The 114,531-nt window shown below is 70.2% G+C and carries 101 protein-coding genes (2 of these 101 running past the window's edge); 50 read left to right on the top strand and 51 right to left on the bottom strand.

Features of this window, described 5'->3' with window-relative positions; translation table 11 throughout:
* Nucleotides 1-2,101: the 3' portion of a phosphoenolpyruvate carboxylase gene (locus IPL40_09970; GenBank protein ID MBK8481486.1), read on the top strand. It extends 704 nt beyond the left edge of the window; 2,101 of the gene's 2,805 nt are visible here — the last part of the coding sequence; its start codon lies off the left edge, out of view; the stop codon is at nt 2,099-2,101.
* 239 nt (nt 2,102-2,340) lie between these two features.
* Nucleotides 2,341-3,549 (top strand): tetratricopeptide repeat protein, encoded by a 1,209-nt coding sequence (locus IPL40_09965; protein MBK8481485.1) that lies wholly within the window; start codon nt 2,341-2,343, stop codon nt 3,547-3,549.
* Between the two features lie 213 nt (nt 3,550-3,762).
* Here IPL40_09965 and IPL40_09960 read toward each other — a convergent pair whose 3' ends face one another.
* From IPL40_09960 to IPL40_09950, 3 genes are all read right to left on the bottom strand, one after another.
* Entirely contained in the window at nt 3,763-4,242 is a 480-nt protein-coding gene (locus IPL40_09960; GenBank protein ID MBK8481484.1) for a hypothetical protein, read from the bottom strand.
* 142 nt (nt 4,243-4,384) lie between these two features.
* Entirely contained in the window at nt 4,385-5,065 is a 681-nt protein-coding gene (locus IPL40_09955; protein MBK8481483.1) for an ATP-binding protein, read from the bottom strand.
* A 66-nt stretch (nt 5,066-5,131) separates the two neighbouring features.
* Nucleotides 5,132-5,509 (bottom strand): hypothetical protein, encoded by a 378-nt coding sequence (locus IPL40_09950; GenBank protein ID MBK8481482.1) that lies wholly within the window; start codon nt 5,507-5,509, stop codon nt 5,132-5,134.
* A 728-nt stretch (nt 5,510-6,237) separates the two neighbouring features.
* On the opposite strand from IPL40_09950, the gene IPL40_09945 reads away from it, so the two are divergent.
* From IPL40_09945 to IPL40_09930, 4 genes are all read left to right on the top strand, one after another.
* Nucleotides 6,238-6,552 (top strand): hypothetical protein, encoded by a 315-nt coding sequence (locus IPL40_09945; GenBank protein ID MBK8481481.1) that lies wholly within the window; start codon nt 6,238-6,240, stop codon nt 6,550-6,552.
* A 143-nt stretch (nt 6,553-6,695) separates the two neighbouring features.
* Nucleotides 6,696-7,115, top strand: coding sequence for a hypothetical protein (locus IPL40_09940; protein MBK8481480.1), 420 nt, complete (start codon nt 6,696-6,698; stop codon nt 7,113-7,115).
* 136 nt (nt 7,116-7,251) lie between these two features.
* Nucleotides 7,252-8,157 carry an ATP-sensitive inward rectifier potassium channel 10 gene (locus tag IPL40_09935; protein MBK8481479.1) on the top strand — a complete coding sequence of 302 codons (906 nt, stop codon included), beginning with the start codon at nt 7,252-7,254 and terminating at the stop codon, nt 8,155-8,157.
* A 402-nt stretch (nt 8,158-8,559) separates the two neighbouring features.
* Nucleotides 8,560-8,763: a hypothetical protein gene (locus IPL40_09930; GenBank protein MBK8481478.1), complete on the top strand. Its 204-nt coding sequence runs from the start codon at nt 8,560-8,562 to the stop codon at nt 8,761-8,763.
* Between the two features lie 42 nt (nt 8,764-8,805).
* Here the strand turns inward: IPL40_09930 and IPL40_09925 are convergent, their stop codons facing one another.
* Complete coding sequence (locus IPL40_09925) at nt 8,806-9,228, bottom strand: S8 family serine peptidase (protein MBK8481477.1); 423 nt, start codon at nt 9,226-9,228, stop codon at nt 8,806-8,808.
* A gap of 211 nt (nt 9,229-9,439) precedes the next feature.
* Here IPL40_09925 and IPL40_09920 point away from each other — a divergent pair, with 211 nt between their 5' ends.
* From IPL40_09920 to IPL40_09880, 9 genes are all read left to right on the top strand, one after another.
* Complete coding sequence (locus IPL40_09920) at nt 9,440-10,621, top strand: AMP-binding protein (protein MBK8481476.1); 1,182 nt, start codon at nt 9,440-9,442, stop codon at nt 10,619-10,621.
* A gap of 8 nt (nt 10,622-10,629) precedes the next feature.
* Nucleotides 10,630-10,875 carry an acyl carrier protein gene (locus IPL40_09915; protein MBK8481475.1) on the top strand — a complete coding sequence of 82 codons (246 nt, stop codon included), beginning with the start codon at nt 10,630-10,632 and terminating at the stop codon, nt 10,873-10,875.
* A gap of 5 nt (nt 10,876-10,880) precedes the next feature.
* A complete protein-coding gene (locus tag IPL40_09910; protein MBK8481474.1) occupies nt 10,881-11,849 on the top strand; it encodes an iron-containing alcohol dehydrogenase in 969 nt (322 codons plus the stop codon).
* Nucleotides 11,846-12,889: an acyl-protein synthetase gene (locus IPL40_09905; GenBank protein MBK8481473.1), complete on the top strand. Its 1,044-nt coding sequence runs from the start codon at nt 11,846-11,848 to the stop codon at nt 12,887-12,889. The genes IPL40_09910 and IPL40_09905 overlap by 4 nt, the downstream gene beginning before the upstream one ends.
* Entirely contained in the window at nt 12,882-14,066 is a 1,185-nt protein-coding gene (locus tag IPL40_09900; protein MBK8481472.1) for a hypothetical protein, read from the top strand. Before IPL40_09905 ends, IPL40_09900 begins: the two co-directional genes overlap by 8 nt.
* Nucleotides 14,066-14,809, top strand: a complete 744-nt coding sequence (locus IPL40_09895; protein MBK8481471.1) for a hypothetical protein — start codon at nt 14,066-14,068, stop codon at nt 14,807-14,809. Before IPL40_09900 ends, IPL40_09895 begins: the two co-directional genes overlap by 1 nt.
* Nucleotides 14,806-16,404 (top strand): phosphatase PAP2 family protein, encoded by a 1,599-nt coding sequence (locus tag IPL40_09890; GenBank protein ID MBK8481470.1) that lies wholly within the window; start codon nt 14,806-14,808, stop codon nt 16,402-16,404. The genes IPL40_09895 and IPL40_09890 overlap by 4 nt, the downstream gene beginning before the upstream one ends.
* A gap of 155 nt (nt 16,405-16,559) precedes the next feature.
* Nucleotides 16,560-18,146 (top strand): nucleoside kinase, encoded by a 1,587-nt coding sequence (locus IPL40_09885; GenBank protein MBK8481469.1) that lies wholly within the window; start codon nt 16,560-16,562, stop codon nt 18,144-18,146.
* Between the two features lie 55 nt (nt 18,147-18,201).
* Nucleotides 18,202-19,074, top strand: a complete 873-nt coding sequence (locus tag IPL40_09880; protein MBK8481468.1) for a D-alanyl-D-alanine carboxypeptidase — start codon at nt 18,202-18,204, stop codon at nt 19,072-19,074.
* On the opposite strand, the gene ssb is transcribed toward IPL40_09880, so the two are convergent.
* A complete protein-coding gene (gene ssb, locus IPL40_09875) occupies nt 19,055-19,459 on the bottom strand; it encodes a single-stranded DNA-binding protein (protein MBK8481467.1) in 405 nt (134 codons plus the stop codon). The genes IPL40_09880 and ssb overlap by 20 nt on opposite strands.
* Nucleotides 19,460-19,745: 286 nt before the next feature.
* On the opposite strand from ssb, the gene IPL40_09870 reads away from it, so the two are divergent.
* From IPL40_09870 to groL, 3 genes are all read left to right on the top strand, one after another.
* The gene (locus IPL40_09870; GenBank protein MBK8481466.1) at nt 19,746-20,735 is read left to right on the top strand and encodes a hypothetical protein; all 990 of its coding nucleotides are present in this window, start codon (nt 19,746-19,748) and stop codon (nt 20,733-20,735) included.
* A 264-nt stretch (nt 20,736-20,999) separates the two neighbouring features.
* On the top strand, nt 21,000-21,287 hold the full coding sequence (locus IPL40_09865) for a co-chaperone GroES (protein MBK8481465.1): 288 nt from the start codon (nt 21,000-21,002) through the stop codon (nt 21,285-21,287).
* Between the two features lie 165 nt (nt 21,288-21,452).
* On the top strand, nt 21,453-23,192 hold the full coding sequence (gene groL / locus IPL40_09860; GenBank protein ID MBK8481464.1) for a chaperonin GroEL: 1,740 nt from the start codon (nt 21,453-21,455) through the stop codon (nt 23,190-23,192).
* Between the two features lie 5 nt (nt 23,193-23,197).
* On the opposite strand, the gene IPL40_09855 is transcribed toward groL, so the two are convergent.
* Nucleotides 23,198-24,016 (bottom strand): SDR family oxidoreductase, encoded by an 819-nt coding sequence (locus tag IPL40_09855; GenBank protein MBK8481463.1) that lies wholly within the window; start codon nt 24,014-24,016, stop codon nt 23,198-23,200.
* Between the two features lie 495 nt (nt 24,017-24,511).
* On the opposite strand from IPL40_09855, the gene fabG reads away from it, so the two are divergent.
* The 5 genes from fabG to IPL40_09830 all read left to right on the top strand — a co-directional run bounded on the left by fabG (nt 24,512) and on the right by IPL40_09830 (nt 29,569).
* Nucleotides 24,512-25,258, top strand: coding sequence for a 3-oxoacyl-ACP reductase FabG (gene fabG / locus IPL40_09850; GenBank protein ID MBK8481462.1), 747 nt, complete (start codon nt 24,512-24,514; stop codon nt 25,256-25,258).
* Between the two features lie 38 nt (nt 25,259-25,296).
* On the top strand, nt 25,297-26,565 hold the full coding sequence (locus IPL40_09845; protein MBK8481461.1) for a beta-ketoacyl-[acyl-carrier-protein] synthase family protein: 1,269 nt from the start codon (nt 25,297-25,299) through the stop codon (nt 26,563-26,565).
* 9 nt (nt 26,566-26,574) lie between these two features.
* Complete coding sequence (locus tag IPL40_09840; GenBank protein ID MBK8481460.1) at nt 26,575-27,789, top strand: hypothetical protein; 1,215 nt, start codon at nt 26,575-26,577, stop codon at nt 27,787-27,789.
* A gap of 23 nt (nt 27,790-27,812) precedes the next feature.
* Nucleotides 27,813-29,204 carry an aminotransferase class I/II-fold pyridoxal phosphate-dependent enzyme gene (locus tag IPL40_09835; GenBank protein ID MBK8481459.1) on the top strand — a complete coding sequence of 464 codons (1,392 nt, stop codon included), beginning with the start codon at nt 27,813-27,815 and terminating at the stop codon, nt 29,202-29,204.
* 122 nt (nt 29,205-29,326) lie between these two features.
* The gene (locus IPL40_09830; GenBank protein ID MBK8481458.1) at nt 29,327-29,569 is read left to right on the top strand and encodes an acyl carrier protein; all 243 of its coding nucleotides are present in this window, start codon (nt 29,327-29,329) and stop codon (nt 29,567-29,569) included.
* 111 nt (nt 29,570-29,680) lie between these two features.
* Here the strand turns inward: IPL40_09830 and IPL40_09825 are convergent, their stop codons facing one another.
* The 10 genes from IPL40_09825 to mnmG form a co-directional block, all read right to left on the bottom strand.
* Complete coding sequence (locus IPL40_09825) at nt 29,681-31,375, bottom strand: diguanylate cyclase (protein ID MBK8481457.1); 1,695 nt, start codon at nt 31,373-31,375, stop codon at nt 29,681-29,683.
* A gap of 137 nt (nt 31,376-31,512) precedes the next feature.
* Entirely contained in the window at nt 31,513-31,875 is a 363-nt protein-coding gene (locus IPL40_09820; GenBank protein MBK8481456.1) for a response regulator, read from the bottom strand.
* A 1,397-nt stretch (nt 31,876-33,272) separates the two neighbouring features.
* A complete protein-coding gene (locus IPL40_09815) occupies nt 33,273-34,844 on the bottom strand; it encodes a C40 family peptidase (GenBank protein MBK8481455.1) in 1,572 nt (523 codons plus the stop codon).
* A complete protein-coding gene (locus IPL40_09810; protein MBK8481454.1) occupies nt 34,841-39,961 on the bottom strand; it encodes a tetratricopeptide repeat protein in 5,121 nt (1,706 codons plus the stop codon). Before IPL40_09810 ends, IPL40_09815 begins: the two co-directional genes overlap by 4 nt.
* 103 nt (nt 39,962-40,064) lie before the next feature.
* Nucleotides 40,065-41,072, bottom strand: a complete 1,008-nt coding sequence (locus tag IPL40_09805; protein MBK8481453.1) for a DnaJ domain-containing protein — start codon at nt 41,070-41,072, stop codon at nt 40,065-40,067.
* Between the two features lie 15 nt (nt 41,073-41,087).
* Nucleotides 41,088-43,676: an ATP-dependent chaperone ClpB gene (clpB, locus tag IPL40_09800; GenBank protein MBK8481452.1), complete on the bottom strand. Its 2,589-nt coding sequence runs from the start codon at nt 43,674-43,676 to the stop codon at nt 41,088-41,090.
* Between the two features lie 91 nt (nt 43,677-43,767).
* The gene (locus tag IPL40_09795) at nt 43,768-44,601 is read right to left on the bottom strand and encodes an SCO family protein (GenBank protein MBK8481451.1); all 834 of its coding nucleotides are present in this window, start codon (nt 44,599-44,601) and stop codon (nt 43,768-43,770) included.
* Nucleotides 44,602-44,916: a DUF493 domain-containing protein gene (locus IPL40_09790; GenBank protein ID MBK8481450.1), complete on the bottom strand. Its 315-nt coding sequence runs from the start codon at nt 44,914-44,916 to the stop codon at nt 44,602-44,604. It abuts the gene before it with no gap.
* Nucleotides 44,917-44,944: 28 nt separating this feature from the next.
* Nucleotides 44,945-45,301 carry a hypothetical protein gene (locus tag IPL40_09785; GenBank protein ID MBK8481449.1) on the bottom strand — a complete coding sequence of 119 codons (357 nt, stop codon included), beginning with the start codon at nt 45,299-45,301 and terminating at the stop codon, nt 44,945-44,947.
* A 35-nt stretch (nt 45,302-45,336) separates the two neighbouring features.
* Entirely contained in the window at nt 45,337-47,205 is a 1,869-nt protein-coding gene (mnmG, locus tag IPL40_09780) for a tRNA uridine-5-carboxymethylaminomethyl(34) synthesis enzyme MnmG (GenBank protein ID MBK8481448.1), read from the bottom strand.
* Between the two features lie 476 nt (nt 47,206-47,681).
* Here mnmG and bamD point away from each other — a divergent pair, with 476 nt between their 5' ends.
* The 3 genes from bamD to IPL40_09765 all read left to right on the top strand — a co-directional run bounded on the left by bamD (nt 47,682) and on the right by IPL40_09765 (nt 50,366).
* Nucleotides 47,682-48,539, top strand: coding sequence for an outer membrane protein assembly factor BamD (gene bamD / locus IPL40_09775; GenBank protein MBK8481447.1), 858 nt, complete (start codon nt 47,682-47,684; stop codon nt 48,537-48,539).
* A gap of 10 nt (nt 48,540-48,549) precedes the next feature.
* A complete protein-coding gene (locus tag IPL40_09770; GenBank protein ID MBK8481446.1) occupies nt 48,550-49,257 on the top strand; it encodes a tetratricopeptide repeat protein in 708 nt (235 codons plus the stop codon).
* 71 nt (nt 49,258-49,328) lie between these two features.
* Entirely contained in the window at nt 49,329-50,366 is a 1,038-nt protein-coding gene (locus tag IPL40_09765) for a tRNA pseudouridine(13) synthase TruD (GenBank protein MBK8481445.1), read from the top strand.
* Here IPL40_09765 and IPL40_09760 read toward each other — a convergent pair.
* The 3 genes from IPL40_09760 to IPL40_09750 form a co-directional block, all read right to left on the bottom strand.
* A complete protein-coding gene (locus IPL40_09760) occupies nt 50,363-50,911 on the bottom strand; it encodes a hypothetical protein (GenBank protein MBK8481444.1) in 549 nt (182 codons plus the stop codon). The genes IPL40_09765 and IPL40_09760 overlap by 4 nt on opposite strands.
* Before the next feature lie 692 nt (nt 50,912-51,603).
* Nucleotides 51,604-52,806, bottom strand: coding sequence for a hypothetical protein (locus IPL40_09755; protein ID MBK8481443.1), 1,203 nt, complete (start codon nt 52,804-52,806; stop codon nt 51,604-51,606).
* A 13-nt stretch (nt 52,807-52,819) separates the two neighbouring features.
* Nucleotides 52,820-53,677 (bottom strand): 1-acyl-sn-glycerol-3-phosphate acyltransferase, encoded by an 858-nt coding sequence (locus IPL40_09750; GenBank protein MBK8481442.1) that lies wholly within the window; start codon nt 53,675-53,677, stop codon nt 52,820-52,822.
* 185 nt (nt 53,678-53,862) lie between these two features.
* Between IPL40_09750 and IPL40_09745 the strand changes: the two genes are divergently transcribed.
* Nucleotides 53,863-55,680 carry a type IIA DNA topoisomerase subunit B gene (locus IPL40_09745; protein MBK8481441.1) on the top strand — a complete coding sequence of 606 codons (1,818 nt, stop codon included), beginning with the start codon at nt 53,863-53,865 and terminating at the stop codon, nt 55,678-55,680.
* A gap of 16 nt (nt 55,681-55,696) precedes the next feature.
* On the top strand, nt 55,697-57,613 hold the full coding sequence (locus IPL40_09740; GenBank protein ID MBK8481440.1) for a DNA topoisomerase IV subunit A: 1,917 nt from the start codon (nt 55,697-55,699) through the stop codon (nt 57,611-57,613).
* Nucleotides 57,614-57,674: 61 nt separating this feature from the next.
* Here IPL40_09740 and IPL40_09735 read toward each other — a convergent pair whose 3' ends face one another.
* From IPL40_09735 to IPL40_09680, 12 genes are all read right to left on the bottom strand, one after another.
* Entirely contained in the window at nt 57,675-58,364 is a 690-nt protein-coding gene (locus IPL40_09735; GenBank protein ID MBK8481439.1) for a Crp/Fnr family transcriptional regulator, read from the bottom strand.
* 117 nt (nt 58,365-58,481) lie between these two features.
* Entirely contained in the window at nt 58,482-59,519 is a 1,038-nt protein-coding gene (locus tag IPL40_09730; protein ID MBK8481438.1) for a hypothetical protein, read from the bottom strand.
* Between the two features lie 8 nt (nt 59,520-59,527).
* Nucleotides 59,528-59,695 (bottom strand): lasso RiPP family leader peptide-containing protein, encoded by a 168-nt coding sequence (locus IPL40_09725; GenBank protein ID MBK8481437.1) that lies wholly within the window; start codon nt 59,693-59,695, stop codon nt 59,528-59,530.
* 83 nt (nt 59,696-59,778) lie between these two features.
* The gene (locus IPL40_09720) at nt 59,779-61,698 is read right to left on the bottom strand and encodes a hypothetical protein (protein ID MBK8481436.1); all 1,920 of its coding nucleotides are present in this window, start codon (nt 61,696-61,698) and stop codon (nt 59,779-59,781) included.
* A gap of 29 nt (nt 61,699-61,727) precedes the next feature.
* Nucleotides 61,728-62,033, bottom strand: a complete 306-nt coding sequence (locus IPL40_09715; protein MBK8481435.1) for a PqqD family protein — start codon at nt 62,031-62,033, stop codon at nt 61,728-61,730.
* A 43-nt stretch (nt 62,034-62,076) separates the two neighbouring features.
* Nucleotides 62,077-64,935: an FG-GAP repeat protein gene (locus IPL40_09710; protein ID MBK8481434.1), complete on the bottom strand. Its 2,859-nt coding sequence runs from the start codon at nt 64,933-64,935 to the stop codon at nt 62,077-62,079.
* A gap of 175 nt (nt 64,936-65,110) precedes the next feature.
* Complete coding sequence (locus IPL40_09705; protein MBK8481433.1) at nt 65,111-66,082, bottom strand: electron transfer flavoprotein subunit alpha/FixB family protein; 972 nt, start codon at nt 66,080-66,082, stop codon at nt 65,111-65,113.
* 112 nt (nt 66,083-66,194) lie between these two features.
* Entirely contained in the window at nt 66,195-67,016 is an 822-nt protein-coding gene (locus IPL40_09700) for an electron transfer flavoprotein subunit beta/FixA family protein (protein MBK8481432.1), read from the bottom strand.
* A gap of 164 nt (nt 67,017-67,180) precedes the next feature.
* The gene (prfA, locus tag IPL40_09695) at nt 67,181-68,242 is read right to left on the bottom strand and encodes a peptide chain release factor 1 (protein ID MBK8481431.1); all 1,062 of its coding nucleotides are present in this window, start codon (nt 68,240-68,242) and stop codon (nt 67,181-67,183) included.
* A gap of 66 nt (nt 68,243-68,308) precedes the next feature.
* The gene (rpmE, locus tag IPL40_09690; GenBank protein MBK8481430.1) at nt 68,309-68,536 is read right to left on the bottom strand and encodes a 50S ribosomal protein L31; all 228 of its coding nucleotides are present in this window, start codon (nt 68,534-68,536) and stop codon (nt 68,309-68,311) included.
* Between the two features lie 70 nt (nt 68,537-68,606).
* Nucleotides 68,607-69,872 carry a transcription termination factor Rho gene (gene rho, locus IPL40_09685; protein ID MBK8481429.1) on the bottom strand — a complete coding sequence of 422 codons (1,266 nt, stop codon included), beginning with the start codon at nt 69,870-69,872 and terminating at the stop codon, nt 68,607-68,609.
* Between the two features lie 353 nt (nt 69,873-70,225).
* Nucleotides 70,226-70,525, bottom strand: a complete 300-nt coding sequence (locus tag IPL40_09680; protein MBK8481428.1) for an acylphosphatase — start codon at nt 70,523-70,525, stop codon at nt 70,226-70,228.
* Between the two features lie 149 nt (nt 70,526-70,674).
* On the opposite strand from IPL40_09680, the gene IPL40_09675 reads away from it, so the two are divergent.
* From IPL40_09675 to IPL40_09665, 3 genes are all read left to right on the top strand, one after another.
* The gene (locus IPL40_09675; GenBank protein ID MBK8481427.1) at nt 70,675-71,019 is read left to right on the top strand and encodes a PilZ domain-containing protein; all 345 of its coding nucleotides are present in this window, start codon (nt 70,675-70,677) and stop codon (nt 71,017-71,019) included.
* Nucleotides 71,020-71,132: 113 nt separating this feature from the next.
* Nucleotides 71,133-72,338, top strand: a complete 1,206-nt coding sequence (locus IPL40_09670) for a sensor histidine kinase (protein MBK8481426.1) — start codon at nt 71,133-71,135, stop codon at nt 72,336-72,338.
* Between the two features lie 69 nt (nt 72,339-72,407).
* A complete protein-coding gene (locus tag IPL40_09665) occupies nt 72,408-74,096 on the top strand; it encodes a methyltransferase domain-containing protein (GenBank protein ID MBK8481425.1) in 1,689 nt (562 codons plus the stop codon).
* Between the two features lie 58 nt (nt 74,097-74,154).
* Here the strand turns inward: IPL40_09665 and IPL40_09660 are convergent, their stop codons facing one another.
* The 8 genes from IPL40_09660 to IPL40_09625 all read right to left on the bottom strand — a co-directional run bounded on the left by IPL40_09660 (nt 74,155) and on the right by IPL40_09625 (nt 82,819).
* Complete coding sequence (locus IPL40_09660) at nt 74,155-74,991, bottom strand: 4-hydroxy-tetrahydrodipicolinate reductase (GenBank protein MBK8481424.1); 837 nt, start codon at nt 74,989-74,991, stop codon at nt 74,155-74,157.
* Entirely contained in the window at nt 74,988-75,872 is an 885-nt protein-coding gene (locus tag IPL40_09655) for a 4-hydroxy-tetrahydrodipicolinate synthase (protein ID MBK8481423.1), read from the bottom strand. The genes IPL40_09660 and IPL40_09655 overlap by 4 nt, the downstream gene beginning before the upstream one ends.
* A complete protein-coding gene (locus IPL40_09650; GenBank protein MBK8481422.1) occupies nt 75,854-76,417 on the bottom strand; it encodes a hypothetical protein in 564 nt (187 codons plus the stop codon). The genes IPL40_09655 and IPL40_09650 overlap by 19 nt, the downstream gene beginning before the upstream one ends.
* Before the next feature lie 47 nt (nt 76,418-76,464).
* Nucleotides 76,465-77,427 (bottom strand): bifunctional riboflavin kinase/FAD synthetase, encoded by a 963-nt coding sequence (locus tag IPL40_09645; GenBank protein ID MBK8481421.1) that lies wholly within the window; start codon nt 77,425-77,427, stop codon nt 76,465-76,467.
* 191 nt (nt 77,428-77,618) lie between these two features.
* On the bottom strand, nt 77,619-79,265 hold the full coding sequence (locus IPL40_09640) for a hypothetical protein (GenBank protein MBK8481420.1): 1,647 nt from the start codon (nt 79,263-79,265) through the stop codon (nt 77,619-77,621).
* Between the two features lie 112 nt (nt 79,266-79,377).
* A complete protein-coding gene (gene hemG, locus IPL40_09635; protein ID MBK8481419.1) occupies nt 79,378-80,856 on the bottom strand; it encodes a protoporphyrinogen oxidase in 1,479 nt (492 codons plus the stop codon).
* 3 nt (nt 80,857-80,859) lie between these two features.
* Entirely contained in the window at nt 80,860-81,921 is a 1,062-nt protein-coding gene (hemE, locus tag IPL40_09630; GenBank protein ID MBK8481418.1) for a uroporphyrinogen decarboxylase, read from the bottom strand.
* Nucleotides 81,922-82,096: 175 nt separating this feature from the next.
* The gene (locus IPL40_09625) at nt 82,097-82,819 is read right to left on the bottom strand and encodes a CreA family protein (protein ID MBK8481417.1); all 723 of its coding nucleotides are present in this window, start codon (nt 82,817-82,819) and stop codon (nt 82,097-82,099) included.
* A gap of 421 nt (nt 82,820-83,240) precedes the next feature.
* On the opposite strand from IPL40_09625, the gene IPL40_09620 reads away from it, so the two are divergent.
* Together IPL40_09620 and kdsA are read left to right on the top strand one after the other, a co-directional pair.
* On the top strand, nt 83,241-84,008 hold the full coding sequence (locus IPL40_09620; protein ID MBK8481416.1) for a formylglycine-generating enzyme family protein: 768 nt from the start codon (nt 83,241-83,243) through the stop codon (nt 84,006-84,008).
* 24 nt (nt 84,009-84,032) lie between these two features.
* Complete coding sequence (gene kdsA, locus IPL40_09615) at nt 84,033-84,818, top strand: 3-deoxy-8-phosphooctulonate synthase (protein MBK8481415.1); 786 nt, start codon at nt 84,033-84,035, stop codon at nt 84,816-84,818.
* A 59-nt stretch (nt 84,819-84,877) separates the two neighbouring features.
* Here the strand turns inward: kdsA and IPL40_09610 are convergent, their stop codons facing one another.
* Together IPL40_09610 and IPL40_09605 are read right to left on the bottom strand one after the other, a co-directional pair.
* Nucleotides 84,878-85,216: a twin-arginine translocase TatA/TatE family subunit gene (locus IPL40_09610; protein MBK8481414.1), complete on the bottom strand. Its 339-nt coding sequence runs from the start codon at nt 85,214-85,216 to the stop codon at nt 84,878-84,880.
* A gap of 98 nt (nt 85,217-85,314) precedes the next feature.
* Entirely contained in the window at nt 85,315-87,852 is a 2,538-nt protein-coding gene (locus IPL40_09605) for an LON peptidase substrate-binding domain-containing protein (protein MBK8481413.1), read from the bottom strand.
* A gap of 360 nt (nt 87,853-88,212) precedes the next feature.
* Here IPL40_09605 and IPL40_09600 point away from each other — a divergent pair, with 360 nt between their 5' ends.
* Nucleotides 88,213-88,692, top strand: a complete 480-nt coding sequence (locus tag IPL40_09600; protein MBK8481412.1) for a hypothetical protein — start codon at nt 88,213-88,215, stop codon at nt 88,690-88,692.
* 75 nt (nt 88,693-88,767) lie between these two features.
* Here the strand turns inward: IPL40_09600 and IPL40_09595 are convergent, their stop codons facing one another.
* Nucleotides 88,768-90,522: a SurA N-terminal domain-containing protein gene (locus IPL40_09595; protein ID MBK8481411.1), complete on the bottom strand. Its 1,755-nt coding sequence runs from the start codon at nt 90,520-90,522 to the stop codon at nt 88,768-88,770.
* 317 nt (nt 90,523-90,839) lie between these two features.
* On the opposite strand from IPL40_09595, the gene IPL40_09590 reads away from it, so the two are divergent.
* From IPL40_09590 to rodA, 5 genes are all read left to right on the top strand, one after another.
* Entirely contained in the window at nt 90,840-91,874 is a 1,035-nt protein-coding gene (locus IPL40_09590; protein ID MBK8481410.1) for a rod shape-determining protein, read from the top strand.
* Nucleotides 91,875-92,022: 148 nt separating this feature from the next.
* Nucleotides 92,023-92,916, top strand: a complete 894-nt coding sequence (locus IPL40_09585) for a rod shape-determining protein MreC (GenBank protein MBK8481409.1) — start codon at nt 92,023-92,025, stop codon at nt 92,914-92,916.
* Nucleotides 92,913-93,485 (top strand): hypothetical protein, encoded by a 573-nt coding sequence (locus tag IPL40_09580; GenBank protein ID MBK8481408.1) that lies wholly within the window; start codon nt 92,913-92,915, stop codon nt 93,483-93,485. Before IPL40_09585 ends, IPL40_09580 begins: the two co-directional genes overlap by 4 nt.
* Nucleotides 93,486-93,495: 10 nt before the next feature.
* Entirely contained in the window at nt 93,496-95,376 is a 1,881-nt protein-coding gene (gene mrdA / locus IPL40_09575) for a penicillin-binding protein 2 (GenBank protein ID MBK8481407.1), read from the top strand.
* Complete coding sequence (gene rodA / locus IPL40_09570; protein MBK8481406.1) at nt 95,373-96,467, top strand: rod shape-determining protein RodA; 1,095 nt, start codon at nt 95,373-95,375, stop codon at nt 96,465-96,467. The genes mrdA and rodA overlap by 4 nt, the downstream gene beginning before the upstream one ends.
* Nucleotides 96,468-96,484: 17 nt before the next feature.
* On the opposite strand, the gene trxA is transcribed toward rodA, so the two are convergent.
* Nucleotides 96,485-96,829, bottom strand: a complete 345-nt coding sequence (trxA, locus tag IPL40_09565) for a thioredoxin (GenBank protein MBK8481405.1) — start codon at nt 96,827-96,829, stop codon at nt 96,485-96,487.
* A 312-nt stretch (nt 96,830-97,141) separates the two neighbouring features.
* Here trxA and ccsA point away from each other — a divergent pair, with 312 nt between their 5' ends.
* Genes ccsA through hemC form a run of 3 tightly spaced genes read left to right on the top strand, consistent with a single transcriptional unit; the run spans nt 97,142 to nt 100,244 of the window.
* The gene (gene ccsA, locus IPL40_09560; GenBank protein ID MBK8481404.1) at nt 97,142-97,945 is read left to right on the top strand and encodes a cytochrome c biogenesis protein CcsA; all 804 of its coding nucleotides are present in this window, start codon (nt 97,142-97,144) and stop codon (nt 97,943-97,945) included.
* Nucleotides 97,942-99,324 (top strand): glutamyl-tRNA reductase, encoded by a 1,383-nt coding sequence (locus IPL40_09555; GenBank protein ID MBK8481403.1) that lies wholly within the window; start codon nt 97,942-97,944, stop codon nt 99,322-99,324. Before ccsA ends, IPL40_09555 begins: the two co-directional genes overlap by 4 nt.
* Nucleotides 99,321-100,244 carry a hydroxymethylbilane synthase gene (hemC, locus tag IPL40_09550; GenBank protein ID MBK8481402.1) on the top strand — a complete coding sequence of 308 codons (924 nt, stop codon included), beginning with the start codon at nt 99,321-99,323 and terminating at the stop codon, nt 100,242-100,244. The genes IPL40_09555 and hemC overlap by 4 nt, the downstream gene beginning before the upstream one ends.
* Here hemC and IPL40_09545 read toward each other — a convergent pair.
* Complete coding sequence (locus tag IPL40_09545; protein MBK8481401.1) at nt 100,229-100,450, bottom strand: DUF4911 domain-containing protein; 222 nt, start codon at nt 100,448-100,450, stop codon at nt 100,229-100,231. The two genes, hemC and IPL40_09545, sit on opposite strands and share 16 nt — an antisense overlap.
* Before the next feature lie 318 nt (nt 100,451-100,768).
* On the opposite strand from IPL40_09545, the gene ybgF reads away from it, so the two are divergent.
* The 3 genes from ybgF to IPL40_09530 all read left to right on the top strand — a co-directional run bounded on the left by ybgF (nt 100,769) and on the right by IPL40_09530 (nt 104,255).
* Entirely contained in the window at nt 100,769-101,845 is a 1,077-nt protein-coding gene (ybgF, locus tag IPL40_09540) for a tol-pal system protein YbgF (protein MBK8481400.1), read from the top strand.
* 69 nt (nt 101,846-101,914) lie between these two features.
* Nucleotides 101,915-103,198 carry a LysM peptidoglycan-binding domain-containing protein gene (locus IPL40_09535; GenBank protein ID MBK8481399.1) on the top strand — a complete coding sequence of 428 codons (1,284 nt, stop codon included), beginning with the start codon at nt 101,915-101,917 and terminating at the stop codon, nt 103,196-103,198.
* Between the two features lie 178 nt (nt 103,199-103,376).
* Entirely contained in the window at nt 103,377-104,255 is an 879-nt protein-coding gene (locus IPL40_09530; GenBank protein ID MBK8481398.1) for a DNA-protecting protein DprA, read from the top strand.
* Between the two features lie 54 nt (nt 104,256-104,309).
* On the opposite strand, the gene IPL40_09525 is transcribed toward IPL40_09530, so the two are convergent.
* From IPL40_09525 to IPL40_09515, 3 genes are all read right to left on the bottom strand, one after another.
* Nucleotides 104,310-104,771 (bottom strand): FKBP-type peptidyl-prolyl cis-trans isomerase, encoded by a 462-nt coding sequence (locus tag IPL40_09525; GenBank protein ID MBK8481397.1) that lies wholly within the window; start codon nt 104,769-104,771, stop codon nt 104,310-104,312.
* Nucleotides 104,772-104,870: 99 nt separating this feature from the next.
* Nucleotides 104,871-105,536 carry a hypothetical protein gene (locus tag IPL40_09520; GenBank protein MBK8481396.1) on the bottom strand — a complete coding sequence of 222 codons (666 nt, stop codon included), beginning with the start codon at nt 105,534-105,536 and terminating at the stop codon, nt 104,871-104,873.
* A 108-nt stretch (nt 105,537-105,644) separates the two neighbouring features.
* Entirely contained in the window at nt 105,645-105,899 is a 255-nt protein-coding gene (locus IPL40_09515) for a hypothetical protein (protein MBK8481395.1), read from the bottom strand.
* 554 nt (nt 105,900-106,453) lie between these two features.
* Here IPL40_09515 and IPL40_09510 point away from each other — a divergent pair.
* From IPL40_09510 to IPL40_09500, 3 genes are all read left to right on the top strand, one after another.
* On the top strand, nt 106,454-106,864 hold the full coding sequence (locus IPL40_09510; protein ID MBK8481394.1) for a DUF4398 domain-containing protein: 411 nt from the start codon (nt 106,454-106,456) through the stop codon (nt 106,862-106,864).
* A gap of 33 nt (nt 106,865-106,897) precedes the next feature.
* On the top strand, nt 106,898-107,944 hold the full coding sequence (locus tag IPL40_09505) for an OmpA family protein (GenBank protein MBK8481393.1): 1,047 nt from the start codon (nt 106,898-106,900) through the stop codon (nt 107,942-107,944).
* A 406-nt stretch (nt 107,945-108,350) separates the two neighbouring features.
* Nucleotides 108,351-108,869 carry a hypothetical protein gene (locus IPL40_09500; GenBank protein ID MBK8481392.1) on the top strand — a complete coding sequence of 173 codons (519 nt, stop codon included), beginning with the start codon at nt 108,351-108,353 and terminating at the stop codon, nt 108,867-108,869.
* Here IPL40_09500 and IPL40_09495 read toward each other — a convergent pair.
* From IPL40_09495 to gshB, 3 genes are all read right to left on the bottom strand, one after another.
* On the bottom strand, nt 108,866-110,581 hold the full coding sequence (locus IPL40_09495; protein ID MBK8481391.1) for a PAS domain-containing protein: 1,716 nt from the start codon (nt 110,579-110,581) through the stop codon (nt 108,866-108,868). The two genes, IPL40_09500 and IPL40_09495, sit on opposite strands and share 4 nt — an antisense overlap.
* A 25-nt stretch (nt 110,582-110,606) precedes the next feature.
* Complete coding sequence (locus tag IPL40_09490) at nt 110,607-111,815, bottom strand: type II secretion system F family protein (protein MBK8481390.1); 1,209 nt, start codon at nt 111,813-111,815, stop codon at nt 110,607-110,609.
* 209 nt (nt 111,816-112,024) lie between these two features.
* Nucleotides 112,025-113,008: a glutathione synthase gene (gene gshB, locus IPL40_09485; protein ID MBK8481389.1), complete on the bottom strand. Its 984-nt coding sequence runs from the start codon at nt 113,006-113,008 to the stop codon at nt 112,025-112,027.
* 216 nt (nt 113,009-113,224) lie between these two features.
* Here gshB and IPL40_09480 point away from each other — a divergent pair, with 216 nt between their 5' ends.
* A complete protein-coding gene (locus IPL40_09480) occupies nt 113,225-113,560 on the top strand; it encodes a 4a-hydroxytetrahydrobiopterin dehydratase (protein MBK8481388.1) in 336 nt (111 codons plus the stop codon).
* Between the two features lie 10 nt (nt 113,561-113,570).
* On the opposite strand, the gene IPL40_09475 is transcribed toward IPL40_09480, so the two are convergent.
* Nucleotides 113,571-114,224: a hypothetical protein gene (locus IPL40_09475; GenBank protein ID MBK8481387.1), complete on the bottom strand. Its 654-nt coding sequence runs from the start codon at nt 114,222-114,224 to the stop codon at nt 113,571-113,573.
* A gap of 222 nt (nt 114,225-114,446) precedes the next feature.
* Here IPL40_09475 and IPL40_09470 point away from each other — a divergent pair, with 222 nt between their 5' ends.
* Nucleotides 114,447-114,531: the beginning of a hypothetical protein gene (locus IPL40_09470; protein ID MBK8481386.1), read on the top strand. Its footprint extends 884 nt past the window's final position; the window shows 85 of its 969 coding nt (coding positions 1-85); its start codon is at nt 114,447-114,449; its stop codon lies off the right edge, out of view.

Genomic DNA, 114,531 nt, shown 5'->3' with positions numbered 1-114,531 from the left:
GCTCGACGCGTGCCTGCTCGACGACCCCCTGCGGCTGCCGCGCCTATCGTTTGGCAGCTGGGTCGGCGGCGATCGTGACGGCCATCCCTTCGTCACGCCCGAGGTAACCGCGACGACCCTGCGCCTCTTGCGGCAAGAGGCGATCGCACTGCTCCGCCGCCAGCTCACCGAGCTGGTCCGGCGCCTCAGTCTGTCGTCGCACCTGCTCACCCCACCCTCTGACTTGCTGCGGCGTCTGGCCGAATTGCAGCAGGAGCTGGGGCCGGCGTCAGAGGTGGTGCTGCGCGCCAACCCCGCCGAGCCTTGGCGGCAGATCGTCGGGCTGATCCTGTTGCGCTTTCCGAGCGTGGAACCCGAGCCTGAAGGTCCCGGCGCTCAGCCCGCGCGGCCGCAGTATCGCGCGCCCGGCGAGTTGTCGGCCGATCTCGCGCTGGTTGCGAGCTCGCTCGTCGCGGTCGGCGCGGCGCGGCTCGCGCGCGCGGAGGTCTATCCGCTGTGTCGCTCCCTCGCGACCTTCGGCTTCCATCTGGCCGCGCTCGATATCCGTCAGAACAGCAGGGTTCACGACGCGGCGCTGGCGCAGCTGCTTTCGGCGGGCGGAGACGACGGAGCGGACTACGCCGAGTGGGACGAGGGGCGGCGTCTCGAGGTGCTCGAACGAGAGCTGCGCTCGCCGCGCCCCTTCAGCCTGCCGGGCGCCGTTCACGGCGCCGAAGCCGACCTGGTGCTCGGCTGCTATCGCGCGGTCGCCGGTCATGTCGCGCAGTTTGGTCGCGAGGGCGTGGGCGCGCTGATCGTGAGCATGACGCGCCGGCTCTCCGACTTGCTCGCCGTCGTGCTCTTCGCGCGCGAGGTGGGCTTGGCCGAGTATCGATCGGAGGGCCTGGTTTGTGCGCTGCCCGTGGTGCCGCTCTTCGAGACGGCAGACGACCTGCGGTCGGCGCCCGATATCCTGTCGTCCTGGCTCACGCATCCGCTGGTGCGGCGCAGCCTCGAACGCCAACGTGAGTGCGACGGCGCCAGCGAGCTCGTGCAGCAGGTGATGATCGGCTACAGCGACAGCAACAAGGACGCGGGCATTCTGGCCAGCTGGTGGGAGCTCTATCGCGCGCAGCAGGCGATGCTGGTGGTGGCGGAGCGGGCGGGGGTGCGGCTGCGCTTCTTCCACGGCCGCGGCGGCACGATCAGCCGTGGGGCGGGGCCCACGCACCGCTTTCTCAGCGCGGTGCCCGCGCGCGCGCTTGGCGGCGATTTGCGCTTGACGGAGCAAGGGGAAACCATCGCGCAGAAGTACGCCAACAAGTTGACCTGCACCTACAACCTCGAGCTCCTGCTCGCCGGCACGACCGCCGAAACGCTCTTGCGCGTGAGCGCCGACCACGGCACCCCGAGCGAGGCGCTGACCGAGACACTCGAAATGCTGTGCAGGGCCAGCCGCGCGGCCTACCGCGACCTGCTCGAGCTCGATGGCTTCCTCGTCTTTCACCGGCAGGCCACGCCGATCGATGTGATCGAGGCCAGCCGTATCGGCTCCCGGCCGACGCGTCGCCACGGGGTGGGGAGCTTGGCGGACCTGCGGGCCATCCCTTGGGTCTTCAGCTGGAGCCAGGCACGCTACCTGATTTCGGGCTGGTACGGCGTGGGCAGCGCCCTGGCTGAGCTGCGACGCGAGCGTCCGGCGAGCTTCGCGCTGCTCGCGCGGGAGCTGCGCGCTTGGGCGCCGCTGGCGTACGTGATGAAGAACGTCAGCACGAACGTCGCCTCGGCCAGCCTCTCGGTGATGCGCGACTACAGCGAGCTGGTGCGCGACGAGACGGTCAGGCTGCGCGTCTTCGAGCGCATCGAGCGCGAGTTCGAGCTCTGCTGCGAGTTTCTAGAGGAGCTCTTCGAGGGTCCGCTGGCGCTACGCCGACCGCGCCTCTGGCAAACCCTCAAACTTCGCCAAGCGGGCCTCGCCGCGCTGCACCAGCGGCAGATCGAGCTGCTCGCGCGCTGGCGCGACCTCGGTGACTCGGGCCGAAGCGCCGAGTCGAGCGAGCTCTTGCCGCCGCTGCTGCTTACGGTGAACGCCATCGCCAGCGGTATGCGCACCACAGGCTAGAACACGCGGTGGTTCGAGCGCCCGCGTATGGGCGTCCCATGGGCGTCCCATGGCCCAACCAGATGCGCGGACGCATCGCGACCCGCTACGGTGGTCCCGGTGGCATTCACCGTGGATGCAGGACTGCACATCACGTGTGCGTCAAACTAACCCGAGTCGGGAACGCCGAGTCGGGAACGCCCGCGTAGAGGTCGGGGACGGTGGGGGGTTGCGGCCCGTCCCTCATCAGGTGAATGTACGTGGTGATGCGCTCGCTCGACCCCCGTGTACGGAACACCCTGATTGCGATCGCAGTTGTGTTCCCCGTGGCATGCGTAGTCGCCGCCCTTCGCGCGAGCGAGTTCACCGGTCAGCGCCTGGCGCTTTCGGCCGTGATGGCCATTTCGGTGGGCGCACTTGTGGCGATGCTGACTCCCGGCAGGAAGGCGCGCGAGCTGCTCGCACTTCTCGAGTTGGAGCAGCTGACGGGGCAGATTGTGCAAGCGCTGATGCGTCCGGACTATCGACTGGCTCTCCAGGGAGCGGCGCGGGCGAGCCGTCTCGCGGAAGAGAGGCTCGGATCAGAGCATCCTGCGCTGGTGCACTGCCTCTTGAGGGAGGTCTTCCTAAGGAAGCTAGCGAAGGAGCCGGGAGGGGAGGCGCTTGGCACCCGAGCGCTTGAAATCGCGAAGGAGCTTGGGCCTGGGAATGCTGCGACACTTGCACGAGCCCTCGAAGCCATGGCTGGCCAGGCTCGTGCGTCTGGCCACGAGGCGGATTCCGCTGAATTTTGGCAGACTGCCCTTGAGACGTGGAAGAGGGTTTCCGAGGCCCCGGTGAATAATCTGCTGTTCTGCCATCAACAGCTCGCGGCTATACTCGATGACTTGGGAAGGCACGAAGCTTCGATTCCGCATTGGCGCGAAGCGATTGCCTTGTCTGAGCGCATGGGCAATTCCGTCCGTCGCGACATCGACAAGGGCAATCTTGCGTGGGCTCTCATTGAGGCTGGCCGTTTCGAACAAGGAGAGGGGCTAACACGCGAGCGCCTAAACGCTCTCGAGCCGGATAAAGAGGGACTACCGCAGGCAATCGAGATGCTTGCCAGCATGCTCGAGCATCGGCGGGCCTGGGGCGAAGCCGAGGTCTTGCGTCGGAGAGTCGTTGAACTATTCGAAAGAGAGAACGGACCAGAGCACGCCAGCGTGAGCCGGAGCTTGGCCACGCTTGCACGCGTTCGTCGTGAACTCGGAGATTGGGCGGAAGCGGAGACCCTCCTAAGAAGAGCGGTCGGCATTGCAGAGGTCAATGCCAGCGAAGGGAGGCGGGCGTGCTACCAAGGGTTCCTTGCTGAGCGCCTTTCAGCGCTTGCCGATCTCGTGCGCTCGCGCGATCCCAACGAAGCCGAGCAGCTCGAGGAATACGCTGCCAAGGCCCGTTCTGCGGCAAAGGACGCATCGGAGACCTGAGTGTGGCGGTGGTCGACGAGGATGCGATCGTGAGCGGCGCAGAGGTGAAGCCCCTCTACGCTTCGGCGCGGCGTCCCTGGTGCCCCGAGACGAGCTGCCAGGGCTGATTCGCGGCGAGGGGCAGCGCGTCTCAGCCCTCGGCGTGTATGCGGGCGCGGGCCTGGTCAATCTCGCGAGTCCCGACCTGTCGTCGGTGCCCGTCCTGGTGGTCGATCAGATCGACTTCGAGCCATGCCGGGGAGTGCCCCCCGCGAGCGCCTGAGGCCCCGCGCCCGCGCGCGTCCGCCGCGCCGACGCTCGCGTATCATCCGGGCTGGGGAGCATCGACGCCGGGTGGCGAGCATCGAGGGCGGACACTCCCGAATCCCATGCCGTCGCCGCCTGACGAAGCAGATCCTGCGTGAAGCCACCACGCTGCGCGATGGTCTGCTTGAAGCTCCTGGACTCGTCGACCACGCGGTCATCGAGCTTTTCGTCGCACAAATAGAGCACCCATGTCTCGACGCTCCACGTCGGCGCCCACACGGCCCGCCGGTCGCCCTGCTCGCGCGAGCCGGATTTGCCGACCAGGGTATCCAGCCGGTTGCGCCAGCCGACGTTGTCGCCGTCGACAATGAGCACGAACCCCAGTCCCTGCTGGCGTCTCGTCGCCCGCACCTGCCGGCGCACCTCGTACTTGCTCTGACTGATCACCCAGCCGGAGGCTGCGCCCTTGCCGCGAGGAGCCACCAAGAAGGTCAGGCGACGACTGGCGACGCCAAAGCTGGTTCGGAACAGCTCGCGCGCGAAGCGTTCCTGGTCGCGGTCCTCGCACCAGATCCTGAGGCGAACCGAGTTAGTCGGCATCGGCGAGTCCGAGCTTGCTTGCCTCCGACGCGGTCAGTCCCTGGTCGCGGTCGATGCTCAGCTCGCGGACGCGCGTTGGGCCGCCGCCGCCCCGCCAGAGGTACAGCACCTGGTCAGCCGCCAGGTAGTCGATGACTTCGGGGTGGTGCGAGAGCACGAGGAGAGTTCCGTGCTTGGCGTTCACGACCGCCTCGCGCATCGCCGCGAGCCATGGCTGGATCTCGGTCTGCGCGACGAAGTTGTCGGGCTCATCGAATACCAGCAACGACGTGAAGGGGGCGAGCGCGCGAAGGATGCTGTAGAGCACCAGCAAGGCCCGTTGCCCATCGGAGAGCTCATTGACGCCCAGGCTGAAGGTCTTCCCCGATGCACCTGCGCACTCGAGCACCAGCACTCTCGCGTCACGCTCCGTCTTGATCACTTTTGGTGGGGCGTTCAGTCCGGGGATCAGCGGCGCAAGGTCCTCGCGCAGGGCTTCGGCCAGCTCCGGGCGCGTCTGCACCAGCGACCGATACCACGAGGCGTAGTTGCCACCGGTCTCGTGGGGGGAGTCGGATTCCTCGAGAGAGATCGCGTCGAGGGCGTGCGGGCGCAGCGAGAAGAGCCACATCCCCGCCAGCCACTGCTTGAACGCGGTGATGCGCCGGTTGTCCGGGCGCGCGTCAAGCACCGGGAGGAATGACCGCCTCGGCGCGAAGGGAAACGTGGTGCGCGGCTCCGGGCTGGCGTCGTTGCCCTAGAGGTACACCTCACCTCCCACCAAGCGATAGAGAAGATCCGCGCCGGAGGTCAGCCGCTCCTCCCGAATGACCGCGTCACGCTGCTCAGGATCGTGACGGATCTCGAGCATGTAACGGAAGGGCGTGCCCAGCGGGTCCTCGACGTCTAGCTCGATTCGCTGCTCCAAGCGCGTATCCCACCGGGTGCGAGACCGCTGCGGGAAATGCTCGGTCACTGTACCGCCGGTACCGAGGAAGGCCCTGACGGACCGTAACCCATCGAGGACGGTCGACTTCCCGGCGCCGTTGAGCCCGCCGAGCACCGCCACCTGCCCCGGCCGGAGCTCGGAGTTGGTCAGGCAGCGGTAGTTGTCGATGTAGAGTCTCTTCAGCATCCAGCAGGCTCCAGCGCGGCGCTCGACCGACCGCAACGAACGCGGACTGTCTGCGCAACACCGCTTCGAGCCGCTGCATGCCGACATCGGGACGCCCGGGACGCCCGATCTGGGTTGATATGACGCGAAGAAGATGCGCATTTCATCACCCCAAAAGAAGGCTATGCGGTTCTCCGGACGTCCAACCTAGCGGGACGGTGGGAGTGGGTGACGCGAGGCGGAGGCGCGTTCCCTGATCCAAAGGGAATGCTATGTCTTTCGCTAAGCCTCCATTATTGCGCCAGAAGTCTGGGTCCAGGCACTGGCGTGTATCGTCGCGGCGGGGCCTTGGTGGCCAGCCGCCTCCCTCGGCAGGGGAGCAAGGCCGGACCGTTGCGACTATGCCGTCCGAGAATGGCGAAAGCGAAAACTCAAAACATGCGCGCGCCATATTGACCCGCGTGGCGGATGGTGGCAGGGGATGGTGGCAAAGCGACAAGAGGCTGCCAGCCTGCGCCTTCAGCGCGGTGCGTGGAGGGCGACGCTCGTGCTGAGGGGAGACAACGGTTTCTTCGGACGCCCGAGAATGAGCCGCACGAGGGTTGTCGCACGAGGGTTGCCGCACGAGGGTTGCGGCACGAGGGTTGTCGCACGAGGGTTGTCGCACGAGGGTTGTCGCACGAGGGTTGTCGCACGAGGGTTGTCGCACGAGGGTTGTCGCACGAGGGTTGTCGCACGAGGGTTGATGGATGAAGCAGAAGAAGCAGCGCGAGCCCGCTTCAGCCTGGGACCTGCCAGCACGTGACTGCTTCGGTGGGTGGATGGGCACCCAGGTCCGCAACGGCCTGGCCGCGCTCGCTGGTTTTGGCGCGCTGGCTGTCGTGCTCCTCGCTGCGGCGATCGTTCGCAGTGCTTGGCCCCTGCTGGTCGCCGGCTCGGCAGGCCTCCTCGGCCTGCGAGGCTACCGACGGCACGGCGTCTGGCTTCACGCGCTCTGGGTCGCCTCCTTGTTCCTGATGATTGGCGGCCTAGTCTGGCTGTTGTTTTGGTTCGCGCAGCGCTGAGGGGCAGGGCTGTCAGCCGAGGTCAGCCTCGGCCTGGACCGAAGGGGGGAGAGATGGCGTCCAATGGGGACCGGGTATGTGTCGTCTACAGGAGCGACCTCGAGCTGCGCGGGGGGGCCACACTCCCATCGTTGTTGCGGACAATGGCACGCGCAGCCTGGCAGGACTTCCGCCTGACGAACTCCAGCGCCGGAGGCAAGGCCGCAAAGCTCGGAGCGGGCATGATCGTAGGAAGTGCCCTGGCGAGGGAGTTCGGCGCGCTGACTCCCTTGCAGTGGGCAAGCCGAGGGTTTGGAGCCATTCCTGCCGAGTTCACGAGCTCAGGGACGCTTCAGGTCTTTCGCTGGTCCTTCGGTCAACGCCTGCTGCATGTGGTGGCCGCTGCCGGCATGAAATTCGTCCTGGTCACGGTCGCCTTCGAAGGGGGTGTAGCCGTAGGCAGCGTGTTCAACCAGACCCTGTCTGAACGGTCAAAGGACGCCATTGGCGGTGCGCTGAACGAGATCGTCCACTGTGAGGGCTGGAAGGAGCTGTGGCGCCATCCTTTTGGGCTCGGCCTTTAGTGCTATGGGTAGCGCGCATAGCCGAATCGCCCTCCTGAGGCGCATCGTCGCCTGAGACGCGCCGAGAGCGAGGGGAGGCGCGGTTGAGCAGCGAGCGAGGCGCGGAGACACCCGTGAAAATGATGGCCTCAGTCGGATGAATGCTTCCGCGCCACGGCCCCGCTTCGGGGAGAAGGTTGTACGCCTCGGCGTGCGGCAGACGCCCTGGGCCGACGTCTACTTCCAGGTGATGGACAGCTCCTGGCCGCAGCTGATGGGTCTGGTGGTTGCCGCCTTCGTCGCGGCCAATGCCCTCTTCGCGGGGCTCTTCCTGCTCGGTGGGGACTGCGTAAAGAACCTCGCCCCCGGATCCTTCGGCCAGGCCTTCTTCTTCAGCGTCGAAACGATGTCCACCATCGGCTATGGCGCGATGGTGCCGAAGACGACCTATGCCTCGATGGTCGTGACGCTCGAGGCACTGGTCGGCGTGCTGGGCTTCGCGGTGGTCACCGGGCTGACCTTTGCGAAGTTTGCCCGGCCGCGGGCACGGGTGCTCTTCAGCGAGCGCGCGGTGATCACGCGCTACCACGGTCAGCCGGCGCTGATGTTTCGGGTCGGCAACACCCGCACCAACGAAGTGGTGGAGGCCACTGTGCGGGTGGCAGTCCTCAAAGACGAGGTCAGCCCCGAAGGTCAGTCGATGCGGCGGCTGCACGATTTACGGCTGATCCGCACGACGACCCCGATCTTCTATCTGAGCTGGACCGTCATCCATCCGATCGACGTGCACAGCCCCCTGTATGGGCTGGACGCGCAGGCCCGCCATGATGGTCACGTGCTGGTGATCGCCACCCTGACCGGGATCGATAGCACCCTGGCGTCGCAGGTGCACGCGCGTCACGTCTACCACCCAGATGAGGTGCTGCTGAACCGGACGCTGGTCGACATCATCGAGACGCTGCCCGACGGGCAGCTGCAGATCGACTATCGCCGCTTTCACGAGACCCAGCTCGCCGCCGAGGCACCGTCGAGCCTTGGTGGGGCGTCCCAAGAACCGGGCTGAGAACGGGGCTGCTAAGGCGTCCGAGGCTCCCTGGCGAGCGAACCAGCGCTGCCGGGGACGCGCCCGGGACGCTGGGGCGAGATGCAGACCAGTGGGGTGGGGAGGGCGACGATGATTCCTAGGCTGAGACTCGGTCGTTGGATGGTGGCTTGCGCAGCCTGCCTCGCGCTCGAGGGCTGCAGCGCAAGGCGTTCGCCGCCCGCAGGGCAACGACCGGACGGGCCGCTGTCAGCCAGCCGAAGCGTGGGGGAGGTGCGGCTCGCCGAGCGGGGTGAAGCGCGTGGGCAGGTCGCTGCGGACGAGGGGTCTAGGGGGACCGCGCGCATCGCCACTGCCGGTCCAGTCGCGGCGCGCTGCCTCGAGGCGATTCGAGGGTTCATCGCTGCGCAAGAGGATACGGCGGTGATCGGCAGGTCGGAGGCGGAGCTTCGACTGAGCTTCTGCGACGTTTCTCCGCTGGATATGAGCTTTCAGAACCTGGTGTCGAAGAAGCTGCATCCCTATCGCCCTCCGAGGGCTAGTCGGCTGCTGAGACTCGCCAGGACCTACGTTGTCTTTGAGGTGCAGGATGACAAGGTCGTCAGGGTGCATCGCCTGGCGGGGTGACCTTCGTTCTGTGAGGCGGGCGGTCCAAGACGCGGGTAGGGGCTACGGCGGGCGTGCGGCGGCGAGGGAGGTGGGTTCCGTCGCTCCGTGCTTGAACTCGGGGCGACCGCTCCCGCCGCCCGCGCAGGAGAGGATCGACGAGGTGACGATGTCGGCGCCCTGCTCCTCCAGCCACTCGAGCCCGGCGATCCACCCGTCGTCCTCGAGCTGGGTGTTCAGGCTGAGGTCGTCGATCTTGGCGAGCAGTACCGTGACCTCGGGTGCCACGCCGCTGAAGACGCCAGGCTCCTGCCCGGCGAGCAGCGAGAGCACCTTGGTGCCGTGATCGTGCTGCCCGGGTGGGTCGCCGGCCTCGTTCGCGGTGGTCAGGTCGCCCTGCACGAAGTCACGCTGCGCGAGCACCCGTAGCCCGGCGAAGGCGGGGTGTGAGAGCAGAAAGCCCGTGCCCTGCACGCCCACGACCACGTCGCGGCCACCCCGGCCTCGCTGCGCCCGCGCGCTTCACGGGGGCGAGGAATGTCTGAAGGGTCGTAGCCGCGCCATCGCGCGGGGTCGCGCCGGAATCGACCCTGCGTCGCGGCTGCAGTAGACTGCGCGCTCGATCATTGAGCGCAGCGCAGCACGCCGCGTGGCGCGGTCGAGCGCAGGGCCGCGTTCGGCCGGAGAGGCGTTCGTCGTGGGTAGCATCCTCTTCGACGACGAGGTCGAGGCCGACCTCGGGAGGCTCGATCGGGCCTGGCGCGCCGACGACAGCTTCTGCTTCGTGCCGCGGAAGTGCCCGGTGGCGCTGTCGTGGATCGAGGCGGCGCTCGAGCGCCTTCCGGGCCCCTTGCAGCGCGGGCATTTCGCCCTGCTGACCTCCGGGAGCACGGGCGCGCCGAAGCTCGTGGTGGGCGCGCGCTCGCGCGCGGAGGGTCTCGCGCGGCTGTTGCACGCCCTGCAGCAGAGCGAGCCGGTCGCGCAAACGCTGCTCTTGTTGCCGCTGACCTACTGCTATGCGTTGGTCAATCAATGGCTGTGGGCGCGCCTCTTCGATCGCACGCTGACGACGACCAGCGGCCTCGGCGATCCGGCGGCGCTGCGGCGCAGCCTCTCCGAGGCTCAGGACGCGATGCTCTGTCTGGTCGGCGCTCAGGCGCAGCTGCTGGGGCGGCATTTTGGCGAGGCGGTATTCCCAGGGGTGATCCGCCTCCATTTCGCCGGCGGGCCCTTTCCCCAGCGCGAGCTGCCGCTGCTTCGCCGGATGTTTCCCCGGGCCCAGGTCTTCAATAACTACGGCTGCGCGGAGGCGATGCCGCGGCTGGCGTTGCGGCGCGCCGAGGAAGGCGCCTCGGCGGCCGACCTCGGCCGGCCGCTGCCGGGCATCGAGCTCGCGCGTGACGATGCTGGCCGCTTGCTCTTCCGCAGCCCCTTCGCCGCGGTCGCCGTCGTCGACGATCAGGGTTTTCGCGCGCTGGCGCCGGAGCAGTTCGTGCAAACGGGCGACCTCGGGCGGCCGGGCGCCGCTGGCCATTGGCAACTCGACGGCCGTGACGGCGAGGTCTTCAAGCGCTACGGCGAGAAGGTCGCCGTCAGCGCGGTCTTGAGCAGGGTGCTCGAGCAGTGGCACGGTGAGGCGGGGCACTGCTCGCTGGAGGACGCCCTGGGCGAACCCGGCTACGTGTTGGTGTTGGCTCCGGCGCCGAGCGAGGCGGAGGTGCGCGGGGTGTTACGCACGCTGCGGGCGCACTTCCCGCGACCGCATTGGCCGCTGCGCCTCGAGAGCGTATCGGCGCTGCCGCGGCTCGACAACGGCAAGGTCGACCGAGTTGGGCTGGGGGCGATGGCCGAAAGAACCGTGCATTGGCGGCAGGGGTGAAGAGGATTATGACGGAGCGCGACCGGCTCAGGGCCTTGTTGATCGACACGTTTCTGCTCGACCCCGAGGAGTTCAGCTTCGAGCTGCAGCGGGCGCAGGTGGATACGTGGGATTCGCTTGGGGTGGTCTCGCTGGCCGTCGGCGTCGAGCAGACCTTCGGCTATCACCTCAGTCCGGAGGAGGCGATGGGCCTCGACGGCGTGCCCGCGTTGGTCGCGATCCTCGAGCGTGAGGGCGTCGGCTGTGGGGAGTAGCGCCCGTGCGGACTAGCGACGCCGCGCAGGCCCCGCGCGTTCAGCCGGTCTGGACCGCGGCCGAGCTCTGCTCGGCGGAACTCGGCCGGGCTGCGCATTGGACGACGGCGTCGCTGCGCGAGCGCGTGACGCGCGCGCTGCCCTGGCCGGCGCTGGAGTCCGCGCTGCAGCCGCTGCCGCCGCTCGATGCGCTGATCGCCGTCGGCGGTGGCACGTTGCTCGACCAGGCCAAGCTGCTGCGCTGGCAATACCACCCCGAGCTGCGGCTGATCGCCGTGCCGTCGCTCTGGGGCAGCGGCGCCGAGAGTTCGCCGATCGCGGTGCGCAATACGCCGAGTGGCAAGCAGATCACCGTCGACCCAGGACTGCTGCCCGACGTGCGTGTGCTGTGGCCGGAGCTGCTCGAGGGCCTGACGGATCAGCGGCTGCGTGACGCGAGCGGCGATGTCTGGGCCCACGCGCTGGAGGGCTTCCTCTCGCCGCTGGCCACGCCGGAGCTGCGCGCGGAGCTGGCCGCGCTGATGCGCCGGATGCTGATCGTCGGGATCGGTCGCGATCCGGAGTGGCTCGAGCTCGGAGCGGCTGCGAGCGCCGGCCAGGCCCGCTCGAGCGTCGGACTGGTGCATGGGATCGCGCATGTGCTGGAGAGCGCGCTCGCCTGCGACGCGCGGGGCCTGCGCCTGGGCCACGCGGCGCTCTGTGCGACCTGGCTCGGGCCCGTGCTGCGCCACGCTGAGCAGACCACCGGCAAGGTCGGTCGTCTGCTCGCGGAGTATGCCGTGGACGCCACAGCGGTCTGGGCCACGGCGCAAGCGCTCGGCGACCCGGCGCGCCAGCGGCAGTTGCTACCGCTGCTGCGCGCGCAATGGCCGGCGATCTTGCGCGATCGCTGCACGCGCACCAACTGCGCCCTGGTGCGGCCGAGCGCGCTGGAGCTCCTGATCGAGCAGGAAGTCGAAGGGGGAGCCAGGTGACGCTGCTCGATGCTTCCCCCTACGCCTCGCGCAGCCAGCAGCAGCTGGTGGCGGAGCTCGAGCGCCTGACCGCGCATCACCTGGCAGGCTGCCCCGAGCTGGCCCGCGCCTGGCCCGGCTGGCGTCCAGACGGCACCGTCGCCAGCCTGCCCTATCTGCACGTGGGGCTCTTCAAACGCCTGCGCCTGCTGACCCAGGGCGTGCAGCTCGAGCACCAGCGGACGCTACTCTCGTCGGCGACCACCGGCGCGACGCCGAGCATGATCGTGCTCGACCGGTATAGCTCGGCGCTGCAGGCGCGCAGCAGCGCGGCGATCCTGCGCGATTTCCTCGGGGCCGAGCTCCGCCCTCTGCTGGTGCTCGACAGCGCGCGCTCGCTGCTGCGTCGCGGCGAGGTCACGGCTCGCACGGCCGCCGCGCTCAGCCTCAAGCCCTTGGCCTCGGCGATCCACTTCGTGCTCGCCGATAGCGACGATCCGCGCAGCCTCGACTGGGCGAAGGTCGCGGAGGTGGCCGAGGGCGCGTCAGGTCTGCTGGTCTATGGCTTCACCTCGATGCTGTGGGGCGCCTGGGGCAGCGCTGCGCCGCCCCAGCGCGTTCGCCGTCGCTTGCAGGGCACGTCGATCCACTTCGTCCATAGCGGCGGCTGGAAGCGCCTGGAGCGCCAGGCCGTGACGCGTGAGCGCTTCGACGCCGCGCTGCTCGCGGCCGCCGGCGCGGGATCGCGGGTCGTCGACTACTACGGCCTCGTCGAACAGGTCGGCATCGTCTATCCGCTCTGCGAGCAGGGACTGCGCCACGTCCCGCGATGGGCCGACGTGCTCGTCCGTGATCCCCATACGCTCGCGCCGCTCCCCAGCGAGCCCGGCCAGCTCCAGCTGCTCAACGTGCTGAGCTGGGGTGCGCCCTGTCACAGCGTGTTGACGGAGGATCTGGGGCAGCTCGAGCCGGGGGACTGCGCCTGTGGCCGTCACGGCCCCCGCTTCCGCCTGCTGGGGCGGCTGCCCAAGGCGGAGCTGAGGGGCTGCGCCAATGGCTGAGGCAATGCATCGGAGTTTGCGTCGCTCGGCACGGGGGACGGCGGCGTTGGCGCTGCCCTTCGACCTGGAGGCGCTGCTGGCCGAGTGGCATGCGCTGCGCGCTGCCATGTGCCGCGAGCTGCCACCAGCGTTCACGCGCGACGAATGGGCCTATCTGATTGCCTTCGTCGATCGCTCGCAGCTCGAGCGCGTGTTGGCGCAGGCCTTCGGCGCTGCGGTAGGCAGTGACGAGGCGGTGGATTGGGTGGTGCGCCCGCGCGGACGCGTGGCGGTCTGGCTGCCGAATAACGTCAGCTTGCTCGGTCCGCTGCTCCTGGTGCTGCTCAGTCTGACCGGCAATGCGGTCGACCTGAAGTCGGGCTCGAGCGCCGACGATCTGACGGCGGCGTTCTTGTCCTTCCTCCGCGCTCAGGCTGGCCGTGGTGGCGAGCTGGCGCGGCTGCTCGACCGGGTGGAGCACTTCTCCATCGGCCGCGACGACCCGCGGCAGGCGGGGATGGCGGCGGCGGCGCAGGTCCGCATCGTCTTCGGGACGCATGCGGCGGCCGAGGCGATTGAGGCGCTGCCCCATCCGATCGAGAGCTGTGGCTTCGCCTTCGTCGAGCGGCATTCGGAGGCGTGGATCGAGGCCGGCGCGGTGGATCGCGCGACGGTCGACACGCTGATCAAGGTCTTCGCGATTTACGGCCAGGCCGGCTGCACCTCCCCGCGGCGCGTGCTGCTGCTCGGCGGCGACGAGGCGCAGGCGCGCAGCTTGCGCGATCAGCTCAGCCTCCGCTGGCGGCGGGCCGTGCCGCGCGACGCACCGCTCCATCTGGCCTCGGCCAACACGATGGCGCGCCAGCTCGCGGCGGCGCACGGCTGGGATGCCGTGCTGGTCGAGCGCCACGCGGCCGTGTTGGCGCTCGGCGACCTCGCGCTACCCCTGATCGAGGAGCCGATGACCTTGCTGCTCTCGTGGGCGACGCCCGAGGCGGCCGCGGCGCGACTGCCGGCGGACACGCAGACCATCGGCTACGCGCTGGCGGCGCGGGAGGGCCGGCCGCGCTGGTGGCCTGCGCTCGCCCCCAAGGCGGTCAAGCGCCTGGTGCCGCTGGCCGAGATGCATCACTTCGGCCCGGTATGGGACGGCTGGAGCTACTGGCTGAGCTGCTTCGAGTGGCTCGAGGTGCGCTGATGCTGCGCGAACACGAACTGAACAGCCGCTGGTGGGGCGAGCCGGTCGGCATCGTCGATCGTCTCGATTGGATCGAGCTGCCCGCGCGCGAACGCGAGCGCCAGCTCCGGGCCTTCGCCTGGGTCGAGCTCAAGGCACCGCTGCACGGCGCGCTGCCCCTCGCGGCCCTGCGGCGGGCGGGCTTCTATCAGGTCGACACGCAGCTGCATTTTCGGATCGCGCTCGAAGGTCTGCGACGGACGACGAGCGCGGCCGAGCTGGTGGTGGAGGCGGCCGACCGCGCCCCTTTTCGGCTCGAGGCCGAGGCGCTGGCGCGCTTCGAGCACGAGCGCTTCAGTGTTCTGCCGGGGATGACCGCGGCGCGCCTGAGCGAGCGCTATGCCCTCTGGGGCAACCGACTGATCACCGCGCAGCCGGCGGACTGCCTGCGCGTCAGCAGCCGCGCCGGGCAGGTGCAGGGTTGGTTTCTGGCCGCGCGCCGGGCGACGCAGATCGATTTGACGCTGGCGATGCTGAGCCGCGAAGCCACCGTCAGCGGATACCTGCTCTACCAGCTCGCGCTGGCGAGCTATGCGGAGCGCGGCGCGCGGATCGGCGCGGCCTCGTTTCAGGCGAGCAACACGGCGGTCCACAACATCTACGCGAGTCTCGGTGCGCGCTTCGTCCGGCCCACCGGCTGCTGGTTTTGGGTGCGGGGAGGCGCGCGCCCCGCGTGTTCGTGCAACGAGGGAGAGGGCCAATGACTGAGCGCTCGTCCGGCGTCGCCGCGCGGTCGAGGGCGTGGGTGCCCGCCGCGATCATCCTGCTCTACCTCGGGGCGCTCGGCGTGCTCGCGCTGACGGGGCACTTCGGCTTCATCTTCAAGACCGCGATCGTCCCGGTGCTCTTCCTGGTGGCGATGGCGACCCGTCGCTTCAAGGTCTTCATCTGCGACTGGGCGGTCTTCCTCTCGCTGATCGTGCTCTTCGATGCGCTGCGCGGCCTGGTGTATTCAGTGACGACCAAGCTCGGCCTGCGGGTGTACATGGGCTACGCCATCGCCGCCGAGCGCGCCCTCTTCGGCGAGGTGCCGACCGTTACGCTGCAACGTGCGTGGTATCGGCCGCCGACGATCGGGCTGCTCGACAAGACGGCCGTGATCATCCATGCGTCGCACTTCGTCGTGTTCTTCTTCTTCGCGCTGGCGATCTGGGCCTGGCGCCACGAGGACTTCGGGCGCTTCAAGCTCGGAATGCTGCTGACGCTGGGCGCTGGCCTGCTGCTCTACTTCGTCGTGCCGACCGTGCCGCCGTGGATGGCCTCCGGCACCTTCAGCGCGCTGCCGCCGATCGCGCCGATTCGCTCGTCGCTCTACAGCTTCAGCGTGCCGACGCTGCAGCGGGCCTTCGACGTCAACCCAATCGCGGCGATGCCCTCGCTGCACACGGCCTTCCCCGCGTTCTTCGCCTGCGTCGCGCTCTGGCACTTCGGTTGGCGCGGCGTCCCGGCGCTGGTCTACCTCGCCGGCGTCGTGCTCTCGCTCGTCTATCTCGGTGAGCACTATATCGTCGACGAGCTGGCCGGAATCGCGGTCGCCGGCCTGGCCTTCGTGGTCGCCTACAAGACCGAGCTCTTCCGCCGACCGGCGGCCGCGGCGCCGACCGCGGCGAACGCGCCAGGGCGCGCGCCAGCGACCATGGCCACGAGCGCAGCGGCGCCGCCCGCGCGTTTCGGCTGGAACGATCGCGCCCTCCGCCTGCCGGTGCTGCTCTCCTTGCTGATCGTGCTCGGCTCCGAGGTGGTCGGTCGTGCCTCGCTGATGTTACGCGGCGGCTTTCCGCTGACGCAGGACTTCATCGAGCGCGAGCTGGTCGGCAAGACGCCCTTTGGCCACTACCTGGCGGGGATCGAGTACCTGGTGCAGGGCCACCGACGGCGCGCGCTGCAGGCCTTCGATCGGGCGTTGGGCGAGCTTCCGGCGGGCAAGCAGCACGCGCAGGCTCGCAGCTTGCTCGGGCGCACGGCCTTCGAGCTGGGCGAGTTCGCGCGGGCGATCCGCGCGCTGGAGCCGGCGCCTGGGGTGCGCCTGGCGGCGGAGGATGCGCGAGTCTTGGCCCTGGCCTGTGCTGAGGCCGGTCAGCGCGCGCGCGCCCTGCCGCTGCTGAGCAAGCTGCGCCAGCGCTTGCCGGCCGATCCCGACGTGCTCTTCTGGCTGACCTTCGCCCGCTTCGAGCAACGCAGCATCGATCGCGTCGAGGTGGCGCGCGCCGCGACCGAGCTCGCGCAGCTTCCGGGAGGCAAGGGCCGCGCCGCGCTGCTCGCGCGGCGGCTACGCTCCCTGCTCGCTCCGCCACGCTGAGGCGCGGACGGCGAGGCGCGCGCGTGGCGGCAACTTGCTCTTATGGGCCGGCCTCCGTATCGTCCGCGGCCATGACATCCGGACAACGCTCCGTCGAAATCCGTCTTGGGACGGAAACGCATCAGGTTCCCTATGGGACGCCAGTCGGGGAGGTGTTGGCGGTCTACGGCCCAGCGCAGCCGCTGACGCTGGCGGCGATCGTGCATAATCGCTGCGTCGATCTCTCCTTCCCGCTGACCGCTGCGGCCGAGGTGCGCGCGGTCAACTACGCGATGCGCGAGGGCGTGCTGGTCTATCGCCGGGCGGCCTCCCTGGTGCTGCTCGAGGCGGCGCGGCAGCTCTTCGGGCCCGCGGCGGCGTCGATCGGCCAGGCGCTGGGCAACGGCTACCTGTGGGAGATCCGCGCCGGGGCTGCCTTCAGCCCCGGGCACGCCGAGCAACTCGAGCAGCGGATGCGCGAGCTGGTCGCGCGCGATATGCCGTTGCGGACCGAGCTCGTGATGCTGGCCGAGGCCAAGCGGATCTTCGCGGCCGCGGGCGAGGCCGACAAGCTGCGCCTGCTCAAGACCTGGTGGGAGTCGCACGTCACGCTCGTCTACTGCGGCGAGTTCTGCGACATCCACCACTATCCGGTGGTGCCGCGCACGGGTCTGGTGCGGCACTTCGAGCTGCTCCCGCGTCCCTCGGGGGTGCTGCTGCGCTTCCCCACGCGCCAGCGGCCCGACCTGATCGCGCCGCTCGAGGACAAGCCCAAGCTGCGCCAGGTCTACAGCGAGCGACGTGAGTGGCTCGAGCTGCTCAGCGTGCGGAGCGTGGGCCAGCTCAATGAGCTGACGCTGCAGGGCCGGGCCGGCGAGCTGATTCGCATCGCTGAGGGCCTGCACGAGAAGAAGATCGCGCAGATCGCCGACCACATCTGCCATCGCGCCGAGCGCGCGCGACTGGTCCTGATCGCGGGCCCCTCGTCGTCCGGCAAGACGACCTTCGCCGCGCGCCTGAGCCTCCAGCTTCGCATCAATGGCGCGCAGGCCGTCGGCCTCTCGACCGACAATTTCTACGTCAATCGCGGCGCGACGCCGCTGGATGAGCACGGCGAGCCCGACTTCGAGGCGCTCGAAGCGATCGACCTCGAGCTCTTCAATCGCGTCTTGGCGGGCTTGCTCGCCGGCAAGGAGGTGCTCACGCCGCGCTACGACTTCGTGCGCGGGCGGCGGCGCCCGAGGAGCCAGTGGCGTCCCTTGCGGCTGAGGCCAGACCAGGTCCTCCTGGTCGAGGGCATCCACGGGCTCAATCCGCGCCTGACGCCGGCCATCGACGAGGAGCGGAAGTTTCGTATCTACACCAACGCCATGACGCAGCTCAGCGTCGACGAGCACAATCGCATCTTCACCTCAGATACGCGGCTACTACGGCGGATCGTGCGCGATCGGCTCTTTCGCGGCTATTCAGCGGAGCAGACGATCGCCGCCTGGGCGCGGGTGCGGCGCGGTGAGCAGCGCTGGATCTTTCCCTTCCAAGAGGCCGCCGACGTGATGTTCAACTCGGAGCTGGTCTACGAGCACGCGGTGCTGCGGCTCTATGCCGAGCGCTATCTGCTCGAGGTGCCCGAGGAGCATCCCTCGTTCGTCGATGCCTATCGCCTGCTGCGCTTCGTCGAGTACTTCGTGCCGATGTTCGACGAGACGATTCCTGAGACGTCGTTACTGCGTGAGTTCATCGGTGGCAGCTACTTTCAGTACTGAGGGCGCGCGCGCGCGCCCCGCGGCCCGTCATCGGTCGGGTCGCCATCAGGCCGCATTGCGTCGCACGACGACGATGGGTCTGCTGCTGCTTGGGCTGCTCGCGCGCAGCCAGGCCGCGCCGGCGGCTCCCGCGCCGCTGGGGCCCGCGCCGGCGCTCGGCAAAGAGGATGGCGGGCTGACGCTCAGCGCCCGTGCGGTGCTGGTGCTGAAGACCTCGACGGGCGAGGTGCTGCTTGCCCGTCGACCGCACGAGCTGCGCTCGATCGCCAGCCTGACCAAGCTCGCGGCCGCGCTCGTGGTCCGGCGCCACGGGCTGCAGCTGAAGGCAGGGACGACGATCGATCGCCAGGATTGGCAGGTGGCGCTGGGCGGCGCTCGGACGCGGCTCGAGCTCAATTGGACCTATCGCAATCAGGACCTGCTCTATGCGGCCTTGCTCTCCTCCGACAACCGAGCGGTCTCGGCCTTGGGACGAGCGGTTGGGCTCGATGCTGCGGGGTTGGTCCGAGGGATGAACGTGCTCGCCAAGGAGCTGGGGCTGAGCCACACGCACTTCGCCGGACCCGTGGGGATCGACCCGCGCAACGTGAGCACGGCCTTGGAGCTCGGCCGGCTGGTGGACGCTGCCAGTCGCGACCCGGCGCTGAGCGAGGTGATGCGTAGCCAGGCGCACCGCGTCACGCCGCTGCGTGGCTATCTCAGCAATCACTACCGCAACACGAATCCGTTGGTGGGCCAGCGGCGTTATCCGCGCTTCCTGGCCTCGAAGACCGGCTACAACGCGGAGGCCGGCTATTGTCTCGCCGTCGTCGTCGAGCAGCGGGCGCTTGGCCACGTGGCCATCGTCTTGCTTGGTAGCCGCAGCAAGGCCTGGCGCCTGCGCGATCAGGAGACGCTGCTGCGTTGGCTCAACGCTCGGCCGCGCTGACCCACGGTGGGTCGTCGCCCGCGCGGCTCGGTACGCCCTGGTCGTCGGCGCCGCGCGCGGCCAGAAAGAGCACCGAGTCGGAGACGACCTCGCTGACCTGCCGCTTGGCCCCCTGTTTGTCGGTGTAGCTCGCCGAGCGCAGACGTCCTTCGACGTAAACCTGTCGCCCCTTGCGGAGGTATTGCTGGCAGAGCTCGGCCTGGCGGCCCCAGACGACGACGCGATGCCAGCTCACCTCCTCATGCTTCTGCCCCTGGGGGTCACTCCACCGTCGGTTGGTGGCGACCGCGAGGTTGCACACCGGTGTGGCGGCGCTCGTCTGCCGCAGCTCGGGGTCGGCGCCGAGGTGACCGAGCAGGATGACCTTGTTTACGCTGCTGCCCATGTTCCGTCCTCCTGTGCAGGTGGTTCAGGCCAGGGAACAGCAAGAGCCGGTCCAAGCGGGGCGTGCCCGCAAGCATGCGAAAGGACTGGGCGAGGCGCGGCCCCGCGGCCAGCGCGTCCGGTCCTCCGGCGCCGGGACTGACGGACGGCGGACGGACGGCGGACGGACGGCGGACGGGCGGCGGACGCTGGAGCATCCCGATGTCCGGTCGATGGCGTGGTACGCTGCGCCGCGGCGGGGTTCAGCCGGCGCAGCGACCAGCGCCGCCCCTCGCGCGGGAGGATCGATGATCGTTAGGAGCAGGCGCGCAGGGGGTGGCGAGGGGAGGGGTCTCGCGGCCCGTGGCGCGCGCAGGATCGTCGGCGCCGCTGGTCTGCTGCTGCTGGGGTCGTACGCGGCGCTGGCGAGCGGCTGTGCCGCCGAGCGACCGCCGGCGGTCAGCGCTGCCCGGCTCTACTTCAAGCCCTTGTTGCCGCCCGTCGGAGTCAGCGCCGCGGTCGTCCTCGACGAGAGCCTGCGTGCGCCTGCCGGGGGCAGCATTCGCGTCACTGTCGCGGTCGAGGCCGACCTCGATCGGGATGAGCTGCAGCGCTTGATGGATGCCCTTTTCCGCCAGGCTGCGAGTCGGCGTGGCTTCGGCGCCGCCGGGCGGGCCGCGGCGCGGATCGACCTGCGCTACTACGGCAGCGAGGCCGCGGCGCGAGGGGGGGGCGACGATTGGATCGGGCGGACGCTGCGCGAGGGTCTGGTGGGCGCACCCACGGTCGTCAACCGCCAGGCGCTGCCGCTCTTGCGGCTGGCGACCGAGGCCTTGGGTCGGCAGCCGCAGTACACTGGCGTGCTGCGCCCGGAGCTGCTCGCCGATCCGCAAGCGCTCAGCGTCGAGGTTACGATCCCCTTTGTCCGTGACGATGGCAGCGGCGCCGCCGTCGAGCGCGTCAGCTTCGAGCTGGCGACCACGACGCTGACCGCGACGCTGGAGGCTCTGTTCGGCAAGGTCCCGCAGTTGAACCAGGTGACCTTTGTCGGGCGCCATCGGGGGCGGGTGGTGCTGCGGGTGCAGGCCGACCGCCAACAATACGGCGCGCTCGGGCTGCTGGAGGTCGAGGAGCAGCTCGGTGCCCTTCGCGGCCGGTTGATCGGCGCCCTGGGCTCCGGACGGCTGCGCGAGAGCACCGCACAGGGCGAGCTGGCGCTGCGCCGGCGTGAGCGCTACCGCGAGGTCCTGCGGCGGTTACCCGCCGGGCAGGTCTTCATCGCGCCCACGCTGCACTAGCGCCCGCGGGGGAGGCACTTGCAGCGTCCCTCCGCGAGCCCCTCGGCAAGGCATTCGCTGCTTGTTTGCGACCCGCGCGCTCCACTCGAACGCGCGGCGCAGCGCTGGCACCCAGGCGTGAGGCGCCCGTCGCCGCTCGCTGATTCGTGGCGCTTCCCCTTGACAGCGGCCAGGAGATGTTTAGTTTCCGGCTCGGGATGCGGCCGGCCGGCCGCCCCGAAGCTTTGACAACCGCTGGCAGCCAGCGCACTGGGAGGATGACCGATGGCGATTCGACCCCTACACGACCGAGTCCTGATCAAGCGCGTAGCCGAAGAGGGCCGCACCAAGGGCGGGATCATCATCCCGGATAGCGCGAAGGAAAAGCCGGTGGAAGGCGTGATCGTGGCCGTGGGTGCGGGCAAGGCGCTCAAGGACGGCGGCGTTCGGCCGCTCGACGTCAAGAAGGGCGATCGCGTCCTTTTCAACCGCTACGGCGGCACCGAGGTCAAGCTTGGCGGCGAGGAGCACCTGATCCTGCGCGAGGACGAGGTCGTCGCCGTCGTCCAGTAACCCATCGGCCAGTAGCCCATCGGCCAGTAGCCCATCGGCCAGTAGCCCATCGGCCAGTAGCCCATCGGCCAGTAGCCCATCGCTAGTGGCCAGGAACGCGCTTCGAGAAGAGCGTGCCCGCGTGCGGGCGCCGGGGACCGCCGGCGCGCCAAGGGAGAAGAAATCATGTCAGCGAAGGTGATCGTATTCAGTGAAGAGGCCCGGCGGCAGATGCTGAAGGGCGTCAACATGCTCGCGGACGCCGTCAAGGTGACGCTCGGCCCGCGAGGCCGCAATGTGGCGCTCGATAAGTCCTGGGGCGCGCCTACCGTGACCAAGGATGGGGTCACCGTAGCCAAGGAGATCGAGCTGGGCGACAAGGCGTTGAACATGGGCGCCCAGATGGTGCGTGAGGTTTCGTCGAAGACCTCCGATATGGCGGGGGACGGAACGACGACCGCCACGGTCTTGGCCCAGGCGATCGCGCGCGAGGGCCTCAAGCAGGTCTCCTCCGGCGCCAACCCCATTGATCTCAAGCGTGGTGTCGACGCCGCCGTGACGCGCGTGGTGGCTTACTTGCGCGAGATATCGAAGCCAACCAAGGGCAAGGCAGAGATTGCCCAGGTCGGTACCGTCAGCGCCAACGGCGACCAGGTCATCGGCGATCTCATCGCCGAGGCGATGGAGAAGGTCGGCAAAGAGGGGGTCATCAGCGTCGAGCAGGCGCAGGCGATGGAGACGACGCTCGAGGTTGTCGAGGGGATGAAGTTCGACCGCGGCTACCTCTCGCCCTATTTCGTCACCGACGCCGACCGGATGGAGTGCGTGCTCCAGGATCCCTACATTTTGATCGTCGAGAAGAAGATCTCGACGATGAAGGATCTCGTGCCGCTGCTCGAGCAGGTGGCGCGCGCGGGCCGTCCCTTGCTGGTGATGGCCGAGGACGTCGACGGCGAGGCGCTGGCCACGCTGGTCGTCAATCGCCTGCGCGGAACGCTGAAGGTCGCGGCGGTAAAGGCGCCCGGCTTCGGCGATCGGCGCAAGGAACTTCTGAATGATATCGCGATCCTCACCGGCGGCAGGGCGATCACTGAAGAGCTTGGGATCAAGCTCGATGGCCTGACGCTGCAGGATCTCGGCCGCGCCAAGCGCGTGACGATCGACAAGGACGACACGACGATCATCGATGGCGCCGGGGCGAAGAAGGAGATCCAATCGCGCTGCGAGCAGATCCGGCGCCAGGTCGAGGAGAGCACCTCGGACTACGACCGAGATAAGCTGGCGGAGCGCCTGGCCAAGCTGGTCGGAGGCGTGGCCGTCATCCGCGTCGGCGCGGCGACGGAGATCGAGATGAAGGAGAAGAAGGCCCGCGTCGAGGATGCCATGCACGCGACGCGCGCCGCCGTGGCGGAGGGGATCGTGCCCGGAGGCGGGATCGCCCTGCTGCGCGCCCAGGCCTGCCTGGCCGAGCTGAAGCTCTCCGAGGATCAGCGGGTGGGTGTGCAGATCGTCGCTCGGGCGCTCGAGGAGCCGCTACGCCAGATCGCCGCGAACGCTGGGCTCGAGGGCTCAGTCGTCGTGGAGCGGGTGCGGGCCAGCAAGAGCAGCTCGTTCGGCTACAACGCCGCCACCGAGACCTATGAGGACCTACCGAAGGCTGGGGTGATCGACCCGACCAAGGTCGTGCGGACGGCGCTGCAGAACGCTGCGAGTGTCGCCGGTCTGCTGCTGATGACCGAGGCGCTCGTGACGGAGAAGCCGCAGGAGAAGAAGGCGGGCCACCATGGCCACGATCATGGCGGCGGCGGCATGGGCGGCATGGGCGGCATGGGCGGCATGGGCGGCATGGGCGGCATGGGCGGCATGGGCGGCATGGGTGGTATGGGTGGTATGGGTGGTATGGGCGATATGGATATGGATTTCTAGTCGCGCTAGTCGCGCGCTCGCTGAGCCCGCTTCAGCTCCCTGTCGATGACGAAGCGCACGAGCTGCGGCGCAAAGCGCTGAGCCACGTAGGTCAGCTTCCCTCCCCAACCCGGAACAATGTGGTAGGTGCCCCGGGCGATGCCGGAGAGCATTTCCTGGGCCACCTGCGTCGGCTCCATCGCGCGCACATTCCCTGCGATCGCGCGCGTCTCGGGCGGCTTGATCTTGTTCTCCTCGAGGAGCTGCGGTGTGTTGGTGTCGGGGGGAAAGACCACCGAGAGGCCCACGCCGTGCGCCAATAGCTCCTGGCGCAGGCAATCGGAGAAGCCGCAGACGGCGAACTTGCTTGCGGCATAGGCCGTGTACCCGAAGATGCCGAGGAAGCCGAGCACCGAGGAGACGTTGCAGATATGCCCCGAGCGCTGCGCCACGAAGTGCGGCAGGAAGGCGCGCGTCGTGTAGACCGTGCCGAAGTAGTTGACGCGCATCATCGCGTCGAAGACCTCGTCGTCGATCGCTTCGACGTAGCCCGGATGGGCGATGCCGGCGTTGTTGATCAGCAGGTCGAGGCCGCCGAGCTGCCGCAGCACCTGAGGCGCCGCGTTGGCCACTGAGCCGCGGTCCCCGACGTCGAGAACCACGCGGTCGAGCACGCGCCCGCGCTGCCTTGGGCGCAGCTCGTCCAGCGTTTGGTCGAGCAGCTCCGCTCGACGGGCGCCGATCACGACGTCCGCCCCCGCTTCGGTCAACAGGCGTGCGACGGCCTTGCCGATGCCGCTCGATCCGCCGGTGATGAATGCCTTCTTGCCCTGGTAGCCATACATGGTTGCGGTCTCCCTGCCGTTGATCCGGCGCCTGCGGACCCGTAGCACGGGCGCGCGGGCGCCTCAAAGCTGTTTGGAGCGGGCGGCGCTGCAGGCCGGCGCAGGCGACCCCAGCCGCGCTGCCCGGGGAAGACGCCCTAGCCGTGGCTGGGAGCACTGGCGCCGGAGCGACGGAGCCCTTTTGTCATTGACAGGGCGGGAGGGCCGGCATACGTTCGCCGCCGACCGCCGGCAAATGGAAACAGCGCTTTAATCTCATATAGTTAGATAGTGATTGGACGGCGCTTGGATAGTGATTGGACGGTCGTTGAAGGGTGGTTGGAGCTATCGCTGGGCGGGCGCTGGGCGGGCGCTGGGCGGGCGTCAGGCGGGCGCCCAGACGGCGCGTAGCTGGGATGGCCTGCAGCCCGAAGGGCATGCTGAAGGGGCCAGGAGCTGCGTCATGTGGCTGCGTCATGTAGTGGTATGTAGTTGGAGCGTATGGCGGCGGTGAAGATGGGCTCGCTGCGGGGCAGAGGTGTACTGGTCACTGGAGCCAGCAGCGGCATCGGACAGGCCATCGCGCGCCGGCTGGCGGGCAGTGGCGCGAACCTCCTGCTGACCTATCACAGCCAGCGTGAGCGCGCCGAGGCGCTGCGCGACGAGCTCTGCGCGACCGGGGTCGAGGTCGAGCTCGAAGCGGTGGACGTCACCGACCGGGCGCAGGTCGAGCGCCTCGCCTTGCGGGCCAAGGGCTTCGCCGGCGGCGTCGACGCGCTGGTGAACTGCCCCGGCGTACGCCGCGACGGGCCGCTCTTCATGATGCAATATGCCGCCTGGGATGACGTGTTGGGCGTCAACCTCGGCGGGGTCTTCAATGTGTGTCGGGCGCTGGTGCCTGGCTTCATGCGGGCGCGGCGGGGCGCGGTGGTCAACGTGGCCTCGGTTTCGGGCCTGATCGGCGTGCCGGGCCAGAGCAATTACGCGGCGAGCAAGGCGGGGGTCGTCGGCTTCACGCGCTCGCTGGCGAAGGAGGTCGCCCGGGCTGGCGTGCGCGTGAACGCGGTCGCCCCAGGCTACATCGATACGGAGATGACCGCGGGTTTGACCCCGAAGCAGCGTGAGCAAATCATCCCGCTGGTGCCGCTCGGCCGGCTCGGCCGGCCCGAGGAGGTCGCCCCCCTCGTCGCCTTCCTGGTGAGCGACGAGGCCAGCTACGTGACGGGGCAGGTCTTCGTCGTCGACGGTGGCATCAGCGCCTGAGCGGCTCGCCAGCAGGCGCTCGTAGGAGGATCCGGGACGTGAGTATCGACGACCTGCCGATAGGGACCCGCGCGCCCGTGGCGCCCGTGAGAATCGCGATCACGGGTCTGGGGGTGTGCACGCCGATCGGCGTCGGTGTCGGGCCCTTTTGGGAGGCCGCGCTGGCCGGCGTCAACGGCATGCGAGAGATCCGCGGCTTTGCGCACGCCGATCTCCGCACCCACGTCGGCGGTGAGATCGATGATTTCGAGCCGCTCGACTTCATGAGCGCGGCCCACGCTGCGGTGGCGGGACGCGGCGAGCAGCTTGCGGTCGCGGCGGCGCGGATGGCCGTCGAACAGGCGGGCCTCGGCGGCGGGCGCCTGGCGCACTTCGCGCCTGAGCGGCGCGCGGTCTCCTTTGGATCCTTCGGCGAGTCGGCGCGCCTCGACGACGTGGTCGCCGCCACGCTGGCCGAGGGCTGGGGCGCGCTGCCGCGCGATCTCGTACAGCGCCTGCCCAGCCGCGTCGCGCACGCCGTGGCCGCTGCCTTCGAGTGTCAGGGCACGATTGTCAACCTTCCGGCGCTCTGTGCCGCCGGGAACTACGCGATCGGCTACGCGGCCGATCTGCTGCGCTGTGGCCGCGCCGACGTACTCCTGGCTGGCGGCAGTGACGCCTTCTCGCGTATCGCCTTCGTCGGCTTCAATCGCCTGCGCGCGACGGCCCCGGATCGCGTCAGACCCTTCGACCTCAATCGCGCGGGCATGATTCTGGCCGAGGGCTCGGGCGCGCTGGTGCTCGAGCGCCTGGATGATGCGCTGGCGCGCGGCGCCGTGGTTCTCGCCGAGTTGCTCGATTACGGGCTGGGTTGCGATGCCCATAACGTGGCGATTCCGCATCCGGAGGGGCGTGGGGGCGTGATCGCGCTGCGGCAGGCGCTCGAGCGCTCCGGCGTGGCAGCGACGGACCTCGACTATATTTCGGCGCACGGTACGGGGACGCGCGAGAACGATCGTGTCGAGACGCGGATCCTCAAGGAGGTGCTCGGCGCGCATGCCGCGCGGGTGAAGGTCAGCTCGCTCAAGTCGATGGTGGGTCATACGATCAGCGCGGCGAGTGCGATCGAGGCCGTGGCCTGCGTGCAATCGCTGCGGAGCGGCTGGCTGACGCCGACGATCAACTACGAAACGCCGGACCCCGACTGCGATCTCGACTACGTGCCCAACGTCGCCCAGGCGTTCCAGGCCGAGCTGATCGCTTCCAACGCCTATGCCTTCGGCGGCAACTGCGCGACGCTGCTGCTGCGGCGCTTCGTCGGCGCCTAGGAGAGACCGGTGCAGCGGCCAAGCGATGTGGTGATTACCGGAGTCACGGCCTTGACGCCGATCGGACTCGGCTTCGAGGCGTTGCGGCGGGGCCTGCGTCGAGGGGAGTCACGGCTGGCGCCGCTGGCCACGCTTGGCGACGCCACGCCCGATCCGCCGCTCGTCGGCGGGGAGCTGGTGGACTTCGACGCCGAGGCGACGCTCGGTGCGCGCGGACTGCGCAATAAGGGGCGGGCCAGTCTCTTCGTGATCGGCTGCCTCCAGCTCGAGTTCGGCCCGCAGCTCGCGGCGCTCGGCCCACGCGAGGAGCTGGGGCTGGCGATCGGCACGGCGTTCGGCTGCTACGGCAGTCAGATCGCCTTCAGCACGACCTATCAGCGCGGCGGGTTTCGGAGCGTCAACGCGCTGGACTTCCCGAACATGATGATCAACGCGGCGGCCAGCCAGTCCAATATCTGGTTCGAGCTGCCGCACTCGAGCACGACGGTGGCCAACGACGCTACCTCGGGGATCGACGCGATCCTCTTCGCCGCTGATCAGATCGCCTGCGGTCGTGCGAGCTGCGTCATCGCCGGCGGCGTCGAGGCGATCAACACCCACCTGGCGCTGGCGCTCCAGCAGGGCGGCTTCTGTTCGGCGTCCGCGCAGCTCCGACCCTTCGATGGGCGTCGCGACGGGACGCTGCCGGGTGAGGGCACGGGTCTGCTGGTGCTGGAGAGCCGGGAGCGGGCGGTGCGGCGCGGTGTGCCCGTGCTCGCCGAGCTGCTGGGGGGAGGCTCGGCCTTCAGCGGTCAGACTGGGTTTTTCGAGCCCGACGATCCGTCGACGCTGGCGCGGGCGATGACGCAAGCCTTGCGAGCGGCGGCCATTGGACCGGAGCAGGTGGACTTCGTCGCCGCTGCCGGCAACGGGGCCGTCGTCGCCGATCGGAGCGAGGCCGCGGCGATCCATCGCGTTTTTGGCGCGCGCGCGTCTGCGCTGCCGATCGTGGCGTATAAGTCGTACTGGGGCGAGAGCTACGGGGCGAGCGGGGCGATGCAGTCGGTGGCGGCCGTCGCCGACTTGCAAGATGGCGTGATCTCCGCGACCTGTGGCTTCGAGGGCGGCGAGCTGGAGCTCGCGGTGTCGAATCGGGCCCGACCGGGGCTGGCGCCGAAGACCGTGCTCGTCAACAGCGTGAGCTATGCCGGTAACTGCTCCGCGCTCGTCCTGCGCCGAGCCTAAGGCCGAAGAACCGAGGTGTTGCAGTGTCGTGGCTTCATGACAAGACGACCGACTTCCTGGCGCTGGTGCAGCAGGCCAAGGATAAGCAGGCGTTCCCCTTCTTTCGTCAGTTCGAGAACATCGGGCCGCGCGTCAAGATCGGGCGCGGCAGTTACATCAATTTCACCTCCAACGACTACCTTGGCCTGTCGCAGCATCCGTCGCTGATTCGGCGCTCGGTCGCCGGCACGGCGCGCTTTGGCACCAGCCTGGGCAGCTCGCGGCTGCAGGCCACCAGCGTGCGGCACGAGGCGTTGGAGCGGCGTTTGGCGCAATGGCTCGGCCAGGAGGCCTGCGCCGTCTTCACCACTGGCTATCAGGCCTTGGTCGGCGTGCTGGCCAGCTTCCTCGACGGCGAGACCACCGTGGTGCTCGACAACCTCAGCCACGCGAGCATCCTCGACGGCACGTTTCTGGCGAAGGGGACGCATCCGGAGCTCGAGATTCGCTTCATCAAACATAACAGCGTCCGCGGGCTGCGACGTGTGCTCGGCAGCGCCAAGCATAAGAAGAAGCTGGTGGTCGTCGAGGGCCTCTACAGCGTCGACGGCGACATGGCGCCGCTCGACGAGATGGTGGCCGTCTGCCGCGAGTTCGACGCCCCGCTGATGGTCGACGACGCCCACGGTCTCGGTACGCTCGGCCCCACCGGGCGCGGCGTCGGCGAGCTGAAGGGCGTGCTCGGTGACATCGATATCCTCGTCGGCACCTTTTCCAAGTCGTTTGGTGCGGTCGGCGGCTTCGTCTGCGCCGATCGCGTGCTGATCGACTACCTCAAGCTGCAGGCGCGGTCCTTCGTCTACTCGGCCTCCCTGCCGGTCGGGCAGGTCGAGGCGGCGATGGCGGCGCTCGATCTGATCGAGCGCGATCATTCCTACTTCCGGCGGCTGGAGGAGAACGCGGCCTTCTTCCGCGCCGGCCTGCGGGAGCTGGGCTTCGATTCGGGGCAGGGCGAGGCGCATGTCACGCCGATCATGCTCGGCGACGAGGAGAAGACGCTGACCTTCGGCGCCTACCTCTTTCACGGCGCCGGGGTCATCATGCTGCCCTTCGTCTACCCTGCGGTGCCCAAGGGCGCGGCGCGCCTGCGCTGCAACGTCACGGCGGCGCACAGTCGCGCCGACATGGGCTATGCGCTCGAGGCGCTGGCCAAGATCGGCAAGATGCTCGAGGTGCTGCCCGCGTCGGCGGCCACCAGCTCCAGCGACCTGCAACGCGCGTTATGGCTGGCGCGGACGAAGCTCGACGGCGCGCGCAACGCCGGTGTGGGGTACGTGGCGCATGAGCTCGGTCAGGCGGGGCAGTGGGTTGGGCGCTGGACCAAGAGGCGGCTGGGCGGGACGCCACCAGCAGGCGGCCCGGAGGGCGGAGTGTGACGTACGACACTTGTCAACGCGCTAGATAGTGTGTAATTGACGGGCGCGGCGCGAGGATTGGGCTGCCCCGAAGGACGCCGCGCCGACGGATCCCACCGAGGAGCGACGCGAGGAGAACCGAGATGGAGCTCACGAGCACCATTCAGTCGATGATTGCCGAGATCGGGGAGCTTGATCACCCGGAGAAGATCGGGCTCGATCAGCACCTGATTGAGGACCTCGGGCTGGACTCCATGCTCCTGCTCGAGTTGCTGTCGTCACTCGAGCAGACTTACAGCATTTCCATTCCCGAGACCGAGTATCCCAACATGACCACCGTCAACGCCTGTGCCGAGGTGGTCCGCCGCTACCAGGCCGCCGCCTGAGGGGCGCTTGCCGCCCGTCGGGCCTTGGGCCGCCAGGCCCTCAGCGCTAGACGCGCCACGGCTTCAGGACGACTCGGCTTCGGAACGACTCGGGCTCAGAACGATTCGGCTTCAGGGCGACTCGGCAGCGCTGGTCGCCTCTTGCTCCCCGGCATCGACGCGATTTCGCCCAGCATGCTTTGCTGCGTAGAGCCGTCGATCGGCCACCGCGAGCAGCTCGTCGAGGTTGTGCCCATCCTGCGGGAAGAGGCTGATCCCGGCGCTGAAGCCGCCCGCGAAGGCCGCGCCCGCGTCATCGACAAAGGTGGCCGACGCCAGATCGTCCTTCAGCCGGCAGAGAATCGTCTGGGCTGTCGGCAGATCGACCTCGGGCAGGGCCACGATGAACTCCTCGCCACCCCAGCGCCCACGGACGTCGGCGTCGCGTAGCCGAGCGTCGAGCGCGCGTCCCATGGCGGCGAGTACGCGATCACCGGCGAGATGGCCGTGGCGATCGTTGATCCGCTTGAAGTGGTCGAGGTCGATCAGCCCCAGCGCCAGGTTGTCGCCGCGCCGCTGGGCGTCGGCCAGGCGCGCGGCAAAGGCCTCGACGAAGGCGCGGCGGGCCAAGACGCCCGTCAGCGGGTCACGGCTCGAGCGCTCGCGCACCAGGCGCGCATGCTCGAGGCGCAGGCGCAGGCGGGCCAGCAGCTCCTGCGTGACGATCGGCTTGGGCAGATAGTCGTCAGCGCCGGCCTCGAAGGCCGCGATGCGCTGCTCCGGGCTGGCGTCGGCGGTCACCACGATCACTGGCAGCATCTGCCAGGCGGGGTTGGCGCGCACGACGCGGCAGATCTCGCAGCCGCTGATCCCCGGCATCATCAGGTCGATCAGCAGCAGGTCCGGCGCGATGTGATCGAGCACCTCGACGACGCGGCGGGCGTCGTCGAGGGTATGCACCTCGATGCGCTCGGCCCGCAGCACGGTCTGCAGCACCTCGAGGAAGTGCGGGTCGTCATCCACCAGCAGCACGCGCACGCGCTCGCGGGCTTCGCGGTTGCAGAGCTGGCGCACCGCGGTCGTCAGCTCCTGGTCGCTGGCGGGCCTGCTGAGAAAGAGGCACGCGCCCGCGTGGGCTGCCGCCACGCGCGCCTGCAGCGAGGTCTCCCGCGAGAGGAAGGCCAGCGGCAAGGAGAGCCGCCCCGGCAGGCGCCGCAACCGACGCGCCAGATCGAGGGTGGCCATGGGCTCGCGCGGGTCGACATCGAGCAACACCGCGTCGATGGGTTGGGTACGGGCCTGGAGCAGCGCGCCATCGGGGTCGCTCGCCGTCAGGACGGTGGTAAGCGCCTGGGTGGCGGCCTGGCCGGTTTGCAGCCGGAGCGCCTGGTCGCGCGTGACCAAGAGCAAGGTCGACGCAACGCGCGGCAGCTCGGGGCCGGTGATGGCGGAGCGTCGCGGGGAAAGGGCCGGAGTCGCTTCCGGCGCCGGTCGCTGGCGGAAGGGCACCACCTCCTGCTCGAGTTCTGCGAGCGCGGTGGTGATGGTCGACCAGCGGCGGTCGCTGGTCGGGTCGCGGAGCTGCGCGACGATGGCCTTCTCGAGCTCGCCGGCGGCGCTGCCAAGGGGGCCGAAGCCGTAGGATCCCGCGGTGCCGTGCAGGCGGTGGGCGAGCTGGTGGGCTCGCTTCAGCTCGTCGAGCAGGCCGCGATCGCGCGCGCCGGCGAGCGCCTGGGCGATGGCGTCGACCTTCTCCCCGAGGTGCGACTCGTAGCTCTTGCGCAGCTCAGCGAGGCGCTCGGCAAGTCCACCGTCGGCGGATCTCACGCCGCCTCCCGACATGGTCGACAGTGAGGTCGCGGCACGATCTTGCACCATGTCAGTGTCCTCGCTTATTGGCCCGAGACTCGGCGAGCGTGTCGCGCCAAGCACTGGTCTAGCACCGGGGGTCGACGCCTACCGCGCTAGAGCGCCGCGACCAGCGCTCGTATCTGTTGCGGCAGCTCCATTGGGTCGAAGGGCTTGGGAATCACGCCGCAGGCCCCGAGAGCTAGGTACTGGTCGACCTCGCGCCGCTGCACCTTGGCGGTCATGAAGATCGCCGGCAGCTTGACCCACCGGGGATCGCTGCGCAGGCGGCTGAGGACCGCGGGGCCATCCATGCCCGGCATCATCACGTCGATCAGGATCAGGTCGGCCTCGGCCTGGGCGAGCTGACTGAGGGCCTCTTCGCCGGAAGCGGCGAGGCGCACCTCCCAGCCGCCGACGGCGCTGAGCGCGATCTCGGCGACCGTGCGAATGTCCGGCTCGTCATCGACGAGCACGATGCGCTGTGGGATCAAGGAGCAGCCCCCCGTGCTGGCGTCGGTCTGGTCCGCAGCCGAGCCGTCGACCAGCGAGTGACTCAGGGTACCCGCGATGGTATGTCCGTGCAACGAAGCCGATTCGGCAGGGGGGTTGGCGGAGGGCGCTGGCTCCCCTTTGTGGCGTCTGCGCTCCGCTTCTGAGGGGCGAAAGCGCAGGGGAAGGCCCAGGGGGCAGCAGCAGATGTCTCGACGAGCGTCGGGTGAGGACAGTGAGGACGAGCCGAGGCGCTGTCGTCCAGCCTGGTTGGCGGCCGCGTTGGCGACCGTGCTTCTCGCGAGCGGTTGTCGCGTTGTCGGACCCGAGGCGACCGCCCGCAGGGGCGATGCGAGCGGCGCGGAAGCGCCCGCCACGGCGCTGGCGCCGCTGCTACGACGCGTCGCAGCAAGCTGCCGGTCTTTGGCGACAGGGATGCTGTCGCCCGGCGGGTGTCGTCCCCCGAGCCTGGCGGTAGAGCTCGCCGCGCTCGAGAGCCGGACGGCTCCAGCGCGCGTCGTAGGGGAGTATGCGGACCTCTGGTCGGCGGCCGGGCCGGCTCTCCCCTTGGTGGCGCTGGCGCGACTCGAGACCTTGGCTCAGAGCCGGGATTGGGCGCTGCGGGCGGCAACGCCGGCTGCGGTCGCCTTATTGGTCGACTGGTTGCGGGCGCATCCGCGCGCCACTGCCTTTGGTGCGCGAGTGGCACGGCTCCTCGGGCTCCTCGCGGGCGCGAGGGGCAGCGATCAGCAGGTCATCGAGCGCCTGGCCGCCCCGAGCGACGAAGTGCCGAGGGGCGCGGCTGGCACGACGGCGGCGCCAGAGGTCCGCGCCCGTCCGAGCGCGGTGGGCCGGCTGTCCTGGGCGATCGCCGCGTTCCACGGGGCCCTCTGGACGCATGGACGCGCGGCGGTGTTGCCGCGGCTCCAGGCTGCTCTGGCGCCAGGCGAGGACCTCGCGCTGCGGGTGGCGGTCCTCAACGGCTTCAGCGGGGGATGGCCGTGGACCGAGGAGGAGCGCGCCCGAGTTTGCCCCCTGCTCCGCGCTCTGCTGGCGGCCGACGAGCCGCTCGAGGTCGCGAGCTCGGCAGGCTTCCGTGCGGCCGACGCGTGCGTGGAGGCCAGCCGTCTGCTCCTGGCCACCGCGCGCCGGTGGCTCGACCGTCGCGCCATCGACGAGCTGATGATCATGGCGCTCGCGCGGGCCGGCCACCGGCTGCAGCGGGCGGGGCCGGCTGTTTTGGCGAGTGAGGTTGCGCCGCTGCTGGCCTGCGTCATGCGGGAGCAGGCGATCCACGAGGCGGTGCGTGCGAGCGCGCTCTCTGCGCTCTACGGCCTCGATGCGCCTCAGGCGCGACGCCTCGCTCGGGGGATTGTCGGCAGCGCTAAGGGGCAGTCGAGCCCCGTTGAGGGCCCCTTGCGCCGCGCCGCTCGTCGGGTGCTGGCGATCGTGCCGGCAAAAGGACCGCCGCCGGGTTCGCGCTGGGGTCCGGCGGCGACTGCGCCGGCGCGAAGATCACCAGTCGAGTGATGCGCTCGAGCAGGCTGCGCCTGGAGCTGCGTCGCCCGAGGGCCAGGGTCGTGACGGCGGTGCGGTTGATTCGCCACATCGTCTCGCCCCCCGCTGGGCAGGGCGCGAGGTAGCCAGAGAGCGTGTGCAGCGCGTAGAGCTGCCCGGCGGCGCGCCCGACATAGAGCATCACGTGGCCGGGGAGGTAGAGCAGCACGAGGCCGCGCCGGGCCGCGCCCACGATCGCGCTCGCCTTGCTGCCCGCCGCCCAGCCCGCCACCTCGAGCTGCTCGGTACCTGCCGCCGCCTGTTGGGCGGAGGCGCGCGGGAGGTCGAGGCCAAAGCTGGCGAAGAGATCCATCAGCAGCCGCGAGCAGTCGCGGCGGTGGTCCGTGCCGCCCCAGCCGTAGGGTTGGTGCAGCAGCGCGAAGGCGCGACGAAAGAGCGAGCGTACCGTCAGCGGGTTGGGTTGCGGCGCCAGCGCCGCCGACGCGATCCAGCCGCGGCGCAGTCCCGTGCCGCCTGCGGTCGGCAGGGTGACGGCCTGCATCGGCCTTGGTGTCGCGTCGAGCGCTCCGGCCGGCACGCCGCTCGCCGTGTCCTCGGCGAGCACGAGGCGCAGGCCCAGTCGCGCCAGACCGATCAGGGCACCGCCGGCCGGCTGCGACCAGAGGGGCACGTTGTCGCTCGCCGCGATGGCGGAGCGCTGGGGCCGCAAGTAGCGCTCCGCCTGCGCGGACGTCAGCGGCGCGCTGAGCGCCGCGAGGGCGGCCCAGCCGGTGGCGTAGCTCGACCAGACCTGGGCGAAGCGGCCCGCGTGGGCCACCACGCGCACGCTTTCGCCGAAGCGGAGCTGCGAGCATTGGAGCAGGTCGAAGTCGGGGAGACTGCCGGCTTCGACGACTCGCGCTTCGGTTGGCAGGCAGCGCAGGGCGGTGCTGCGATGCACGACGCGCAGCTCGTCTACCGCTTTATAGTGGTCGAGCCTGCGCCGGAGCTCATGCCGCAGCGCTTGCGGGGCCAAGCCGTCTGCGGCGACCTGGCTCCCCTCGCGAAACGCCTGTTCGAGGCGCTGGAGCCGGCGTTCGAGGTCAGCCCTTAGTGCCCGGCGGTCGACGGGCCGCTGCCGGACCTCCCACCGACCCACGGGCCGACCCTTGGCCCTGAGCGCCGCGACGCGGGTGTTGTGGGCCTCGCGCGCGGCCGCGTCGAGCAAGGGTTGATCGAGGGCGGCGGGGTAGCGCCCGAGCCAGAACTCCGCCAGCTCGTGTTGAGGCGCTGTCCCGGGCGTGAGCGGTGGTCCTGGGGCCTCCGCAGGGCAGGGCGGGAGCGCAGCGCCTGCGCGTCTTGAGACCCTGGCGCAGCCGAGGTGACCGAGGCCGCCCAGCCCTGCGAGGACGAGCCAACCGAGCCTGCGCGCGCAGGGCGCAGCCAGCGTGGCGCTCAAGTGTCGGTAGCGCGGGCGGTCCACAGCGCACGGTGCAGCGTGGCGTACTCCTCGCTGACGGAAAAGCGCAGCAGGGCCAGCAGGCGCGGCGCCTCGAAGCCTGACTTGTCCCGGGGCTGGGTCGCTTCGGCCAGCGCCGCCAGGGCGACCTGCGGGCTGCCGCTGAGCAGCAACCCGACGCGGTCGGCGCGCTCCTGCAGCGCGCTTTGCCAGCGTGCGGTGGTCGAGGGCGGCGTCGATCCGAGGCTCATCGACTCGAGGCTCTTGCGCACGCGGCGCGGGAGGGCCCGCAGCACGCGCTTGCGCAGCTGCTGCGCCAGCGGATCGACCGGATCGTCCTCCGTCAGGGCGGCGATCAGATCACTGAGCTCGGCGCTGCTCAGGCGCTCGGCCAGGGCGCCCGCGCTCGCCACGCCGACCAGCGCCCGGCCGATCCAGAAGCGAAAACGCGCGGCATTGGCTTCGCGGGCGAGGGCTGCCCCGACGACGAGCCGCAACGGGGCCCCGACGACCCCGCAGGCCGGAAGCTGGCCACCGACCAGCACCTGCACGGTGCCAAGACCAAGGGCCTGCGCCACCCGCTGAACCGCCGAGCTCACGCTCGGTGGCGCCTCGGGCAGGGGCGTTTCGCCGGGCTGATAGAGCTCGCCGAGGTGTGGTGCAGCGGCCGCGAGGGCCTCGTCGAGCGGCTGTAGGGCGCGGTCGAGCGGGAGCGTGGCCACGTCGAGCAGCCCGAGCGGGCTGCCCTGCTCGGTGAAGACCTGCAGTCGCGCGGCCTCGGAGGGCGTGATCACGCCGAGAAGCTCCAGCGCCGCGCCGGCCGCCGCGGCGACGATCGGCTGCCCGACGAGGGGCAGCAGCCGCAGCAGTCCGCGGTAACCGTCGACCGATCGGGGCTCCGTTTGCAGGACGCGGCGCAACACCAGCACGGCCGCCTCGTTCGCCCCTTGCTGCTCGAGCGCGCGCGCGGCGATCAGCTGGGTCGGCACATCCCCCGGTCTGGCGGCGAGCGTCTCGCGCAGCAGCTCGAGCGCGCGCGCGGGTTGGCGCAGATCGTCGATGAGCACGGCTGCGGTGGCCCGGCGCAGCGTATGAGCGGTGTCTGTCGCGCCGAGCGTCGGGATCGTCGCCGCCATCAGCGCGACCAGGCGCTGCGCCTCTTCGCGGTCGCGGTAGTGCGTGATCAGCCGGGCCAGGAGCGCCGGCTCGGTCGCGGCGTCCGCTAGCGCCTCGCGCTCGGCATGCTCCACCAGCGCCTCGTCGCGCAGGCCGATGCGCGCCACGTCGGCGAGCTGCAAGAAGGCCCAGACGCGGATGGTCGCCGCCTCGTGGGCGCTGAGCGCATCCAGGAGCTGCCGGGCCTGGGACCAGCTCCCCTCGACCAGACAGACGCGCACCAGCAGCTGCTGGGTGGCGGTGTCGCCGGGATCCTCGCTCAAGGCCTGTTGCAGCACGTCGCGTGCGGCGCGCAGCTCATGCAGGCGGTCGAGGCGCAGCTGCGCGAGCTGCAGGCGTGCGCGCTGGCGCGTGGCGGGGTCGTCGCTGCGCCGCACCAGCTCGGTCAGCGCCGCCGCGGCGTCGGACCAACGCTGCTGCGTGGCGAGCAGCTCGGCCAGGGCCGCCAGCGCCGTGACGTCGGTAGGCACGAGGGCCAAGAGCTCATTCAGCTCGCCAATCGCGCGCGTTGGATCCTTGAGGTGATCACGCAAGAGCCAGGCATGGGCGCGCAGCAGGCTCGCTCGTTCGTTGGGCGTTGCGGTCGCGCGGATGCGCCGGCTGTAGAGCTGCGAAAGTCCCTGGACGTCCTCGGCCTCGCGCAGCAGGCGCTCAGCAGCGGCGAAGGCCGCCGCGTGGCTGGGATCGTCGCTGAGCGCGCGCTGCAGGCTCTTGAGCGCCCTGGTCTTGTCGCCGACGCGCAGCTCCCAGAGCGCGGCGGCGTGGAGGCTCGTGGCAAGTCGCGCGGGCATGCCGGCACAAAGCTCGGCCTGCCGATCGTGGAGCGCCGCGCGCTCCGCCCAATCACCACGCAGCGCGGCGAGGTGGGCCATCAGCCGCAGGGTTGGCAGGTGGGCCGGATTCAGCGTCAGCGCGAGCCGCGCGACGCGCAGGGCGTCGTCGGCCTGCTGGGCGCGCAGGTGGGCGCTCGCGCTCTCCCCGAGCAGGTGCAGCCGGATCGCCGGATCGCCCTCCTGCTCTGCCTCCTGCTCAAGCAGTCCGGCCAGCTCGCGCCAGCGTCCCTGCCGCTGCAGTACGCGCTGGAGCAGCCAGGCCGTGCTGCGCTCGTTGGGTTGCTGTGCCAGCGCTTGTCCGGCGGCTGCCTGAGCCTCCTCGAGCGCACCGGCGGCCTCGAGCTGCTGCGCTGCCTCCGCGAGGTAGGCGGCGGCGAGCGCTGGGTCGAGCGTGGCCTGACCGATCTCGATCAACTGCCGCATCAGCGCGGGGTGGTGGGTCGACCGATAGACGCGCAGCAGCTCGCCGCGCAGCCGCGCGCCGTAGGGAGCCTTGGCCGCGGCGGCGTGGCGCGTCAGGTCGGGGGCCTCGCCGAGCCGGAGCTCCCGGAGGCGCGCGAGCTGGAGGTCGAGCTGCGTGCGAACCCTGGCGCTGGCTGGCAGCGCTGCGAGCTGCTCCAGGGTCTGCGCCGCATCCTCGAGCTGCTGGCGCCGGAGCTGGACACCGTAGCGGCCGAAGAGCGCAGGCATGAAGTCGGGCAGGCGCTCGAGCGCCTGGTCGTAGAGCCGCAGGCCACGCTCGCTATCGCCGAGCCGATGCTCGGCCAGCTCGGCGGCGCGGCAGAGCGCGTCGGCGGCCGCGACCGGCTCCGAGCGCGCGGCTGCGTAGTGTTGCAGGACCTCGACGAGGTCAGGCACGCGGTCGGCGCCGCGAGCCAGCCGATCGAGGGCGAGCAGCGCGACGCTCGAGTCGGCGACGCAGCCGAGCGCGCGCACGTAGGAGGCGATCGCCTCGGCGGCGTTGCCGAGGTGCTCCTCCTGGATGCGGCCGATGCGACACCAGAGTTGGGCTGCCTGTTGCGCGTCCTGCCCGAGCGTCAGCTCGCGCTCCAGCAGCGCCACCAGCTCGCTCCAGCGCCCGAGACGGTGGTAGAGCCTGCCGATCGCGCGAAACGCGGCGCTGTTGCGCGGATCGCGTTGGAGCACGTCACGATAGATGCTGAGCGCGCGTTCATGCTCGCCGAGCTCTTCCTCCAGCACGCTCGCCGCCTGCAGCCGTCGGGTCAGGCTCTCGTCGCGATCCTCCACGCTCTCGGCCTCGCTCAAGAGCAGCTGCGCCAGCGCGGCATGGTGCCCTTGTTCGCGGTAGACCTCCGCCAGCTCCGTTGCCGCGGCGCGGCTCTGTCCCAGCGCCTGCGCCTGCTTGAGCGTCACGATCGCTTGCTCGGGGTCCTGGAGCGGACCGGCCAGGAGCTGGGCCAGCTCGAGGTGCAGGTCGTGGCTGAGCTTGGCGTCGGTCACGTAAGGGAGCTGAAGTGAAAGCAGCGCGGCGAGCTCGGCGTGGCGCTGATGCCGGCGCAGCAAGCGGCGCAGCGGCCAGAAGGCCAGCGGCAGGCCCGGCTGCAGATCGAGCGCGCGCTGGTAGAGCGTCGCGGCCTCGGCGGCGCGGCCGAGGCGTTCGGCGAGGATGCCGGCGGCCTCGATGCAGCGCAGCGCTCGGCGTTGCTCGGTGTCGGTCGATTCCGTTTCGGGGAGAATCAGGGTGAGCAGGCTGTCGAAGTCGCCCCGTTGGCGGTAGATCGTGCCAAGGGCCTGCACCGCCGGCAGGTGGCCCGGCTGCGCCTCGAGCGCCTGGCGATAGGCCGAGGCGGCCTCCTGCACGTTGCCGAGCCGCGTTTGCAAGAGCCAGCCGATGCGCGTCGAGAGCGCTGCTCGACCCTGCGCGTCGAGCGTGCGCTCGCGCAGTTGGCGCAGGACGGCGACCAGCTCGGCGTGGTGGCCGGCGTTCTCGTGGACGTAGGCCAGCCGCACCAGCGCCGTCGAGTCGTTGAGGGCCAGCGCCGCAGCTCGGGTCAGGTTGCGGGCCGCCGCGTCGAGGTCGCTGCCGCGGTCGAGCTGCAGCGCGCCCGCTCGCAGCAGCCAGCGGTGCTTCTCTGCCTGGTCCAGGGCGAGCTCGGCCAGACGCTCCATCGTCGCGCAGAGCTGCGACCACCGCTCGTGTTGTAGCTGCAGCTCAGCCAGCGCCAGCAGCGCCGGCAGCCCCTCGGGGTCGAGCTCGACGGCGCGCAGGTAGTCACGTTCGGCCTGGTCCCGATGCTCTGGCCTGGACTCGTTGAGCGTGCCCGCGGCGTAGAGGCAGAGGGCGCGCTCTTCCGGCACCGCCAGGGTTTCGCTCAAGCGCTCGAGCGTGGTGGCTGCCTGGGCGTCCGCGAGCTCGATCTCGAGCCCAGCCGTCATCGTCAGCGCCAGGACGTGGGCTGGGTCGAGACGCAGGGCTTGGCGCAAGAGCTCGAGCGACTGCCTACTGGCCCGCGCCGTCGGTCGCTGGGTGTAGGCGGCCTCGATCAGCGCGTCGATGCGGGTGGTGTGTTCGCCGCCGAGCCGGAGCTGGCGCTCGGCGAGGTCCGTGGCCGCAGCGATCTCGCCTTGCCGCAGCAGCAGGCGGCGCGCCCTGGCGACCACGTGCGGGCAATCGGGGGCCAGCGCGAGCGCTGCGTGGAGCTGGGCGGTGACGGTGCCACCGGCGTGCTCGGCGGCCTGGGCAGCCGCGAGGTGCAGACTGGCCGCATGCTCCGGCTGCGCCTTGCCGACGGCCAGGGCCTCAGCGACGAGGAACGCGCTCTCGGCGGCCCAGTCGATCGTCGCTGGTTCGCTGTCGAGCTGCGGCGGGTCGAGCCGCGCCAGCGGCGGCGCCGCCGGGGCGGCGAGGTCGACCGCTCCAATGCCGGGCGTGGTGGCGCCGCTCGCCCTCGCGTCACCCCCCGAGCCGGTCACGCTGTCAACGGTGATCGGGTCGATATCCTCGTAGTCGTCGTCCGTGACCTGGGTGGTTGGCCCCTGGGCCGTCGGCTCGTCGGCGCGCGCGGCCCGAACGCCCCCCGGGGGAGGAGGCGGTGGTGGCGCGCCCTGCGGCCGCGGATGTCGCTCCAGGGGGTCCTGCTTGCTCATTTCGGTCGCCGCCGTATCAGTGAGAGTGGGCGCATGATACCAGATGCCGCCGCCGTGCAAACCGCGCTCGGCCTGCCTCTTATCGCTGCGCGGTCGCCGCTGCTCAGCCCGTGCCCTTGAGGCGCTCGAAGAGGTCGCGTTGTTCGGTGCTCAAGGGGCTCGGCACCGTCAGGCGCACCTCCGCCAGCAGATCGCCGTGGCCGCCGTGGCGTCGCGGCAGGCCCTTGCCCCGCAGTCGCAGGCGCTGCCCTGAGGTCACGCCCGCTGGGAGCTTGAGCTGGACTTCGCCCCCGATCGTCGGCACGGCCAGGCTGGCCCCGAGCGCGGCGTCCCAGGCGGCGACGGCAAGCTCGACCACGAGATCGTCGCCCTCGACGCGAAAGAGGCGGTGCTTCGCCAGGCGAATCGTCAGCAGGAGATGGCCACTGCGCCCGCCCACAGCAGGCGCACCCTGGCCGGCGAGGCGCAGGCGTTCGCCGTCCCGCATCCCCTTGGGGATGGTGACGTCATAGCGTCGGCGCCCGCCCGGTCCGTCGATCTCGAAGCTGCGCTTGCGCCCCTCGATCACGTCCTCGAGCTCGACGACCAGCTCGGCCTCGACGTCGCGGCTCGCCGCCGGAGCGGACCACTCGCCGCCGGCGCCGGTCGTTCCGTCGCGGCCGGTCGCGGCACCGAAGAGGTCGTCGAAACGCATGCCGCGCGGCGCTCCGCGCGCTCCAGCCCGCGCCCCGCCCCGTGCGCCGCCTCGCGCTCCAGCCCGCGCCCCGCCGAAGAGCACCTCGAAGAAGTCCGAGAAGTCGCCGCCACCCTCGCCGAAGTCGACGCGCACGCCGCCACCGCCCGGCGCGCCGCGCCAGCCCGAGGGTGGCTCGAAGGGGCTGCCGTCCTGCCAGTTCGGCCCGAGCGTGTCGTAGCGCTCGCGCTTCTTCGGATCCTTCAGCACCTCGTAGGCCTCATTGACCCGCTTGAAGTTGGCCTCGGCGTCGGCGCCCTTGTTCAGATCGGGGTGGTACTTGCGGGCCAGGCGCTTGTAGGCCTTGCGCAGCTCCGCGGCGGAGGCGCTGCGTTCGACGCCGAGCACCTGGTAGTAGTCGATGTACTTCATCGGCAGCGTGCTCGCTTGGCCTCAGTGCTCCGGGCGCCCGACCACCCGCACCAGCAACCCCTCGGCGCCCCGCTCGACCACCACGCGGTCACCGCCGCGCACCTCGCCAGCGATGAGCTGCTCGGCGAGCGGTCCCATCACGTGCTCCTGAAGCGCGCGCTTGAGCGGTCTGGCGCCGAACGATGGATCGTAGCCAACCTCGGCCAGGTAGTCCTTGGCTTCCTCGGTCAGCTCGAGCTGAAGTCCCCGCTGGCCGACGAGGTTCGCGACCCGCGTGAGCTGAATGTCCACGATACCTCGGATCGCCTGGCGGTCAAGACGCTCGAAGATCAGCACCGCGTCGATGCGGTTGAGGAACTCCGGGCGCAGCGTCGCTCGCAGGGCCTGATCGATCTGTTGCCGTATCGCCGCCGGATCCGTCAGCTCGAGCAGGTGTTGGCTGCCGAGATTCGAGGTCATGATCAGGACCGTGTTGCGGAAGTCGACAGTGCGCCCATGTCCATCGGTCAGCCGCCCGTCGTCGAGGAGCTGCAGCAGGACGTTGAAGACGTCGCGGTGTGCCTTCTCGATCTCGTCGAGGAGCACGACGCTATAGGGGCGCCGGCGCACGGCCTCCGTCAGCTGGCCACCCTCTTCGTAGCCGACGTAGCCCGGAGGGGCACCGATCAGCCGGCTGACGGTGTGCTTCTCCATGTACTCGCTCATGTCGATCCGCACGAGGCTGCGCTCGTCGTCGAAGAGGAACTCCGCCAGCGCGCGGGCCAGCTCGGTCTTGCCGACGCCGGTTGGGCCGAGGAAGAGAAACGAACCGATCGGTCGGTTCGGGTCCTGCAGCCCCGCGCGGGCCAGGCGGATCGCCTGCGCGACGCGCGTCACCGCCTCGTGCTGGCCGACGACGCGCTGGTGCAGGCGCTGCTCCATCTGCAGCAGGCGCTCGCTGTCGCCCTCCAGCATCTTGGCGACGGGTATCCCAGTCCAGCGCGCGACGACCTGAGCGATGTCCTCCTCCGTGACCTCCTCGCGCAGGAAGGCGCCGTCATGCTGACTGTGCTGAAGCTGCTCCTGCAGGGCCAGCTCCTCCTTCAAGAGCTGGGGCAGGGTGCCGTAGGTCAGCTCCGCCGCGCGCTGCAGGTTGCCCGCGCGTTGAGCCTGCTCCACCTCGGTCTGCAGGGCGTCGGCGCGCTGCTTGGAGGCCTTGATCTTCTGCACCAGCGCGCGCTGTTCTTGCCAGTGCGCGCGCATCGCCTGAACTCGCTCCTTCAGCGCGGCAAGCTCCGGCTGCAGCTCGGTCGCGCGGGCTTCGGCCGCCGCCCCACGCTCGAGCTTGAGGGCTTGCTCCTCGATCTCGAGCCGGGTGAGCTGCCGCGCCAGGTCGTCGATTGCCGCCGGCACGCTCTCGATCTCCATCTTCAAGCGGGCGGCTGCCTCGTCGACCAGGTCGATCGCCTTGTCGGGCAGGAAGCGGTCGCTGACGTAGCGCTGCGACAGCCGCGCCGCGGCGACGAGCGCGCTGTCCTGGATGCGGATGCCGTGATGGACCTCATACTTGGGCTTGATGCCGCGCAGGATGGCGATCGTGTCCTCGACGCTGGGCTCGCCGACGTAGACGGGCTGGAAGCGACGCTCGAGGGCCTTGTCCTTCTCGATGTGCTTGCGGTACTCGTCGAGCGTCGTCGCGCCGATGCAACGCAGCTCGCCGCGCGCCAGGGCCGGCTTGAGCATATTGGCGGCGTCCTGCGCGCCCTCGGCGGCGCCAGCGCCGACGAGCGTATGCAGCTCGTCGATGAAGAGCATCACGCGTCCCTCGGCCGCGAGGATCTCGTTCAGCACGGCCTTGAGCCGATCTTCGAACTCGCCGCGGTACTTGGCGCCTGCCACCAGCGCCCCGAGATCGAGCGACATCACGCGCTTGTCGCGCAGGCTGTCGGGGACGTCGCCGGCCGTAATCCGCGCAGCGATGCCCTCGACGATCGCCGTCTTTCCCACACCCGGCTCACCGATCAGCACCGGGTTGTTCTTCGTGCGACGCGACAGCACCTGGATCGCGCGGCGGATCTCTTCGTCGCGGCCGATCACCGGGTCGAGCCGACCCCGGCGCGCCAGTTCGGTGAGGTCTGTGGCGTAGCGCTTCAGCGCTTGGTACTTGCCTTCTGGGTCCGGATCGCTGACGCGCTGGTTGCCGCGCACCTCGAGCAGGGCGCGGCGGAGGGTCTCGGCGTTGAGTCCGAGGCCCGCCAGCAGGCGACCGGCGTCGCAGCCCTTGGTCTCGACCGCACCGAGCAGCAGGTGCTCGATCGAGAGGTAGTCGTCCTTGAGCTGGTCCGCTTGCGTCTGCGCGGCCTCGAGCACCCGCTTCAGCTCTTGGCCGAGGTAGGTCTCGCCACCACTGACCTTGGGGCGTCGCCCCAGCGCTTGTTCGATCTGGGTCTGGAGCGTGGCCCGATCGACGCCGGCCTGGGCCAGCAGCGGCGCCGTCAGGCCTTGCTCCTGCTCGAGCAGGGCGGCCAGCAGGTGCAGGCTGCCGACCTCTTGATGGCTGCGCTGGCGGGCCAGCGCCTCGGCCCGCGCCAGCGCGTCGCGCGATTTCAGGGTCCAGCGATCGAGGCGCATCGGCTTTCCTCCGCTGCGCGGCGCCGGCGACCGGCATGCGTGCCGCCCGTGGGCCGCGCCGCCGGGCAAGTTAGGGCCTGCGAGCCGAGCGTCAAGCCGCGGGCGGGCTTTTCGCCCTGGCTGCGCCTGCCGCGCTGCGCCCTTCGCGCCGCCAAAGCGCCAGCAGCGTCAGCCCCAGCAGCAGCGCCGTGGCCACCCCGCCGAGCCGCATGATCCCGACCGCGTAGGGCGTGTAGCGGCCCGTCGTGGGGTCATAGTGGAAGCAGCTCAGCAGCAGCCGGTCGACGGTGGAGCCGACGCGGCCGGCCGCGGCTTCGATTAGCGCGAGCTTGATCGGTCGTGGGGCGTAGTCGATCCCGTAGAGGTAGCGGGCGACCCGTCCCTGCGGCGAGAGGAAAAAGATCGCCGCAGGATGGGCGTACTGCTGCTGCTCCGGCAGCCACCGGTAGCGAAAGCCGACGGCGTCTGCGACGCGGTCGATGCTGGGTTGCTGACCGACGAGGAAGTGCCACTCGGCGCCGGCCCGCTGTAGCAGGCGCAGGTAGGAGGCGCGCTTGCCGCGCGCGAGCTGCCAGCCCTCGCGCGGATTGATGCTGATCGTCACGAGCTGGAACTTCTGGCCCGGCACCCAGCCGAGCTGGCGCAGCGCCCGGGTCAGCGCATTGAGCTGCAGGTTGCAGAGCATCGGGCAGCGGTAGTAGTTGAGCGTCAGCAGCAGCGGCTGGCCGGGCTTGACGAAGTCGCGCAGCCGTACGCGATGACCGCGGTGGTCGACGAAGGCCGTGTCGAGATCGACCTGGCGGTCGAGATGCTCGGCGATCGTGACGTCCGCGAGCTGGGGAGGGAGCGGCTCGGCAGCGCGTGCCGCGGCACTCCCCAGCGCCTGCGCGGCCACCAAGGCGACGATGAGCGCGGGGCGAGGCACCTAAAGCAGATAGACCAGGTTCGGCAGCGCTTGCAAGGCGCAGTACCAGGCGTCGAGGGCGTCGGCATCGTCGAGGCGAAGGTTGAAGGTGATCGAGCAGAAGCGTCCGTTGGCGCTCGGCCGCTCGACGAGGATCACCTCGCGCTGCCCACGCGCGTCGAGCAGCGTCCGCACCGCCTGCCAGAACTCGGGGCCGCGGCCGATTGCCTTGAAGGTGAAGTCGAGCGGAAAGCTGAGCAGGCTAGCGAAACGCTCGGCGCGCGGGAGCGCGGCGAGGCGCGCTGCCTCTTGCTCATATGGTGATCGACCGCTCATCGCTTCAACCTAGCACGGCGTCGCGCGCTCAGAGCCCCGGCGGAGGCGGTAGGTCGTTGGCGCCGCTGGCGCCGGCAGGGGCGGGCGGGGGCGGTGGTGCCCGAGGCTCCAGCGGTGGGGCCGGCGCCAGCGCGCCGGACAAGGATCCCGAGGTCTGACGGGCCAGCCGATCGAAGCCGCGCGACAGTCCGAAGAGGAGCGCGAGGAAGAAGCAGAGCCCGCCCAGCGTCAGCAGCAGGGCGATCGTGATCGCGCGGCGGCGCCGGCGCGCAGCCGCGCCGACCGCGTCGAGGAACGAGACCGCGTCCTCTGGGCTCGCAGCGGGGTTCTGGGGCGCGGGCGCCCCTGTCGCGGCGTCTGCGGCTGCGCTGTCATGCTGGGGCATCGTCGCCCTCCTCTTCGTGGCGCGGGCGCGGCGGGTCAGCCGCCGACGGCGGCGCGGGCCGCTTGCGCGCGCAGATGGATCTCGAGCGTCGCGATCGCCGCGGGGGTGATGCCGGGCAGCCGCGCTGCCTGACCGATGGAGTGCGGGCGCCGCTGCGTCAGCCGCTCGCGCGCCTCGTGGCTCAGCCCGGCGATTCGCCCGTAGTCGAGATCGCGCGGCAGCTGGCGCCCTTCGAGGCGTGCCAGGCGCTCGGCCTGCTCGTGCTGCCGCGCGATGTAGGGCGCGTATTTGATCGTCAGCTCGGTCTCCTCGTCGACCGAGGGATCTTCGGGATGGGCCTGCGCGTCGAGCAGTCCCTCGCGTCGCAACCCGGCGAGCGAAGCCTCCGGGCGGCGTAGCAGTCGCTCGAGCGTGGCGCCAGCCCGCGCCGTGGCACTCGGCGCCGGGGTCCGAGCGAGGGTCTCGCGCAGCGCCTCGCCGCGCGCCTGACGGCTGCAGAACTGGGCCCAGCGTTCGTCGTCGATCAGTCCGAGCTCGCGACCGAGCGGGGTCAACCGTGCGGTCGCGTTGTCCTCGCGGAGCAGCAAGCGGTACTCGGCCCGGGAGGTGAACATCCGATAGGGCTCGCCGCCGACCCCGCGGGTCACCAGATCGTCGACCAGCACGCCGAGGTAGGCCTGGTCGCGCCCCAGCACGATCGGGGACTGCTGGCGTAGCCAGCGCGCGGCATTGATGCCGGCGAGCAGTCCCTGCGCCGCCGCCTCTTCATAGCCCGTCGTTCCGTTGAGCTGCCCGGCGAGGAATACGCCCTCGAGGTCGCGGAGCTGCAGGCTCGCCTCGAGCTGCCGGGGATCGGCGTAGTCGTACTCGACGGCATAGCCGAAGCGCAGGATGCGCGCGCGCTCGAAGCCGACGATGCTATGCACCAGCTCCTGCTGCACCTCGGCGGGCAGGCTGGTCGAGATGCCGTTGGGATAGACGCGGATCGATCGCCATCCCTCGGGCTCGACGAAGATCTGGTGCCGTGGGCGATCGGCGAAGCGTACGATCTTATCCTCGACGGACGGGCAGTAGCGCGGTCCGATCGACTGGATCGCCCCGGAGAAGAGCGCGGAGCGCTGCAGATTGCGCCGGATCAGCTCGTGCGTGCGCTCATTGGTGTAGGTGATATGGCAGTCGCGCTGCGGCAGCGGCGGGCGTCCCCGGCGCCAATCGCTCCAGCTCGACAGCCGAGGCGCCGGCTGATCGCCCGGTTGCCGCTCGAGGCGGCCGTAGTCGATCGTGCGCCGATCGAGGCGACAGGGCGTCCCGGTCTTCAGTCGGCCGAGCTGCACGCCGAGCGCGCGCAGGCTGGCGGATAACCCGTGGGCGGCAGCCTCGCGAGCGCGCCCGCCCGCCCGGCGCTGCTCGCCACAATGCATCAGTCCCGCGAGGAAGGTGCCGGTCGTCAGCACGACGGCGCGGCACGCCAAACGGCGGCCGTCGCTCAGCCGGACGCCGAGCAGTCGGTGCCGCGCGATTTCCAGCGCACAGACCTCGCCCTCGAGCAGGTGCAGGCGGGGCTGTGCGCGGACGAGCTGCGTCATCGCGCGGGCGAAGGCGGCCTTATCCGATTGCACGCGCGTGCCGCGTACCGCCGCGCCCTTGCGGGTGTTGAGCCGACGGAATTGGATCCCCGTCGCGTCACCGGCGCGGCCCATCTCGCCGCCCAGCGCGTCGAGCTCGCGAATCAGGTGACCCTTGCCCAGGCCGCCGAGCGCCGGGTTGCACGACATCCGCGAGAGCGCACGCGGGTCGAGCGTCAGCAGTGCGGTGTGGGCGCCGAGGCGGGCGGCCGCCAGCGCAGCCTCGACGCCTGCATGGCCCGCGCCGACGACGACGAGGTCGACGGAGAGGTCAGCCACGAGCGCAGCCCTTGCGCGATCGCTGTTCCCTTGGCTGCGCGCTGGGTGTTCGCGCGCTGGGTGTCCGCGAGCTGGGTGGGAGCAGGCGCATGCGGCGCAGCATCGGTCAGGCGACGGCCCTTGATCAAGCGGCACGATGGCTTCGAGCGCCACGACGGCGCGGCGGCCCCGCCCAGACCAAGCCGTCGAGCGGTGCGTTCAGGAGCCACACCGAGACACACACCGAGGCGCACGTTGACAGTCGCTCGCCCGACCACTAAGCTCCTGGGTGAAAATCACGGCTTTTCAAAGGCTTGAGGCTTGCGAAGCCTCCTCGTCAGGCTGGCGGCGCCCGGCAGCAGCGGTCTCCCTCGAGACCCGACGGCCCTTGCGGTGGCAGTGGCCGCCATGGGGTGACAGTGGTCGTTGAAGCGACAGCGGTCGTTCAAGCGACAGCGGCCGGGGAACTGGCTGGGGCCGAGGAGGGCGCTCAGGAAATGGCGCTGATGCTGCACGACGGCTGCCCCTCCACGCTCGATCGCCCGAGGCCGCGCTGGCGCTGGTCTGGCGCGCTCCCACGCCAGGCGCTGCTGCTGGCGCTGCTCGGCCTTGGCTGCGCAGGTTCGAGCGCCCAGCGTCAGCCGCTCTCCTACGCGAAGAACGCGGCGGCGAGCTACCGTCAGGGCGTCGCGGCGCTGGAGGATGAGGACTACGCCGAGGCGACGCGCTCCTTCGAGTTCGTCAAGGCCAAGTACCCCTTCTCGCGCTTCGCGACGCTGGCCGAGCTGCGCTTGGCCGACGTCTTGTTCGCCCAGGAAAGCTACACGGCGGCGATCGACGCCTATAAGATCTTCCTCGGCCTCCATCCCAATCATCCCGAGACGCGCGGCGGCTACGCCGCCTATCGTGTCGCCCTGGCCTACGTGAAGCAGATCCCCAGCGATTGGTTCATCGTCCCGCCGAGCTATGAGAAGGACCAGGCTGCCACCCGCGGCGCAGTCCGCGAGCTGGCATCCTTTCTCCGCGACTACGGCGAGACGAAGTATGCGGCGAAGGGGCGTGAACTCTATCGTAGATGCCTGCACAGCCTCGTCGAACACGAGTTGTACGTGGCGCGCTTCTACCTCGACAACGACAAGCCGAAGGCCGCGATCTTGCGACTGGAGGCCGTCCTGCGCCAGTATCCGGCGTTGGGGGTGGAGACCTCGGTGCGCCTGCTCCTGGGCCAGACCTACCTCAAGCTGCAGCAGCGCATGCGCGCGCGCGAGACCTTCCTCGCGCTGATCAGGGAGCACCCGGGCGACGTCAATAGTGCGAAGGCCAAGTTATTCCTCGAGCGAATCGATGAGAACTAAAGAGTCGACGATGGAAGACAGAATCAAGCATCTGAAGCAGGCACGCGAGCTCTACGAGAGCGGCGAACACACCAAGGCCGAGCAGGCGCTGGGGCAGGTGCTGCGGGAGAACCGCGGCTTTGCCGACGTCCACAACATGCTCGGCATCATTTATCACGAGCAGGGCCGTTATAAGCACGCGGCCGACGCCTTCGAGCAGGCCCTCGATATCAATCCGGCCTACACCGAGGCCGCGCTCAACCTCGCGGTGACCTACAACGAGCTCGGCCGCTACGGCGACGCCAAGCGGGTCTACGGCGAGGCGATGGCGCGGACGAAGCGTGAGCCGCGTTCGCTCGACGCCTTTGCCAAGGGCAAGATCGCCAACATGCACGCCGATTTGGCGGATGCGTATCATGGCGTCGGTCTGCATCAGGAGGCGCTGCACGAGTATCGCGAGGCGCTGGCGCTCTGCCCGAGCTTCGTCGATTTGCGCACCCGCCTGGCCAACACCTTGCGCGATATGGGGCAGGCGGAGGAGGCGATCACGGAGTACCGCGACGTGCTCGAGACCAACCCGGGCTACCTACCCGGACGCTTGCAGCTCGGGCTGACGCTCTACGCCGCCGGGCGCCAGGATGAGGCGCTGGCGGAGTGGCGGAAGGCCGCGGAGATCGATCCCAACAACAAGAGCGCGCGCAGCTACCTGAAGATGGTCGGCGACGGCGGCGGGCGCTGAGCGTCGCCGCGGTGCGCAAGGGTCGTCAGGCGGGCCGCAGGCGCGCGCGTTGCCCGTGCGGGCGCTAGTCCATGGCACTGCTTTCCTTCGCCGAGACACCGCGCCTCTGCGCTGATCTTGCCGGTACCGGCGGGGCGCCGATCGACCCCGAGGACTTCTGCGTCGAGGAGCTACCGGCCTACGCGGCCGCGGGCAGCGGCGATCACGTCTTCGTTTGGCTGGAGAAGCGCGAGCTGACGACCTGGCGCGCGATCGAGCTGATCAGCGCGGCGCTCGGGCTCGATCCAGCGCAGGCGGGCTACGCGGGGCTGAAGGATCGCCACGCGGTGACGCGGCAGTGGATCTCCTTCAGCGGCGCCGATCCGGCGGCGCTCTTAGCGCTGCGCCTGCCGGGCCTGGCGGTGCTGCAGGCGGAGCGGCACGCTCATAAGCTGCGCACCGGCCATCTGCGGGGCAACCGCTTCCAGATCGTCCTGCGCGGCGTGGGTGACGAGGCGGCTCTGCGGGCCGAGTGCGTGCTGGCGCGCCTCGCGCGCCTGGGGCTGCCCAACTACTACGGGCCGCAGCGCTTCGGCGCGAGCGGCGATAACGCCGAGCTCGCCCGCGAGGCGCTGCAGCAGGGGCGACGGCCGCATCGCGACAAGCGCCGGCGCCGGCTGCTGATCTCCGCGCTGCAATCGCAGCTCTTCAACGAGGTGTTGGCGGCGCGCCTGCGAGACGGGCTGCTGCACCGCGTGCTCGACGGCGACGTGCTGCAGCGCTCGGGCGGGCGTGCGACCTTCATCAGCGACGACGCGGTCGCCGACCAGGCTCGGCTCGATGCGGCCGAGTTGACGACGACCGGTCCGATTTGCGGCCCAAGGATGGCGCGCGGCCCGGCGGGCAGCGCTGGGCGGCGCTGGGAGGACGGGGTGCTGGCGCCGCATGGGGTCGAACCGGAGGACTTCGCGCTGTGGGGACGCCTCGCCCGAGGCGGCCGGCGCCCGCTGACGGTCGAGGTCGGTGAACCCACCGCTGAGCTGATCGCGGCAGGCGCGCTGCGCCTCGGCTTCACGCTACCAGCGGGCTCCTACGCGACGGTCCTGCTGCGCGAGGTGGCGCAGCCCTAGCGCGCCGATTGGCCGATCGCCTCTTGGTAGTAGCCGAAGTGCTCACGCGCGATCTCGAGTCGGCTGATGCCCTCGGGCGCGACCCGGATGTCGAGCCGCGCGCCCTCGAGATCGAACTTCGACCGAGCCAGCGACTCGGGATCGATCTCGTATTGCGACATGAGCTGCTTGATCTCCTCCGGCGTCATGCCGAAGCGCCGGGCGGTCTCGCCGAGGCTCGGCTTTTGGTAGCCATCCTCGGGCGTGACGCCGAGGTGATAGCAGCAGAAGAGCGAGAAGGCGTCGGGTGGGCCCTCCTCCTGCTGGCGCTCGCGCTTCTGCGGTACCCGGGTGCCGAGGACGCTGCTGCTATCGCGCAGCGGCTCCAGCGCAGGCGCGTCGAAGCGGCTCAGTCCTTCGCCCGAGCCACCGAAGCGCCGGCGCTTGCGGCGCCGCTTGGTGTTGTTGCCGCCGCCGCCCCGCCCCTCGGCGGGGGCCGCGGCTCCCTGGCCCTGACCACCGCGCCGACGCTGATGACGCCCGTTACTTCCGGCACTAGGATCCATCTTGTCTCCACCCTGCTTGTTACACGGCCGGCTGCTTGTTACACGGCCGGCTGCTTGTTACACGGCCTGTTGCTTGTCCGGCTGTCGTGGGCCGGACGGAGTAACGTGGACTCGGCGATACGTCACCGCTCGTCCGCGATGGTCGTCCGAGAGGGTGTCGTTCGCGCGGCGCACTCACCGCGCCATCTTGCTTGTTAGCCAACGTTCGCGCGGCCGGTCCTCGCCGTCGACGATCGCCCGCGGCCGGCCCCGACGGTGCCCGCTGCCGATGATACCAAGGGCTAGGCCGGGCGGTCCCGTCGGCCTCGTCGGTCCCGTCGGCCTCGTCGGTCTCGTCGGCCTCTCGTCGCGAGCCAGAGAAAACAATCGTCAGGGCCCATCGCGGCTACAACAGCCCGCCCGCGCCCTGCTGCCAGGGGCGCTCGAGCTGGGCCGACCGGCTGAGCGGCTGAGCGGCTGAGCGGCTGAGCGGCTGAGCGGCTGAGCGGCTTGCTGGAGCCCTATACTTGCTGGAGCCCTATACTTGCTGGAGCCCTGTAGCCGAGCGCCGCCGGGGCGCCTTCGGCTCTTGGCAAGCACCCGTGCAACCGTGCCGCCGCCTCGCAAGCTGACCTGTCCCACGCCAAGAGTCAAGCCCGGAATGCTGCGCGCCCGAAGATCGGAGGCGCGCGTCGGGCCTGGGGCCCGCGCCCTCAGGCGCCGTAGAGGACCTCGGCCAGCGCCGGGTTGAGGCGCTGGAGGTCACGGCGAGCATCAGGGAGCTTATGCAGACTGGCCGCGGTGACGACCTCCTGGCTCACCTCCTTGATGAAGTAGTGCGGCGCGGTGATTTGCGGGCGGACCGTCCAGGTCGAGCGGTCGTCCGGATGGTAGTAGATGCAGGCGACGCGGATGCGCTCGTCGTCGAGGTTGCGCCGCAGGACCTCCTTGAGGCGCAGCACCAACGCATTGACCAGCCGACCGGCTCGGAAGGTCGTGTCGACGATCAAGAGATTATCGCGGCGATTGACGCGCTGTTCGAGGTAGCCCAAGTCGGCGATCACCGCGTCGACGCTGCTGCGCGCTGGCCAGGTGTCGATGCTGATGTGATCGGGGGTCGGCTCGGTGCTGCCGCTCTTGCGGAGCTGGTACTTGTAGACCTCGTGCACCGGCAGCCCGGCCAGCGCGCCACCCGGCCAGAGCGCGAGGATGAAGGTCGGCCGCCAGCTCGGGTCGTGAGCCACCTTGACGCCGAGGCGAATCGCGTCCAGCAGCAGCTCGCGCGGGTTGACGTAGCGGTAGCCCTGCTCGCAGGGGGCGAGCCGCTCGGGCGCCGCGGGAGGCTGGCGCAGCGCCTCCCAAATCGCCGCGCTCTTGTTGGCGATGCGTCGATCCTCAGGATCAGCGTCGCTGACGAGGTCGACCAGCTCGTGCGGATAGTCGAGCCAGGCGCCGTCGTCGACCTCGTGGAGCGCCAGCACCGGGAGCTCACGGTACTGCGCCAGGCCCGGCTTGCGGTGGACGGTGGCGACGCGGATCTCACGCGGCGTGTTGGCGCGCGCGAGCTGACGGAGCAGGGCGACGATCCGCTCGATCGTCCGGCCGGATTCGTAGACGTCGTCGATGATCAGCAGGTCGTCCTCGGGGCAGACCACCTGCGCGAGGGGCTCGAGGTTCTTGACCAAGACCTCGCCCTGGTCGCCGATCCCGCGGTAGGAGGCGGTGGTGATCGTGCTGTGGTGCATGAACACCCCGCGTGAGCGAAAGAACGCGTCGATCCCGAGGCCGACGGGTGTGCCGCCGCGCCAAACCGAGATCGCATGGCGTGGGCGAAAGCCGCTGTCGTAGACCAAGCGCCCCAGCCGGACGGTGTCGAGCAGGAAGTCGTCGGGACTGACGTGCAGCATCCGTGACATCGTCGTCGGCGCCTCAAACCAGCCATTCGCCGGCGGCAGCGTCGCCGCGGGCGAGCCTCGCGCGCAGCTCGCGCTCGCGCGCGCCGCAGCGGCCGACCGCCTCCATCACGAAGTCGGCGATGCGCTTGTAGACCGTGGCCCGCGGCCGCTCACCGTCGAAGCGACTCAGGTCGAGGGGACTGCCGACGACGACGATCACGGGCTGCCGCCGGCGCTGTGCGGGCGGCGCCAGCGAGCGGCCCAGCTCGGCCCAAAACCGGTTGGTCAGGCCATTGACGAAGACCGGCAGCAGCAAGGGGCGGGCGCGCAGCAAGAGCTGTCCGATGCCCGGCTGGGCGGGGAGGAGCGCGTAGGGGTCGTCCCCAATATTCCGCCTGCCTTCGGGGTGCATGCCGACCACGGTGCCAGGTCGCGCGAGCGCGCGCTCCAGGCGCTGCACCGCGTCCTGATTGAGGGCCGCGCGGCCGCGCTCACGAAACACCGGCGGGTACATGCTGCCGCCGCCCACGGCGAGATTGACCAGCAAGCCGAGCGGTGAATCGTAGAAGAACCCGCTGCGCACCGGGAAGTACGCCCGCCGCAGCCACCCGTCGCCGTGGGCGAAGATCGGCAGCATCGAGACCCAGAGGTCGAAGAAGGTGCGGTGGTTGGAGGCGACGATCACCCCCCGCTCCGGGGCCAGCGCCCGCACGGTGGCCAGACCATCGATGAAGACGCGCCGCGCCATCAGCGCGTGGACCGTGCGCCAGGTCAGGTGGCGGAGGTAGAGCGACTGGAGCCACTTGCTGAGCGCCGGCTCGTTGGCCAGCCGTGTCAGCGCGAGGGCGAGGCGCTCGGTCGGGGGTAGGGGGCTTTCGGCCGCTGGTGGCATCGGTCCTCGCTGCGGGGCTCAGCCTGCCAGCACCGGGCCGCGCGAGGCAAGCCCGAGCTTGCGTGACCGGTGCAGCCCGTGTCCGAGCGCCGACCTTCCCCCGGCGGGGTGCTCGGCCGGGTCGACGCCGGTGGCGGCGGGGCGCGGTTGCTCCCGATCGATCGATGTGGCAGAAACGCAACCGCATGAGTCCGAAACCCGCCGCGCGCTACGACGAGAGCGCGATCCAGACCCTCGACGCGCTCGAGCACATCCGCCTGCGTACGGGCATGTACATCGGCCGTGTCGGCGATGGCAGTCACGCGCAGGACGGCATCTACGTGATGCTCAAGGAGGTGGTCGACAACGCGATCGACGAGTTCATCATGGGCCACGGCAAGCGGGTCCAGATCGCGCGCGACGGCCGCGCGACCACCGTGCGCGACTTCGGGCGCGGTATTCCGCTCGGCAAGCTCGTCGAGTGCGTGAGCCAGATCAACACGGGCGGCAAGTTCAACGACGACGTCTTCCAGTTCTCCGTCGGGCTCAACGGCGTGGGCACCAAGGCCGTCAACGCCCTCTCCGAGGAGTTCGAGGTCCAGAGCTGGCGCGACGGGCGCTTCAAGCGGGCGCTCTTTCGCCGCGGGCGCCTGGTCGAGGAGGAGGAAGGGCGCGACGCGGCCCAGCCGAGCGGCACGCAGGTGCGCTTCATTCCGGATCTCGAGATCTTCCGGCGCTATGGCTGGCAGGACGAGTACATCGAGCAGCGGCTCGACTACTACGCCTACCTCAACAGCGGCCTCAGCCTGAGCTACAACGGTCGCACCTTTCGCAGCAAGAACGGGCTGGCCGACCTGCTGGTCGCCGAGCTGGGCGACGAGCCGGCGCTCTACGAGGTCGTCCACTGTCGCCAGGAGCGCGTGGAGTTCGCGCTGACCCACACCCAGACCTACGGCGAGACCTACTTCAGCTTCGTCAACGGGCAGTACACCAACGACGGCGGCACGCACCAGAGCGCCTTCCGCGAGGGCGTGCTGAAGGCGATCAACGAGTTCTCAAAGCGTAATTTCGCCGGGGAGGACGTGCGTGACGGGCTGGTCGGTACGATCGCCGTGCGCGTGCAAGATCCCGTCTTCGAGAGCCAGACCAAGAACAAGCTCGGATCGACCGACGTGCGCCCGTGGGTGATGCAGACGGTCAAGCACGAGCTGACCGTCTGGTTGCACAAGCATAAGGAGGCCGCCGACGCGCTGCTCGACAAGGTGCGCTCGAACGAACGTATTCGCAAGGAGCTGGCGTCGATCAAGAAGGAGGCGCGGGAGCGGGCCAAGCGGGTCGCGATCCGCATCCCGAAGCTGATCGACTGCAAGCAGCACTTCAACGATTCGAAGCAGGCGCGCCGCGAAGAGACGATGATCTTCCTCACCGAGGGCGACTCGGCGGGGGGCGCGATGGTCCAGGCGCGTGACGTGCAGACGCAGGCGATCTTCTGCCTCAAGGGCAAGCCGCTCAACTGCCATGGCCTCGAGCGCGACGCCGTCTATCGCAACGAGGAACTCTACAACATCATGCAGGCGCTGGGCCTCGAGGACGGTCTCGACGGGCTGCGCTACGCGCGCGTCGTGATTGCCACCGACGCCGACGTCGACGGCATGCACATCCGCAATCTGCTGCTGACCTACTTCCTGCGCTACTTCGAGGAGCTCGTCACCAAGGGCCACGTCTGTATCCTCGAGACCCCGCTCTTCCGCGTGCGCAACAAGCAGCAGACGATCTACTGCTACAGCGAGGCGGAGCGCGACGCCGCGCTCGAGCAGCTGCGCGGCGCGGAGGTCACGCGCTTCAAGGGGTTGGGCGAGATCGGGCCGCAGGAGTTCAACGCCTTCATCGGCGCCGACGCGCGCCTCGTCGCCGTGACGGTCAAGAGCCTGAGCGAGGTCAGCAAGACGCTCGACTTCTTCATGGGCAAGAACACCCCGGAGCGGCGGCAGTTCATCGTCGAGAACCTGATCAGCGCGCCCTAGGCCGGAAGCAATCGCCATGAGCAGCCTCGAGCCGCTGATGCGGCAGAATTTCCTCGAGTACGCGAGCTACGTCATCGTCGATCGCGCGATCCCCGAGCTCTACGATGGACTGAAGCCGGTGCAGCGCCGGTTGCTCTACACGCTCTGGGGGGCCGACGACGGTCGCTTTCACAAGGTCGCCAACATCATCGGCGAGACGATGAAGCTCCACCCGCATGGCGACGCCTCGATCGGCGAGGCGTTGGTCGTGCTGGCGAACAAGGAGCTCTTCATCGAGAAGCAGGGCAACTTCGGCTCGGTGCTGACGGGCCACCGCGCCGCGGCGCCGCGATACATCGAGTGTCGGCTGACAGACCTCGCGCGCGAGACGATGTTCAGCGAGGCCGTCACCGACTACGTCTCGAGCTACGACGGCCGCAAGCAGGAGCCCGTGGCGCTGCCGGCGAAGTTGCCCGTGGCGCTGCTGTTGGGCAACGAGGGCATCGCGGTCGGCATGGCGACCCGCGTCTTGCCGCATAACCTCTGCGAGCTCTGGCGGGCGCAGATCGCGGTGCTGCGCGACGAGCCCTTCAGGCTGCTGCCGGACTTCCCCGGCGGCGGCCTGATGGACGCCTCAGAGTACGACGATGGCCGCGGCCGGGTGCGCGTGCGGGCCTGCCTCGAGGAGCGGGGCGACAAGAAGCTGGCGATCACCGCGGTGCCCTATGGCACAACCACCGAGAGCGTGATCGCCTCGATCGAGGCCGCGGCGCAGAAGGGCCGGGTCAAGATCGCGGCGATCGACGACTTCACCGCTGAAAAGGTCGAGATCGAGATCACGCTGCCGCGCGGTGTAACGACCGCTGAGGTCGTGCCCCAGCTCTATGCCTACAGCGAGTGCGAGGTCAGCTGTAACTCCAACATGGTGATGATTCGTGAGCGCCGCCCCGTCGAGCTGACGGTGAGCGAGACGCTGCGCCTGCTGACCACGCAGCTCAAGGCGCTGCTGAAGGCGGAGCTGGAGCATGAGCTCGGGCAGCTCGAGGACCGGCGCCATTGGCTGACGCTCGAGCAGATCTTCATCGAGCAGCGGGTCTACAAGCGGCTGGAGAGCGCCAAGACGGAGGCGCTGCTGCGCAGCGAGACCTACAGCGGGATGGCTCCCTACGGCGATCGCTTCATCCGGCCGATGGTCGACGAGGATGTCGCGCGGCTGCTGGCGCTGCCGATTCGCCGCATCTCGGCCTTCGACATCGAGAAGCATCGGCGGACGATCGGCGAGGTCGAGGCGCGCATCAAGGCGGCGCGAGGCAAGCTGCGCAACCTGATCAAGACGACGATCGGCTACGTCGAGGGGCTGCTCGAGAAGTACGGCGCGCGCTATCCGCGGCGCACGGTGATCACGACCTTCGACACGGTCGACAAGAAGGCCGTAGCGCGGCAAAACGTCAAGGTCAGCTACGATCCGGCGGAGTCGTTCTTCGGCTCGGCGGTGCGCGGCAGCGAGTACCAGCTGACGGTCAGCGAGTACGACCGTATCCTTGCGATCTCCAGCGACGGCTCCTACCGCATCATGGCGCCACCAGAGAAGGTCCTGCTGCCGGCGAAGGTGATCTACTGCCAGCTCTTCGACCAGGAGCAGGGGGCCGCCTTCCTCGTGATCTACCGCGACGCGCAGCGCATCGCCTATGGCAAGCGGGTGCGGATCCAGCGCTTCGTCCGCGATCGCGAGTACCAGCTGATCAAGGACGCCGGAGGGCGGATCGATCTCCTCTTGCCGGAGACGGCGCAGGGCCAGCTGCAGCTCCGCTACCCGCCCGCGAAGCGCCAGCGCGTCAACGAGAGCGTCGTCGCGTTGGCGGAGATCCCCCTCGTCGGGGTCGCCGCGCGCGGCCAGCGCCTGGCGCCCAAGCCGGTGGCCAAGGTCGTGTGGTTGCGGAGCAGCGAGCGCTGAGGGCGCGGCCAAGCGCGCAGACCAGCGCCCCTGCCGCCAACGCCCGCTTCCCTCGCGCCGCTCAGACGAGCGACTGCAGCGCTTCGCGGTCGGCGATAATCACGCGGCGCGCCTCGAGGTGGATCAGCTTCTGGCGCTTGAACTGTGAGAGCGCCAAGCTGACGGTCTCGCGCGTCGACCCGATCAGGTTGGCCATCTCCTGGTGCGTGACCTTGACCGAGATCAGCGTGCCGCGCGGCTCGGGGAGGCCGTAGCGCTTGGCTAGCGACAGCAGCAGCTCGGCCAGCTTCGCGTTGACGTCCTTGAAGATCAGGTCCTCGATCTTGCGCTCGAGCGCGCGTCGCCGCTCGAGCAGCGTGCGCGTCATCTCGAGGGCGAGCTCGACGTGAGCGGCGAGCAGCTCCTCGACGAGCTGCCGCGGGAACTCGATCAGCACAGTGTGATCGGCCGTCTCGGCCATCTCCTCACGCGGCTCGCCGAGGAAGAGGCAGTTCTCGCCAAAGAGCTCACCCGCCAGCCGATAGGCCAGCGTCAGCTCCTTGCCGTCGGGCGTGACGCGCGAGATCTTCACGCGACCGGTGACGATGCCGAAGACCGATCCGCCTGGATCGCCGGGCATGTAGACCACGCGACGCCGGCGGTGGTCTGAGACCTTGCCCTCATCCGCCAGGCGAGCAAGCTCGGGGCGCGGGAGCTCCTTGAACAAGGGGATCTTCTTCAGGTGAGTCAGGGTGCGACGTTCGTCTTGCACGCGAGTGCTCCGTGTCCGAAATCTGTAACGGCGCGGACGCTAGCACAAAGCCTGGGCGGCGCCAACAGCGCCTGCGGCGCCAACAGCGCCTGCGGCGCCAACAGCGCCTGCGGCGGGCTAGGGGCTGGTGCCGCCCGTCAGTAGGTCCACCACGCGGTCGGCGAGCGCGGGCAAGTGCTCGAGGTCATCGCCCCGCGTCAGCTCATACACCGGCAGCTGGGCGACCAGGGTGGCGCAACGCGTGAAGTGATCGGCCTGGAGCCCGAGCGCTGCGAGCAGGGGCGCTCCGTAGGCGTGGGCCACGCAGGCGAGTAGGGCGGCGCGCGGGCTGAGCCGCCCACTGCCCAGCGCGGCCCCGCGCTGCAGCACGCAAAGCCCGACGATCGGCAGGCGCGGGGCGGCCTCAGCGAGCGCGGGGGGCCGTTGCGTGGCGAGTCGGTAGTAACGCTCCTCGCCTTGCTGCGCGGGGGAGGCTGGATCGAGCAGTCCGGCGGCGCGGGCCGCCGCGCTGTCGAGCTTGAGGGCGCCGCCGGCCCTGAGGACCTGCGGCGCGCCGGCCGAGGTGCGGTCGAGGACGACATGCTCATCGGCGAGCACCGCCCAGTCGCGCGCGGCCAGGGCGGCGGCCAGGGTGGACTTGCCGGCGCCCGAGGGGCCGAGCAAGCCAAGCGCGCGCCCCTGGTGCGCCACCACGCTGCCGTGGAGCACTAAATGCCCGCGCTGGAGCAGGGCGATCCCCAGCAGCCGGCTGAGCAGGTAGGGGCGCAGGGCGTCCTCGGTGGCGCCGGGCGCCCGGTCGATGGTGATCTGGACCCCATCGCGCACGGCGAAGCGCCCGACAGGATCGCCGAGGTAGCGCACGTCCTGCGGACCGAGCACGAGGCGCTTCAGGCCAGGTGCGGCGTGGGCGTGCGCGAGCGGAGGGGGTCGCGCCGGCACGCAGCCGAAAGCGATCGTCAGGTCGGCGATGCCCTCGTTCGCTCGCGCCCGGGGCAGCTCGGGCAGCGCGAGCTCCGAGCAGATGCGTAGGCCGTAGGCGTGGTGGAAGTGGCGCGGACGTGTGGACGCCGGCTCGCGCGCCGCGGTGGGGAACGCCGGGCGCGTGGCCTCGCGAGCCCGAGCGCGCGGGCCTTCCGCCGCAACTTCTTTGCGCAAAGCTGGGCCTAGGTGCCGCTGGGACCCTGGCCGAGGTCGCCCGGTCCCTCGTCTGAGGCTTGGGTCAGCTCGCGCACGGTGCCGTGGCGCACCAGCCGCGGCGCGTGATAGGGACGCCGCTCGCCTCGGCTCGGCCTCTCTTGGCTCGGACGGTCCAGTGGAGGGTCCTTGCTCATCGGGCACTTTCCCCTTGATAGCTATCGGCTATCGGCTATCGGCTATCGGCTATCGGCAGTCCCGCTCAATCGGCAGTCGCGCTCTAGCCGCCGCCGCGCTGGGACTGCAGCCACTTGAACAGGGTCGCGGTCGCCCAGAGGGGCCGAGCGCATGCCCAACCCGGCGTTTGTTTGTACTGCCGGTAGGCGCTTCGCACAACGTCGAAGTTGATATAGCTGCCGAGACCTTCGTCGTCGCCCGCGAGTAGCGCGCGCAGCGGCGCATCCTCGTGCTGATCGAAGGCGTGGAAGAAGTGGGAGGCGAGATTCGACTTATCCGGCCGCCAGGCGACGGCCGCCGGGGCGTGGTCAGCGAGCGCACGGCGCAGCGACACGCGGCTCCAACCGTCGTCGAGTTTATGCGCCGAGGGCAGGCCGTAGCACCAGCGAAGCAGGCGCAGATCGCAGAGCGGAAAGGCGGGCACGAGGCCCTGCGCGCTGCCGAGGGTGTGCGCGAGCTCGAGCGCCCAGGTGAGCAGTCCCCCTTCGACGCCCTGTCGGTGCGCGGCTCGTTCGCAGCGCGCGGCGGCCTGGCGCTCACCCTGCACTTCGTGCCAGCGGTGATCGAGGCCGACGCGTTGCGCGAAGTCGCGCCGCAGCAGCGCCAGCGGCGGGCGACCGCGGCCGCGGACCCGTCGCGCGGCGCCGAGCAGGCCTGGCGGCAGCCACGGCCGCAGGGCGCGCACCCACAGCAGGGGCCAGAGCGGCGTCGGGCGGCGCTGCGAGAAGCGGCGCGCCTGGAAGAAGAGGCGCAGCCAGCGGCCCGCTGCCGCCAGCTCAGCGAAGCGGGCCAGCCCGTGCGAGAGGGTCAGGTCGCCATCGAGCCCTTCGAAGATGACCTCCGCGTCCTGCGCGGCGGCCGCCTGGTAGAGCGCGCGAAGGATAAAGGTGTTCGGCGCGGCGATCGGCTCGCGCGGCGCCGGCGCGCCGCGATAGAACGACTGCAGGGGCGCAAGGGCGTCGACCCCCACGAGATGGCTTCGCAGTCCAGCGCGGTGCGCGACCACCTGGGCGATGTGCTGGCGCTCGTCACAGGCCGGCACGGCGTCGAAGATCGCCGAGATCGTCGGCAGCGCGGCGTGGTCGCCGCGCGCGTCGAGGGCCTCGCGCAGGAGCAGCGTCACGGTCGACGAGTCGAGGCCACCGCTGAGCAGCGAGGCGATGCGACCCTCAGGCGCTGGCAGGCGGCAGCGCGTCGCGACGCGCAGGCGTTCGATCAGGCCCTGGGCCGCATCGTCGGCCGAGAGCGCGGACGGCGCGGCCCCTTCGTCGGCCAGGCACCAATAGCGCGCCGGTCGCAGCCGAGACCCGTCGACGCAGAGCGTGCTGGCAGGGGGCAGCCGGCGGATGTCGCGATAAAAGGTCCTCGACGTAGCACCGAAGTCGAAGAGCAGGTGCTCCCCGATCCGCCGCTCATCGAAGGCGTGGCCGACCTCCGCCAGTGCCAGCACCGCGCTGAGCTCGGAGGCGAAGGCGAAGATCTGACCGGGCAGGTGGCAGTAGTAGAGCGGCTGCACGCCGAGGTGATCGCGCGCCAGCAAGAGTCGGCGTGGGGCGGGGTCCCAGAGGGCAAAGGCGAAGTCGCCCAGCAGCTCGGCTGCGAAGCTCGGGCCCCAGCGGCGATAGGCGGCGCCGAGCAGGGCCGGGTCGGGGCTCGCCAGGTGGTGGCGGTTGGCCGGCGGAGCGTCGCTGCCCAGGCGCGCGCGCAGCGCCTCCGCGTTGTCCAGACGCGAGGCTGCGACGACCAGCACTCGGTCGGTCGGGTCGTGCGCTTCGCCGTAAACGCGGGGAGCCGCTGCGCTCGCTGGCTCTGGACGGCGAGCCTCTCCGAGGGCGAGGGGCCCCTCGAGGTGGAGCTGCAGCGCCGTCCACACGCCATGCGCTAGCGCGGCCGCCATGCGCTCGGCCGAGGCCTTGCTGGCGCTGGCGCCGTCGAGGCGCAGCAGACCGAAGATCCGGTGCACGGGCTAGCGCCCGACCCTTGCGTGGGCGCTCAGGGGATCGGGCCCTCGAGCGTCTCGACCAGCCCTCGCTCGAGCAGCTCGTTCAGCAGCTGCCGCAGATCGGCCTCACAGGCGGCCGCCTCGACGTCGAAGCGCGCCTGCACCACTTCGCAGAGCTCAGCGAGCGTGTGCGCGGTCTGGAGCTGCTCCCAGACGAGGCTGCCGACGTCATTCAGGCTGTAGTAGACGCTGCCGGCGAGGTCGAGCAGGACGGTCTCGTCGCCGAGACGCCGAGACACCTGGGTGGCGGCAGCCCGATAGTGCTCGGCGCTGATCGACGTTGAGTGGATCGCCATCGGTAGCACGCCTCAGTAGCGGCGGTGGGCCTCCTAGGGGCCCTCAATAGTAGACGAAGATGCGGCCCCGATTGCTGTCGTAGGTCCACTCGCCGATCACCAGGTCCGGAAAGCCGTCGCCGTTGATGTCGCCGAGGAAGGTGTTTGGGTTGCTGAAGCCCGTGGTGCCGCCCGAGACCGGTCGGAAGACGCGGTCCGCGTTGCTCGCGAGCCGGCCCGCGAGGCCCGCGCGGCTGCCGAAGAAGAGCCGGGCGGAGCCCACCGCGGTCGCGCCTTCGCGCACCATGCCGACCAGCAGGTCGGCGAGCCCGTCGCCGTTGAGGTCGACGCCGTTGGGGTGGCCGGGCACGATGCCCTCCGCCATCCAGATGCCGAAGTTGTTGTTGGCCGCCGGCACCAGGTCGCTGCGGATCACGGCCTCGGCTTGCGCCACCGAGGTCGGAACGCTCGGTTGGAGGCTGAAGAGGTAGACGGCGCCTGCGCCGCCGCCGAGCAGCGGATCGCTGGCGGCGAACTCGTTGACGCCGTCGCCGTCGACGTCGCCGACCGCAGAGAGCAGTCGACCGAAGAGCGAGTTGCCTTCGGCTGCGCTGCCGCCGATCCGCAGCACGCGGTTCGCATCCGTCAGCGCGAGCTGTTCAGGCGGCGTGCCCCGGGCGGCGCCGAGCAGCACATAGAGCGCGCCGCGCTGCACGCCTTCCTCCTGCTCGGTGCTGGCGGCGATGAGCAGATCGCCGAAGCGATCGTCGTTCAGTCGACCGCCCCTGACAATGCGTCCGCCGAAGAGGCCGCCGAAGCTCCCGCCGCTGAGCAGCAAATCAGCGTCAGCGGGCAGCTCTCGCTGGCGGGGCGCCAGGCTGCCCTCCATCAGCGGCACGTCGGCCTCGCCGTAGGCCAGGGCGACCGTCGACCAGCGCGGCCCGTCGGTGATCCAATGCGACATGGCGAGGTCGTCGCGTCCGTCGCCATCGAGGTCGGCAGCGCCCAGGCCGATCGCCAGCCGCTCCGTCGCCGCCGCAGCGCTCGGCAGGTGAAAGATGATCTCGGCGCCGATACCGTCGCCGACGTCGGCCCGGTCCGAGTTCCAGAAGGGTCGGCCGCGGTAGAGGTAGACCTGTCCGCGTCCGCCGCCGTGTCCACTGGCCTTGACCGCGAGGTCGCTGCAGTGGTCGCCGTCATAGTCCAGGGCGCTCAGCAGCACGCCAAAGCCGCCATTCGCCTGAGTGCCGCTGATCCTCTTGGAGAAGGTGCCGGGAAAATTGGTGCCATTGCTGAAGTAGAGCTGCACCTCGCCGGCCTTGCTCAGCCCGTCGACGGTGGCTTCGAAGAGGCCGACGGCCATGTCGGTGAAGCCGTCGCAGTTGAAGTCACCCACGGCGATCGGGGTGCCAAACTTCGATCCGGTCGAGCCGCGGAGCTCCTGCAGACGGAAATCCACCAGCGAGGCCGGCGGCAGGTTGGAAAGGGGCGAAACGTTACCGACGGCGTCGATCGCCTTCACCGCCACGGCGTAGGGCGTGCCGAGGGACAGACCGCTCAGCCCAACGCGCTGCTGCTCGCCGATGGGGACGGCGTCGGGGTCAGGGCTGAGCGCCAGGGTGCTAGGCCCATCGAAGCTGGCGGCGTCGAGGGGGCCGTTTGGTCGATAGCGCACCAGGTACTTGGTGACGCCGCTGCCCTGGTCTTGCACACTGGTCCAATCGCAGTCGAGCAGGCCGCGGCGGCCGCTCGCCACCCGGCAGGCCAGGTCGGTGACCGCGGGTGGCGGAGTCAGGTCGACGAAGGCCTTGAACCCCGGGCTCTCGCTGGCGTTGCCGTTGGTGGCGTTGCGGCAGATCGCGCGGAAGAAATACGACTGCTCGGCGGTCAGGTCGAGCGGGAAGCTTGCGTGACCGTCGCTGGGCGTCAGGGTGGCGAGCGAGACGCCACCGCTTTGCAGCACGATGCTTCCGGCGGTGCTGTCGGTTTCGACGCGCAGGGCGGTCTGGACCCCGTCACCGACGTCGCCGTTTAGATCCTGGGCCGGGCCCAGACCGGCGCCGAGCTGCGCGGTCGCCACTGCGCCGCCCGAGAAGCCGACGATGTTACAGACTGGGCCCGAGACCACCACCGAGGCCTCGGCCTCGCAGGTGCCGAGCAGGCCACCCGCGCTGACCGTGGCGCGGAGCGTGTTGCGCCCGGGGCTGAGCACGACGCCGAAGTGTGCCTCTTGGCTAGCGTCGGTGACGACGCTTTGCTGGGCTGCCGAGCCGATGGAGAGGGCCACGGCGCTGCCGGAGGCCGCGTGCTCGGTGGTGACGATGACGTCGTAGTTGAACGTGCCATCGAAGGTACCGGTCCCGGGCGCGCGGTTGATGCGGTCGTCGGCGGTGGTGAGGATCGCGCCGGCTGCCGGTTGGGCGATCAGGCAGCGGGGCTGGTGCTGGACGTTGAGCCGCACGACTTCGCCGCGGCAGCCCGCCGCGCGCGGCGCGAGGTCGAGCAGCCTGACCTCGTCGCTGATCGTGACGCCGAAGAAGGAGGCCAGGCTACCCGTGGCGAGGTCTGCCTGGGGCGCCGGATCGAGCCCCGTGACGCCGAGGCTGATCGCTCGCCCGGTCGGCGCTCCCGAGGCCCGGACCTCGACGTCGAGCTGGATCCCGTTGCGCGCCGCATCACGGTCGAGCTGCGGCCCGATCTGGTTGACCGAGGCCACGGGCGTCCCGTTGATCGTGACCACCGTCAGGCTGCAGCCCGCGCCGTCGCGCTCCGCCTCGCCGTCGCGGCGCGCGTCCGCGACGCGGCTGTCGCCGACGGGATCGATCGCCGCATCATTGGGCGGCGGAAAGGCGTCGTCGCTGCAGGCCAGCAGGGCGACCGATAGAAGACCCAGTGCCGCCGTAGCCCTCAGTCGCTGCGCCATTGCGTCCTCCATCGAGCGGTGCTCGAACGCGGCCTGCGGCGCGCGAGTCGCGCGTCGAGTGCGGCGCAGCATAGCGAACCGCCTTTCGCGCTGGCAAGCGGCGGATGTGACGAGGCGGGGCCGGGTCCGAGCGGGGCGGGGGGCGGTGAGCGGCGAGCGGTCAGCCAGCGCGGGCTCAGGCCGGTCCGAGGGCGCGCAGCTTGGCCGTCAGCGCGTCGACGGTGTCCTCCCACTTGGCCACCAGCCCGTAGTCGGCGACCTGGAAGATCGGCGCCTCCGGGTTCTTATTGATCGCGACGATGACCCTCGAGCTCTTCATCCCGGCCAGGTGCTGGATCGCGCCGCTGACGCCGATCGCGATATAGAGCTCCGGCGCGACCACCTTGCCCGTCTGTCCGACCTGGAGATCGTTGGGCACCATACCGGCGTCGCAGGCGGCGCGGGTGGCGCCGACAGCCCCACCGAGCACATCGGCGAGGGCCTCGATGTGCTTGAAGTTCTCGCCGGAACCGAGGCCTCGGCCGCCGGTGACCACGACCCGCGCCTCGGTCAGCTCCGGACGCTCGCGGGCGAGCTCGGCGATCCCCACGACCTCCGCGCCGAGGGTGGAGCCGGGTTGCACCGGTGCGGCCGCGATCGGGGCTGGCGCGGCAGCGGGCTGCGCTGCCGGCCACTCGGTCTGCCGCCCCGTGACGACCACGCAGCTGGTCGAAACCTCGACCAGGCCGATCGCGTTACCGGCGAGCATCGGGCGCTTGAAACGGCGCGGACTGACGACCGCCGAGACCTCGGAGGCCATGCCCGCCTCGAGCAGCGCTGCGACGCGAGGCAGGAGGTCCTTGCCGGTCGAGGTCGCCGTCGCGGCGACGTGCTCGGCGCCGAGCTGCTTGGCTACGGCGGCGACCACCGGGGCGTAGCTCTCCGCGAGGTAGCTTGCCAGCGCCGGGTGGTCGACGGTGAGCACCTGGTCGACGGGGTAGCGCGCGAGCTCCGCGGCGGCGGCCGCGAGGTCCTTGCCGACCAAGAGCGCCGTCAGCGTGCCGCCCGAGCTGGCGGTGACCAGCGCGCGTCCGAGGGAAACCGCGTTCAGCGAGGCTGAGCGCAGCACACCGTGCTGCGCTTCGGCGACGACGAGTACGTTGGGCATGGTGGTTCCTTCTCCTGGCGTATCCGGGCCTTTGCGCGGCGCGCGCGCAGGGCGCTGCGCCCAGTGCTGCGATCAGATGACCTTGGCTGCGATCAGATGACCTTGGCTGCGATCAGATGACCTTGGCTTCGTTGCGGAGCTTGTCGAGCAAAGCGTCGACGGACTCCAGCTTGACGCCCGCCTGGCGCTGCGCCGGGGCCTCGAGCATCAGCAGCTTGACCCGCGGGGTCGGCGTCAGGCCGAGGGCTGCAAGGTCGAGCTGATCGAAGGGCTTCTTCTTGGCGGCCATGATGCCCTTGAGCGAGGCGTAGCGCGGCCCCTCGGCATAGGCATGCGCGGCCGGCGTCTGCTGGTTGCGGACCGACTGCGGGAGCACGATCCGCAGGTCCACCGTGACCACGGCCGGCAGCGGCAGCCGCTTGGTCTCTGTGCCGCCATCGACCTCACGGCCGACGGTCACGCTCTTTCCGTCGGCGCTGGCCTCGATCGTACAGGCGAAGCAGGCCTGCGGCAGGCCGAGGTAGCCCGCGACGAGCTGGGCCACCTGATTGCTCTCGCCGTCCACCGTCTGCTTGCCGAGGAGCAGCAGGTCTGGCTGCTCGCGCTGGAAGACGGCCGCGACGACGCGCGCCACCTGCTCGCTGTCGAGACCCTCATCGCTGCCCTCGACCAGCAACGCGCGGTCGGCACCCATCGCCAGGCAGCTACGGAGCTGCTGGCTCATGTCCTTGGGGCCGATGCCGAGCACCGTCACCTCGCCGCAACGCGTGGTGGCGCCGTCGATCTTCTCGGTCAGGCGCAGCGCCGCCTCGACCGCGTACTCGTCGAAGGGGTTGACGATGAAGTTGGCTCCCGAGAGGTCGAGTGCGCCATCCTTGATCTTGACCTTCTGCTCTGGGTCCGGAACTCGCTTGGCGGTCACCAATATCTTCACTGAAGCCTCCTAGGAGGGGAGCCGCTGTAGATGAAGGGCCTCCGCCGAGCCTGCGAGGCCCGCCGCGAACCTGGCCCAAATTCCACCCAAATCCTACGAAGCAGGGCTCGTACCACGAGCCGCGCCCGCGATCAATGCGCCGCGTGCTTGCGCGTGGAGGCTCGCTAACGCGCGCCCCGCTTCAGCGCCTCGGCCTGGAAGTGCGCGTGCAGGCTGTCGATCACGTCCTGGAAGTCGCCGTCCAGCGCGCCTTGCAGGTTGTGGCGCGTCAGACCGATGCGGTGATCGGTGAGGCGATCCTGGGGAGCGTTGTAGGTGCGGATCTTCTCCGAGCGATCGCCGCTGCCGATTTGCGAGCGGCGCGCCTCCGAGCGCTCGGCGGCCTGCCGCGCGCTCTCGGCCTCGAGCAGTCGGGTGCGCAAGATGCGCATCGCGCGCGCCTTGTTCTTGTGCTGGGACTTCTCGTCCTGGCAGATCACGACGGTGTTGGTCGGAAGGTGCGTGATGCGCACGGCGCTGTCGGTCGTGTTGACGTGCTGGCCGCCGGCGCCGCCCGAGCGCATGACGTCGATCCGGAGGTCCTTGTCGACGATCGGCACGTCGACCTCCTCGGCCTCCGGCAGCATCGCGACGGTAGCCGTCGAGGTATGGATCCGTCCCTGGGCCTCGGTCACGGGCACGCGCTGGATGCGATGCACGCCGCTCTCGTACTTGAGCTGGCTGTAGACCCGGTCGCCCGTGATTGTGACAATGATCTCTTTGAGGCCGCCCGAGCTGCTGTAGCTGGCGCTGAGCGGCTCGGCCTTCCAGCCGCGGCGTTCGGCGTAGCGGCTGTACATGCGAAAGAGCTCGGCGGCGAAGAGCGACGCCTCCTCGCCTCCCGTTCCGCCGCGGATCTCGAGCATCACGTTGCGGTCGTCGTTGGGATCGCGGGGCGCGAGCAGCAGCGTCAGTCGACCCTCGAGCGAGCTCTGGCTGGCGCGGTCCTGCTCGAGCTCGACCCGCGCCAGGTCGCGCAGCTCGGGGTCCTCGAGCAGGGCCTTGCTCTCCTCGATGCGCTGCTGCACGGCGCGCAGCTGTCGGTAGGTCTCGACCAGCTCGCGCAGGTCGGCGTGCTCCTTGGCGAGCTTCAGATACTGGTCGCGACGGCCGAGTGTCTCCGGGTCGCAGAGCAGCGACGCGAGCTCCTCATAACGAGCCTCGACCTGTTCGAGCTTGCGAAACATGGACGACCGGGCGGCGACGATCGGGACGATCGGCGTGCGCCGGAGAGCCGGAGCACGCGGGCCGCGCTACTGCTCGGCTGCCTCTGGCTCGGCCTTGGCGCGCCCGTACTTGCGGTTGAACCGCTCGACGCGGCCCGCGGCGTCCACGAGCTTCTGCTTCCCGGTGTAGAAGGGATGGCAGTTCGAGCAGATCTCGATGCGGAACGAGCCACGCGTCGAGTAGGTCTGCACCAGGTTGCCGCACGCGCATTCGATGCTCGCCGGCTGGTAGGACGGGTGGATTCCCCGCTTCATGTTTGCTTCCTCCGCGGCGCTTCCCATAGCGCGAGCTGTCGGCAGCGTCAAGCCAACGTACGGCGCCAGGCTAGCCACTCATCGAGTCGAGGAACTCTTGGTTCGTCTGGGTCTTGGAAACCTTGTCGAGCAGGAACTCCATCGAATCGATCACGTTGAGCGGATGGAGCAGCTGACGGAGGATCCAGACGCGGTGCAGGACGGAGAGCTGGAGCAGCAGCTCCTCCTTGCGGGTGCTCGACTTGTTGATGTCGAGGCAGGGGAAGATGCGCTTCTCCATCAGCTTGCGGTCGAGATGGATCTCGCTGTTGCCCGTGCCCTTGAACTCCTCGAAGATCACCTCGTCCATGCGTGATCCGGTATCGACCAGCGCGGTGCCGATGATCGTCAGGCTACCGCCCTCCTCGATGTTGCGCGCCGCGCCGAAGAAGCGCTTGGGCTTATGCAGCGCATTGCTGTCCACGCCGCCCGAGAGGATCTTTCCGGAGGGCGGCACGACCGTGTTGTAGGCGCGCGCCAGGCGGGTGATCGAGTCGAGCAGGATCACGACGTCCTTGCGGTGTTCGACCAGGCGCTTGGCCTTTTCGATCACCATCTCGGCGACCTGGACGTGGCGCGAGGCAGGCTCATCGAAGGTCGAGCTGATGACCTCGCCCTTGACCGAGCGCTGCATGTCGGTCACCTCTTCCGGGCGCTCGTCGATCAGCAGCACGATCAGCACCACCTCGGGGTGGTTATGGGTGATCGCGTTGGCGATGTTCTGCAGCAGCACGGTCTTGCCGGCGCGCGGCGGCGAGACGATCAGGCAGCGCTGGCCTTTGCCGATCGGCACCAGCAGGTCGATGATGCGGGTCGAGTGGTTCTTCTGATCGTGCTCGAGGTTGAGGCGCTCGTTGGGGTAGAGCGGGGTCAGGTTGTCGAAGAGGATCTTGTCGCGCGCCGCATCCGGCGGCTCCATGTTGAGATCCTCGACCTTGAGCAGCGCGAAGTAGCGCTCCGAGTCCTTCGGTGGCCGGATCTGTCCGCTGACGGTGTCGCCGGTGCGGAGCTGGAAGCGGCGGATCTGCGAGGGCGAGACGTAGATGTCGTCGGGGCCCGGCAGGTAGTTGTAGTCGGGCGCGCGGAGGAACCCGAAGCCGTCGGGCAGCGTCTCCAGCACCCCCTCGCCGTAGATGTCGCCCTTGGCGTCGGCCTGCGCCTGAAGCAGCGCGAAGATCAGCTCCTGGCGGCGCATGTTGGACGCCCCATCGATGCCCATTTCATGGGCTCGGTGGGTGAGGTCCTTGATGGCCATGCGCTTGAGCTCTGTGAGGTTAAGGGGATCGGGCGCTGACATGGATCTTCTCTCCGGTAGGTGGGTCGGGCTGGTGCGAAGCTCCAGCGCGCGGCCGCCGTCGCTCATCGCGACCAGCGGAAAAATCTAAAGCTAAACCCTGACGAATGGCCGAGTGATGGGTGCCGAATGCCGAATGCCGAGTGATGGGTACCGAGTGCCGAGTGCCGAGTGCCGAGTGCCGAGTGCCGAGTGCCGAGTGCCGAGTGCCGAGTGATGAGTGCCGAGCGGGGCAGTGTCGCGTCGAATAGACGTTGGATATGTCGGCTGAGGTACGTCTGTCAAGGCAAAATGCCCGCCGCTCCCGTAGCTCCTGCGACGGTTTCGTGCCTCGGCGCCACAGGCGACGCGCTTGGTCAATGCCGGATGGCGAAGGCGTCCTCCTCAGCGCTGGCCTCGGCCCACTGCGCCTCGACCCGCTCGACCTCGGCCGCCGGTGGCCCGCGGCGACACCAGGCGAGGAGCTGGCCGAGCGCGTCCTCGGTCCCCTCGGCGAGCAGCTCAACGGTACCGTCGGGCCGATTGCGTACCCAGCCCCGGAGCCCCAGGCGCCGAGCGACGTCGCGCGCGCTGGCGCGGAAGTAGACGCCCTGTACCCTGCCGACCACCGAGACGCGCAGTTGCTTCAGCTGCTCGGTCTGCTTGATCTGCTTCATCGCAAAGGCCCTCCAGCGGCTGGCACGGCGCGTCATCGCGTGGCGCCGGGCGTGGGCGCTGCCGGGGCAGACCGGCGTGTGATCCGGTTTCTTGCCCCCGATCCTCCGCTGACTACAATGCCCTACACCCCAGCGGAGGCAAGCATTCGATGGTCGAGACGCCCACGACGGAAACCGAGCGCCGGAGCAGCACGCGGCGGCCCTATCATGTCCCTGTGCGCATCCACGTGCGCGGCCCGGACTACACTGACTCCTTCGTGCTCCACGCCGCGGATGTCAGCGATGGTGGCCTCTTCCTGCGCAGCGACTGGCTCTTCGACCATGGCGAGCGGCTCGACCTCGAGTTCGAGGCCGAGGGCGGCGAGCGTCAGCGCCGCCTGGGTCGGGTCGTCCGCGTCGTCGCCAGCCCGCAGCCGCGCGCCTCAGGGATGGCGGTGGGGCTGGCCGACCGGTTCTGGACGTCCGGCGACGCCGGTGATGCCTGCGTGGCCTGAGGGGCCCCCTTTTGCCTTTGGCACCGCTTGTGGCACCGCTCCCGCCGAGCGGCGCCGCGCCGCGGGATCGCGGCGGCGGCCGCCCATCGGGCCTTCTCTGATACACTCGCGGCGTGATCCTGCCAGCGCTGGGCCGCGAGTCCACCACCGTCGGTCATCTTCAGGAGCGCTTCGAGCTGCGGGCGCAGGCGCTCTTTTACGCGCGTCTGGCGCAGATGGCGGTCTTGCTGCTGGTGCTCGCCGTGCCCGCCTGGCGCCGAGCCCTGCACATCCCCGTGCCCTACGCTGTCTATGGCTATCTGGCGCTGCTCGCCATGCATGCGCTGAGCTATCTCTGGGTTGGACGTCGCGCTGCGCGCGCGGTGCTCTTTGCCTCACTCTGCTTCGACCTGCTGGGTCTGGTCTGGGTGGCGATCGCCAGCGGCGGGCTGAAGAGTCCGGTGATGGCGACCCAGGTCGTGTTCACGATGATCTTCGCGCTCCTCTTTCCGTCGCCGCTGGCGATCGTTCCGCCGCTGCTGATGTTGCCGATCGTCGCCTGGTCGGATCAGATCCTCGGCCTGCAGCGCCTTCCGGTCGACGTGCTGCTGCTGCTGTGGTACGCGGCGCTGAACATCACGGTGGTCTACGTCGTGGTCTATCTCGAGGGGCGCGAACGGATCGCCCTGAGCGAGGTGCTGCGGCTGCAGCGGGAGCGCCGCCAGCGTGAGCTGGTGCACCAGCGCAAGGGCATCGCGCGCGAGATCCACGACGGCGTCGGCGCCGCGCTCTCGGGCATTGTCCTGCAGGCGGAGTACCTCGAGGGGCGGACCGATCCCGGCGAGGTTCGGCAGGAGCTGAGCCAGCTGCGCGAGGCCGCGGTGGAGGGCATGGAAGAGCTGCGGCGCGCGGTGTCGCTGCTGCGGCGTGAGTTCGAGCTGACCAGCTCAGTGGCGGCCTACGCCGCGACCTTCGCCAGTCGCCACCACCTTCCCGTGGCGACCGAGGTGCGCGGCGTCGAGCCGGAGCTCGAGGCTGAGACGGAGCTCGCGCTCTTTCGTATCGTGCAGGAGGCGCTGGCCAACGTGGCGCGACACGCGCGTGCGCGCAGCGCCTCCGTCTTGCTCGAGTTCAGCGCTGGCGCGGCGAAGCTGGTCGTGCGCGACGATGGTTGCGGCTTTAGCGGCGCCGAGGCGCCCAAGGTCGGACACTATGGGCTACGCAGCATGCACGAGCGCGCGCGACGCATCGGGGGCGAGCTGAGCGTGGAAAGCACGCTCGGCGTCGGCACCGTCGTTACGCTGAAGCTGGCGCTGCGCGGCGACGGTGCGCGGCGATGAACCGCGCCGGACGGGGCTGAGGTGGCTGCTGCGCCGCTGGGCGCTGGAAGCGGTGGGGAGGATGAACCGATGATGGACGACAGGCTGTGGGCGGAGCGGCTCGTGCGCTACCAGTACCTTGAGGCGCTCGTGGCGCAGCGGCGCGTCTTGGAGCTTGGCTGTGGCCTGGGCCGCGCCACGGCCTTCCTTGCCCGCGTCGCGGCGCAGGTGGTCGGCGTCGACGTGGCGACGCCGGAGCTGGCGCTGGCCTGGAAGGGCTATCCCGAGGCGAACCTCTCCTTTGTCGGCGGCGACGGCGCCGCGCCCGGACAGGTCGATGCCAGCTTCGACCTGGCGCTTGTTCCCGAGCTGCAGCGCTGGATCGCGCGTGGATCGTTGCTCTCCGAGTTGCAGCGCGTCTTGCGACCGGGCGGGATCGCCGTCTTCGTCGTCCCCAGCGCTGATGTGGGCACGGCGCCGGGCCTGAGCTACGGCGACCTCCTCGATTACCTCGAGCAGTCGTTCGAGCACGTACGGATCTTGGGCGAGATCCCCTTCCTCGGGCGCACGATGGCGGATTTCTCCCCGGCGGGCGAACCGGAGGCCGCGCTCGATTGCTCGCTGATCGGCGAAGACGAGCCGCCCTCACATTACCTGGCGCTCTGCAGCGATCGCGCCCTGGAGGCGCTGCCCTACACCGTCCTGCAGCTTCCCCTCGCGAGCTGGGAGGACGAGCCGCTCTGGTTGAGGGACCAGCTCGCGCGTGCGGGGCAGGAGCGCGATCGGGCGGTGCAGCGTGCGGAGGCCCACCAGCGTGAGCTGCAGCAGCTGCAGCTGCGCGTGGCGGCCGGCGCGCGCCAGCAAGCCGACCTCCAGCGCGTCCACGAGGAGCGCGACGATCTGCGCGAGCAGCTCGAGGCGCTGCGGCGCTTGCAGGTGCTCGCCGGGCCGCGTCGCGAGCGCGGCGGGGCGCTCGCGGTCGGCGCGGCGCCGGAGCTCGGGACGGGGCGCTCGGCGGGCGAGGGTGCTTCGGCTGGCGCCGCGCCTGAGCTCGACCGCGAGCGACGCCGCGCGGAGGAGGAGCGCGCGCGGCACGAGGCGCTGCAGCTGCGGATGACCGAGCTGCGCGGACAGCTCGTGCAGCAGCGGCAGCGCGGCGACGTTGCCGAGCGGGCCCGCGCGGGCGCGCTGGCCGAGCTGGAGCCGCTGCGTCGTCGCGCCGAGCGCGCCGAGCAGCGCTGTGACGCGCTGGTCGACCACATCGAGCAGGGTGCCGCCGAGGCGACGCGGCTGCAGCAGCGCGTGGCCGAGCTGCAGGCGCTGCGGCAGAACGACCAGTGGCGCGTGGACGAGCTGCAGGGGCGGGTCGCCGAGGCGGAGCTGCGCCTGGTTGCCGCGCCGCCGCGCGCCGGCGCCGAGGCGCCGGGGGCGCCGGCAGGCGAGGCAGCGGGGGTCGTGCCGCCGGCGTCGAGCGTGACACCGCCGGCGATCACCGATCGCGGTCAGCTCGAGACCCTGATCGAGGGGGCCGGGCTGCACCAGCGGGAGGCAGAGGCTTGGCGCAGCCAGCGCGCCGAGCTGGAGGCGACGAACGCGCGCCTGCGTCAGGAGCGGGCGGAGCTCGCGCTGCAGCTCGAGCGTTGCGGCGCGGAGGGCAAGGCCGCGGACGCCCGGGCCGAGCGTTATCGCGAGGAGCTCAGTGAGCTCGCGCGGCGGCTGGCCCAGGCCGAGGGCGAGCTCAAGCGCTACGGTCGCGACGCTGAGGTGCTGCGGCGCTGAGGCGCTGCGGCGCTGAAGGGAGGGCGCGTGTGGCCGCGGCCGCGCGCGCCCTCGTGGCTCAGACTGGCGGCAGGGCCGCGTTTGGAGCCAGGCCGAGGACGTCTTGCATGTCGTAGAGGCCTGCCGGCCGGCCGGCGACCCAGCGCGCGGCGCGCAGGGCGCCCTGGGCGAAGGTCTGGCGGCTCGAGGCGCGGTGGGTCAGCTCGATCCGTTCACCGTCGGCGCAGTAGAGCACGGTGTGGTCGCCGACGATGTCGCCACCGCGCAGCGCGTGAATGCCGATCTCCCGCGGGCGCCGGCTGGCGAGCCCATGGCGGCCGTGGCACGCGCGCTCGCCCAGCGGCCCCTGGTCCGCCGTCGCCGCCGCCAGGACCTCGGCCAGCCGCGCGGCCGTGCCGGAGGGGGCGTCCTGCTTATGTCGATGGTGGGCCTCGACGATCTCGAGGTCGAAGTCCGGGCCGAGCAAGCGCGCCGCGTCCGCGGCGAGGCGCAGCAGCACGTTGACCCCGACGCTCATGTTCGGGGCATGGACGATCGCGCTGCGCGTCGCCGCCTCGCGCAACGCTCGGCGTTGGTCCGCGTCCAGACCGGTCGTGCCGGTGACCAGGGCGACCGCGGTGCCGCGCCGCGCCACGGCCTCGGCGGTCAGCAGGCTCGCGGCTGGAGCGCTGAAGTCGATCACCACGTCGCAACGGGCGAGGGCCGCGCCGAGGTCGTCCGCGACCAACACGCCGCAGGGCGGCAGGCCCGCGGTCATCGCGGCGTCCTGGCCCAGGGTCGGCGCGCCGGCGACCTCGACGGCGGCGACGAGGCGCAGCTCGGGGGCGCCGTCGAGCGCCCGCAGCAGCGCCTGGCCCATGCGCCCCCCGCAGCCGACGATCGCCACGCCGGTCACTGGGCGATCCCGAGCCGCTTGAGCTCGGCGCTGAGTTCCTCCAGCTTCGCCCCGCTCAGCGGAAGCAGCGGCAGGCGGAGCTCGTTGGCACCGAACCCGAGCAGCGCCACGGCGGCCTTGATCGGGATCGGATTGCTTTCGCAAAAGAGCAGCTCCATCAGCCGCAGCAGGCGGTAGTGGATCGCGCGCGCCTCGGCGATTTGCGACTCGCTGGCCAGGCGCACGAGCTGCGCCATCAGCTTGGGTGCGACGTTCGAGATGACGGAGATGACCCCCTGGCCGCCGACCGCCGTCAGCGCGAGCGCGAGCGGATCGTCGCCCGAGAGCACGCTGAAGTCCTTGCGCACGCGCTGGCAGGCGGCGATGACCTGCTGGCCGCGGACAATCGATCCGCTGGCCTCCTTCAGCCCGACGATTCGCTCGTGCTGCGCCAGCTCGGCGACCGTCTCCGGCAGGAGATCGCAGCCCGTGCGTCCGGGCACGTTATAGAGGACGATCGGCAGGCTCGAGGCGACGCTGAGCGCGCGGAAGTGCGCCAGGAGCCCCGCCTGGGTCGGCTTGTTGTAGTAGGGCGTAACGTGGAGCAGGCCGTCGGCGCCGCATTCGGCGGCCGCCCGGCTGAGCGCGATCGCCTGCGCCGTCGCGTTGGCGCCGGCGCCAGCGAGCACGGGGACGCGACGTTTCGTCTGCTCAACGACGGTGCGAATCACCAGCGCTTGCTCGTTGACGTCCAGCGTCGGCGTCTCGCCCGTGGTGCCGCAGGCGACCAGACCGTCGATGCCCTCGGTGATCTGCAGCTCGACCAGGGCGCGCAGCCCGTCGAGATCGAGCTGCCCGCCGCGCATCGGCGTGACCAGCGCGGTTATGGCTCCTCTGAACATGGCGACTCCTTGATCCGCAAGCCTGTGCGCGGGATCGACTGAGGTTTGATCGGGATCACGGGCGCGTGGGCGATCGCCGCGAAGCGCGCGTCCTCGGCCACGATACCGACGGCAGCGCTCGCGACGAGCGCACCGGGCGGCGGTATCAGCACGACGCTACCCGAGAGCGCGTCGAGCCGTCGGTCGCGCACGGAGAGCCCGGGGTCGAAGGGAAAGCCGACCAGGCGAGCCACGAGCTGGCCCTCCGTGCCGAGCACGAGTCGGGCGCGCTCGATGCCGCGGGCGGCGATAACCCAGCGCAGCTCTAGACCCTCGGCGCAGACCTCAACCAGCAGCGTATCGTCGCCGCCGGTCGCCTGCTTGAGCATCGCGGCGATCTCGGTCTTGACTTGCTCGAGGCCGCGGAGCGCCTGCGCGTCGTCGGGCCGCTCGCGCAGCAGGCGCTCGAAGACCGAGCGCGCCTGCAGCAGCCGCCCCTGGCCGCGGTAGATGTGGGCCAGCGTGGCAGTGGCGAAGGGCTGCGCATCGGCGACGACGAAGGACAAGCGACTGCTCCGAAGGCAACACGGGTGGCGACGACCCGCCGTTGATACTACTCGGGTGCCGGCTCTGTCGAGCGCGCCAAGCACGCTCGCGCCCTGGTCAGGTCGCGGCGAATCGCGGCCACCAGCGCCTCGGCCGAGGGAAAGCGCTCCTCCTCTCGCAGGCGCTCGACGAAGGTGAGCTCGAGCTGCTGGCCGAGGAGCTGGCCCTGGAACTCCAGCAGATGCGCTTCGACGAGGGGTGCTCCGTGGCGGGCAAAGGTCGGAGCGTGGCCGATGTTGACCGCCGCCCCGTAGGTGCTCCCGTCCGGCAGCGTGGCGCGTGCGGCGTAGACCCCGCGGGCGGGCAGCAGCTCGTTATCGGGCTGGAGGTTGGCTGTTGGCACACCGATGGTGCCTCCGCGCCCGGCGCCGCGCTCGACCCTGCCGGTAAGGGCGTAGCACCGGCCGAGCAGTCTGGCGGCGCCCGGCAGATCGCCGCGCACGACCAGCTCTCGCACCCGGGTGCTCGAGATGATGGTCCCCTCGCTGCGTGCAGGCTCGAGACCGTGGGTCGTGAAGCCGAGCTCGGCGCCAAGCAGGCGCAGGGCCTCGACGGTGCCGGCGCGGCGTTGCCCGAAGACGAAGCCGACGCCGACCACGACGTGGCGCGCCCCCAGGGCCTGCACCAACGCTCGCTCCGCGAAGGCGCGCGGGCTCAACGCGGCGAAGGCCGCGTCGAAGGGCTCGATCACCGTGATGTCGACGCCGTGGGCCGCGAGCAGCGCGAGTTGCTGCGAGCGCGTCGTCAGCAGCGGTGGGGCCGACGCGGCGGCAAAGAAGCGCGTCGGATGCGGTTCGAAGGTCAGCGCCACGACCATCCCACGCTCGGCGGTCGCGAGGGCTCGTGCGTGCGAGAGCAAGGCCTGGTGCCCGCGATGCACGCCGTCGAAGTTACCAACGACGACGGTTGGCGCGACGGTTGGCGACGCGATCGCGTCGCCGAGCGCAGCAAGTGAGGGGTAAAGTTGCATCGTGCGTCTAGCGACCGGGATGGCGTACCGCCCCGTTGCCGTCGGGGACCTGGCGCGGGGTAGGAGCGCGGCCGCGTCTCAGGTTGGGAGCACGGCCGTGGTGGTCATCAGAGCGAGCGACCCAGAGCGAGCGACCAGAAGGGTGATGGGAAGGATGCGGGGAGGGGCGAAGGCTGCACCGCTCCGGGCGATTAGTTACAGGAGCCGGAAGGCGCGGCCGCCTGCTGCGTCAGCTGCTTGTCGCAGTTGGCCAAGCCCGGGTTGTGCTGACAGATGCTCGACTTGATCGCCTCGGGGGCGATCCCGCTGAACTTGAAGCGGTTGTTGGCCAACCAGGTCGGGCTGGCTCCGATCGAGAGCGCCTTGGCGATCTTGATGTCGGCGGCCAGCAGCTCCTTGCCTTCCTTGCCCTCGGCGCAGCGGCGCAGCGTGGCGGCGGCGATGCCGTCCTTGGCGCAGCCCTCCCACTTATCCGAGCGGATGTCCTGGTTCCGACACCAGATGTAGTCGAGGTACTTCCCGTTGCGGCCGTAGTACTTCTTCGCACAGAGCTGCCGGATGTTCTCGTGCACCTCCGGATCCCCGTGCAGCGCAGTGAAGCCCGAGGCGCTGTTGGGGGCCTCCTCGGCGATGTAGTGCACGTCGAACTTGACGGCGCCCTTGAAGTTCGCGAGCACTTCCTTGACGGCGTTGAGGGCCTGCACACCGTAGGGGCACTGCGACATCACGAAGACATCGACCTGCTGCTTCTTCTCCGGCCGACAGGCCAGCTCGTTCTCGCAGGTCTTGTCGGCGCAGTCGATCTTGCCATTTCCGGTGTCGTCGATCTTGTTGTCGCAGATCTCCGCGGTCGGGTCGAAGGTCGCCGGAATCTGTAGTTGCCAATGCTCCCCGCGCTTGGTCATCCAGCGAGCGATCATGCTCCACTGCTCGGCCTTCGTCGCCGAGGCGTCGAGCAGCCAGACCGGCAGGTACTTCAGCTTGAGGTCCTGGTAGAGCTTCTTGCCCTCGGCGCTGTCGTAGTCGACGGTGCGCACCGTCAGCTTCGGGAAGAAGCGTCCGCGCAGCGTCGACTCGATGCCCTGGGTGGAGCTGCCGCAAGCGACGCAGCGCTTGTCGGTCAGCACGGTCGCGTTGACCAGGACCGGCTCGGGCAGCTTGGCGCAGGCCTCGGCCTTGGGCGCCGCCATCTTCTCGCAGATGGCGCGGGTGAAGTCGTTCTTCGAGCGCCCGCCCTGATAGGGCTCGTTGGCGATGAAAATCGTCGGGCTGCCGCTGGCCTGTCGAGCCTGGGCCCGCTTGGCCGAGGCGCTCAGGAGGCCCTTGCCCTCGGCTCCCTCGGCGCAGGTTTTGATCTTCGCCAGGTCGAGGCCTGCTTCGCCAGCACAGGTCTCCCAGCCCTCGGGGATGGCGCGCATGTTCTTGTTCTGGCAGCCGATGAAGGCCATGTACTTGCGTGGTTCCGGTTGGCTCTTGATCGCGCAGAGCTGAACGATGTTGCCCTTGACCTCGGGTTCGCCATGCAGCGAATTGAACTGGCCGGGGCCGGTCTCGGTGGCGATGAAGTCGAGCTGGAAGTCGACGCGGTCGCCGATCTCTTCGAGCACGGGCTTGATTCCGTCCTCCACCTGGGTGCCGAAGGGACACTTCGACATCACGTAGAACTCGACCTTGACCTTGGGCCCAGTGGCGGCGGCGCCGGCCTTGCTTCCGGTCTGGCCGGGGCGCAGATCCTTGCAGCCGGCGAGCCCGATGAGCGCCGCGATCACAGCCGGGGTCGCGATGGTCGAGGCGATCAGCGCGGACCGTCGCAGGATGCTTGTCTTCGTCTGGTTCATTTTTGTGATTCCCTCACTTCAGTACTCGGGTGAACACCCGCCGTGGTGGCTCGACAGAGCCCCCAGCAGGGCTGCTCGGGCGACTACCTAGCATGGCGACTCGCGCGTGTACCTAGCATGTTTCGCTGGGCGGTGCCAGCGGAAGGCTCGGGCGTGCGAGCTGGGCGAGCGCCTCTGCGGCCACGCGCCTGGCGTTGCGCGCGCAGTCGTTGATCCCGACGCCATGCAGCGCGTTTCCCGCGAGGACCAGGCCAGGCTGGGTCCCGAGCCGGGCGGTCAGCTGGGCTACGCGCTCGCGATGGCCCAGGTTGTACTGCGGAATCGCGCGCTGATGGACCACGGCCTCGGCCAACACGGGTGGGCCGTCGATGCCGAGCAGGGGGCGCAGCGCCTCGTGGGCGGCGAGCGCGATCGCCTCTGGCGCGAGCGTGGTGATCGCGCGGTCGCGCGCACCGCCGACCATCGCGCGCAGCAGCACATGGCCGGCGGGGGCGCGGCGGCCGAAGATCGTCGAGTCCCAGAGCGTCCCGAGCAGGCGCAGTCCCTCGTTTCGAGGCGCGAGGAAGCCGAAGCCGTCGAGGGGATGGCGGACCTGCTCGCGCCGGTAGCCGAGCGCCGCGACCGCGAGGGGCGCGTAGTCGATTCCCCGCAGCGACGCCGCCAGGTTCGCGTCGACGCCGTCGAGCAGCGCCGCCGCGGCGTGGGCCGGACAGGCCAAGACCAGCACCTCCGCCAGCAGCGGGGGCCGCCCCCGGCGGTGTACCCGCCAGAGGTCGCCGCTGGGGCTGCGCGTCACCCGCTCGATGTCTTGTCCGCACTTGAGCGCCGAGCCGAGCCGCCGCGCCAGGGTGTCTGGAAGGAGCTGGAGGCCGGATCGCAGGCTCGTTAGGTGGCCGCTCGGTCCGGCCCCGGGCGTGGCGGACGGCTTCCGCGGGTCGCCAGGGGCGCCGCCCCGCCGCCGCTCGCGCCGCAAGGCGACCAGACCGCGGATCAGGCTGCCGTACTGGCGCTCGATTTCGACGACGCGCGGGAAGCAGCTCGCCACGCTGAGCCGCGCCGGGTCCCCGGCGTAGATGCCCGACTGCATCGGATCGATTAGCAGGCGCGCGGCCAGTGGACCGATGCGGCGCGCGGCGAAGGCCAGCACGGACTCGTCCCTTGCATCGTCCGGCCGGCGCGCAGCGACCCAGGGTTCTCGCAGCAGGCGCAGCTTGGCGCGCCAGGGCAGCAGGTCGGACGCGAGAAAGCGCAGCGGGTGGGCCGCGGCGACGTGCAGCCGCTCGGCGCGGTAGATGTAACGCTTGGCGAAGGCGGCGGTGGCGGGAAGGAGCTCATCGCCGAGGCCGAGCTCGCTACAGAGCTCGAGCGTGGCCGGCTCGCGGTCGAGGAAACCGTTGGGCCCCCACTCGCAGAGGAAGCCGCCGACGCGTTCGCTGAGAATCTTTCCGCCCGGGCGAGCGTCGCGCTCGACGACGACGACCTCGGGCGGCGGCAGGTCGGAGGCCCGCTCGCCCCGCTGGCGCAGGGCCCACGCCACGGCCAGGCCCGAGATGCCACCGCCGACGATGACGATGCGACGCGCGGGCTGCATCGCTCAGGGCGTCGCGGGGCCGGGGCGCGCGCTGAGACGATGGACGGTCTCGACGAGGAAGCGCACGCGCTCGGGTGGCGTGCCCGGCAGGACGCCATGGCCGAGGTTAAAGACGTAGCCCTCGGCCGGTCCAGCCTGCTGCAGCACGCGGTGGACGCGCCGCTCCAGCGCCGGCTCATCGAGCCAGAGGCAGCAGGGATCGAGGTTGCCCTGCAGCGCCAACGCGGGGCCGAGCGAGCGCCGTGCCTCGGCCAGGTCAATCCGCCAGTCGACGCCGATCACGTCGGCGCCGCTTTCGCGCAGCAGCTCGAGCAGCGGCGCGGTGTTCGTGCCGAAGAGGATGCGGGGCACCCCGAGGGGTTGCAGCTCGGCGAAGATCCGTTGGAGATGGGGCAGACAGAGCTCGCGATAGTCGTCCGGCGAAAGAATGCCGGCCCAGGTATCGAAGACCTGAACCGCGTGGCAGCCCGCCTCGACCTGGGCCCGGAGGTGGCTTACGACCATCGTCGCCAGCTTGTCGAGCAGCAGGTGGGCGCTGACCGGGTCGCCGAAGAGCAGCCGCTTGAGCTGGATGAAATGGCGCGATTGTCCCCCCTCGACCAGGTAGCTGGCCAAGGTCAGGGGCGCGCCGGCAAAGCCGAGCAGCGGCACGCGCCCCGCGAGCGCGCGGTTGGTGCGGCGAATCGCCTCCAAGAGGAAGGGGAGCTTCTCAGCGGGATCGAAGACCTGCAGCGCCTCGATCGCGGCGCGGTCGCGCACGGGCGGCGTGATGCGCGGGCCCTCCTCGGTCAGCTCCACGCCGACCCCCATCGCCACGACCGGCACGAGGATGTCGGAGAAGATGATCGCGGCGTCGACGCCGAGCTCCTCGACGGCGGCGACCGTGACTTGGGACGCCAGGTCCGGGTCGCGACAGAGCTCGAAGAACGAGACGCGCTGGCGAATCGCGCGGTAGGACGCCTGGTAGCGGCCCGCCTGGCGCATCAACCAGACCGGCGTGCAGTCGGTCGGTCGGCGGCGATAGGCGTTGAGCAGGCGCTTCGGGCGGGCGTCGGTTGGCGGCATCGGCTTCCTTCCTCCGGCCGCCGTCCGCCGGCGGCCGGCGCGACCCTACCACAGCGGGCGAGCGGCGCCGCTGGCCGCGCGAGTTCCGGCTGGCGCGAGCCTTGGGCAGCCCTCGGCGGGGCGCATCGGGGGCGCATCGGGGGCGCGGCGGCGGACTGAGGCAGCGCTGGCCGCGTCAACGCCAGGGCATTACCGGTACGGTGCTGATCGAGTTCTTGGGGCTGCCGTCAAAGAGCTTGTCGCTGTAGGTGAGATAGACGAGCACGTTGCGCTTCTGGTCGAAGAAGCGCACGACGTGCTGCGACTTGAGGAAGATCGAGGTGTCGACGTTGAAGATCTCCTCCTTGGGCGCGAGCGATTGCTTGAAGCGAATGGGACCGATTTGGCGACAGGCGATCGAGGCGTCGGAGGTGTCCTCGGCGACCCCGACCCCACCGCTGATCCCGCCGGCCTTCGCCCGGCTCAAGTGGCAGGTCACGCCCTCGATCTTGGGGTCGTCGATGGCCACGACGACGATCTTGTCGTCAGGCCCGACCCAGTGGAATTGCGTGTTTACGCTGCCGATTTCTTCACCACCGGGCCCGGCTGTCGCGGGCGCGGCCGCTGGCGGCGCGACAGCGCTCGAAGCGCCACCGAGTGCGGGGCCCGGATCTGCCGCGCCGAGGGAATTGCTTCCAGGCGAGTAGTTGCTCGTCGGGGCGTAGCCGCCACCCTGCGCGCCGTAGGAGGGCGCTGGCGCTGGCGAGGCCAGCGAGGGTCGATATCCGGCTGCCCCCGCCGGTTCAAAGCCTTGCCCATCACCCGGATCCTGGCCTTCGCAGGCCGCCGCGGCCCAGAGGAAGAGCAGCAGGGCGCTGCGGAGCGAGGCCGGTCGTTGTCGAAGCAGGCGAGCGGTCATGGCGTCCTCTCCCAGCGATGGGGCGGCCCGCGAGCGGCGGCGCCGCCTGCGATGGCCAAACCGGGCGCCTGCGCGCTGCAGCGTCTTCCCCGACCTCAGCCCAGCGAAGCAAGCATCGTGCCGCGCTCGGCGGGACCCTCCACGAGGGCGCGCTCGCGCGTCGAATCGAACGCTTAGCCGCTGGGTCGTCCTCGATGAGGGTGGCGCTTGGCGCCGCCGCCTGGCGTCACGATGCGCCGGGGTGTCCTTGGTGGTCTGCTTCGCGTCGCTTCCCGCACGGGCGCTCGGTGTTGGCTCGACGCGCCGTTGGCTCCCCCGCGCCGATCTGCGCTAGAACCACGCCACGATGTTCGCGACAGAGGAAAGAAGCGTCAGGTGGCGGTCGGTGCGCCCCGCGCGGCTGGTTCGCTGGGGGGCGCCGATGCTGACCCTGGCGGCCGCGGCGCTCTTTTCGTCCCGCGCGCGCGCGGCCCCGCCCCCCTTGGGGGTGCCGATCGCCTCCGGATGGTTCGTGCGCGGGAGCGCGACGGGCGACGCCGATGAGCGGCCGCCGCGACGCCTCTGGCTCGAAGCCTTCGCGATCGACCGCTTCGAGGTCACGCGCGGGCGCTACGCGGGGTGTGTGCGCAGCGGGCGCTGCCGGCCGCCGCAGGTCTACGACGGGCCACGGGGGGAGAACCTGCCGGTCGTCGGTGTGAGCTGGGAAGATGCGAGCGCCTACTGCGCGTGGCGCGGCGGGCGCCTGCCGACCGAGGCCGAGTGGGAGCGCGCGGCCCGGGGTTCCACCCCACGAGTCTACCCCTGGGGCGACGCGCTGCGCTGTGATCGGGCCAACTTCGGCAACTTCGCGGGCGATGGTCTTTGCGCCGGGAAGAACCCCGGACACGTCGTCGCCGTCGGCAGCTATCCGCGCGGCGCGAGCCCGGAGGGGGTGCTGGATCTGGCGGGGAACGTGTGGGAGTGGGTCGCGGATGCCTATGGCCCCTATGACCAGCGCGTCGTGCGCAACCCGCGTGGTCCGGCCAAGCCGCGGCCGGGCGCCGAGGCGGCGGATGGTCTCGGGCGGCAGACTCGCGTGGTCCGCGGCGGCTCGTGCTGCTCCTATTTCTCGTTGCCGCGCACGAGCAACCGGCTGCACTTCCCCCCGGACTACGTCGATGTCGACCTCGGCTTTCGCTGTGCCCGTTGACGCGGGCAGAGGAGAACTTACGCGATGAGCACTGTATCTGTGGCGGCAGGCGTGACGATCGGTCGCGGTCAACCCTTGGCGTTGATCGCCGGCCTCTGCGTCGTCGAAAGTGATGACGTCATGTTCGTCGCTGCCGAGCGCCTGGTGGCGATGGCCGCTGCGCGGCGCCTGCCCCTGATCTTCAAGTCGTCCTACGAGAAGGACAACCGCACGATCGGCGAGGCCTATCGTGGACCTGGGCTCGAGCGCGGGCTGGCGAGCCTCGCCGCGATCAAGGCTCGCTTCGGCTGCCCGCTGCTCACGGACGTGCATCGCCCGAGCGACGTGCCGGCCGCGGCGCAGGTCGTCGAGGTGCTCCAGGTGCCCGCGCTCCTTTGCCGGCAGACCAGCCTGCTCGAGGCCGTCGGCGCCGCGGGGCGGGTCGTCAACCTGAAGAAGGGGCAGTTCATGTCGCCGGTTGGGTTGGCCGGCTCGGTCGGAAAGCTGCGCGGCGCGGGGGCGCAGGCCGTGCTCGTCACCGAGCGCGGCTCCAGCTTTGGCTACGATCGGCTCGTCTGCGATCTCGCGGGGCTCGGGGAGCTGCAGGCCCTCGGTTGCCCCGTGGTCGTCGACGCCGGGCATGCGTCGAATCAACCGAGTGAGATTGCGCCGCTGGCCTGCGCAGGTGTCGCGGCGGGAGCTGATGCGCTCTTCGTGGAGTGCCACCCCGACCCGGCCAACGCTCGCTCAGACGACCGGCGCATGCTCTCGCTGGACCAGCTCGAAGCGCTGTTGCCGCGCATCGTTCGCATCGCCGAGGCTCTGCGCTAGCCGAGGCTCTGCGTTAGCAGCCCAGCGCGCGAGGCAAGCGGCGTGGTTGGCGACGCGGGCTAGTCGCGACGATCGTCGCGCGGGCGCGTTTGCCCAGCGCCTTCCGCTCGTACGTCCTCGCGCGCGTCCGCTCGCGCGTCCTCGATGGGCCGGGCGCTCGCACCTTCGATCGGGGTGGCCTTGCGACTGGCGCTGAGGCGTGCCTGCTCCGCGCGCGCCTGCTCATCGTCTTCCCCGCCGCCCGCCGCGCTGCGGAAGGCGCGCAGCGTCTCGCCCAAGGCCCGTCCCAGTTGGGGCAAGCGCGAGGCGCCAAAGAGCAGGATCACCACGATGAAGATCAGCAGCGTTTCCTGCGGGCCGACACAGCCACCGAGGCTGCACGCGAGCGCTGGAAGCAGGTAGCGTAGCGTTCGAGTCACGATTCACTCCTTGTCCAGGTGGCGGCAGATGATCGGCGAGACCCGGCCGCCACAGCTCTTGCCGACGGGGACGGCGCTCAGGCGGCCGAGTGCGCGGCGGTGTCAGGGACGACCGGATCGCGGCTGCGCTTCTTGCGCGGCGTCCGCGGCGTGGCCTCGAGGGCGAGGGCCAGGGCCTGCGCGATGTCGTTGACGAAGAGCAGCTCCATCTCGACTTGGATTTCCTTGGGGACGTCGATCAGGTCCTTCCGGTTGCGCTCCGGCAGCAGCACCCGGCGCAAGCCCGCGCGATGCGCCGCGAGCACCTTCTCCTTGACGCCCCCGACCGGCATCACGGTGCCGCGCAGCGAGATCTCACCGGTCATCGCCAGGTCGTCGCGCACGCGCCGGCCGGAGAGCAGCGAGACCAGCGCGGCCACCATCGTCATCCCAGCGGAGGGCCCGTCCTTCTTGATGCCGCCGGCTGGCACGTGGAGGTGGAGATCCGACTCGGCAAAGAAATCGACCTCGAGGCCGAGCTCGACCGCCTTGGTTCGGGCGTAGCTCAGCGCGGCCTGGGCCGACTCTTGCATCACCTCGCCAAGCTGACCGGTGAGAATCAGCTTGCCCTTGCCCGGCATGCGGGTGGCCTCGACGAACATCAGCTCGCCGCCGGAGGACGTCCAGGCCAGTCCGGTGGCGACGCCGGTGATCTCGGTGCGCTCGGCCGCCTCGGGGTAGTACTTGACCGGTCCGAGCAGCTCCAGCAGGTGTTGCGGCGTGACGGTGCTCGGCAGCTCGCGATCCGAGGCCACCCGCACGGCCAGACCGCGGCAAATCGAGGCCAGCTCACGTTCGAGGTTGCGCACGCCCGCTTCGCGCGTGTAGTGGTCCGCGACGTGGAGCACCGTGGTGTCCTCCAGCACGGTCAGCGCCACGCTGCCCTCGGTCGTCGCCTCGCTCGCTGCTGCAGCCGGTGGTGCCTCGCTCGCTGTAGCGCTTGCCGCAGCGCTCGCTGTAGCGCTCGCTGCAGTGGCGCCGCCCGCCGAGTGCTGTAGCAGGGTCGCGGCGAGCCCATGCTCCTCGAGCTGTTTGGGGATCAAGTGGCGGCGAGCGATGTGCAGCTTCTCGTTGCGCGTGTAGCCAGGCAGGTCGATCACCTCGAGGCGATCCTTCAGTGCCGGTGGAATCGGGTCAATCTCGTTGGCGGTGGCGAAGAAGAGCACCTGCGACAGATCGAAGGGCACCTCGAGGAAGTGGTCCGAGAAGGTGTCGTTCTGTTCGGGGTCGAGCACCTCGAGCAGCGCGGACGAGGGATCGCCGCGGAAGTCGCGACCGAGCTTGTCGATCTCATCGAGCACGAAGACAGGGTTGCGGGTGCCCGCGCGCCGAATGCCCTGGATGATTCTCCCCGGCAGCGCGCCAACGTAGGTGCGCCGGTGCCCGCGGATCTCCGCTTCGTCACGCACGCCGCCGAGCGAGGCCCGCACGAACTTGCGGCCGAGCGCGCGCGCGACGCTGCGCCCGGTCGAGGTCTTCCCCACGCCGGGAGGGCCGACCAGACAGAGAATCGGCCCCTTCTTGTCCGGCTTGAGCTTGCGCACGGCGAGATATTCCACGATGCGCTTCTTCACGCGATCGAGGCCATAGTGATCCTCGTCGAGAATGCGTCGCGCGTGATCGAGATCGAGGTCGTCGGGCGTCATCGTGCTCCAGGGGAGCTCGACGAGCCACTCGAGATAGGTGCGCGCCACGGTGTGCTCCGGCGACTGCGTCGGAATCTGTCGCATGCGCACGACCTGCTTCTCGGCGACCTCCCGCACCTCGGCCGGCATCTCGATCGCGCGGAGGCGCTCCTCGAACTCGGCGCTCCCGTCATCGTCATCGGCGTCGCCGAGCTCTTCCTGGATCGCCCGCAGCCGCTGACGCAGCACCGCCTCGCGCTGGTGGCGACCCATCTCCGCGCGCACGTGCGAGTCGATGTGCTCCTTGACGCGGTAGGTCTCGAGCGCCCGCTGCAGCCGGGTCAGCACCTCGCGCAGCCGTTGCGGCACGTCGAGGAGCTCGAGCAGCTCCATCTTCTCCGCGGTGGTGCCCTCGATGTTGGCAGCAGCCACGTCGCCCATCCGTGCCGGGTCGCGGATCTGATCGAGCAGGGCGCCGGCCTCATCGGGGATGTCCGGGGAGATCGCCACGATCTGCTTGGCCGCGTCGCGCACGGCCATCGCCAGACCTTGCGCCTCGACCTCGTCGGCCCGGACCTCGACCAGCGGCTCGCAGAGCGCGTGCAGCGCCCCATCGGCCGTATCGAGCTCATGCACGCGGAGGCGGCGGACGCCGCGGACGACGATGGTGGCGCGGTTGGCGGCCACCTTCATCACCCGCAGCACCTCGGCCTCGACGGCGATCGGAAAGATGTCGCTCAGCGCCGGCTCATCGACCTCGGGACTGCGCTGGGTGACGACCGCAATGCGCAGCCCGTGCTGGGCTTCCACGCGCTCTGCTACCGCCATCGAGCGCGGGCGTCCGACGTCGATTGGCTGAACGACGCCGGGGAAGAGCACCATGTTGCGCAGCGGAATCGCGGCGAGCCGCGTCCTGTCGCCAGGTTTGCTATCAATCTTCGGTTCAGTCATGGACGGACCCTCGGCCACGTTCGGCCACGTTCGGCCACGTTCGGCCACGTTGTCGCCTCTGAGACGCGCGGAGTCTAGCACACCGGTCGCCGTGGCAACGAGCCGCGGAGTGCCACGCGCGGCGCCTGCAGCGGTGCCTGCAGATGACTGCTTCGGCGGCGCTCGCCGAGGGGGCGTTGCCGCCGATCGGGCGTTGTCGCCGATGGGCTTCAGGCGTAGCATGCGCCCCCCTGCCTCCAGCGAGGGCGTGGTGCCGCGCGTGGGCGGGTTCTTTCGTCGGAGCGCGCCGCGCGGTGGCGCGCTAACGGAATGCAGGACAGACGAAAGCGGACGGATCCACAGAGAGAAGGAGAAGTGGGAGTGAAACAGCTAGCTACCCTGGTCGCCAGTCCGGAGCGGCGCGGCGTCGTCGTCGATGACTGCGTCAGTCTGGTCGAGAGCGAGGTGCGCGCCAAGAGCGGCATCACCGGCTTTGCCGTCAAGACGGTGTTCAGCGTCGTGCAGGCGCTCAAGCCCCGGATGATCCACGAGCTGGTCGAGGCGCTGCTCGATGAGTTCATCGCGCAGCTCGAGCCCTTCTACGCCGAGTTCCAAGGCGAGGGCGGCTCCGCGTCGATCGAGCGCTATCTGACCTCGCGCAGCGATCGGGTGGCGGAGAGCCTGTTGGCCGTGACGGACCGCCGAGCCGAGCGTTCGAGTCACCGGGGGCTGGTCAGCGCCTACCAGAAGCTGAGGCCGAAGGGCAAGGCGCACGTCTTGGCCGCCGTGCCGGGCGTGGGGCGGCTGCTCGACCGCCATCTGGATCGCCAGCTGGACGGCGGGGCCGCCGGGCAGGACTGATCGGGCTCGGACCCGCGGCGGTCGATTCCGCGCGGCGCGCGCTGCGATCCATTCCCTGCGGTGCGCCGTCCGCGCCTAGAGCATCGCCCCCGCGGCCTGCAGGGTGCGGCAGGGGACGTAGTCGGCGCTCTTGTCTTTCGCCTCACCCTCAGCCGCCGGCCGCGCGAGGATACGCGGATCGATGTTCACGCGCTTGCGCTCGAGCGCCCGCTGGCAGAGGTCCTGTTCGACGTGCCGCACGAGCTCCTGCGCCTTCGCGTCCTGGTACGAGCGCGTCAGTTCTTGTCGGCGCTCGGCCCACTCCTGCATGTCAGCCTCTCGGCGGTCCTTGAGGGCCACGAGATAGACCATGGGACCGACGGCGAAGGGGCGATCCGCCACCTCACCGCGCTGCAGGCGGAAGACCGCCTCGCTGAGCTCCCCAGAGGCGCCGATGCCGGGAATGGTGTGATCAGGGCTGCGCATGAAGAGGCTCGAGGTCCTCAGCTCAAAGCGGCGATCGTCAGGCCCGGGGCTGCCGGCGCCGGCGCTGTCTCCGGCAGCGGCGACCGCCGCCGTCGCGGAGGGCGGCGCCTCCGCAGCGCCGCCGTCCCCCGCGGGCCCTTCGTCCGTCGTCGCGTCGTCTGTCGTCGCGCCCTCGTCGCGCGCGGCCACGAAGAGCTGCTCCAGCTTGGCGCCCCGCTTGATCCGGGCGAGGAAGCTGTTGGCGAGCTCGTTGGCTAGGGCGCGGGCGCCCTCGTCGCGCGCCAGCTCGAGCGCGATCTCGCGCTCGGCCTTGGCCAGCGGCACGTCGCCGCTGCGGCGACCTTCGATGCGCACGATATAGAGCCGTTCGCCGGCGACGATCACCTGGGAGAGCTCGCCGTCCTTGAGCTGCTGCAGCGCGGCATCGACGGCCGGCGCAATCGCCGGCGCGGCGCTGTTGCGCCAACCGAGCAGCCCGTCGACGCCAGCGCTGGCGTCTGTCGAGGCCTCGCGCGCCAGCGCCCCGAGGTCCGCCCCTGCGCGGGCCTTCGCCAGCAGGCGCGCGGCCGCCGCTTGGGCGGCCTGGCGATCCCCACCGATGGCGGCCCGGAGGGCGAGGGCGCGGACCAGCACCTGCTGCGGCAGGCCAGTGAAGGCCGTCCGATTGACCTCGTAGTACTTTCTCAGCGCCTGCTGGTGCGTCGCGGCGAAGGCGTCGAGCTGGGCAGTGGTCAAGCGCACGCGCTCGCGCAGCTCGCTCGGGGCGAAGCGCACGTACTGCAGCTGAACCTGCGTCTGGCGCTGCACGAAGTCGTTCTGCACCTCGCTGGGGGCCACGCCAACGGCGCCGTCGAGCAGCTGTCTCAGCTTGTGCGCCAAGAGCTCGCGGCGCTGCTCCTCCTTGAACTTCTTGACGGTGATGCCCCAGTTATAGCGCACGTAGCGCGAAAACAGGTCGTAGTCGAAGCCGCCGCTGTCGCCGCGGACGAGCGGCTGCTGTTGGCCCAGCGCGAGGTAGCGCCCGGCCAGCAGCATATCCTCGATCTCGGCGTCCGGGACGCGCAGCCCGAGCTCGATCGCTCGCTCGGCCATCAGCTCGCGCACCACGTAGCGATCCAAGATCAACGCCCGCAGCATCGCGACCTGGTCCTCCGCGAGACCCGAGCTGGGCAATCCCGCCACCGCCATCGCATAGCTGATGTCGTTGATCGTAATCGCCCGGCCGGCGACCGCACCCGCGTGGGTCGTGTCGGCTACGCAGCCCTGCGACTGCGGACCGAAGTTGACGACGAAGACGCCGATGATGATGCCAAAGAAGATGTAGATGATGAAGGAGCGCGAATGCTTGCGCATTCTATCGAGCATCGGACACCTCGAGGGCGGTCTTCAGGGCGGTTCTGCGGGCTGAACGGCCAGCCGAAGCGGGCATGGACCAGCGATGAACCCCGCGTTTCCGCGGGACCCTAACAGAAGGCCCCACGCGCTGCAACGCCGGCCCTGGCCGCGAAATTCTGCTGCAGGTTCACCGCGGGCCGGAGGGCCATAGGGCCGGCGGCCGGCGGCAGCGGCCGGCGCTTGTCAGCGTGCAGGGGCTGGTGTATGAGCAACGCGCCCTGGCGGCTATCTTGTCGGCGGGGCGCTGCTTCCCACGTGGGGGCCCTTCTCCCCGGACAGGCTGCGCCATGCTTCTCGACTGGGTCTACGGCCTGTTCTCCAACGACATGGCGATCGACCTCGGCACGGCCACGACGCTGACCTACGTCAAGGATCGGGGCATCGTCGCGCACGAGCCCTCGGTGGTCGCCGTGCAGAAGAATGGCAACGGCGGACGTCGGGTGCTCGCCGTGGGGCACGAGGCCAAGGAGATGCTGGGGCGGACCCCTGGCAACATCGTGGCGATTCGACCGATGAAGGACGGCGTGATCGCCGACTTCGAGATCACCGAAGCGATGCTACGGTATTTCATCACCCGCGCGCATAAGCGCAAGACGCTCGTGCGACCGCGTATCATCATCTGCGTGCCATCCGGCATCACCGAGGTGGAGAAGCGCGCGGTGCGCGATTCGGCGCTGGCGGCCAGCGCGCGCGAAGTCTACCTGATCGAGGAGCCGATGGCCGCCGCGATCGGTGCTGGGCTGCCGATCACCGAGCCGAGCGGCAATATGATCGTCGACATCGGGGGTGGCACGACGGAGGTCGCGATCATCTCGCTGGCCGGCATCGTCTATGCGCGATCGCTGCGCGTCGCCGGCGACAAGATGGATGAGGCGATCGCTCAGTACATCAAGCGCAAGTACAACCTCCTGATTGGCGAGCGCACGGCCGAGCAGATCAAGAAGACGATCGGCAACGCCTACCCACCCGATGAGCTGCTGACGATGGAGGTCAAGGGGCGCGACCTCGTCGCCGGGGTACCCAAGACGATCACGACCAACTCCGACGAGATCCGCGAGGCGTTGGCGGAGCCGATCAACGCGATCGTCGACGCGGTTCGGGTGGTGCTCGAGCGGACGCCTCCGGAGCTCTCCGCCGACATCGTCGATAAGGGAATCGTGCTGACCGGTGGTGGCTCGCAGCTGCGCAACCTCGACGTGCTGATTCGCGAGGAGACGGGGCTGCCCGTAATGCTCTCCGACAACCCGGAATGCGCCGTGGCGCTCGGTTCGGGTCGCGCGCTCGACGAGCTAAAGCTCTTGCGCGAGGTGGCGATCCATTGAGCTTGCGGCGATCGGGTCATTGAGCTTGCGGCGATCGGGCGACGACGCGCGCTAACCGACTGCGCGAGGGCGTAGCCCGCCCTGCCGCCGCTGCACGCCAGTCAGGGGCGGCTCGCCAGTCGCTCGCTGACCCGACGAGAGGGCGTCGATGTCGACTCTGATGCTACCGCGGCGCTGGCGCGACCTGCTGTTGGCGCTGCTGCTGGTAGGCTTGCCGCTGTTGCTGCTGCGCGCGCAGCTGCGCGCCCCCGGCGAACTCAATGGCTTCGACCGGTTGCTCTTGCGCGCGGCGGGCCCGCTGGAGCGCGCCGTAGCGTCTTCCGCGGAAGGCGTGCAGCGCTGGTGGCGGCGCTACTTCTTCCTGGTGCACGTCGAGGGCGAGAACGAAGCGCTCCGCGCCGAGCGGCAGCAGCTGCGCTTCGGCCTCCAGCAGGCGCGGCGCGAGCTGCGCATCGCGGCCCGCTATGAACGGCTGCTGGCCTTTCGCCAGCGCCGCGGCTTGGAGACCGTGTCGGCGCGCGTGATAGGCAGGCCGCCCTCGGCCTTCGCGCGGGCGCTGCGGCTCTATGTCGACCGTGGCGGCGAGTTGCTGCGGCGCGGGATGCCGGTGGTGACCGATCAAGGCGTCGTCGGTCGCGTGGGCCGCGTCTTCGGTGACTACGCCGAGGTGACGCTCCTCGTCGACCCCAAGAGCGCCGTCGACGTCGTCCTGAGCCGGAGCGGGGCGCGAGGGCTCCTGCGCGGCGCGGATGGCAGCGACGGCTATCGCTGTCGTCTCGACTACGTCCTGCGGCGCGAGACCGTGAAGACTGGCGACTGGGTGGTGACGAGCGGCGCCGCCGGGCTGTTCCCCGAGGGGCTGGTCGTCGGGCGCGTGTCGCGGGTTGGACCCGACGAGGGTGGGCTCTACCGCGAGGTCGACGTCACCCCGGCGATGGACTTCGGCGAGCTCAAGGAGGTGCTGGTGATCGCGGCGCCGGCGCCCGCTGCGGTCGGGGAAGCTGCGCCGGCGATCGTTCCGGCGCGGGGATTGGCGCCGTGACCCGCGTCCTGTTGTTTTGGTCGATCGGCTTCGTGCTCTTGACGCTGCTCGGTCCGCTGCTGCAGCTCTTCGGCTTGACGCGCGTCTCTTGCGATGTGGCGACGCTGATCGTGCTGCATGTGTCGCTGACGGCCGCGCCCGCGGCTGCCCCGCGCGGCGCCGCGATCAGTCGCGCGGGGGGCTGGTTCGATCCCGCCGGCGTCGGCGTCACCGTGGGCCTGGGCTACCTGGCCGATCTGCTGGCCGGGACCCCGGCCGGTCTACAGGCGCTGGCGCTGGCGGCGGTCTATCTCTTTGGGCGCGGCCTGGCGCGCAAGCTCTATCTCGGCGGTGCGCTCTCCTACGCGATCGTCGGCGGCGCCGCCGCGCTTTACGCGGGGATCGTGGGCACCTTGTTGCGCAGCGTGCTCTGGCGCGCGGCACCGAGTGGCTCCTGGCTGCTGCTGCTGCTGGCCCAGACGCTGCTCACGGCAGCAGCGGCCGCGCCGCTGCTGCGGGCGCTGGCGCGGATCGATCAGGCCTTGGCCGGGCGCGAGGCGCTGCCCGGTGCCCGGTCGGGGTTGCGCTAGGAGTCGCTGCTTGGCCACGCCTGTCCACATACCGGAGCTGCAGCGACGCTACGCCTACCTGGTGGTCTTCGTCTTGCTCGTCTTTGGCGTGCTGATCGGGCGGCTCTGGCAGTTGCAGGTCGCGCGCGGGGCGGCGTTCCGCGCGGCGGCCGCCGATAATTACCTCCAGGAGAGGACGATCGCGGCGGCCCGGGGTGCGATCTTCGACCGTTCGCGGCGCCTGCTGGTCGGTGTGCGCCCATCGTTCGACGTCTACGCCGCGCCCCGCTTCGTCGACGATCGCGCCCTCGAGCGCTTCGTGCGCGCCCTCGGAATCGACCCGGAGCGCGCGCGGGTGGTGCGGCGGCGCGTGGCCGCGGCGCGCGCGACGCGCCGCAATCAGCGCCTGCTGCTGCTGCGCGACATCGATCGCGATCAGCTCGCGCAGCTCGAGATGCTGAAGACCGACGTGCCCGCCTTCGACGCGGTGGCCGTCGCCCAGCGCCACTATTTGCATGGCGCGGTGGCGGCGCACCTCCTGGGCTACATGAGCGAGGTGACTGCGGATGATCTGGCGCGCGATACGCGCGGGCGTTACCACGCGGGGCAGCTCGTCGGGCGCTACGGCGTCGAACGGCTCTTTGAGGACCAGCTGCGCGGTTTGACGGGCGTGGAGCGGGTCATCGTCGACGCGCATGGTCGTCGACGACACGAGCCGTGGGCCGGCGCTCTGCTCGGCGGCCAGCCGCAGCGCGTGGCGCCGCAGGCAGGGAATACGCTCGTCCTGACGATCGACCTCGAGCTGCAGCGGCGCGTCGAGCGCGCTCTGCGCCGCTATGCCTCGGGCGCGGCGGTGGTGCTGGAGGTCGAGACGGGCCGGGTGCTGGCCACCGCCTCGCATCCCGCATTCGACGCCAACGTGCTGACCGGGCGGCTGACGCCGCGCCAAGCACGCGAGTTGCTCGACGATCCGCGGCGCCCCTTGCTCGACAAGGTCTTCCGCGAGAACTACTTCCCTGGGTCGATCTTCAAGGTGGTGACGGCGACCGCCGCCGTCGAGGATCACCTCGCGACCTGGGACGAACACATCACCTGCAAGGGCGTGCACAGCTTTGGCCGGCGCTCGTTTCGCTGCAGTCACACCCACGGCAAGGTCGATCTCCATCGGGCGCTGGCCGAGTCATGCAACGTTTACTTCTACCTGCTGGCGGAGCGCGTCGGGCTCGACCGCTTGGCAAACTACGCGCGCCTCTTCGGTCTGGGCGCGACGACCGGCGTCGGCTTGAACGGCGAGGTGGGTGGGCTGATTCCCACGAAGGCCTGGTACGCGGAGCGCGGGCGGCCCTTCCGGCTCGGGTTCACGCTCAACGCTGCGATCGGCCAGGGCAGCGTCAAGGTGACGCCGATCCAGGTGGCGGCGCTCTACGCGGCGCTGGCCAACGGCGGCCGCCTCTACGCGCCGCAGATCGTCGAGCGGATCGAGACGCCGACGGGCGAGGTCTTGCAGCCCTTTATTCCGCGGCTTCGTCGCGCGATCAACCTGCGTCCCGAGACGCTGCAGCGCCTACGCGCGGCCTTGGTGGCGGTCGTTGCCGACCCGAAGGGGACTGGCCATGACGCGCGCCTCGAGGGGCTCTCCGTCGCGGGAAAGACCGGGACTGCCCAGGTGATCCGCCGCGGCTTCGCCACGGCGCACGCGCTCGAGGACCACTCCTGGTTCGCGGCCTATGCGCCGGTCGAGCGGCCGCAGATCGCCGTCGCGGTGCTGATCGAGCACGGCGGGCAGGCCGCGAAGGTGGCGGCCCCCGTCGCGATGGAGATCGTGCGCAGTTACTTCAGCAAGGCGGCCGCTGCGCCGAGCTCTGCGTCTGCGCCGCCGACCGCTGAGCGGCGCGCCGGGGGATCGCCGTGAGCGGATTGAGCAAGCTGCGGGCGCATTTCGACTGGCCCCTCTTTATCTGCATCGCTGTGCTGATCGTGGTCGGTCTGGGCAACCTCCACTCGGCGACCGCGTCGACGACGCTGACCCTGGTGCGCCAGCAGGTCGGCTGGCTCGTGCTGGGGCTCGGCGTCTTCGTGCTCTCGGCGACGGTGGACTACCGCCTGTTCTACCGGCTGGCCTATCCGCTCTACGGTGCCGGCCTGCTGGCGCTGCTGCTGGTGCTGATCTTCGGCAAGAGTGTCAATGCGTCGCAGCGCTGGCTCGAGCTCTTCGGCTTCGCGGCGCAGCCCTCCGAGCCGATGAAGGTGCTGCTGATCCTGGCGCTGGCGAAATACCTCCACGACGATCCGACGGTCGAGGCGCGGACGCTGCGCCATGTGCTGATCCCCTTCCTGCTCGTGCTCGCGCCGGTCGTGCTGGTCTTGCGACAGCCGGATCTGGGTACTGCCCTGTTGATCCTGCTGCTCTTCATCTCGATCATGCTGCTGACCAAGCTGCGGCTGCGCGCGGTGCTGACGCTGCTGCTGGCCGTGATCGCGGCGTCGCCGCTGATCTGGAGCTACGTCCTGCGTGACTACCAGAAGCGCCGGATCTACACCTTCCTCGACCCCTCCTCGGACCCAGGGGGCAGCGGGTGGCAGTCGCGGCAGTCGATCCTCGCCGTTGGCTCGGGCGGCTGGAATGGTAAGGGGTACATGCAGGGGACGCAGAACCGGCTGCATTTCCTACCCGAGCGCTGGACCGACTTCCCCTTTGCGATATGGGCCGAGGAGTGGGGCTTCATCGGCAGCGTGGCGCTGCTCGTGCTCTACATCGTCTTGGTGCTGCTGGCGGTGCGCCGGGCCAGTCAGGCCCGCGATCGCTTCGGCGCCGTGCTCTGTGTGGGTGTCGCGGCGCTGCTCTTCTGGCACACGGTCTTCAGCGTCGGGATGGTCACAGGACTGATGCCCGTGGTCGGCGTGACCCTGCCCTTCGTCAGCTACGGCGGTTCGTCGATGATGACGACGATGTGCGCGACGGGCCTGCTGATGAACGCGTCCGTGCGGCGCTCGTCGTACTAGCCGCGCAAGCGATCACCCTATGCGGTGATCGCCTTCTCCAGGAGCGCGACCAGCCGTTGGCGCGGCTGGGCCCCGATCAGCTGGCCGACGACCTCTCCCTGGTGAAAGAGAATCAGCGTCGGGATGCTCCGCACCTGGTAGCGCGTCGGCACACCCGGGTTGCCATCGATGTCGAGCGAGCCGAAGCGCACCTTCCCGGCATAGTCCTGGGCGAGTCCGCTGACGACCGGCGCCAGCGCCTTGCAGGGACCGCACCACTCCGCAGCCAGGTCGAGCAGGAAGGGCAGCGGCGACTTCAGCACCTCGCTCTCGAAGGTGGCATCGCTGATCTCGAGCACATTCGCATCGGGGGAGGCCGCCATCGTCTGCTCCATTCTCTGGGGTTCGGCGCGCTTGCTCCGGGGTTCGGCGCGCTGAGTTTGGCGCTCGCAGGACGCTCGCGAGCACGCGTATGTGATACCCGTCCCGAGGGTCGAGATCAAGGTGCGGCTGCGCGTCGGGGAGCCCGGGCCTCTGGTGACACGGTTGCAGCAGCAGCCGCCGCCCCGTAGTATCCGCTCGCGCGCGCACGGTCGCCCGCGGGGCCCGTATCGCAGGTGCGGCATGCCGGTGACCGTGGACTCGTGCGGCCCGCTGCCGCGCCGGTCCGGCGCGTGCCGACGGTGGTGCCCATTATGTTCTACGTCACCCTGGGCCTCTATGGCGCCGCGAGCGTGCTGGTGTTGCTGCGCGTGGTCTCGCGCGGCGACGCGCGCAGTCGGACGCTGACGTTGGCGGGCCGGTCGGTCTTCGGCGCAGGGCTCGTGGCCCAGACCCTGACGACGGGTGCGCTTTGCTTGCAAGGGCTCCATCCGCTGCGCGACGTGGCTGGGGCGCTTCATCTGACGGCCTGGCTGCTCGTTGCGGCCTACCTGGCGATGACCCTGGCGTGGCGCATCGACGTCCTCGGTCTGCTCGTCGGCCCGCTCGCGCTCGCGCTGCTCTCGGGCAGTCGCCTGACGCCGCGTGGCGCGCCGCCGCCGCTCGGGCCGCAAGGCCTGGCGCTGCTGGGCAAGCTCCATCTCACGCTGGTCGCCTTCGGCGTGGTGGCCTTTGCGCTGGCTGGTGCGGTGGCGGCGGTCTACCTGCTGCAAGACCGGGCGCTGCGGCACAATCGCCTCGGACCGCTCTACCGGCGCACGCCGCCGCTGGCCACGCTCGACCACCTGGGCCGCGTCCTGATCGCTGCCGGTTTCCCGGTCTTCACACTCGCCCTGGTCAGCGGGGTGCTGTGGGTGGTGCAGCTGAGACCGACCCACGGTGTGCGCCCGGAACACCTGCTGGCGGGCGTCGTCTGGATCGTCTTCGCCGCGCTGCTCGTCGCGCGTTGGACGATGAGCATCAGCGCACGGCGTGCCGCGCTGCTGACGGTGGTCGGCTTCGCGGCGACCGTGCTGGTGCTCTGGATCTACGTGGGTCGTCGGATGCTCGCGGGATGACCTTCGGTGTCGTGGGTCTGAGCTTTCGTACGGCACCGCTGCAGTTGCGCGAGCGCTTGGCCTTTGCCCCGGCGGAGATCCCCGGCGTGCTGCGCGAACTCTGCGCCGCGCCGACGGTGGCAGAGGCGATGCTGCTCAGCACCTGCAATCGCGTCGAGTTCTACCTGGTCAGCGAAGATCCGGCGCGGGCCGAGCAGACCGTGCGTGAGCTCTTCGCGCGCCAACGTCGCGTCACCGCGGAGGAGCTCGACGGCGCGCTCTACTACCGCTGGGGCGGCGAGGCGCTGGGGCACATCTTTCGGGTCACCGCGAGCCTCGACGCGATGGTCGTCGGCGAGGCCCAGATCATGGGGCAGGTCAAGCAGGCCTTCGCCTGGGCGCGCGAGTGCGGCGCCGTCGGCTCGCGGCTCGGCCGCTGCATGGAGCGATCGTTCGCGATCAGCAAGCGCGTGCGCACGGAGACCGAGATCGCGCGCCATCCGGCTTCGGTCAGCTCGGTCGCCGTCGACCTGGCGGGTCGGATCTTCGCCGACCTCGTCGACCTCACCGTGCTGGTGGTCGGAGCCGGTGAGATGGCAGAGCTCGCGGTGACGCATCTCGTGGCGCAGGGCGCGACGCGGATCCGCGTCGCCAACCGCAGCCTCGAGCGCGCCCAGGAGCTGGCGCGGCGCCTCGGCGGCGAGGCCGTCGGCCTCGAGACGCTCGCGCATCAGCTGGAGTGGGCCGACATGGTGATCAGCTCGACCGGCAGCCCGCAGCCCCTGATCGATCGCGAGTTGCTCGCGGGCGTGATGCGGCAGCGGCGCTCCCGTTCGCTGCTGGTGGTTGATATCGCCGTGCCGCGGGACGTCGACCCCAAGGCGCGCTCGCTGCCCAATCTCTACCTCTTCGACGTCGACGATCTCGAGCAGGCGCTCGCGGCGAACCTGCAGGCGCGGCGGCGCGAGGCGAAGGTCGCCGAGCGCATCGTCGAGGGCGAGCTCGAGGGCTTCGATACCTGGCTGCGCCACCAGGACGTGGTGCCCTTGATCAAGCAGCTGAGGGCGCAGTTCAGCGCGGTGGTCAGCGCCGAGGCGCAGCGCGCCGCGCGGCAGCTCCAGCTCGAGCGCGAGGAGCAGCGGGTGGCCCTCGACCGTCTGGCCAACGCGATCGTCAACAAGCTGCTCCACGTGCCGACGACCGCGTTGAAACAGTACGCTGCGGCAGCCAACGGGGTGCCGCTGCCGACAGCCACGCGGCAGTTGTTCGGCTTGCCGGAGCCGGCGCTCGGCGAGCAGCCGGAGCCGGCGCTCGGCGAGCCGCTGGAGCCGGCGTTGGTCGAGGCCGCGCCACCCGCGCCCGGGGCGGGCGAGCCTGGCGAGGAGGAGGAGCGCAAGTGAACGCGGTGGTGATTGGCACGCGGGGGAGCGCGCTGGCGTTGTGGCAGGCGCGGCATATCGCCGACCGGCTGCGCGCGCTGCGCCCTGGGCTCGAGGTGCGGCTTCAGGTGATCAAGACCCAGGGCGACAAGCTGCTCGACGTCCCGCTGGCGCAGGTCGGCGGCAAAGGTCTCTTCGTCAAGGAGCTGGAGGACGCCTTGCTCCGTCGCGAGGTCGACCTCGCCGTGCACTCGATCAAGGATGTGCCCGCGACGCTTCCGGCGGGGCTCGAGCTGACGGCGATTCCGACGCGCGAGGATCCGCGCGACGCGATCGTCTCGCGGCACGGTGGCCTGGCCGCGCTGCCCGAGGGCGCGCGGGTCGGCACGGCGAGTCTGCGCCGTCGCTGCCAGCTCCTCGCGGCCCGCCCTGACCTGACGATTGCGCTGCTGCGCGGCAATGTCGACACGCGCCTGCGCCGTCTCGACGAAGGCGCCTTCGACGCCATTGTCTTGGCGGCGGCGGGCCTCAAGCGGCTCGGCTTCGGCGCGCGCATCGCCGAGTGCCTCGATCCGCCGTGGTTGCCGGCGATCGGTCAGGGCGCGCTCGGGATCGAGACCCGCTGCGACGACGCAGCGACCGTGGCGCTCCTGCGACCCTTGCATGACGAGGCCACCGCCTGCTGTGTCCGCGCCGAGCGCGCGTTGCTGGCCCGTCTCGGTGGCGGATGCCAGGTGCCGATCGGTGGGCACGCCACACGGGTCGGTGCGCACGAGCTGCGGCTCGCGGCGCTCGTTGGTCACCCCACGGGGCAGCCGATCTTTCGCGCGGAGCGCAGCGGTCCGGTGGCAGCGGGTGAGGCGCTCGGCGAGGCCTTGGCCGAGGACCTGCTGGCAGCGGGTGCTGCGGCCGTGTTGGCCGAGGTCTACGCGAGCGCGTGATCGTCGCCGACGGCGACGAGATGCACCTCCTCGGCCAGGGCCCGCGCGAGCGCCCTTGCCTCGGCGCAGCGACTCCGTGGCACCGTCCAGCGGATCTCGGCCCGGCCGGCCTCCGAGTCCATCTGCGCCAGGCCCTCGTAGGCCTCGAGCAAAGAGCGCACGTAGCCGATCTCGGCGCGTGGAAGCGCGAAACGCCAGCATTCCACGTCCGGATCAGCCGCTGGACCGTGCCAGGATGGTGCGGCTTGGCGCTGCTCGCGGGGCCCGCTGGCGACTTTCTTGGTGGCCATTGCCCTGCGACCCTATAATGGCGGTTGCTCGACGGCCAGATCAGCACGCGATCAGCAGGTGGGCGCGGCGTTCATGCGGCGGCCTGGCGCGGGTGCGCGTGCGGGCGCCCGTGCGGGTGCCCGTGGGCGGACCGGCGAGCTTGAGGGCCGCGCGAAGCGATGTCGAGCTGGCTCGGGCCGAAACTCGGCCGAAACGATGTCGAGCCGGCTTGGTCGAAAAAGGGGCGGGTGGTGATGGACGGGCGCGGCGCGGTGGTGGCGTGGCTGGTCGGCGTCGCGTTGGCGCCGCAGGGCTGCGCCGCGCGCGCGACGCTGCGTGCCGACGAGGCGGGGCGCCTGGCCCGCCGTCTTTCGGAGTTCGAGGGCCGCCTGAGCGCGCGCGACGATCGCGTCGAGGAGCTCAACCAGCGGGTGTTTCTGCTCGAGGACATGTTGGACACCACGCGGGTCGCGCTCCAGCGGCGTGGCGGCGACTCCGTCGGAGAGGGCGCGCCAAGGCTGCCGGTCGTGCGCATCGGCGCGCCGGCGGCCGCCGATGGGCCCGGTGACGGCGAGCAAGCGCCGGCGGCCGCGCCGGTGAGGGCAGCGGCCGCGCGCTCGGGCCCGTCGGACGATCGAGGGGCGGCGCGTGACACGCGCAGGATCCTCGACGATCCGAGCCCCGAGGTGGACGATTTGGCTTTCGGCGCGGCGACCGCTTCCGCGGAGAGCCGACCGGAGACGCTGGTGGCGAGCGAGGCGGTGGCCTACGGCGGCGCGGCGCTGCGCGGCGGGCCCCGGCCGCTGCTGCGACTGCACGGCGCGGGCGGCTCCGGGAGGGGCCAGGCGGCGCGCGACCCGGGAGAGGCGATGAACCTGGCCGCCGTCGACGAGACCCTTCCCGTGGTGCCGGTCGCGCGGCGCCCGGTGGTGCATGCGGCGGCGCGCACGTCGGATGGCGAGGCGATGCACCTCTATCAAGGGGCGCTGGCCAGCTACCGTGCCGGCCAGCCGGCGAAGGCCGCCTTGGGCTTTCGTGAGTTCGTGCGGCGGCACGGCCAACACGCCTACGCTGACAACGCCCTCTACTGGCTCGGCGAGTGCTTGTACGACCAGAAGCTGCACGCCGAAGCGCAGAAGGTTTTTCGACGAGTGATCGCGCAGTACCCCGGCGGCAACAAGGCCCCCGACGCCTTGCTCAAGCTCGCCTATAGCTATCTGGCGCTGGGAGACCAGCGGCAGGCCCGCGTCGTATTAACGCAGGTCACGCAGACCTATCCACAGAGCGAAGTGGCGCAGTTGGCGGCCCGCAGGCTGTCCGCGCTGCGTTGAGGCACCGCTGCCCGGCGGTGGTGTAGAGCGGAGGTGAGCGCCGTGAGACGAGGGGCTCTAGCGTTTGTGATGTCGAGTGCGCTCGCGCTGAGCTGGCCCGCAGCGCAGGTCTTTGCCCAGCAGGCCGGTGCGGGGGACGGTGAAGCGATATCCGAGCCGGCCTTGCCGGACAACCCGCAGTCACCGCTGGACTTTCAGGGGGCTGCGACGCCGCCGAGCGGGACGGGTGAGGCCGCTGCAGGCGGCGCGGGCAGGGGCGATGGGAGCGCGGGCGAGGGGGAGGGCGCCGAGGCGTCGCCAGGCGGCTACTCGGGCGGCGACATGATCATCGGTGATACGAATCCGGCGCTCTACGGCGGTGCGATTGACCGCGCGCGGGCGAGCGGCGCCTTGCCCGAGACCCACACCGTGCGCGCCGGCGAAAGCCTTTCCTCCATCAGCGAGCAGTACCTGGGCGACGCGAGCGCCTGGCCGCAGCTCTGGGCGCGGAACAAGGCGATCACCAATCCGCATTGGATCTATCCCGGAGACCAGGTGCGCGTGGCGCTCGGCGAGGGTCGGGCCCCGGGAGCGAGGGGCCAGGCTGGCCCCGGGTTGGCGCCCGCGGGTGGCGTTGGCGACGATACGGCGACGCCGGTGCGCCGTTCCGCCGGAGCCTGGCGCGGCGGCGGCAGCGAGTTGGTGCGCCAGCGCGCCTTCGTCGATCCCGTGCAACTCGCCGCCGCTGGTACCATCGCCGGGACGGCGGTGGAGCGGGCGATGCTCACGCTGCACGATGAGGTCTACTTGACGGGTGGCGAGGGGTTTCGCCCCAAGCCTGGTACCGCCTATACGATCTTCGAGCGGCGGCGCGAGCTTCGCGATGGCGGCCGGATCGTCGGCTACGTCGTCGAGGTCTTGGGCGAGGCGCGCGTCAAGCGCCTCTCCAAGACGGGCGTCGCCACAGCAGAGATCGTCGACGTACTCGCCAACATCGAGCGCGGGGCGCTCGTCGGTCCGCTGCGCCGCACCTTCCGTCGGCTCGAGCCGCGTCCGGCGCGGGAGAACCTCGAGGGTCGCATTGTCGGCCATCTCCTGCCCAAGACCATGATCGGGCCCGACGAGCTGGTCTTCCTCAACCGCGGGCGACAGGCGCATGTGGAGCCGGGCAACCGCTTCCTCGTGCAGCGGCGTGGCGACGGTCAACGAAACATGTATCAGGACTTCGAGCGCGACACCGAGGTCTTCCCCGAGGAGACCGTGGCCGAGATCTCCGTGATCGAGGCGCGCGACGAGACCTCGATTGGGATCGTCACGCGTGCCACGCGTGAGCTGCGCGAAGGCGATCTCGTGCGCCTCCGCCGCGGCTACTGAGGGCGACCGCAGGCGGCTGGGCGCGCGGGTAGCGGCCGCGCTTCAAAGTCCCGTGGGGCTCACGCCCGCCAACGCCCCCGCGACTTCCTCTCGCGGGTCAGCGGTCGAAGCGATGGTGCCCTGCTCCTGCGGCGGACCTTCGGCGCAACGCCCGAGGGCGTGGCGCCGATAAGGTCGCGTGCGCTTCCTCGCCGCTGTCCTGCTCCGCTCCCATCCGCACTACCCGGCCGCCATAGCACGCCTGCCGCGCCCCCCCGAGGCGCTCTTCAGCTGTGGCGCCACGTCGCTGCTCGAGCGTGAGCTCGTCGCCATCGTGGGTGCGCGCGCGGCGCGGCGCGCGGGCGTCGACGCCGCGGCACGGTTGGCGGAGGACTTGGCGGCTGGTGGCGTATCGGTCGTCTCGGGCGGGGCGATCGGCGTCGACGCGGCCGCGCATGAGGGCTGCTTGCGCGGGGGAGCGGGAACCGTCGTGGTGCTGGGCAATGGCATCGATTGCCCCTATCCCGAGCGCAATCGATCGCTCTTTCGGCGCTGCATCGAGGGTGGTGGTCTGCTCTTGAGTCCCTTCCCGGCGGGCACGCCGCCGCGGCGCAGCCACTTCCCCCAACGCAATGCCCTGATCGCGGTGCTGGCTCGTGTGGTCGTGGTGGTCGAGGCCGGTCTCTCGTCGGGCGCGCTTCAGACTGCGTCCTGGGCGCGAAAACTCGGGGTTTCCGTGGCGGCCGTGCCTGGCTCACCGGGCACCGGGGCGCTGATCGCGCGGGGCGCAGTGGCGGTGGAGACGGCGGCGCAGGTCTCCGCTCTGCTGGCCGGAGCGCTGGCCTCACCGGTGGTGCGCTCCGAGGTGCTGCTCGACGACGACCAGCGGTGTTTGCTCGCCCTGCTGCGGGAGGAGGCGATCGCGGCGCCCTTCGACCACTGGGTGAACCGCGCCGGTATCGGGCCGGCGCGGGCAGCGATGGCGCTCCTGCGCCTCGAGCTCGAGGGCTGGGTCAGCCTGGCGCCCGGTGGGCGCTACGAGGCCCTCGTCGACCCAGCTACGCCGACGAGGCGTTGAGCAGAGGAGGCCCAGAGGCGGGCGAGAGGCGCGACTGTCGCGCCGGAACTCGCCTCAGCCCGGCGGCGGTGGCGGCGGCACCTTGGGGTCGACGATCTTCAGGATCTTCAAGGCGTAGGAGAGGTCCTGCTCGGCGAGCGGGTGGAGAAAGCGCACCTGGATGCGCTCCCCGTCCACGCCCAGCACGACGAAGGCCACCGGCCGACCCTGCGGGTCCTTGGCCTCGAAGCGTTCTCCAACCTGCGGCGTGGCGCCCGGCGGGAAGTGTCTGCGCGAGAGCGCCGTCGTCGGCAGCGAGGAGCCAGCGCCATAGGCCTCGGCCGCTGCAATGACGCCCTTGCGCTCATCGCCGACGACGAGGCCCTCGATGCGTCGCTCGAGCGCGGGCAGCATTCTGCCGTCGCCGTGCACGTATTCGAGCGGCCCGGTCTCTGCCGAGCTCTCGATGATCTCCTGGCTGTCCGCGCGGGCGAGCTGATACTCGAGCGTCACCCTCAAACCCTTGGCTATCTTCATCGCTGCTCCTCAGCGCGCGCCGCGGCCCCATCGCCGAGCCGGAGGATCACGCTTCGACCGCGAGCGCGCCGAACACGTTGGCGCGAGCCGTCCCAGAGGTCAAGGCTGCGCCCCGCCGTCGATCCAGGCGGCGACCGCGTGGAGCTCTTCGTCGGTCAACGGAGGGCCTGTGGGCGGCATCGGCAAGCCGCGAATCGGCGCGCCCAGCAGCAGCTTGCGCAGCAAATAGCTGCGCGCGTGGTCGCCTGGCGCCACCCGCAGCAGGTCGCTCTGGTCGCTGGCGACGTTGCGCAGGTCACGGAGGGCCGCTGCCGCCGACGAAAGGTCGAGTCTAGCGCGCGCGACGGACGCGCTGTGGCAGCTGTCGACGCAGCGCGCCGACCAGAGCGGCTGCAGCTCGGCCAGTCCGCCTGCGGGCTTCGCCGGCGCGCGCGGCTCGCGCCTGCTGCCGGTGGTGAAGGTAAAGGTCACGGGCGCGGCGAGCTGGCGCCCGTCGAGGGCACGCAGATCGGTGCCCACGGTCAGCCGGTAGTCGAGGTGGGGGCGCAGCACCACATCCGGCAGCGCGCGCAGCCGCCGCTCCAGCAAGTCGACGACCAACCTGACGCTGCTGTAGACCAGGCCACTGCTCAGGCCGACGCTGCGCTCGCGCAGGGCCTCCGCGGCGATCGGGCGACGAGAAGTACAGGTCGATGGGGCCGTCGATGGCCACGTCGTTGGCGCCCGCGACAGGAACGCTGCGCTCGAAGCGCAGGGCTTCTTCAACGAAACCGTAGGGGGCCCCGCCGTCGCGGGTGCAGGCGGCGCCGCAGGTGGCGGCCAGCAGCGCGAGCCGAAGGCGCCATGGGGCGGCGTGGAGCCGACGCGGCGCGGCTAGGACTCGGCGTAGGTGCGGATCTGATTGACCACAACGTCGCCGGTGATCCCGGTCGCCAGGTACTCCTGCAGGCAGTCGGCCAGCACGATCATCATCTCCGAGACGCCCCGCTCCTCGACGAGCTTCGAAAGCACGGCCCGAGCCTCCGGGCTGTTGTCGTCGCGCAGGTAGTCGCGAACCATGTCGAGCGTCAGGTCGCCCTGGAAGTCGAGGATCAGGTTTTCGAGCAAATAAGCGACGAGCCTTTTCAAAGGGTCCTCCGAAGTCTGAGGTCGCGAGCACTGCGCCTCCGTGCCACGGCGCGGATTCGCGCACGGCGGCTGACGGCATGCTGCGGCGAGACGAGTCGCGATCGTTTCCAGCCGGGCCGTTCTTAACGCATCCGATCGGGGGCCGCAAGCCAAGATCGGCCGGATTCGCAGGTAGTTCTGAGCGGCTGACGCTGGTCCGCGAGCGCCCCCGCGACGACCACCTTTGGCGGAGCTTCGGCGGACCTGCGGCGGACGCGACCGCGTCCCCGGGGCACTTGCGCGGCGGCGTCCCCCCGAGGGCTCCAGCGCCGGCGCGCGCGCGCCGCAGCAGTTCTTGACGCCGGTAGGCGTGGTTGCTAGCGTCCCCGACGATGCGATGGCTCCTCAGCGGCGTAATTTCGCCGCCTTCACCTCAGCGTAGAAGGTTGGGTCGCTGCGGCTCCCTCGCCCATACAGGCCAGGGGAGCGGGCACAGCGCGCCGGTCGACGTGGCCCAGCGGGCGTGCCCCGCGCTGCGACGGTCGGCCCCTGGGGGCTCGGCTCCTGGCAGGTGGTTGTCGGCCGGCGACCGGTTGGCAGGACGATTCGCGCGGACCCGCGCCGCGCTGGGTTTCGTCTCACTGTTTTTCGTCTCACTGGCGGGCTGCGGGCCGATTGGCTACTTGCAAACCGTAACCGTCGACGCGCGCGACCTGGTGCAAGACGCCGAGGACGCGGGGGCTCGCGAGCTGGCGCCCTACGAGTACCACGCGGCGTGGGAGTACCTGCGGATGGCCCGCGAGTTCGGGGCGCGGGCCGATTTCGAGCTCGCAATTGATTACGGCAAGCGCTCGGCGCGCCTGGCGCGCGAAGGCCGGCGCCGCGCCGCACAGGTGGCCCGTGATCGGCGCGAGGTGGCGGCGCGTCGGCAGGGCGAGCGCGAGCGCAAGGCCGCGCCCGCATCCGACACGTCTCCCGCTCGCTGAAGGAAGCCGATCGTGCAACGTCCCGTTGGCGTCTTGATCGTGTGTGCGCTGGCCGTCGCCGGCTCTGCTTGCGTCGGTCAGCAGCTACGCCCCGAGGCCGATCAGGTCCAGGAGCTGATTCGCCGCGCGCGGCGCAATGGGGCCTATAAGTGCTCGGCACGCTACCTGGCGCTGGCGGAGGTCAACCTCGCGCGGACCCGCGACGAGATGGATCTCGGCAACTTCGTGCCGGCCCAGGACCACCTGGCGGTAGCGCGCGAGAACGCCAAGCTGGCCTTCGACAACTCGCCGCCGGACCAATGCAGCCGACCGCCCGACACCGACGGCGATGGCATCTTCGACCGTGACGATCAGTGTCCGCGGGTTCCCGAGGATAAGGATGGCTTCCGCGACACGGATGGCTGCCCCGAAGCTGATAACGACGGCGATGGCATCCCCGACGTCAAGGACCTCTGCCCCAATCATCCGGAGGACATCGACGCCTTCGTCGACGATGACGGTTGCCCCGACCTCGACAACGACAACGACGGCGTGCCCGATGCGCTCGATAGCTGCCCCGTCCGACCCGAGGACCACGACGGCTTCGAGGACGAGGATGGCTGTCCGGACGAGGACAACGACAAGGACAACCTCCCAGATCTCGTCGACCGCTGCCCGGACCAGGCGGAGGACTACGACGGCGAAGAGGACGAGGATGGCTGTCCGGATCGCTACCGCCTCGTCGTCGTCACGCAGACCAAGCTCGAGCTGAAGCAGAAGATCCACTTCGCTACCGCCAAGACTCGCATCTTGCCGATCTCCTTTCCGCTGCTCAACGAGGTGGCGCAGGTGCTGCGCGATCACTCTCGCCTCTGGGTGCGGATCGAGGGGCATACGGATAGTCGCGGCGCGGCCGACTACAACCGAGGGCTCTCGGATGGCCGCGCGAACGCCGTGCGCGCCTACCTGATGGGTCAGGGCGTGAGCGCAGAGCGGATGGAGGCGATCGGCCACGGCGAGGACCGGCCGATCGCCGCCAACCGCACCCACGCGGGCCGCGCTGCCAACCGGCGCGTCGAATTCTTCATCACGCGGCGCTGACCAGGGCAGGGCCGTGATGCCACCGAGCCAGCCTCCGGCCCAAGGCGTGCTTCGCCGGCTGCGGCGGGGGATCGGGGCTGCCTCGCCGCGGCGAGCTGGGCGCCGCCCCTGGCCGCGGCGGAAGACGCCTTCCGGGGGTCGTCTCGGGGGTCGTCTCGGGGGTCGTCTCGGGGGTCGTCTCGGGTGGTGCGCGCTCCTTCTCGCGGGTGGTTGCATCGTCGGCCGTCCCGACCCCGCGGGGCTCGGCACTGACGGTGGGGTACCCATCGACGGCCCACCGCAGCGCTGCGCCGCCACGACGCCGAGCGCCTGTGGTTCGGCGGGCCGCTACTGCGCGGCGAGTGTCTGCGCCGCTTGCCCGCCGGGGAGCTTCAACTGCGATGGCCTCGGCGGCTGCGAGAGCGCCTTGAGCTGCGAGGGTGCGCGCTGCGACCTGATCTTCGTCTGTGCTCAGCCCGCTCAGTTCTGCAATCCCTCCACGGCTCGCTGCCAGCGCTGTGTCGCCGGATCGTTGAACTGCGATGGTCGCGACGACAATGCCTGCGAGCGCGACGGCCCGAGCTGTGCTGCCTTGACGCCCGATCTCGGCTTGCCGCAGCTGCTGCGCGACGCCGGGCTACTGCTCCAGCCCTGCGAGCCGAGCTCGCTGACCGCCTGCGGCGGCGACGGGTTCTACTGCAGTCCGAGCTTCCATGAGTGCCGGGCCTGCGACCCCGGGATCTTCAACTGCAATCGAGGCGTCGCCGGCGGCAACGACGACGGCTGCGAAAGTCGGGTCGCGTGCTGCAGTCCGGACGTGCGGGCGAGCTGCGGCTCGACCCGCGACTACTGCCACGCGCAGGCGCGAAGCTGCCGGTCCTGCGAGGGTGATTGGTCGAACTGCGACGGCCTTGGCGGCTGTGAACGGCTGGGTTTTTGTTTCTAGGCCGCGGCGCTCGGTGCGGGCACCCGGGGCAGCGTGATGCTGAAGGTCGTGCCGTGCCCCGCTTCGCTGACGACTTCGATGCTTCCCCCGTGGTCCTGGACCGCGCGGTGGACGATCGCCAGCCCGAGCCCGGTCCCCTCGGCGCGGGTGGTGAAGAAGGGCTCGAAGAGCCGCTCCCGATGCTCCGCCGCGATGCCTCGTCCGCGGTCGCGAACCTCGACCAGGACCTGCTCATCGCCGAGCGGGCGTACGCCGACCGTGACGGTAGCGTGCTCGCCGGCCTGCCAGGCGTTTTGCACCAGATTCCACAGCACGCCGCGCAGGCGGTCGCGATCGCCGCGTACCCATAGCGCGCAATCGGAGGTCTCGACGACCACGCCTGGGGCGTCCTCGGCGACCAGCAGACCGCGCAGCTGTGCCGCGTACTGCTCGACCTCTGCGCCGAGCTCGACCGGCTCGAAGACGGGCGCTTCACGCGGGCGCGTGTAGTCCAAGAGCTCGCAAACGAGGCCGTTGAGGCGCTCGATCTCGCGCAGGGCGATGTCCATCAACGCGCGGTTCTCGCCCTCGAGCGCTCGCTCGCCGCGCAGCAGCTGCAAGGCGCCGGAGATCGAGGCCAGGGGGTTGCGAATCTCATGGGCGACGCCAGCGGCCACGCGGCCGAGGGCCGCGAAGTGCTCCGAGCGTCGCATCGTCTGCTCCATCTGGCGCAGACGGGTGAGGTCCTGGAAGTTGAGGATGTGGCCGATCACCTGTTCGTGACGGTCGGCGAGGGTCGAGACGGAGACGCCGAGGACGAGCGGCTGACCCTTTGCGCCCGGACGGAGCGTGACCTCCGCTCGCTGCACCGGTTGGCCGTTGCGCAGCAGGGTGGCGAGCTCGGGGGCCAGCGCCGAGAGCGGCTGATTGAGCAGCGCGCCCTCGCTGCGCTGCAGCAGCTCGCAGGCGGCGTCGTTGCTCGTCAACACCTGCCCCCCCTTGTCGACGGTCAGAAGACCGCTCGTCAGGCAGCGCACGACGTCGCCGTAGATGGCCGCGAGGTCGGCGATTTGGGCCTGCTGCGCCTCGACCTGCGTCGCCGCCTGGCGGAGCTGCTCGGCCAGGTGCTCGGCGAGGGCTGCGATGGCGAGCATCGCTGAACAGCTGATCGCGAGGCGGCGGGCGACGGTGGTTGCCGGAAGCTGCCAGGGATAGCTGCTGAGTCCGGGGAGCACGGGCAGCCAGCGCCAGTACCCGAGCAACACGGTGGCGATCAGCAGCGCCGAGCCGGCGAGCGCGGTGATCAGCGCGCCGCGGCGCCGCAGCGTCAGGGCGGCGGCGATCGGGCTCAGCAGGAAGAAGAGCACGAAGGCGCTCTCGGCCGAGCCGGTGCAGTGCACCAGCACCGCGCTGGCGAGCAGGTCGACGACGATCTGCGCGATGGCCATGTGCCGCAGGTCGCGGGTGCGGCGCAACCAGAGCGCGTAGAAGATGCTCAGGACGTAGATGCTGGTGATGAAGACGAAGAGCGCCGCCACGTAGGCGCCGGCCAGCTCCTCGGCGGCGCCCCAGACGACGTGCACCACCACCGTACCGCCCAAGAGCAGCGTGTAGAGCACCACGCGCAGCAGCATGACCGAGGTCAAGCGGCGCAGCTGTTTGACGCGGTCGGGCTTGGCGCTGAGCGTCGGGCCGATCGCGGGGAAGAGCGCGGACTGCGTGCGGGAGATCATTGTCGGCCGCGCGCGGGTGGCGGGGCTAGCCGCCGCGGATCGAGCCACCGAGCTCGAAGATCGGCAGATACATCGCGATCAGGATGAAACCGACGACGCCGCCGAGGACGACCATCATCATCGGTTCCATCAGGCTGGTCAGCGCGGCGACGGCGACGTCGACCTCCTCCTCGTAGAAGTCGGCGATCTTCTGCAGCATCTGGTCCATGTTACCGGTCTGCTCACCGACGGCGATCATCTGCACGACCATCGGCGGAAAGGTGTTCGTCTTGCCCAGCGGGCCGGCGACGTCCTTACCCTCGGCCACCCGCGCGCGCACCTCGTTGATGGCCTCTTCGATCACTATGTTGCCGGAGGTGCGGGCGCAGATCTCCATCGAGTCGAGAATCGGCACACCACTCGCCAGCAGCGTGCCGAAGGTCCGTGAGAAGCGGGCGACGACCATCTTTCGCAGCACGGAGCCGATCAGCGGCAAGCGCAGCAGGATGATGTGGGCCAGCCGTTTGCCTCGTCGGGTGCGCATCGCCGCGACGTAGCCGACGGCGATCGCGGCGCCGCCCATGAAGATCAGGTGGACGTTGCTGACGAAGGCACGGCTGAGCGTGATCACCATCTGGGTCAGCCCGGGCAGCGCGCCCGCCCCCATGTCGAGAAACATCTTCTCGAACACCGGAATGACCTTCCAGAGCAGGATCACGATGACGATGACAGCGACCGCCGAAATCGCGACCGGGTAGACCATGGCCCCCTTGACCTTGGCCTTGAGGCGCATCGACTTTTCCATGTAGATGGCCAGGCGGTTGAGGATCGTGTCGAGCACGCCGCCGACCTCGCCGGCCTGCACCATGTTGACGAAGAGATCGTCGAAGATCCTGGGATGGCCGCGCAGGGCGTCGGAGAGGGATGCGCCGCCCTCGACCCGCTCGCGCACCCCCGCCAGGAGCTTGCCGAAGGTCTTGTTGTCGGCCTGGTTGCCGAGGATTTCCAGGCACTGCACCAGCGGCAGCCCCGAATCGATCATCGTCGCGAACTGACGGGCGAAGACGACGACGTCGCGCTGGGCGATGCCCGTGCCGATCTGGAGGCTGATCTCGCGTGGCTTGCGTTTGATCTTGCTGGCGACGATGTTCTGGTCGCGCAGCCGCTGAACGACGGCGGCGTCGTTGGGCGCCTCCATCACGCCCTGCCGGGGCTCTCCCGTGCGCGTTCGCCCCTCCCAGGTAAAGATGCTCATCGGGTGCCTACCTCCCCGGCTATCGTGCCTGATGTCGTCCCGGAGCCAGCGAGCTTACCTGAGTCCGCGTCGCGCCGCGAATCTCCGCGCGCGTCGCGCGGTGCGCGACAGGACGGTGCCGGGCGCCGGCCTGGACGTCGCACCGGAGGCGCGGTCGCGGGCGTCGTCCAGGGCGCCACGGCCACTGGCTCGGCCGTCGCGCGGTCCGCTCAGCCGTCGACCCCGGGCGTCGTGGCTGGCGCTCGCGCGGCGAGGCGGCTGGCGATCGCGTCGAGGAGCAGCCCGGCGATGTTGAGGCCGAACTGGCGATCGAGCTCGCGGATCCCGGTCGGGCTGGTGACGTTGATCTCCGTCAGGAAGTTGCCGATGACGTCGAGGCCGACGAAGAGCAGGCCACGCTCGCGGAGGGTCGGACCGACCTGCTCGCAGATCCAGCGCTCGCGGGCGCCGAGCGCGCGACCCTCGGCGCGGGCGCCGGCAGCCAGGTTGCCGCGCGTCTCACCGGGGGCTGGAATGCGCGCCAGCATCCACGGTACCGGCACGCCGTCGACCAGTAGGATGCGCTTGTCGCCATCGCTGATCTCGGGGACGAAACGCTGCGCCATCACCGTGCGCGTGTCGTGCTGGGTCATCAGCTCGAGGATCACGCTGAGATTGGGGTCGTCGGCGCGGACGCGGAAGACAGAGCTGCCGCCCATCGTGTCGAGCGGCTTGATCACGACCTCCTGCTCGCTGGCGGCGAAGGCGCGCAGGCGCGCGCGCTCGCGGCTGACCAGGGTGGGCGGCGTGCATTGCGGGAAGGCGGCGATCGCCAGCTTCTCATTGTGGTCGCGCAGCGCTTGTGGCCGATTGACCAGCAGCAGGCCGCGCCGCTCGGCGAGCTCGAGCAAGTAGGTGCTGTAGATGTACTCGAGGTCGAAGGGCGGATCCTTGCGCATCAGCAGCGCGTCGAGCGTGGTCAGTCGCGCCGTCCGCTCGTCGCCGAGGGTGAACCAGCGCTCCCTATCGTCGGCGACGCTGAGGGGTCGCATCCGCGCCCAGGCCTCGCCGTCGCGGGCGAAGAGGTCGCGCTGCTCGATGTAGGCCAAGGCCCAGCCGCGGCGCTGCGCCTCGAGCGCCATCGCCAGGGTGCTGTCCTTCGAGGGTTTGATCGTGGCGATCGCATCCATCACCACGCCGAGCTGGATCGTCATCGCTTTGCCTCGGGCGCGGGGGCGCTGGGGCTGAGGGCCGTATCGCCGGGGGGCACGAGGTTGCCCTGCCTAGGGCGTATGCTACACGCAGTCGTGGCGCGGCGACATTCCCGCGGCGCCGGGAGCGACCCAATGCACGACCCGACGCGCGACCCGATGCACGACCCGATGCACGACCCGATGCACGACCCGATGCACGACCCGATGCACGACCCGATGCACGATGACCTCTGCCAGCGTAGCTGCGAGCCTTGCCGCGGCGGCGTGCCGGCCCTCAAGGGCGCGGCGCTGGAGGCGCTCGCGCGGCGCCTCGACGGCGGCTGGCGCGTCGTCGAGGCGCACCACCTGGCTCGCGACTACGCCTTCAGCGACTTTCGTCAGGCGCTGAGCTTCACCAACGCCGTCGGCGAGCTGGCGGAGCAGCAGGGCCATCATCCGGAGCTCTTGCTTGGTTGGGGCAAGGTCGGCATCACGATCTGGACGCACAAGATCGACGGGCTGACGGAGAGCGACTTCGTCCTCGCCGCCAAGATCGATCGCCTCGCGCGCTAGGCGCGCACGCTCAGTAGCGATTCGGGCGATAGCGCGTGGCGTAGGCCATCACGCCGAGCTCGAGCAGGACGCCCCCCCCTGGGTTGATGTCGCCGCGGGCGCCGTGGATCAGGTTGAAGAAGGGCCGGGCGGCGAGGAAGAGGGAGAAGTTACGTCTGTCGCTGTTGAACTCGACGCCGAGCCGTACCGGCACGTGAAAGGCCCAGGCCTCTTCGCTGGCCCTGCGACCGGTTGGCAGGGCGTATTCGTGCGTGGCGAAGCTGAAGCCGAGGCCCGGGGCGACGAAGAGCTCGACGGCGCCCGGCGCTGAGGGGTGGAAGCCGAGATAGACTTCGCCGGCTGCCAGAAAATAGTCCTTCAGCGCGTTCGACGCCGCGATGTTGCCGACGGGTATGCTGGCGTCGAGCGAGAGCTGATCGCCGAGAAAGACCTTGAATTCGACGGTAGGCAGGAGGAACGCGACCGGACTGGCGTCGAGGTCGGTGAAGTCGAGATCGAGCCTGGCCGCGCCCACGCCGCCAGCGCTTCCCGCCCCGAAGGTCCGGTGACCGACCGCGTACTGGGCCCCTGCTGGCGTCGCCGCCAGCACGCCAGACAGGGTCAGCAGGCCTGCGAGAGCTCTGCGCCCAAGGCGTCCGCGCGTGAGAAGGCGAGGTGGGCGCATCGAGGACCTCCTTGGGTTGCTTCTGCGCCCACGGGGGGGGGGCGCGTACGGAGCATGCTGGCTCCTGCGCGGGACTGTCAATCGCGGCGGCCAAGCTTGCGGCGGCCGAGAGCGCGGTAGCCGAGCTCGCGGTGGCCAGGCCGTGTCGCTGCGTCGACCCCGGCGCGAGGCGCTGCGCGCGGCGATTGACGAGCAGCGGGCGCCAATGGGAGAAGGGCCGCTGTGCGACTGGTGATAGCGACCCTTGCGCTCGTGAGCGCGTGCGGCAGTCGAGCCGTCTCGGTCTCGGCGCCGCCGGGCGAGGTCC

It is taken from the genome of Pseudomonadota bacterium (assembly GCA_016711215.1).
GTDB lineage: Bacteria > Myxococcota_A > Polyangia.
Note: the sequence above shows the minus strand (reverse complement) of the source record. Positions and strands in the feature narration are given on the sequence as shown.

What these genes read in the sequence shown, in the direction of transcription:
- IPL40_09950 (MBK8481482.1), bottom strand. Translation starts at nt 5,509, where the DNA reads ATGCTGAAGAGACTCTACATCGACAACTACCGCTGCCTGACCAACTCC.
- IPL40_09945 (MBK8481481.1), top strand. Translation starts at nt 6,238, where the DNA reads ATGAAGCAGAAGAAGCAGCGCGAGCCCGCTTCAGCCTGGGACCTGCCA.
- IPL40_09940 (MBK8481480.1), top strand. Translation starts at nt 6,696, where the DNA reads ATGGCACGCGCAGCCTGGCAGGACTTCCGCCTGACGAACTCCAGCGCC.
- IPL40_09935 (MBK8481479.1), top strand. Translation starts at nt 7,252, where the DNA reads ATGAATGCTTCCGCGCCACGGCCCCGCTTCGGGGAGAAGGTTGTACGC.
- IPL40_09915 (MBK8481475.1), top strand. Translation starts at nt 10,630, where the DNA reads ATGACGGAGCGCGACCGGCTCAGGGCCTTGTTGATCGACACGTTTCTG.
- IPL40_09900 (MBK8481472.1), top strand. Translation starts at nt 12,882, where the DNA reads ATGGCTGAGGCAATGCATCGGAGTTTGCGTCGCTCGGCACGGGGGACG.
- IPL40_09895 (MBK8481471.1), top strand. Translation starts at nt 14,066, where the DNA reads ATGCTGCGCGAACACGAACTGAACAGCCGCTGGTGGGGCGAGCCGGTC.
- IPL40_09890 (MBK8481470.1), top strand. Translation starts at nt 14,806, where the DNA reads ATGACTGAGCGCTCGTCCGGCGTCGCCGCGCGGTCGAGGGCGTGGGTG.
- ssb (MBK8481467.1), bottom strand. Translation starts at nt 19,459, where the DNA reads ATGGGCAGCAGCGTAAACAAGGTCATCCTGCTCGGTCACCTCGGCGCC.
- IPL40_09870 (MBK8481466.1), top strand. Translation starts at nt 19,746, where the DNA reads ATGATCGTTAGGAGCAGGCGCGCAGGGGGTGGCGAGGGGAGGGGTCTC.
- IPL40_09865 (MBK8481465.1), top strand. Translation starts at nt 21,000, where the DNA reads ATGGCGATTCGACCCCTACACGACCGAGTCCTGATCAAGCGCGTAGCC.
- groL (MBK8481464.1), top strand. Translation starts at nt 21,453, where the DNA reads ATGTCAGCGAAGGTGATCGTATTCAGTGAAGAGGCCCGGCGGCAGATG.
- IPL40_09855 (MBK8481463.1), bottom strand. Translation starts at nt 24,016, where the DNA reads ATGTATGGCTACCAGGGCAAGAAGGCATTCATCACCGGCGGATCGAGC.
- fabG (MBK8481462.1), top strand. Translation starts at nt 24,512, where the DNA reads ATGGGCTCGCTGCGGGGCAGAGGTGTACTGGTCACTGGAGCCAGCAGC.
- IPL40_09830 (MBK8481458.1), top strand. Translation starts at nt 29,327, where the DNA reads ATGGAGCTCACGAGCACCATTCAGTCGATGATTGCCGAGATCGGGGAG.
- IPL40_09810 (MBK8481454.1), bottom strand. Translation starts at nt 39,961, where the DNA reads ATGAGCAAGCAGGACCCCCTGGAGCGACATCCGCGGCCGCAGGGCGCG.
- clpB (MBK8481452.1), bottom strand. Translation starts at nt 43,676, where the DNA reads ATGCGCCTCGATCGCTGGACCCTGAAATCGCGCGACGCGCTGGCGCGG.
- IPL40_09790 (MBK8481450.1), bottom strand. Translation starts at nt 44,916, where the DNA reads ATGAGCGGTCGATCACCATATGAGCAAGAGGCAGCGCGCCTCGCCGCG.
- IPL40_09785 (MBK8481449.1), bottom strand. Translation starts at nt 45,301, where the DNA reads ATGCCCCAGCATGACAGCGCAGCCGCAGACGCCGCGACAGGGGCGCCC.
- bamD (MBK8481447.1), top strand. Translation starts at nt 47,682, where the DNA reads ATGGCGCTGATGCTGCACGACGGCTGCCCCTCCACGCTCGATCGCCCG.
- IPL40_09770 (MBK8481446.1), top strand. Translation starts at nt 48,550, where the DNA reads ATGGAAGACAGAATCAAGCATCTGAAGCAGGCACGCGAGCTCTACGAG.
- IPL40_09765 (MBK8481445.1), top strand. Translation starts at nt 49,329, where the DNA reads ATGGCACTGCTTTCCTTCGCCGAGACACCGCGCCTCTGCGCTGATCTT.
- IPL40_09760 (MBK8481444.1), bottom strand. Translation starts at nt 50,911, where the DNA reads ATGGATCCTAGTGCCGGAAGTAACGGGCGTCATCAGCGTCGGCGCGGT.
- IPL40_09755 (MBK8481443.1), bottom strand. Translation starts at nt 52,806, where the DNA reads ATGTCACGGATGCTGCACGTCAGTCCCGACGACTTCCTGCTCGACACC.
- IPL40_09750 (MBK8481442.1), bottom strand. Translation starts at nt 53,677, where the DNA reads ATGCCACCAGCGGCCGAAAGCCCCCTACCCCCGACCGAGCGCCTCGCC.
- IPL40_09745 (MBK8481441.1), top strand. Translation starts at nt 53,863, where the DNA reads ATGAGTCCGAAACCCGCCGCGCGCTACGACGAGAGCGCGATCCAGACC.
- IPL40_09740 (MBK8481440.1), top strand. Translation starts at nt 55,697, where the DNA reads ATGAGCAGCCTCGAGCCGCTGATGCGGCAGAATTTCCTCGAGTACGCG.
- IPL40_09725 (MBK8481437.1), bottom strand. Translation starts at nt 59,695, where the DNA reads ATGAGCAAGGACCCTCCACTGGACCGTCCGAGCCAAGAGAGGCCGAGC.
- IPL40_09715 (MBK8481435.1), bottom strand. Translation starts at nt 62,033, where the DNA reads ATGGCGATCCACTCAACGTCGATCAGCGCCGAGCACTATCGGGCTGCC.
- IPL40_09710 (MBK8481434.1), bottom strand. Translation starts at nt 64,935, where the DNA reads ATGGCGCAGCGACTGAGGGCTACGGCGGCACTGGGTCTTCTATCGGTC.
- IPL40_09705 (MBK8481433.1), bottom strand. Translation starts at nt 66,082, where the DNA reads ATGCCCAACGTACTCGTCGTCGCCGAAGCGCAGCACGGTGTGCTGCGC.
- prfA (MBK8481431.1), bottom strand. Translation starts at nt 68,242, where the DNA reads ATGTTTCGCAAGCTCGAACAGGTCGAGGCTCGTTATGAGGAGCTCGCG.
- rpmE (MBK8481430.1), bottom strand. Translation starts at nt 68,536, where the DNA reads ATGAAGCGGGGAATCCACCCGTCCTACCAGCCGGCGAGCATCGAATGC.
- rho (MBK8481429.1), bottom strand. Translation starts at nt 69,872, where the DNA reads ATGTCAGCGCCCGATCCCCTTAACCTCACAGAGCTCAAGCGCATGGCC.
- IPL40_09680 (MBK8481428.1), bottom strand. Translation starts at nt 70,525, where the DNA reads ATGAAGCAGATCAAGCAGACCGAGCAGCTGAAGCAACTGCGCGTCTCG.
- IPL40_09675 (MBK8481427.1), top strand. Translation starts at nt 70,675, where the DNA reads ATGGTCGAGACGCCCACGACGGAAACCGAGCGCCGGAGCAGCACGCGG.
- IPL40_09665 (MBK8481425.1), top strand. Translation starts at nt 72,408, where the DNA reads ATGATGGACGACAGGCTGTGGGCGGAGCGGCTCGTGCGCTACCAGTAC.
- IPL40_09655 (MBK8481423.1), bottom strand. Translation starts at nt 75,872, where the DNA reads ATGTTCAGAGGAGCCATAACCGCGCTGGTCACGCCGATGCGCGGCGGG.
- IPL40_09645 (MBK8481421.1), bottom strand. Translation starts at nt 77,427, where the DNA reads ATGCAACTTTACCCCTCACTTGCTGCGCTCGGCGACGCGATCGCGTCG.
- IPL40_09640 (MBK8481420.1), bottom strand. Translation starts at nt 79,265, where the DNA reads ATGAACCAGACGAAGACAAGCATCCTGCGACGGTCCGCGCTGATCGCC.
- hemG (MBK8481419.1), bottom strand. Translation starts at nt 80,856, where the DNA reads ATGCAGCCCGCGCGTCGCATCGTCATCGTCGGCGGTGGCATCTCGGGC.
- hemE (MBK8481418.1), bottom strand. Translation starts at nt 81,921, where the DNA reads ATGCCGCCAACCGACGCCCGCCCGAAGCGCCTGCTCAACGCCTATCGC.
- IPL40_09625 (MBK8481417.1), bottom strand. Translation starts at nt 82,819, where the DNA reads ATGACCGCTCGCCTGCTTCGACAACGACCGGCCTCGCTCCGCAGCGCC.
- IPL40_09620 (MBK8481416.1), top strand. Translation starts at nt 83,241, where the DNA reads ATGCTGACCCTGGCGGCCGCGGCGCTCTTTTCGTCCCGCGCGCGCGCG.
- kdsA (MBK8481415.1), top strand. Translation starts at nt 84,033, where the DNA reads ATGAGCACTGTATCTGTGGCGGCAGGCGTGACGATCGGTCGCGGTCAA.
- IPL40_09605 (MBK8481413.1), bottom strand. Translation starts at nt 87,852, where the DNA reads ATGACTGAACCGAAGATTGATAGCAAACCTGGCGACAGGACGCGGCTC.
- IPL40_09595 (MBK8481411.1), bottom strand. Translation starts at nt 90,522, where the DNA reads ATGCTCGATAGAATGCGCAAGCATTCGCGCTCCTTCATCATCTACATC.
- IPL40_09590 (MBK8481410.1), top strand. Translation starts at nt 90,840, where the DNA reads ATGCTTCTCGACTGGGTCTACGGCCTGTTCTCCAACGACATGGCGATC.
- IPL40_09585 (MBK8481409.1), top strand. Translation starts at nt 92,023, where the DNA reads ATGTCGACTCTGATGCTACCGCGGCGCTGGCGCGACCTGCTGTTGGCG.
- trxA (MBK8481405.1), bottom strand. Translation starts at nt 96,829, where the DNA reads ATGGCGGCCTCCCCCGATGCGAATGTGCTCGAGATCAGCGATGCCACC.
- ccsA (MBK8481404.1), top strand. Translation starts at nt 97,142, where the DNA reads ATGTTCTACGTCACCCTGGGCCTCTATGGCGCCGCGAGCGTGCTGGTG.
- IPL40_09555 (MBK8481403.1), top strand. Translation starts at nt 97,942, where the DNA reads ATGACCTTCGGTGTCGTGGGTCTGAGCTTTCGTACGGCACCGCTGCAG.
- ybgF (MBK8481400.1), top strand. Translation starts at nt 100,769, where the DNA reads ATGGACGGGCGCGGCGCGGTGGTGGCGTGGCTGGTCGGCGTCGCGTTG.
- IPL40_09535 (MBK8481399.1), top strand. Translation starts at nt 101,915, where the DNA reads ATGTCGAGTGCGCTCGCGCTGAGCTGGCCCGCAGCGCAGGTCTTTGCC.
- IPL40_09525 (MBK8481397.1), bottom strand. Translation starts at nt 104,771, where the DNA reads ATGAAGATAGCCAAGGGTTTGAGGGTGACGCTCGAGTATCAGCTCGCC.
- IPL40_09495 (MBK8481391.1), bottom strand. Translation starts at nt 110,581, where the DNA reads ATGATCTCCCGCACGCAGTCCGCGCTCTTCCCCGCGATCGGCCCGACG.
- IPL40_09490 (MBK8481390.1), bottom strand. Translation starts at nt 111,815, where the DNA reads ATGAGCATCTTTACCTGGGAGGGGCGAACGCGCACGGGAGAGCCCCGG.
- gshB (MBK8481389.1), bottom strand. Translation starts at nt 113,008, where the DNA reads ATGACGATCCAGCTCGGCGTGGTGATGGATGCGATCGCCACGATCAAA.
- IPL40_09480 (MBK8481388.1), top strand. Translation starts at nt 113,225, where the DNA reads ATGCACGATGACCTCTGCCAGCGTAGCTGCGAGCCTTGCCGCGGCGGC.
- IPL40_09475 (MBK8481387.1), bottom strand. Translation starts at nt 114,224, where the DNA reads ATGCGCCCACCTCGCCTTCTCACGCGCGGACGCCTTGGGCGCAGAGCT.